The 115,343-nt window shown below is 42.7% G+C and carries 97 protein-coding genes and 3 tRNA genes (1 of these 100 running past the window's edge); 52 read left to right on the top strand and 48 right to left on the bottom strand.

What is annotated here, in order from left to right; all coding sequences use genetic code 11:
• The first annotated feature begins 259 nt into the window (after window positions 1-259).
• The 3 genes from IEE84_RS08595 (at window position 260) to dusA (ending at window position 4,536) form a co-directional block, all read left to right on the top strand.
• Window positions 260-1,894, top strand: a complete 1,635-nt coding sequence (locus IEE84_RS08595) for a phospholipase D family protein (RefSeq protein WP_191113877.1) — start codon at window positions 260-262, stop codon at window positions 1,892-1,894.
• A 222-nt stretch (window positions 1,895-2,116) separates the two neighbouring features.
• On the top strand, window positions 2,117-3,421 hold the full coding sequence (locus tag IEE84_RS08600) for an MFS transporter (RefSeq protein WP_191113878.1): 1,305 nt from the start codon (window positions 2,117-2,119) through the stop codon (window positions 3,419-3,421).
• A 131-nt stretch (window positions 3,422-3,552) separates the two neighbouring features.
• Complete coding sequence (gene dusA / locus IEE84_RS08605) at window positions 3,553-4,536, top strand: tRNA dihydrouridine(20/20a) synthase DusA (protein ID WP_191113879.1); 984 nt, start codon at window positions 3,553-3,555, stop codon at window positions 4,534-4,536.
• Between the two features lie 81 nt (window positions 4,537-4,617).
• Here dusA and IEE84_RS08610 read toward each other — a convergent pair whose 3' ends face one another.
• The 4 genes from IEE84_RS08610 to IEE84_RS08625 all read right to left on the bottom strand — a co-directional run bounded on the left by IEE84_RS08610 (window position 4,618) and on the right by IEE84_RS08625 (window position 10,856).
• Window positions 4,618-5,406: a CPBP family intramembrane glutamic endopeptidase gene (locus IEE84_RS08610; RefSeq protein ID WP_224737717.1), complete on the bottom strand. Its 789-nt coding sequence runs from the start codon at window positions 5,404-5,406 to the stop codon at window positions 4,618-4,620.
• Between the two features lie 68 nt (window positions 5,407-5,474).
• Entirely contained in the window at window positions 5,475-6,365 is an 891-nt protein-coding gene (locus tag IEE84_RS08615; RefSeq protein WP_191113880.1) for an alpha/beta fold hydrolase, read from the bottom strand.
• Window positions 6,366-6,615: 250 nt separating this feature from the next.
• A complete protein-coding gene (gene sppA, locus IEE84_RS08620) occupies window positions 6,616-7,668 on the bottom strand; it encodes a signal peptide peptidase SppA (RefSeq protein ID WP_191113881.1) in 1,053 nt (350 codons plus the stop codon).
• Window positions 7,669-7,940: 272 nt separating this feature from the next.
• The gene (locus IEE84_RS08625; RefSeq protein WP_224737718.1) at window positions 7,941-10,856 is read right to left on the bottom strand and encodes a ComEC/Rec2 family competence protein; all 2,916 of its coding nucleotides are present in this window, start codon (window positions 10,854-10,856) and stop codon (window positions 7,941-7,943) included.
• A gap of 245 nt (window positions 10,857-11,101) precedes the next feature.
• On the opposite strand from IEE84_RS08625, the gene IEE84_RS08630 reads away from it, so the two are divergent.
• Window positions 11,102-11,677: a DUF2062 domain-containing protein gene (locus tag IEE84_RS08630; protein WP_224737720.1), complete on the top strand. Its 576-nt coding sequence runs from the start codon at window positions 11,102-11,104 to the stop codon at window positions 11,675-11,677.
• Between the two features lie 75 nt (window positions 11,678-11,752).
• On the opposite strand, the gene IEE84_RS08635 is transcribed toward IEE84_RS08630, so the two are convergent.
• From IEE84_RS08635 to IEE84_RS08645, 3 genes are all read right to left on the bottom strand, one after another.
• Window positions 11,753-12,058 (bottom strand): hypothetical protein, encoded by a 306-nt coding sequence (locus tag IEE84_RS08635; protein ID WP_191113883.1) that lies wholly within the window; start codon window positions 12,056-12,058, stop codon window positions 11,753-11,755.
• 169 nt (window positions 12,059-12,227) lie between these two features.
• The gene (lolD, locus tag IEE84_RS08640) at window positions 12,228-12,908 is read right to left on the bottom strand and encodes a lipoprotein-releasing ABC transporter ATP-binding protein LolD (protein ID WP_057760792.1); all 681 of its coding nucleotides are present in this window, start codon (window positions 12,906-12,908) and stop codon (window positions 12,228-12,230) included.
• A 57-nt stretch (window positions 12,909-12,965) separates the two neighbouring features.
• Entirely contained in the window at window positions 12,966-14,201 is a 1,236-nt protein-coding gene (locus IEE84_RS08645) for a lipoprotein-releasing ABC transporter permease subunit (protein WP_191113884.1), read from the bottom strand.
• 443 nt (window positions 14,202-14,644) lie between these two features.
• Here IEE84_RS08645 and IEE84_RS08650 point away from each other — a divergent pair, with 443 nt between their 5' ends.
• Window positions 14,645-15,619, top strand: a complete 975-nt coding sequence (locus tag IEE84_RS08650; RefSeq protein ID WP_191113885.1) for a hypothetical protein — start codon at window positions 14,645-14,647, stop codon at window positions 15,617-15,619.
• 145 nt (window positions 15,620-15,764) lie between these two features.
• Here the strand turns inward: IEE84_RS08650 and IEE84_RS08655 are convergent, their stop codons facing one another.
• Window positions 15,765-16,154 (bottom strand): SCP2 sterol-binding domain-containing protein, encoded by a 390-nt coding sequence (locus tag IEE84_RS08655; RefSeq protein ID WP_057760797.1) that lies wholly within the window; start codon window positions 16,152-16,154, stop codon window positions 15,765-15,767.
• An 866-nt stretch (window positions 16,155-17,020) separates the two neighbouring features.
• On the opposite strand from IEE84_RS08655, the gene ccoN reads away from it, so the two are divergent.
• From ccoN to IEE84_RS08685, 6 genes are all read left to right on the top strand, one after another.
• Window positions 17,021-18,502 (top strand): cytochrome-c oxidase, cbb3-type subunit I, encoded by a 1,482-nt coding sequence (gene ccoN / locus IEE84_RS08660; protein WP_191113886.1) that lies wholly within the window; start codon window positions 17,021-17,023, stop codon window positions 18,500-18,502.
• 9 nt (window positions 18,503-18,511) lie between these two features.
• On the top strand, window positions 18,512-19,150 hold the full coding sequence (gene ccoO / locus IEE84_RS08665; protein ID WP_191113887.1) for a cytochrome-c oxidase, cbb3-type subunit II: 639 nt from the start codon (window positions 18,512-18,514) through the stop codon (window positions 19,148-19,150).
• A complete protein-coding gene (locus IEE84_RS08670; protein ID WP_057760804.1) occupies window positions 19,150-19,329 on the top strand; it encodes a CcoQ/FixQ family Cbb3-type cytochrome c oxidase assembly chaperone in 180 nt (59 codons plus the stop codon). Before ccoO ends, IEE84_RS08670 begins: the two co-directional genes overlap by 1 nt.
• A complete protein-coding gene (locus tag IEE84_RS08675; RefSeq protein ID WP_191115437.1) occupies window positions 19,329-20,474 on the top strand; it encodes a c-type cytochrome in 1,146 nt (381 codons plus the stop codon). Before IEE84_RS08670 ends, IEE84_RS08675 begins: the two co-directional genes overlap by 1 nt.
• A 515-nt stretch (window positions 20,475-20,989) precedes the next feature.
• Complete coding sequence (ccoG, locus tag IEE84_RS08680; RefSeq protein ID WP_191113888.1) at window positions 20,990-22,399, top strand: cytochrome c oxidase accessory protein CcoG; 1,410 nt, start codon at window positions 20,990-20,992, stop codon at window positions 22,397-22,399.
• Window positions 22,400-22,613: 214 nt separating this feature from the next.
• The gene (locus IEE84_RS08685) at window positions 22,614-23,195 is read left to right on the top strand and encodes a FixH family protein (protein WP_057760810.1); all 582 of its coding nucleotides are present in this window, start codon (window positions 22,614-22,616) and stop codon (window positions 23,193-23,195) included.
• A 125-nt stretch (window positions 23,196-23,320) separates the two neighbouring features.
• On the opposite strand, the gene ttcA is transcribed toward IEE84_RS08685, so the two are convergent.
• The gene (gene ttcA, locus IEE84_RS08690) at window positions 23,321-24,427 is read right to left on the bottom strand and encodes a tRNA 2-thiocytidine(32) synthetase TtcA (RefSeq protein ID WP_224738005.1); all 1,107 of its coding nucleotides are present in this window, start codon (window positions 24,425-24,427) and stop codon (window positions 23,321-23,323) included.
• Window positions 24,428-24,777: 350 nt separating this feature from the next.
• On the opposite strand from ttcA, the gene queC reads away from it, so the two are divergent.
• The 12 genes from queC to IEE84_RS08750 all read left to right on the top strand — a co-directional run bounded on the left by queC (window position 24,778) and on the right by IEE84_RS08750 (window position 38,326).
• The gene (gene queC, locus IEE84_RS08695; RefSeq protein ID WP_191113890.1) at window positions 24,778-25,554 is read left to right on the top strand and encodes a 7-cyano-7-deazaguanine synthase QueC; all 777 of its coding nucleotides are present in this window, start codon (window positions 24,778-24,780) and stop codon (window positions 25,552-25,554) included.
• Window positions 25,555-25,880: 326 nt separating this feature from the next.
• Entirely contained in the window at window positions 25,881-26,210 is a 330-nt protein-coding gene (locus IEE84_RS08700; RefSeq protein ID WP_057760815.1) for a hypothetical protein, read from the top strand.
• A gap of 175 nt (window positions 26,211-26,385) precedes the next feature.
• Window positions 26,386-26,883, top strand: a complete 498-nt coding sequence (locus IEE84_RS08705) for a peroxiredoxin (RefSeq protein ID WP_191113891.1) — start codon at window positions 26,386-26,388, stop codon at window positions 26,881-26,883.
• 159 nt (window positions 26,884-27,042) lie between these two features.
• On the top strand, window positions 27,043-28,533 hold the full coding sequence (locus IEE84_RS08710) for a dihydrolipoyl dehydrogenase (RefSeq protein ID WP_191113892.1): 1,491 nt from the start codon (window positions 27,043-27,045) through the stop codon (window positions 28,531-28,533).
• A gap of 160 nt (window positions 28,534-28,693) precedes the next feature.
• The gene (locus IEE84_RS08715; protein WP_224737721.1) at window positions 28,694-29,878 is read left to right on the top strand and encodes a mechanosensitive ion channel family protein; all 1,185 of its coding nucleotides are present in this window, start codon (window positions 28,694-28,696) and stop codon (window positions 29,876-29,878) included.
• Window positions 29,879-30,028: 150 nt separating this feature from the next.
• On the top strand, window positions 30,029-32,335 hold the full coding sequence (gene rlmKL / locus IEE84_RS08720; RefSeq protein WP_101206444.1) for a bifunctional 23S rRNA (guanine(2069)-N(7))-methyltransferase RlmK/23S rRNA (guanine(2445)-N(2))-methyltransferase RlmL: 2,307 nt from the start codon (window positions 30,029-30,031) through the stop codon (window positions 32,333-32,335).
• A 279-nt stretch (window positions 32,336-32,614) separates the two neighbouring features.
• Window positions 32,615-33,190: a TerD family protein gene (locus IEE84_RS08725; RefSeq protein WP_057760825.1), complete on the top strand. Its 576-nt coding sequence runs from the start codon at window positions 32,615-32,617 to the stop codon at window positions 33,188-33,190.
• 227 nt (window positions 33,191-33,417) lie between these two features.
• Entirely contained in the window at window positions 33,418-34,485 is a 1,068-nt protein-coding gene (locus tag IEE84_RS08730; RefSeq protein ID WP_057760827.1) for a DUF475 domain-containing protein, read from the top strand.
• A gap of 246 nt (window positions 34,486-34,731) precedes the next feature.
• Complete coding sequence (locus IEE84_RS08735; RefSeq protein WP_191113894.1) at window positions 34,732-35,652, top strand: glutaminase; 921 nt, start codon at window positions 34,732-34,734, stop codon at window positions 35,650-35,652.
• 454 nt (window positions 35,653-36,106) lie between these two features.
• A complete protein-coding gene (locus IEE84_RS08740) occupies window positions 36,107-36,682 on the top strand; it encodes a TerD family protein (protein WP_057760832.1) in 576 nt (191 codons plus the stop codon).
• A gap of 206 nt (window positions 36,683-36,888) precedes the next feature.
• Window positions 36,889-37,641: a TIGR00266 family protein gene (locus tag IEE84_RS08745; RefSeq protein ID WP_057760834.1), complete on the top strand. Its 753-nt coding sequence runs from the start codon at window positions 36,889-36,891 to the stop codon at window positions 37,639-37,641.
• A 76-nt stretch (window positions 37,642-37,717) separates the two neighbouring features.
• The gene (locus IEE84_RS08750) at window positions 37,718-38,326 is read left to right on the top strand and encodes a TerD family protein (RefSeq protein WP_057760836.1); all 609 of its coding nucleotides are present in this window, start codon (window positions 37,718-37,720) and stop codon (window positions 38,324-38,326) included.
• Between the two features lie 121 nt (window positions 38,327-38,447).
• Here IEE84_RS08750 and IEE84_RS08755 read toward each other — a convergent pair whose 3' ends face one another.
• Window positions 38,448-39,722 carry a TerD family protein gene (locus IEE84_RS08755; protein WP_191113895.1) on the bottom strand — a complete coding sequence of 425 codons (1,275 nt, stop codon included), beginning with the start codon at window positions 39,720-39,722 and terminating at the stop codon, window positions 38,448-38,450.
• A 294-nt stretch (window positions 39,723-40,016) separates the two neighbouring features.
• Here IEE84_RS08755 and IEE84_RS08760 point away from each other — a divergent pair, with 294 nt between their 5' ends.
• A complete protein-coding gene (locus IEE84_RS08760; protein WP_191113896.1) occupies window positions 40,017-41,168 on the top strand; it encodes an ATP-grasp domain-containing protein in 1,152 nt (383 codons plus the stop codon).
• A 130-nt stretch (window positions 41,169-41,298) separates the two neighbouring features.
• Here the strand turns inward: IEE84_RS08760 and IEE84_RS08765 are convergent, their stop codons facing one another.
• A complete protein-coding gene (locus IEE84_RS08765) occupies window positions 41,299-42,039 on the bottom strand; it encodes an MHYT domain-containing protein (protein WP_165596807.1) in 741 nt (246 codons plus the stop codon).
• Between the two features lie 122 nt (window positions 42,040-42,161).
• Window positions 42,162-42,869 carry a hypothetical protein gene (locus IEE84_RS08770; RefSeq protein ID WP_191113897.1) on the bottom strand — a complete coding sequence of 236 codons (708 nt, stop codon included), beginning with the start codon at window positions 42,867-42,869 and terminating at the stop codon, window positions 42,162-42,164.
• Window positions 42,870-43,590: 721 nt separating this feature from the next.
• Between IEE84_RS08770 and IEE84_RS08775 the strand changes: the two genes are divergently transcribed.
• The 5 genes from IEE84_RS08775 to IEE84_RS08795 all read left to right on the top strand — a co-directional run bounded on the left by IEE84_RS08775 (window position 43,591) and on the right by IEE84_RS08795 (window position 49,411).
• Complete coding sequence (locus tag IEE84_RS08775; protein ID WP_191113898.1) at window positions 43,591-44,817, top strand: S1 family peptidase; 1,227 nt, start codon at window positions 43,591-43,593, stop codon at window positions 44,815-44,817.
• A 42-nt stretch (window positions 44,818-44,859) separates the two neighbouring features.
• Complete coding sequence (locus IEE84_RS08780) at window positions 44,860-46,161, top strand: phosphoribosyltransferase domain-containing protein (protein WP_191113899.1); 1,302 nt, start codon at window positions 44,860-44,862, stop codon at window positions 46,159-46,161.
• A 42-nt stretch (window positions 46,162-46,203) separates the two neighbouring features.
• A complete protein-coding gene (locus tag IEE84_RS08785) occupies window positions 46,204-47,028 on the top strand; it encodes an HAD hydrolase family protein (protein WP_191113900.1) in 825 nt (274 codons plus the stop codon).
• A gap of 71 nt (window positions 47,029-47,099) precedes the next feature.
• Window positions 47,100-48,281 carry a cysteine protease StiP domain-containing protein gene (locus tag IEE84_RS08790; protein ID WP_191113901.1) on the top strand — a complete coding sequence of 394 codons (1,182 nt, stop codon included), beginning with the start codon at window positions 47,100-47,102 and terminating at the stop codon, window positions 48,279-48,281.
• A 65-nt stretch (window positions 48,282-48,346) separates the two neighbouring features.
• Window positions 48,347-49,411: an HpcH/HpaI aldolase/citrate lyase family protein gene (locus tag IEE84_RS08795; RefSeq protein WP_224737724.1), complete on the top strand. Its 1,065-nt coding sequence runs from the start codon at window positions 48,347-48,349 to the stop codon at window positions 49,409-49,411.
• Between the two features lie 154 nt (window positions 49,412-49,565).
• On the opposite strand, the gene IEE84_RS08800 is transcribed toward IEE84_RS08795, so the two are convergent.
• Window positions 49,566-50,378: an alpha/beta fold hydrolase gene (locus IEE84_RS08800; RefSeq protein WP_191113902.1), complete on the bottom strand. Its 813-nt coding sequence runs from the start codon at window positions 50,376-50,378 to the stop codon at window positions 49,566-49,568.
• A gap of 339 nt (window positions 50,379-50,717) precedes the next feature.
• Between IEE84_RS08800 and IEE84_RS08805 the strand changes: the two genes are divergently transcribed.
• The gene (locus IEE84_RS08805) at window positions 50,718-51,515 is read left to right on the top strand and encodes an enoyl-CoA hydratase/isomerase family protein (protein ID WP_191113903.1); all 798 of its coding nucleotides are present in this window, start codon (window positions 50,718-50,720) and stop codon (window positions 51,513-51,515) included.
• 128 nt (window positions 51,516-51,643) lie between these two features.
• Here the strand turns inward: IEE84_RS08805 and IEE84_RS08810 are convergent, their stop codons facing one another.
• The 3 genes from IEE84_RS08810 to acnB form a co-directional block, all read right to left on the bottom strand.
• Complete coding sequence (locus IEE84_RS08810; RefSeq protein ID WP_191113904.1) at window positions 51,644-52,084, bottom strand: PACE efflux transporter; 441 nt, start codon at window positions 52,082-52,084, stop codon at window positions 51,644-51,646.
• A 208-nt stretch (window positions 52,085-52,292) separates the two neighbouring features.
• A complete protein-coding gene (locus IEE84_RS08815; RefSeq protein WP_224737726.1) occupies window positions 52,293-52,736 on the bottom strand; it encodes a DUF805 domain-containing protein in 444 nt (147 codons plus the stop codon).
• A 219-nt stretch (window positions 52,737-52,955) separates the two neighbouring features.
• Window positions 52,956-55,559, bottom strand: a complete 2,604-nt coding sequence (acnB, locus tag IEE84_RS08820; protein WP_057760857.1) for a bifunctional aconitate hydratase 2/2-methylisocitrate dehydratase — start codon at window positions 55,557-55,559, stop codon at window positions 52,956-52,958.
• Between the two features lie 406 nt (window positions 55,560-55,965).
• Between acnB and IEE84_RS08825 the strand changes: the two genes are divergently transcribed.
• Entirely contained in the window at window positions 55,966-56,376 is a 411-nt protein-coding gene (locus IEE84_RS08825; RefSeq protein ID WP_191113905.1) for a carboxymuconolactone decarboxylase family protein, read from the top strand.
• A gap of 148 nt (window positions 56,377-56,524) precedes the next feature.
• Window positions 56,525-57,568, top strand: coding sequence for a lipoyl synthase (gene lipA / locus IEE84_RS08830; protein WP_057760861.1), 1,044 nt, complete (start codon window positions 56,525-56,527; stop codon window positions 57,566-57,568).
• Between the two features lie 144 nt (window positions 57,569-57,712).
• Here the strand turns inward: lipA and IEE84_RS08835 are convergent, their stop codons facing one another.
• The 3 genes from IEE84_RS08835 to IEE84_RS08845 are packed head-to-tail and all read right to left on the bottom strand — an operon-like array spanning window position 57,713 to window position 61,287.
• Window positions 57,713-59,755 (bottom strand): TRAP transporter permease, encoded by a 2,043-nt coding sequence (locus IEE84_RS08835; protein WP_416383467.1) that lies wholly within the window; start codon window positions 59,753-59,755, stop codon window positions 57,713-57,715.
• On the bottom strand, window positions 59,727-60,290 hold the full coding sequence (locus tag IEE84_RS08840) for a DUF1850 domain-containing protein (protein ID WP_191113906.1): 564 nt from the start codon (window positions 60,288-60,290) through the stop codon (window positions 59,727-59,729). The genes IEE84_RS08835 and IEE84_RS08840 overlap by 29 nt, the downstream gene beginning before the upstream one ends.
• Complete coding sequence (locus IEE84_RS08845) at window positions 60,268-61,287, bottom strand: TAXI family TRAP transporter solute-binding subunit (protein ID WP_191113907.1); 1,020 nt, start codon at window positions 61,285-61,287, stop codon at window positions 60,268-60,270. The genes IEE84_RS08840 and IEE84_RS08845 overlap by 23 nt, the downstream gene beginning before the upstream one ends.
• 482 nt (window positions 61,288-61,769) lie before the next feature.
• On the opposite strand from IEE84_RS08845, the gene mtnP reads away from it, so the two are divergent.
• Window positions 61,770-62,663: an S-methyl-5'-thioadenosine phosphorylase gene (mtnP, locus tag IEE84_RS08850; RefSeq protein WP_191113908.1), complete on the top strand. Its 894-nt coding sequence runs from the start codon at window positions 61,770-61,772 to the stop codon at window positions 62,661-62,663.
• A 161-nt stretch (window positions 62,664-62,824) separates the two neighbouring features.
• Here mtnP and IEE84_RS08855 read toward each other — a convergent pair whose 3' ends face one another.
• The 6 genes from IEE84_RS08855 to IEE84_RS08880 form a co-directional block, all read right to left on the bottom strand.
• Complete coding sequence (locus IEE84_RS08855) at window positions 62,825-63,868, bottom strand: methyltransferase domain-containing protein (protein WP_191113909.1); 1,044 nt, start codon at window positions 63,866-63,868, stop codon at window positions 62,825-62,827.
• A gap of 115 nt (window positions 63,869-63,983) precedes the next feature.
• Window positions 63,984-64,646, bottom strand: a complete 663-nt coding sequence (locus tag IEE84_RS08860; protein WP_191113910.1) for a TIGR04282 family arsenosugar biosynthesis glycosyltransferase — start codon at window positions 64,644-64,646, stop codon at window positions 63,984-63,986.
• 84 nt (window positions 64,647-64,730) lie between these two features.
• Window positions 64,731-65,435 carry a TIGR04283 family arsenosugar biosynthesis glycosyltransferase gene (locus IEE84_RS08865; RefSeq protein WP_224737729.1) on the bottom strand — a complete coding sequence of 235 codons (705 nt, stop codon included), beginning with the start codon at window positions 65,433-65,435 and terminating at the stop codon, window positions 64,731-64,733.
• A gap of 45 nt (window positions 65,436-65,480) precedes the next feature.
• Entirely contained in the window at window positions 65,481-66,302 is an 822-nt protein-coding gene (locus IEE84_RS08870; RefSeq protein WP_191113912.1) for a DUF547 domain-containing protein, read from the bottom strand.
• A gap of 136 nt (window positions 66,303-66,438) precedes the next feature.
• A complete protein-coding gene (gene arsS / locus IEE84_RS08875) occupies window positions 66,439-67,431 on the bottom strand; it encodes an arsenosugar biosynthesis radical SAM (seleno)protein ArsS (RefSeq protein ID WP_191113913.1) in 993 nt (330 codons plus the stop codon).
• A gap of 231 nt (window positions 67,432-67,662) precedes the next feature.
• Window positions 67,663-68,844 (bottom strand): FAD-dependent oxidoreductase, encoded by a 1,182-nt coding sequence (locus tag IEE84_RS08880; RefSeq protein ID WP_191113914.1) that lies wholly within the window; start codon window positions 68,842-68,844, stop codon window positions 67,663-67,665.
• Between the two features lie 377 nt (window positions 68,845-69,221).
• On the opposite strand from IEE84_RS08880, the gene IEE84_RS08885 reads away from it, so the two are divergent.
• The 6 genes from IEE84_RS08885 to IEE84_RS08910 all read left to right on the top strand — a co-directional run bounded on the left by IEE84_RS08885 (window position 69,222) and on the right by IEE84_RS08910 (window position 74,879).
• Window positions 69,222-70,178 (top strand): alpha/beta fold hydrolase, encoded by a 957-nt coding sequence (locus IEE84_RS08885; RefSeq protein WP_057760879.1) that lies wholly within the window; start codon window positions 69,222-69,224, stop codon window positions 70,176-70,178.
• A 224-nt stretch (window positions 70,179-70,402) separates the two neighbouring features.
• The gene (gene dapD, locus IEE84_RS08890; protein ID WP_057760881.1) at window positions 70,403-71,224 is read left to right on the top strand and encodes a 2,3,4,5-tetrahydropyridine-2,6-dicarboxylate N-succinyltransferase; all 822 of its coding nucleotides are present in this window, start codon (window positions 70,403-70,405) and stop codon (window positions 71,222-71,224) included.
• Between the two features lie 225 nt (window positions 71,225-71,449).
• A complete protein-coding gene (gene queE, locus IEE84_RS08895; RefSeq protein ID WP_191113915.1) occupies window positions 71,450-72,181 on the top strand; it encodes a 7-carboxy-7-deazaguanine synthase QueE in 732 nt (243 codons plus the stop codon).
• A gap of 61 nt (window positions 72,182-72,242) precedes the next feature.
• Complete coding sequence (locus IEE84_RS08900; protein ID WP_191113916.1) at window positions 72,243-73,406, top strand: multidrug resistance efflux transporter family protein; 1,164 nt, start codon at window positions 72,243-72,245, stop codon at window positions 73,404-73,406.
• 100 nt (window positions 73,407-73,506) lie between these two features.
• A complete protein-coding gene (locus IEE84_RS08905; RefSeq protein WP_191113917.1) occupies window positions 73,507-74,142 on the top strand; it encodes a trimeric intracellular cation channel family protein in 636 nt (211 codons plus the stop codon).
• A gap of 71 nt (window positions 74,143-74,213) precedes the next feature.
• Window positions 74,214-74,879 (top strand): trimeric intracellular cation channel family protein, encoded by a 666-nt coding sequence (locus IEE84_RS08910; RefSeq protein WP_057760888.1) that lies wholly within the window; start codon window positions 74,214-74,216, stop codon window positions 74,877-74,879.
• An 82-nt stretch (window positions 74,880-74,961) separates the two neighbouring features.
• Here IEE84_RS08910 and recJ read toward each other — a convergent pair whose 3' ends face one another.
• Window positions 74,962-76,830: a single-stranded-DNA-specific exonuclease RecJ gene (gene recJ, locus IEE84_RS08915; RefSeq protein WP_191113918.1), complete on the bottom strand. Its 1,869-nt coding sequence runs from the start codon at window positions 76,828-76,830 to the stop codon at window positions 74,962-74,964.
• A gap of 317 nt (window positions 76,831-77,147) precedes the next feature.
• On the opposite strand from recJ, the gene IEE84_RS08920 reads away from it, so the two are divergent.
• Complete coding sequence (locus tag IEE84_RS08920; RefSeq protein ID WP_057760892.1) at window positions 77,148-77,663, top strand: hypothetical protein; 516 nt, start codon at window positions 77,148-77,150, stop codon at window positions 77,661-77,663.
• Window positions 77,664-77,847: 184 nt separating this feature from the next.
• Window positions 77,848-78,237 (top strand): hypothetical protein, encoded by a 390-nt coding sequence (locus IEE84_RS08925; RefSeq protein WP_102092901.1) that lies wholly within the window; start codon window positions 77,848-77,850, stop codon window positions 78,235-78,237.
• A 98-nt stretch (window positions 78,238-78,335) separates the two neighbouring features.
• Here IEE84_RS08925 and IEE84_RS08930 read toward each other — a convergent pair whose 3' ends face one another.
• The 3 genes from IEE84_RS08930 to uvrB form a co-directional block, all read right to left on the bottom strand.
• Window positions 78,336-78,713, bottom strand: a complete 378-nt coding sequence (locus IEE84_RS08930) for a hypothetical protein (RefSeq protein WP_057760896.1) — start codon at window positions 78,711-78,713, stop codon at window positions 78,336-78,338.
• Between the two features lie 290 nt (window positions 78,714-79,003).
• Window positions 79,004-80,056 carry a pyridoxal phosphate-dependent aminotransferase gene (locus IEE84_RS08935; protein ID WP_224737731.1) on the bottom strand — a complete coding sequence of 351 codons (1,053 nt, stop codon included), beginning with the start codon at window positions 80,054-80,056 and terminating at the stop codon, window positions 79,004-79,006.
• A gap of 311 nt (window positions 80,057-80,367) precedes the next feature.
• Window positions 80,368-82,479 (bottom strand): excinuclease ABC subunit UvrB, encoded by a 2,112-nt coding sequence (gene uvrB / locus IEE84_RS08940; protein ID WP_101206411.1) that lies wholly within the window; start codon window positions 82,477-82,479, stop codon window positions 80,368-80,370.
• Between the two features lie 482 nt (window positions 82,480-82,961).
• Here uvrB and dps point away from each other — a divergent pair, with 482 nt between their 5' ends.
• Window positions 82,962-83,444, top strand: coding sequence for a DNA starvation/stationary phase protection protein Dps (gene dps / locus IEE84_RS08945; protein WP_114700342.1), 483 nt, complete (start codon window positions 82,962-82,964; stop codon window positions 83,442-83,444).
• A gap of 157 nt (window positions 83,445-83,601) precedes the next feature.
• On the opposite strand, the gene IEE84_RS08950 is transcribed toward dps, so the two are convergent.
• The 4 genes from IEE84_RS08950 to IEE84_RS08965 all read right to left on the bottom strand — a co-directional run bounded on the left by IEE84_RS08950 (window position 83,602) and on the right by IEE84_RS08965 (window position 86,935).
• Window positions 83,602-84,690, bottom strand: coding sequence for a cation diffusion facilitator family transporter (locus IEE84_RS08950; RefSeq protein WP_165597841.1), 1,089 nt, complete (start codon window positions 84,688-84,690; stop codon window positions 83,602-83,604).
• 195 nt (window positions 84,691-84,885) lie between these two features.
• Entirely contained in the window at window positions 84,886-85,446 is a 561-nt protein-coding gene (locus tag IEE84_RS08955) for an acyl-CoA thioesterase (RefSeq protein WP_191113919.1), read from the bottom strand.
• 151 nt (window positions 85,447-85,597) lie between these two features.
• Window positions 85,598-86,008: a DUF2177 family protein gene (locus IEE84_RS08960; protein WP_057760908.1), complete on the bottom strand. Its 411-nt coding sequence runs from the start codon at window positions 86,006-86,008 to the stop codon at window positions 85,598-85,600.
• A gap of 39 nt (window positions 86,009-86,047) precedes the next feature.
• Window positions 86,048-86,935 (bottom strand): LysR substrate-binding domain-containing protein, encoded by an 888-nt coding sequence (locus tag IEE84_RS08965; RefSeq protein WP_191113920.1) that lies wholly within the window; start codon window positions 86,933-86,935, stop codon window positions 86,048-86,050.
• A gap of 108 nt (window positions 86,936-87,043) precedes the next feature.
• On the opposite strand from IEE84_RS08965, the gene IEE84_RS08970 reads away from it, so the two are divergent.
• Window positions 87,044-88,216 carry an MFS transporter gene (locus IEE84_RS08970; protein ID WP_191113921.1) on the top strand — a complete coding sequence of 391 codons (1,173 nt, stop codon included), beginning with the start codon at window positions 87,044-87,046 and terminating at the stop codon, window positions 88,214-88,216.
• 101 nt (window positions 88,217-88,317) lie between these two features.
• Here IEE84_RS08970 and IEE84_RS08975 read toward each other — a convergent pair whose 3' ends face one another.
• The 4 genes from IEE84_RS08975 to IEE84_RS08990 all read right to left on the bottom strand — a co-directional run bounded on the left by IEE84_RS08975 (window position 88,318) and on the right by IEE84_RS08990 (window position 93,551).
• Window positions 88,318-89,772 carry an SAM-dependent methyltransferase gene (locus IEE84_RS08975; protein WP_191113922.1) on the bottom strand — a complete coding sequence of 485 codons (1,455 nt, stop codon included), beginning with the start codon at window positions 89,770-89,772 and terminating at the stop codon, window positions 88,318-88,320.
• Between the two features lie 131 nt (window positions 89,773-89,903).
• Complete coding sequence (locus IEE84_RS08980) at window positions 89,904-90,914, bottom strand: DUF1365 domain-containing protein (RefSeq protein ID WP_191113923.1); 1,011 nt, start codon at window positions 90,912-90,914, stop codon at window positions 89,904-89,906.
• Between the two features lie 84 nt (window positions 90,915-90,998).
• Window positions 90,999-92,735: an NAD(P)/FAD-dependent oxidoreductase gene (locus IEE84_RS08985; RefSeq protein WP_191113924.1), complete on the bottom strand. Its 1,737-nt coding sequence runs from the start codon at window positions 92,733-92,735 to the stop codon at window positions 90,999-91,001.
• A gap of 78 nt (window positions 92,736-92,813) precedes the next feature.
• Window positions 92,814-93,551, bottom strand: a complete 738-nt coding sequence (locus IEE84_RS08990; protein WP_191113925.1) for an SDR family NAD(P)-dependent oxidoreductase — start codon at window positions 93,549-93,551, stop codon at window positions 92,814-92,816.
• Window positions 93,552-94,093: 542 nt separating this feature from the next.
• Between IEE84_RS08990 and IEE84_RS08995 the strand changes: the two genes are divergently transcribed.
• Both IEE84_RS08995 and IEE84_RS09000 read left to right on the top strand, forming a co-directional pair.
• Window positions 94,094-95,296, top strand: a complete 1,203-nt coding sequence (locus IEE84_RS08995; protein WP_191113926.1) for a pyridoxal phosphate-dependent aminotransferase — start codon at window positions 94,094-94,096, stop codon at window positions 95,294-95,296.
• Between the two features lie 256 nt (window positions 95,297-95,552).
• Window positions 95,553-95,628: transfer RNA gene (locus IEE84_RS09000), tRNA-Asn, on the top strand.
• A gap of 497 nt (window positions 95,629-96,125) precedes the next feature.
• Here the strand turns inward: IEE84_RS09000 and IEE84_RS09005 are convergent.
• The 5 genes from IEE84_RS09005 to IEE84_RS09025 all read right to left on the bottom strand — a co-directional run bounded on the left by IEE84_RS09005 (window position 96,126) and on the right by IEE84_RS09025 (window position 99,574).
• Entirely contained in the window at window positions 96,126-97,433 is a 1,308-nt protein-coding gene (locus tag IEE84_RS09005; protein WP_463671208.1) for an arsenic transporter, read from the bottom strand.
• Window positions 97,434-97,500: 67 nt separating this feature from the next.
• Window positions 97,501-98,274, bottom strand: coding sequence for an arsenical resistance protein ArsH (gene arsH / locus IEE84_RS09010; RefSeq protein ID WP_191113927.1), 774 nt, complete (start codon window positions 98,272-98,274; stop codon window positions 97,501-97,503).
• Window positions 98,261-98,668: an arsenate reductase (glutaredoxin) gene (gene arsC, locus IEE84_RS09015; RefSeq protein WP_191113928.1), complete on the bottom strand. Its 408-nt coding sequence runs from the start codon at window positions 98,666-98,668 to the stop codon at window positions 98,261-98,263. Before arsC ends, arsH begins: the two co-directional genes overlap by 14 nt.
• A 44-nt stretch (window positions 98,669-98,712) precedes the next feature.
• Window positions 98,713-99,075 carry an ArsR/SmtB family transcription factor gene (locus IEE84_RS09020; protein ID WP_191113929.1) on the bottom strand — a complete coding sequence of 121 codons (363 nt, stop codon included), beginning with the start codon at window positions 99,073-99,075 and terminating at the stop codon, window positions 98,713-98,715.
• Between the two features lie 235 nt (window positions 99,076-99,310).
• Window positions 99,311-99,574 (bottom strand): YrhK family protein, encoded by a 264-nt coding sequence (locus IEE84_RS09025; protein ID WP_191113930.1) that lies wholly within the window; start codon window positions 99,572-99,574, stop codon window positions 99,311-99,313.
• Window positions 99,575-100,723: 1,149 nt separating this feature from the next.
• Here IEE84_RS09025 and IEE84_RS09030 point away from each other — a divergent pair.
• The gene (locus tag IEE84_RS09030; protein WP_191113931.1) at window positions 100,724-102,073 is read left to right on the top strand and encodes an MBL fold metallo-hydrolase; all 1,350 of its coding nucleotides are present in this window, start codon (window positions 100,724-100,726) and stop codon (window positions 102,071-102,073) included.
• A 371-nt stretch (window positions 102,074-102,444) separates the two neighbouring features.
• On the opposite strand, the gene IEE84_RS09035 is transcribed toward IEE84_RS09030, so the two are convergent.
• From IEE84_RS09035 to msrB, 4 genes are all read right to left on the bottom strand, one after another.
• Window positions 102,445-102,521 (bottom strand) — tRNA-Asp (locus IEE84_RS09035).
• A gap of 37 nt (window positions 102,522-102,558) precedes the next feature.
• Window positions 102,559-102,634: transfer RNA gene (locus tag IEE84_RS09040), tRNA-Val, on the bottom strand.
• Between the two features lie 225 nt (window positions 102,635-102,859).
• On the bottom strand, window positions 102,860-103,345 hold the full coding sequence (locus IEE84_RS09045; RefSeq protein ID WP_191113932.1) for a glutathione peroxidase: 486 nt from the start codon (window positions 103,343-103,345) through the stop codon (window positions 102,860-102,862).
• Window positions 103,346-103,482: 137 nt separating this feature from the next.
• Window positions 103,483-103,908 (bottom strand): peptide-methionine (R)-S-oxide reductase MsrB, encoded by a 426-nt coding sequence (gene msrB, locus IEE84_RS09050; RefSeq protein ID WP_057760931.1) that lies wholly within the window; start codon window positions 103,906-103,908, stop codon window positions 103,483-103,485.
• 444 nt (window positions 103,909-104,352) lie between these two features.
• On the opposite strand from msrB, the gene IEE84_RS09055 reads away from it, so the two are divergent.
• Entirely contained in the window at window positions 104,353-106,005 is a 1,653-nt protein-coding gene (locus IEE84_RS09055) for an aminotransferase class I/II-fold pyridoxal phosphate-dependent enzyme (RefSeq protein ID WP_191113933.1), read from the top strand.
• 116 nt (window positions 106,006-106,121) lie between these two features.
• Here IEE84_RS09055 and IEE84_RS09060 read toward each other — a convergent pair whose 3' ends face one another.
• Both IEE84_RS09060 and IEE84_RS09065 read right to left on the bottom strand, forming a co-directional pair.
• Window positions 106,122-107,729 carry an inorganic phosphate transporter gene (locus IEE84_RS09060; RefSeq protein WP_191113934.1) on the bottom strand — a complete coding sequence of 536 codons (1,608 nt, stop codon included), beginning with the start codon at window positions 107,727-107,729 and terminating at the stop codon, window positions 106,122-106,124.
• A 571-nt stretch (window positions 107,730-108,300) separates the two neighbouring features.
• The gene (locus IEE84_RS09065) at window positions 108,301-109,992 is read right to left on the bottom strand and encodes an ATPase (RefSeq protein WP_191113935.1); all 1,692 of its coding nucleotides are present in this window, start codon (window positions 109,990-109,992) and stop codon (window positions 108,301-108,303) included.
• A 318-nt stretch (window positions 109,993-110,310) separates the two neighbouring features.
• Between IEE84_RS09065 and IEE84_RS09070 the strand changes: the two genes are divergently transcribed.
• From IEE84_RS09070 to IEE84_RS09090, 5 genes are all read left to right on the top strand, one after another.
• Window positions 110,311-111,024, top strand: a complete 714-nt coding sequence (locus IEE84_RS09070) for an FFLEELY motif protein (protein WP_191113936.1) — start codon at window positions 110,311-110,313, stop codon at window positions 111,022-111,024.
• A 107-nt stretch (window positions 111,025-111,131) separates the two neighbouring features.
• Entirely contained in the window at window positions 111,132-112,232 is a 1,101-nt protein-coding gene (ubiE, locus tag IEE84_RS09075) for a bifunctional demethylmenaquinone methyltransferase/2-methoxy-6-polyprenyl-1,4-benzoquinol methylase UbiE (protein WP_191115443.1), read from the top strand.
• 118 nt (window positions 112,233-112,350) lie between these two features.
• On the top strand, window positions 112,351-113,055 hold the full coding sequence (locus IEE84_RS09080) for a ubiquinone biosynthesis accessory factor UbiJ (protein ID WP_191113937.1): 705 nt from the start codon (window positions 112,351-112,353) through the stop codon (window positions 113,053-113,055).
• 102 nt (window positions 113,056-113,157) lie between these two features.
• On the top strand, window positions 113,158-114,819 hold the full coding sequence (locus IEE84_RS09085) for an ABC1 kinase family protein (RefSeq protein WP_191113938.1): 1,662 nt from the start codon (window positions 113,158-113,160) through the stop codon (window positions 114,817-114,819).
• Between the two features lie 96 nt (window positions 114,820-114,915).
• On the top strand, window positions 114,916-115,343 hold the start of the coding sequence (locus IEE84_RS09090) for an FAD-binding oxidoreductase (protein ID WP_191113939.1). It continues 1,000 nt past the right edge of the window; 428 of the gene's 1,428 nt are visible here — the first part of the coding sequence; it begins with the start codon at window positions 114,916-114,918; the stop codon falls past the right edge of the window.

Genomic DNA, 115,343 nt, shown 5'->3' on the forward strand with positions numbered 1-115,343 from the left:
ATGTATCAATTCTACTACTTAAAATCTGCCACATATATAGTTAAACACTACTTAAAAAACAATGATTTCATGCGCTAAATCTAACAAAAATAACGTATTTATAATAGGCAGATATCGCAACAGCTGCTAAGCTTAGCGACGATTTAGATTTTGCCATGCATAATACAACAACAGTCTGGTAATACATCTAACAAGAGTGTTTCAAACACTCAGAATCATTATTTATCAGTACATTTAGGCTCATTAAGGTAAATTCGTTATGTCGATGTTCAGTATAGAACCAAGCAGCTTATCGTTGAGTCTAACCCTAGGACTGACTTTAGGTCTTAGTGCTTGCCAGAGTTTGCCCAAGCAGCCACATTTACCAGAAAGCCAAGCACTATCAGCACGCGTAGAAGCGCTATATTCAGACGAGCAAACGACGCAAGGTGAGACGATTAAGACTAGCAGCACTGACTTGGTCTCTGCTATTAGTGCGCAGAACGATATTCATCCTGATTTGTCTGGCTATCACCCAATCGTGACCGGAGCAAATGCTTTTGCGGCACGTAGCATCTTGACAGATATGGCCACGCGCAATATTGATGCGCAGTACTATATTTGGCATAACGATCAGGCTGGGCAGCTTCTACTAAAAGACTTATGGGACGCAGCTGAGCGCGGTGTGATCGTGCGCTTATTGTTAGATGATTTTAATAACAGTGCCAAGTTCGACCAGCATTTGTTACGCTTTGCTAGTCACCCCAATATTGCGGTGCGTATCATCAACCCTTTGATGCATCGTAAGTTTCCAACGTTGAACTATGTAACTGGTTTGCCGCGTATCAATCGCCGCATGCACAATAAGAGCATGACCTTTGATAAGCAAATTACTATCATCGGCGGGCGTAATATCGGCAACGAATACCTTAGCAATGACCAAAGCAGCCAATTTGCAGATTTGGATGTCTTACTGATTGGTAAAGTCGTTGCAGATATTGATAACAGCTTTTATGACTATTGGTCATCGCCTTTATCATTTGATATCGAGACCTTAGCGAAATTTGATGATGACGTTACGCCTGATTTTTTAAAGGCCTTAGATAAGCTCGGTCTGGATGAAGAAAACAACGAAGGCAGCAGCTTGACGGTTTATAAAGCTGCGATCAAAGATTCTACGATTGATAGTGATTTGATCAACAAGCGTGTGCCTTTCCGTTGGACCGATATGCAATTCTTGAGTGATGATGTCGGCAAACTAAGTAAAACAGTTCCTGCCGATACTAACTTGGTTCATCAGTTGCGTAACTTGCTTGGTAGCCCAACCAAGAAATTGACGATTATTTCTTCTTATTTTGTACCGACCAAAGATGGCGTCGATACGTTGGTTAAACTGGCTGAAGCTGGTGTCGATATTAAGATATTAACCAACTCATTTGATGCGACCGATGTGACTGCCGTTCATTCTGGTTATAGCCAGTGGCGACCTCGCCTGCTTCGTTCAGGCGTCAAAATATATGAGCTAAAATCAACCGCTGCTGAAGAAAAACGTGATAACAAACTGTGGCGGGCACGTAGCCAATCATCGACTAGCTTGCACGCAAAAACGTTTGCAGTAGATGATTATCAAGTCTTTATTGGTTCGTACAACGTTGACCCACGCTCTGCCAATATCAATACCGAAATGGGTGTAATCATTAATGATGACGAGCTAGCAAGGCAGCTGCATGGCGCTTTGAGCGACGATCTATTAAATCAAGCATATGAAGTCAAGCTACTAGAAAATGGCAATCTGCAATGGCACACCATGGAGAAAGGCGAAAAAGTAGTCTATGACTCCGAGCCACGAGTGGACATGGGTGACCATGTTTGGCTAACCATTATGTCTTGGTTGCCCATTGACTGGCTGTTGTAGATATATAGCTTATTAATTTCGACAGTTCTAGAATATTTAGTTTTGCGACTCAGTTGTATTAAGTAAACAAAATACCATTCAAACACTTTTATTTTAAACACCCAACTTATTGTTTCGGCAAATCATCTTTTATATATCTTGATTTGCCGTTTTTACCATGGCCGGTTATCCAAACGATGATCGTCTTAATGACCACTTTACTCTGTGGATATGTGATCTATTATGCCGTCTCGTTCTCAATACGCCCTAATGTCTACTAAAGACAAAAACATAGTGATGTTCATTAGCTTCATCAGCGCTGTGATATTTTTTGATTTTTTGATTTACTTGTATATCTCAGATATTGTTTCAGCGGCGATTTTTCCTGCTAATGCTGACCCTAGAATTGCTAAACTGCAAGGAATGGGGCTTTTTGTTATCGGTTATTTAGCACGTCCAATCGGAGGTGTTCTCATCGGTCGTTATGGTGATATAAAAGGTAGAAAGCCCGTTTTATTGCTAAGTATCATAGTTACCGCATGTAGTCTCCTAGCAATGGCATTTTTGCCCACTTATGCACAATGGGGCATTTTTGCGCCTGCTTTATTCATTCTATTAAGAATCATACAGGGTATGGCATACGGACTTTATGTTCCCTTATCTTGGGTATTTGTGGCAGAGCATGTGCCCAGACAATATTTATCAGTAGCCTGTAGCTACGTGACTGCCAGTTTCTTTGTAGGCGTATTATTTTCAAATGCATTTTTTATGTGGCTCTCTAGCTTTATGACTACCGCTGAATTAACTGAATATGGATGGCGCTTGCCATTTTTAGTGGCCGCTATACTAAGTGCTTTGCCGTTATTAATGTGGCGACTGGTTGGAGAAACGCCTTTCTTTTTAGCACTCGTAAAACCGAAAGCAAGTAAAAATGCAGGCAAGCCACTGACGTTACTTTTTAAACACTGTAAACATTCCATTTTTATCGGTATGGTACTGACGTTAGTAATCTCTAGTATTTCTACTGTTATCGTTTTGCTATTACCTGACTTGATAGAGATAAATTTTTCGTTGGATAGTGATTTATTCGGATTTTCCCATAGCCTGGGCATCGTATTTATCATTTTTGGCTGTATATTTTATGGGATGATTTCTAATCACGAGAATTTCGGTAAAGTGTTGGTAATCGGTTCGATTTTACTGATTGCCCAAATGTTGGCTTTCTTTTACCATTTGCAGGCGGGCGGTGATTATATATTAATCATGTATGCGATTTTGGGCTTCTGTGCTGGCGTGATTGGTATGGTCCCTGCTATCCTTATAGAGCTGTTCCCAACCAATGTACGTCTGACTGGCGTTGCTTTTTGCAACAATGTTACACAGGGCATTACTGGTGTGCTAATACCTTTTGGTCTTGGATACGCCACGACTCTAGTAAGCTTTTCACCAGCACTGTACATTGCCTTTATTGGCTTTATCGGTATTATCATGGGGCTTTATTTTTATAATTTGCCCGAGCTGAAAAAGATTGACCACGTTATTGTATAAGTAAACAGTCAATCGCCGCTTCGCATAACACTTGAAGCTCTATAAAATCTTGAAAATAAGGTGCAGTGGGTTGTCTCATCCATTGCACCTTCTCCATTTATTTAAGACACAAATATTAAGGCTTGATCACCATGGTTGATATGACCAACAAACGCCTCTCAGTTGCGCCAATGATCGACTGGACTACGACAGATTATCGTTATTTTGCACGACTGTTTAATCCGCATACCTATCTTTATACCGAGATGATCAGTACTGGTGCATTGATTCATGGCAATCGAGCACGGCATTTGCGCTTTGATACGCTTGAGCATCCTCTTGTATTGCAGCTCGGCGGTGCAGACATCAGTGAGATGACGCAATGCGCAGAGTTTGCTCAGCAGTATGGCTATGATGAAGTCAATATCAACGTCGGTTGTCCCTCAGATCGCGTACAGCACAATAAGATAGGCGCCTGTCTGATGGCAGAACCTCAGACCGTCGCTGATTTGGTCAAGCATATGCAAGCTGCAGTCGATATTCCAGTGACGGTCAAACATCGTATTGGCATCGATGACTTTGATAGTTATGAGTTTATGGTGGACTTTGTGCAGACAGTCGCAGCGGCAGGTTGTACCCGCTTTATCGTACATGCGCGTACCGCATGGTTGCAGGGGCTCAGCCCTAAGCAAAACCGCGAGATACCACCGCTACGTTATGATGATGTGTACCGTCTAAAGCAGGACTTTCCTGAGCTGGATATTGAAATCAATGGTGGTATCGATACAATTGAGGACATCCGAACGCACCTACAGCATATCGATGGCGTGATGATTGGTCGGGCGTTTTATCACAACCCGTATCTATTAGCAAAGGCCAATAGCTTATGGGACGAGGCAACTCCTGAGACAATACCTAAGCGCTCAGAGATTTTAGCGCAGCTATATCCCTATCTCGAAGAACAACTCGCAAAAGGCGAAGCGCTGCCAACGATGACACGGCATTATTTGGGACTTTTCCAAGGTCTAATGGGCGCGCGTAAATGGCGTCAAGCCTTGAGCGGCAAACCTCAGCTGACGATTGATGATATTAAGCGAGCTGCCGATGAAGTGCTACTATTAAATCCTGATGCATAATCCTAACGCGTCGCCAAATTTTTATATCTAACTATTTCGATATAATTTATATAGTAGCAATCATTAAGGCTAGTATTTCATTTACGCCGCTTGCGCAATATACTGCCACATCGCTGCACCATTATTGACAATGTGTAGTACGATTGGCAGTAGTAGCGAGCCCGACTTAATCCGTGCATAGCAAAATATCAATGCCAACACTACGATAGTACTAATCTCGTAGATACCATACTGCACATGGATCACAGCAAATATCAAACTTGTTACAATGCTTGCGACAATCGCCCCATGATTCGCTGAATATGATGATGCCGTGAACTGTTCTGCGATGGCTGACCACAATATGCCGCGAAAGATAATCTCTTCATAAATTGGTGCGACGACGACCATGGCAAAGACCAATAGCCAAATTGAACTGACTGACTGATAGAGCGGATCAACAAACACTAGTGGCGTCATATCGAGTAAATACGTCAGTGCCTGACTGGCAATCATAAATATCAGTAGTAGCCCAAGCATCGCTATACCCATCGACAGTGAGAACGGTTTCAAGGCTAGATATTGACGCAGACTGCCACCTTTTAAACGAATGATAAGCACGCTAATTGCCACTAGCAATACACAGCCGATAAGTATAGACAGGCTCACGACTGTTCCATCATTACTACCAAAATAGAATATCCGCCCTATCGATGTCCTTTCATCGGCAGGTAATACAAGCTTGCCAGCGACATAAACACCTACCAACTGACTGATAAAAAACGCAAGCACCATTCCTACTGTTAGCACGAATGTACCCACGCGCGAAAATAGCGGCAAAGACTTAGGTGAGACAGTCTTACTAGATGGCGCAGTTAGGTTCTTTGGCATAAAGGTATCACTTAAAAATACTCTGGCAGCTCATATCCATTACAAGCATGACTGATGGTATGTTGCATTTATTTTGACAGTTGCTGCTTGATCAATCCTAGCACCTGCATTGAGACAGACTCTGGATGCTCAAGTGGGAACATATGTCCTCCTTTGTGAGTCTCATAAGGAATACCCAAGCGCGATTTTATCTGCTGCGGAAAGCGACGTTTCAAAAAAATACTGTCTTGACCAATGATTAAAGTCACAGGTACTTTGGGGCCACGATTCGGTGCCAGCCAATACCAAGATGGATTGGTACGGAACACAGCGACTTCGCTGGCTTTAGGGATAGCCAATGTCACTTTGCCATCCGCGCGCTCATGCAAGCCGTGATCGATATATCCTTGAAAGCTACGCTCATCGAAATTCTTAAAAAACCCTTTATGTCGCATTTTCTCATATGCTTCATCTCGGCTATCCCACACATCACGGCGATGCTTGGACACGCCAGCCGGTGACAGTTTATCCATCAGACGGTTATTCATAAGCGGTAATCTGTCTGCTGTCTTTGCTAAATGCCATAACAAGCTGACTTTGCCATAAATCCAAGGCGGGTCCATAAGTACTGCTTGTGCAAATAGTTCAGGCTGACGATACGTAGCCTGCAACGTACACATAGCCCCAAGCGAATGCCCTACTCCTACTACCTGTGCTACGCCATGCTTTTCGCAGGCACTGTTTACGCTATCAATGATTTGCTGCGTCAGACTACGCCAATGATCATCCACTGGATAATCAGGCGTATCACCCAACATCGCAATATACTCAATCGTAAAAAATTCTGACAAACCTTTAAAAAATGGCTCATATACCGCGCTTGGCATTCCATTAGCATGGGCAAAATGCATCACAGGTTTATTGGTTATTTTAGAGACAGGCAGTTTAGCAAAGGACTGCAAATTTATTTCATCACTCATGACAGACTCTCGTGGGATCGTTTATGTTATATATTATTTTAATGATTGAACCTTGTACCCTTATTAAAACCAACCATGTTTATATGGCAAGTTTGACGACTGTGTTTGATGGTTATAGTTGTATAGCTAATTTAATCAGGCTATCACTCAGACCAAGGTTTTTTATTTGGTATTACATATAATTAAGGCTGAGCACAATTATATGCTCAGCCTTAACAATCATACACATTATATCTAAAACATAAAACGCTTAACGCATCTGCCCAGTGTTGCTTTCTTGTGGCAATACATCAAGACTAACGCTAGAGCCAATACCTGCACCTAACTTCACTGCAAAACGATCCATAAACATTTGGAACGGATCAGTTGGGCTATAACTGATGATCGTATCGAGATCTAGTTGCTTACTTAAACTTGTGATACTACCTGTTTTATCTGCTAAGCCTAGCTCAATAGACTGCTCCCCTGTCCAGAATAACCCTGAGAACAGTTTGTTTTGCTCAGGATTTTTCAGGCGGTCACCGCGACCTTCTTTGACAGCGTTGATAAAATGCTTGTGCGTATTTGCTAGTACTTTTTCGACATGATTTTCTTCATAATCAGTCAACGGACGAGATAAGCTTAAGATATCTTTATACTCACCAGCCGTAATCGTACGATCTTCTACGCCAACTTTGTCCATTAAGCCTTTAACGTTGTAGCTTGGCATAATGACACCGATAGAGCCGACCAGACTTGAAGGATTGACATAAATCTCATCTGCGGCAGACGCAATATAATAAGCACCTGACGCACCGATATCACCAATCACCGCATAAAGCTTTTTGTCTGGGTACTCTTGGCGTAAGTCCATCATGGTCTGCCAAATCTCGTCAGACTGTACCGGTGAACCGCCAGGTGAGTTGATATCCAATGCTACTGCTTTTGAGTTACTGTTTGCAAAAGCGTCTCTCAATGCTTCATTGACATCATACGCATTGGCCACATCGTCATTACTGATGACACCTTGCAGCTCAACCACTGCCAAATGTGGTTCGCTAGTATCGACTGCATCCATACCTGTTGGTGCACTGCTGCAACCACGACCAAGGGTCAAAAATATCAATAGGATATAACCAAAGGTCAGTAGTTTAAAAAAGATACTCCAGCGACGAGCGCGGCGCTGCTCAACCACACTCGCTAATAACGTGTTTTCCAGCACCTTCCATTCTTGTCCACTTGGCGGGCTTGGTTGCTGCGGTTGCGTTGGCTGATTTGCCGAGTTATCAGGACGTTTGTTAGGGTCTGGTGGCCAGTTGGGCATATAACTTCCTAAGTTAGAAACAATCTAAAACAATAAAATGAGGTTGTCGAGAAATACAGCTAGAACGGTGGTATATACCTGATACTGTCTCACCATATCTGTGACCTATGTTAATAGTCAGTGACCTGTATTAATAGGCTGCTAAGTATGGTGGTATTTCGATAATGGTTCAATAGTATAACTGTGAAATATCACTATATTGTAACGCTGATAATATAAGCCTTATTTTTCAGAGTTAGTAGTTTCGGCATTGGGAATACTATCAATGTTATTTAGTTGTTTAGCGATAATGCCGCGTCTAAGGGCTTATTATTATAGGTTATAACTTCATCAACTCTTTGACGACTTATGGCATCAGCTGTAATTTGCGAGGTACTATGACCAAGCCAACGTGTATTTTTGAATAGCATGTCATCATTATTTGATTCAGCTGAACATAGTAATGACCACAGTTGCCAAACGCGTTGATGAGTATCAGCATTTAAAATTAAACGCGACTGGGACTCTAACTGTTTGCCAGTTAACTGGTTAGATGCTATTTGTGCTGGAGGGCTAACAGGTGAATTGGCAGGTAACGAATTGAGTGGATCTGCCGCATTGTATCTTAGAACGCGTATAGGCAAGTTAGTATCAAGAGCAATCGTACAATCCCAAACGCTGGTATCACCTATCTTGGTCCAACCAGTGATGGCCTGTACTGACAACTCATCGTTGGCCGACTGCCATATTTTTCCTTGCTCACAACGCTGAGTGCTGATAGTAAGCGTATCTTCAGACTGCCTAACTGTTTTGTAAGCTTGCTGAAATGTAGACCAACGATCAGAGCGCCCTGCTTGCCAATATTGGCTAATAGCTAACCGGTCATTTAATTGAGCAACGGTCATCGGCAGTAATTCAGAATTTTTAGTATTAGCAATATTCTTATTGTCAGGAATTAACGTATCAGTCAGGCTAATACTGCTGCTCTGTACGACAATACTTTCTAACTTATCGACAGATATACTACCCAGTTGCTGCTTTAAATTTTCAGATAAATTGTCTGCTGTCAGGCTGCTTGGCATCATTCGTGTAGAGGCTGGTCTATGGTCAGCTAAGAACAACCAATTGGTATTGTCTTCATTGACGGTAGGATATTGCAGCAATGCCGCCGTTATATACGAATCACCCGTTGGTAGAATATACAGGGTCGGTACAGTTACCAGTGACTGCTGATTGGCATACACCGTTATCATCAGCAACGTTAATGGTGGTAACATCAACCAACGACTGAGTAAACCTCGTGGCAGTAGCCAAGGCAATGCACTTAGCAAAGCCATCGATAGTATCGCGATATTAACTGGTGTATAGAGCCACGCATCCGATAGCGCTGGCAATGACGTCAGCCAACTCATTAAATCGTGTAGATGACCAACTATCGTACTAATAATTACCCAAAGAATATCAGCAATACTCGGCACCAGAAGGTAACATAGTCCTGCTAATAGATTGAGCGGTACAATCACCCAACCAAATAGCCCGATAGCAAATAAATTGATAAAAAGACCCCATAACGACGCCTTACCGAATAAAAGCAACGTAACGGGTAATAAAGTAAGAAACAGCCAAAACTGTAATTTAAACACACGCTTGATCGTTTGCCAAACACGGTTAGATAGCGCGTTATTGATATGAGTACGTGGCTTACCATCGTGTACAGTCGTTGCAGCAGTAGTCTGATGCTGATACGACTTATCGTCATACTTAAGTAATAACGCCACTGCAATAAAAGATAGCCAGTAACCTGCCTGCCACAATACGTAAGGGTCACGCCAAGCCATCAACACAGCCAATGCCAATAGCACGCGCATCGTACTAATAGGGAGCAATGTTAATCTGACAAATCCAATCGCTAATAACATCCAAGCCGTACGAGCAGCAGGCACGTCAAAACCAGTAAATAACGCATAAATAAAAGCGGCACCAATCATTACCCACCAGCGCACTTGCCAACGCGGAATACGCCGATAAATCGCTGAATAATTACGATCAAACAGCAGTACAACTATGCCTGCCAATACAATAGCTAAAAACAGTACGTGCGTGCCTGAAATAGCGAGCAGATGTGAGATACCCGCCAGTTGATATAAATCTTTAGTATCACGATTAATCAAGCTACGATCACCCGTGAGAAGACTTAATGTCACGGCTTTTGCTTGTTGCTCTGCTGTCGTTTGTGCTGACCAGTCTTGATAGAAATGCTGTCGTAATCGCCAACGCCCTTGATCAATACGAGTACGAAAGCGCTGAAGATATGAATCAGAGTCTAGCGACTGCTTCGAATACTTTTCAGCGCTGATTTCATTGCTAATTTCGCCACTATTTACCAATGTAGGGCTAACGGCCAAAATATTTGCAACGCCATCAATATGCCGACCTCGTAACCAGCGATAACTGTCAAAGCCAGTAGGATTATTGCCTGCTTGCTCAGAAGTAGCCAATGGCGCCAGTGCTAGGCTCATGAATATCTCATCACCGGGCTGCAAATCGTTTAAGAATGCAAACTGGCTATCATTTGCAGACTTTTTTGGATAGGCGTTAAGTAAGATTCGGTGTTCGCTGACTTTGATATTAACTTCATTGGAATTAATATTGTAATTTCTGCTTAGGCTATTTTTATTCGCATCTAAGTAGTCGGATGTTTTAGTTGCTAATTCTATCGGCGTCAGCTCAGCAACCAATGGAGTGATATTCGTTATCACGGCTACTTGGCGATACCCGCTGTCTGTCGCGGCATCATAAACACTGTCGCTCAACCCTTCGATACGCACGAGCGCTTGTACTCGTATCGGAGCGGTAATTTCAGTGCTTTCTGCTTGTTGATGAATAACCAAAGCTTGTAGTGCACTGCCTATCACTAACCCAGTCGCTAACAAAGCTAAGACTAAGTATCTAATAATACGGAAAGGAAGTTTAGTATGACGAGATGCGTTGTTAGAGGTATTGCTATCAGCGCTGTGGCTGTCTATCGAGGGTATGTTGAATTGAGCAGACGCCAGCAGAAACGTAGCAAATACAATCAGCGCCAACGACAGATTGGACGGATCAATCATATCTAGCAAAGACAAATCAGTTGGCAATATCACATTATCTGCGACTGCCAATACGCCCATCATAACTATAATTATGAGGCTACCAATCAACCAGTACACCAGCACTCCTTGCTTGATGACTTAAATATTATTCGGCCAAATATAGTTGTTTACTATAGCAAATGACACGCGATGCAATAGCATTTATATTTATATTACCCTATACTGAGGCAACGTATTAGGTGGTAACTATCTGACACCACCATTCTGTGTGTTCTAACCTTTATCCTACTCACCATATATTACTTTATACCAGCTTCTCAATATCATTGAGTAGACTGTAGTTAATGATTAAAGGCGATCCTGTGCCCCAAAAACGTCTAAAAGACCTACTTCCTACACCAGAGAAAATCTTAGAAAGTCGCACTTTAAAGCTGTTTGCACCGCACTTAGCTGATCCAAGGTTATGGCATTTCAATCGACACAGCCTAAATAAGGCCGTCTATATCGGTGTACTAAGTGCATTTTTTCCGCTGCCAGGACAGATGTTACTGGCACTTATTGGCTCGCTTATTTTTCGTGCCAATGTCCCTATGGCGCTTGGTTTGACATGGATTACCAACCCAGTCACTAGCTTACCCATCTTCTATGCTGGATATTATATCGGTGCAAAGATCATTGATGCACCTGTAATTAGTTTGCGATTCATCGGTAGAATGATTGCTGATTTTAGCTTATGGGCATTATCAAATGGTGCCAATCCGTTCATTACTTATCGCGGTACCGTATCGCTTGCTGCATTTTGTATCGGGCTAACAATTTTAGCCGTAGTCACCAGTCTTATTTGCGGTTTGGCATTTAAAGCCATTTGGCGTTATAAAACCGTGGCTAGTTGGCAGAAACGTCAGCAAAAACCTTCTGACGAATCTGACAAGTCATAAGGCAATTTATAAGGCAATTTATCTTTATTACACGGCTATAACGCTTACGCCCTAGCTAAACTAAGCTAGCAAAGCTCATTCTTCTTTACTGTTCTCTATAGCATTCAAAACTTTGTCAGTGAAATTGCTATCCATCGGTACGATCTCAATGACTTCATCATTTTTACAGAGCGTGTAACGCTTACCTGTCGCGCTGTCTTGAACTTTTAGGTCGTAATCAACCCCAGCCAAAGTGATGGCATCAAACACAGGGGTCAGTAGCTCCGTTTGTGCCTGTCTATCGAACGTTTCAAACAAAGTTGGATCGATATAAGGCTTTAACGGCTCATTACCTTCTTCTGCACTGCCAAAAGCCGCAATTGGATTATCATCTTCACGCATTTTACGCATCCTTATAAAATAGATAAGGCGGCTGGCTCACAACCGCTTAATCGCTAGTTTCTATGATATATTTTCTTAATAATACAACAATAACTTTTCAATATGATAGCCATAACAAACGCCAATAGATGGCGTTTTGGTCAGTTTTTCGACCTAATATAAAAAATTATTAATACTGTTCCCAATGCCCATTGCGTAGCAACAACTGACGGTCAGCAAGAGCAGCTAAATTGCGATCATGCGTCACCATAAGTAGCGCAGTTTGCATGGTGCTTTGTAGTTCTGACAACAGGCCAAATACGCTCTGCGCATTGTCATAATCCAAGTTACCTGTTGGCTCGTCCGCCAAAATAAGCGATGGCTTAGTCACTAGCGCGCGTGCAATCGCTACACGTTGGCGCTCGCCACCTGATAGCTCACCTGGTCTATGCATCAAACGATGCTCAAGACCGACATTTTCTAGAATCTCAACTGCCTGCTTACGAGCATCAGTCGTTGATACTTCTGGACGCATCAGCAACGGCATGGCTACGTTTTCGATTGCTGTAAATTCTGCTAGCAGATGGTGAAACTGATAAATAAAACCCAAATGCTTGTTGCGCATAGCTCCGCGCTCAGTTTCATTCATGCTATTTAATAACTGACCATGTAACCAAACCTCACCACTGGTTGGCGTATCTAGACCACCAAGCAAATGTAGCAACGTACTTTTACCTGAACCACTGGTTCCAACGATAGCGATGCGCTCACCCGCATGAACAGTCAGATCAAGACCAGTCAATACTTGTGTACTGACCGCGCCTTCATCATATATCTTATTGATATTGGTCGCCTCTAAAATGGCAGACATAGCGCTTCCTTTATTTTATTTATTTCGGTATTTATTTCGATGTTTAGGCGTTTGCGATTACTCATAGCGTAGCGTTTGAGCAGGCTGAATCTTAGCCGCTCTGCGCGCTGGATAAATTGTTGCCAAAAAGCTCAATACAAACGATGCACCTGTGATTAATACCACATCTAACAAACGCAACTGTGATGGCAAGTAATTGACAAAATACGCATCAAACAGGTTCAGACCAAAGGCTTGATTAATAAAGCCTAAAATATCGCTGACCGTAAGCGCAAATATCACACCCAGTATCGTACCAGCGATAGTACCGATGACACCGATGACCACACCTTGAACCATAAAGACTTGAGTAATCAAACGAGGAGACGCACCAAAGGTTTTTAAGATTGCGATATCTGCTTTTTTATCGGTCACTAGCATGACCAGACTTGAGACAATATTAAAAGCGGCAACTAGGATAATCAAAAATAGTAATAGGCCGACCATGGCTTTTTCCATTTGAATTGCCCCAAACAGATTGCCATGAGTTTGTGTCCAGTCATTTGGATATAGCTTTTCAGGTGCGATAGCAGCCGCTTTTTCCGCAGCTATCGGCGCAGTAAAGATATCGTTAAGCTTCATGCGTACGCCCTGCGCACCTTCTGGCAGACGCAGTAATTTTGCCGCATCACCCATCGGGATAAACGCCATAAGACTGTCTACTTCTGGGCTAATCGTAAAAATACCTGTCAGAGTAAATCGCTTAAACCGCGGTATCACGCCTGCTGGTGATGGTGACGCTTCTGGCAATACTAGCGTCACTTTATCACCTATTTGCAGACCCAAAGACTGCACCATCTCCTCGCCCAACACGATACTGAAATCACCACTTTTCAGGGTGTCAATACTACCTTCAATCATGTGCTCATTGATAATGGAGACGTTTTTTTCGTATTCAGGCTCGACGCCTGTCACCATGATACCTGCGACCTGACCATTTGATGTCAGCATCCCTTGCAGTTGAATGAATGGTGCCACAGCTGCCACTTCTGGGTCTTCCTTGATCTTATCAGCTAGCTGTTCCCAGTCGCCAATAATTTCTGATGAGACCACAGTAGCCTGCGGTACCATTCCCAAAATACGAGTTTTCAGTTCACGGTCAAAACCGTTCATCACTGATAGCACCGTAATCAATACGGCAACCCCAAGCGTCAGACCAATCATCGAGATGAGTGATATAAAGGAGATAAAGCCATTACTACGTTCTGCTCGGGTATATCGTAAGCCGATAAATAACGCTAAAGGACGAAACATATTCAAACTCTTTATCTTATCTACGTGCGACTTTATATAGGTTGCATAACAAGCAGTAGTAAATGCATCATACAGTTGCTACTACTCACATATAAATCAAACACAAAAACAGGGTGTCAGACGAGCCAATAACAGCTGTCAAAAGGGAGCTAGTTTGACACAAACTAGCTGATATGTGCCAGTCATTAGCAACAACTGAGAGTATTTTTTACCAAAAAACTGGGTTTTGTTATTATTTTTTATAGGGGGCTTGCTATTAGCTGTACCAATACCTATATATTATATGCTAAAGACAATTGTCATTAACCCCTCATTGAGGTTTCTGATCTTTTACTGGCTAGGTTGCTGACCATCATAAACCAATCATTTAAAATGTTGGATGGTACACAAGCAAACACAGTATTAGATATAAACCTCACGCTGACTTAATTTTGAGTATTTTCATGACCATAAATTATCAATACAAAAACATTCAATCTCCTACCAAGATCACGTTGACCGATGAGCAGTCTGCAGGTCACGCCGATCACTGGCGTATTCTGACCGATGATATGAGTCATGATGTGCCTGAATGGCTACAAAAAATGATCGAAGTCGCTGCTATGCCTAAAGGCCTGAACAACAACGTCAGTGCAAAAGACAGTTGCCTGCTTCTATCAGAAGACCAACCTTGCCATATTAATCAAGTGCTGGCGATGAAAGATGGTAAGCCAGAATGCTTTATTAATGCTTATCCTTGTGTCGATAGTCCTTACGGATTGAACTGCAAAATTGAGCGTGTCATCGCTAATGACAACTCGCATGATGCCGTGTTGCGCTTACGTACTGCTGATGGCAGCATTATTTATGCGTTTGATCAACTCTATACGACCAACCGTCATCTCTATCAACGCGACACTTCTTACTATGTGAACTTTAGTGCTTGGGCGCACGAAATTAAGCTAAGCGAGCAAAATGAAGTCATCATGGTCGAAGACCAAGAGTCTATCCGTTATCATCGTGCCTTTAACGACATCGTGGCGGCAAATGACGGAAAAATCCCTGATGACTTGCAAGAGCAAATCAGCGAATGGAAACCTGAGACCAAAGAACAAATGGCACCTGTCGAGATTAACTTGGGCCATATGTGCGCTTACTTGTTTGGCGATACGCTAGGACAAGAAGATGAAGCTTGGTGTCAGGGTCAAGTACTTGGCAAGCAAGAAACCGTATTTAATGGTAAATCTATCATATTGTTTGACGTGGTGACGCTACGTGAGCAGGATGCAGATCCTTTTGTAGTGCGTATTGGTGCGCTCAACACTGCTGAAATCAATAGCATCAAAGTACATGACTACGTCCAAGCAAACGTATGGCTGCAAGCAGCAATATACAAAGAAAACCAATCAAATGCGACGCAGCAATCAAAAGCTAGCTAGGCTGTTTGAAAGACTTTCTACAGCTTTCATGCTGTTACTTATGTAATTACCCAATAAAAAAGCCCCTAATATGAATTAGGGGCTTTTTTGTGTCTTACTGATTTACAACGCAAAAACGTAGCGTAAAATTCGTATCAATATGCGATTAAGCCATTGTCGTCATTGATTTGATGCGAGTGTATAGCTCTTTTTGCTCTGCACTTGGACGTGCAGTCTGTACTGCCATTAGCTGTGACATATCGCCTTCGACGCGGATTTTGCCACTCATAAATGCACCCATGATTTGATTGGTATCAAAATCAGTGATGATAGACTGTAGGATATCGCGATCTAATAGCAGCGTCGTCGTTGCATTATCGTTTAAGCCGCGATGCAGCAAACCATTTGCAAAATTGGCTTCGATAGTTTTATCAGCTTCAGCCACTTTTAAGTTGACGACCATATTGGCAAGTACTGGCGGTAAGTTTAACTCACCTGCTTCGTTGCCCATTTTTTCTACTTGCTCAAACCATTCATCTGTCAAAAAAACTGCCATATTATATTATCCTTAATTGATATTCTGTCAGACCAATATCCCTTGAGGCACTCTTGACCTAACTATTAGAATTATTAAAATGATTGCTATCAATAGACCTATGCAATACATAGCCATTAATGACGTTCAGCATCATTATAAAGGGCGACTTGATAAGAAGTAAAACCTATTTATCGGCTCAGCAATGTTATTGTTACAAAACTTCTTTGCAGGCCTACGCTTATGTTTAGCGAGCGCTTCCCCTATTCAATCAAACTGAGCATCTAGAATAGTGACAAAATTGTGTATAAAATAGAGGAGTAGCACAGCAATAATAAGTTGCTCGCTAACATTTATACCAAAGAGTTTGTATTTTGGCGCATAGTTCTGATGATATTTAATTAGGATTGCGTTACAATACCCTTAAACAGAGTCGGGAGTTTTAACCAAACATTACATAATCGTGTTTTTTGTCAGCCGCCGCTAGCATACATCTATGGTCAATGCGTTTTAATAGCCCTATAGATATGGGTATCTATCTTCATTAGTACAGATTTTTTCGTAATAATTAAGATACATATTTAGCCTTATGAGATGTTTGATGCTCAAAACGGCGCGTCTTCTTATTTACCTTGATGATCTATTAACAATCCTATTATCGATTGACCTTGAGTAAGGTGCATGAAGTGCCTATTTCTATTTATTAGTATTAACTGATAGACAGCAAGGGCCTGAATCGATATTTAATGATGTCATTGCGCTAAGTAAGTCAAAAAACAACATGTGTTGGCACCAGTATAAATATGAATTTGAGAGTATTTATAGTGCAGACAGCATAGATTGTTGGTTAATTCTGTTGATAATTCGGGCTGTAAAGGAATCATCCAATGAGTTTACAAAACACAGCAGTCGCCCCAGTTGACCGTGAGTATGAAATTACTGTCGTAAGATTTTTTACGATCATGGCTGTCGTTTGGGGCATCGTCGGCATGAGTCTTGGTGTGTTCATTGCTTCACAGTTAGCATGGCCAGCACTCAACTTTGACATTCCATGGCTGACCTTTAGTCATTTAAGACCACTGCATACCAATGCGGTGATTTTTGCGTTCGGTGGTTCTGCCCTGTTCGCAACGTCTTACTACATCGTTCAGCGTACCTGTAAAACGCGCTTATTTGCGCCATACTTGGCTTGGTTCACCTTTTGGGGTTGGCAGGCAGTCATTGTTGCTGCCATCATCACGCTGCCTCTAGGTTTGACCACCAGTAAAGAATACGCTGAGCTTGAGTGGCCTATCGATATCTTAATTGCCTTGGTATGGATTTCTTATGCCATCGTATTTTTTGGTACACTCATCAAACGTAAAACTTCACATATTTATGTGGCTAACTGGTTCTTTGCCGCTTTTATCATTACGATTGCATTACTACACATCGTAAACAGTATGGCGATTCCTGTTAGTGCGTTCAAATCTTACTCGCTATTTGGCGGTGCAACTGATGCGATGGTGCAGTGGTGGTACGGACATAACGCGGTAGGTTTTTACTTAACGGCAGCCTTCCTTGGAATGATGTATTACTTCGTTCCTGTACAGATTGGCCGTCCTATCTATTCTTATCGTTTGTCTATCGTTCACTTTTGGGCATTGATTGCTTCATATATGTGGGCCGGTGGTCACCATTTGCATTATTCAGCGCTTCCTGATTGGACGCAGTCTCTTGCTATGGTCTTCTCAATCATCCTATTCGCACCATCTTGGGGTGGTATGATTAACGGTGTACTAACGCTATCAGGTAGTTGGGATAAGCTGCGTACCGATCCGATCATTCGCTTTATGATTGTGGCATTGTCGTTCTACGCGATGTCGACGTTCGAAGGCCCAATGATGTCTATCAAGACAGTGAATGCGCTATCGCACAACACTGACTGGACAATTGGTCACGTACACTCAGGTGCACTTGGCTGGGTTGGTATGATTACCATTGGTTCGCTATACGTACTGTTACCCCGTATTTATAACAAACCGAAGATGTACTCTATTAGCTTAATCACCACGCATTTTTGGCTTGCGACTGCAGGAACGATTTTCTATATCGTATCTATGTGGATCTCAGGTATTGGCCAAGGCATGATGTGGCTTGCTACTAACCCAGACGGTACTTTGGTATATAGCTTCGTTGATACTGTTGAATTCTCGCATTTCCCATATATTGGCCGTGCATTTGGTGGCTTCCTATATGTATCGGGTATGTTTGTAATGGCTTATAACTGCTATAAAACACTCAAAATGCCAGAAGGTAAGCCTGTAGATGTCGCTGATCCAACGGATCATGAACCTAGTGTCGAAAAACCTTCGACAGCTAACGTATAAGGAGCGATCATGGCTGGTACACCGCATGAAATTATTGAAAAAAATACAGGCTTGTTAGTCATTGGTATCGTGATTGCTATTAGTTTTGCAACGCTAGTTGAAATCGTGCCATTGATCTATGACAACAAAGGTCCTGAAGAAGGCGGCTTGAACAAGCCCCTTCCTGCTATGGAGCCTTGGACAGCGCTTGAATTTGAAGGTCGTGATATTTATATCCGCGAAGGATGTCACGTTTGTCATACTCAAATGGTTCGCCCATTACGTGCAGAAGTTGAACGTTATGGACCATATTCACGTGCCGCTGAGTCGACGTGGGATCATCCATTCTTATGGGGATCGAAACGTACTGGACCAGATTTAGCACGTGTTGGTGGCCGTTATTCTGAAGATTGGCAAAAGCAACATTTGATCAATCCGCGTTCGCTAGTGCCTGAGTCAGTTATGCCAGGTTTCCCCTGGTTGGCGACTAACGAAGTAGATGGCGAAAACATTCAAGCTAAAATGCGTCTATTCCGCGATCGCTTCGGTGTTCCTTATACTGAAGAAGACATTGAAGGCGCTCCAGATGCAGTGCTTGGCGCTACTGAGCTTGACGCTTTGGTCGCCTATCTACAGCAGTTAGGTACCGCAATGGAAGGACAGCGCTAATGGGTATTGGTGAATTACAAACAATTGCGACCGTTTCTGCCTTTATTGCCTTCGTAGGCGTTGCATGGTGGGCGTATTCGCCAAAAAACAAAAAACGCTTCGAAGAAGATGCACAACTTGCGCTTGATGACGAGGATATAAAATCTCTGTCTGAAGAGCAGCGCAATAAGGATAAATGATGACATTTTTTTGGAGTTCTTGGATCACGCTAATCAGTTTCGGTTGCTGGCTTTTTATTCTTGGCGTTCTGCTGTTTGTACTAAAATACAAACCAGACGTTGAGGAAGACGGTACCACTGGTCATGAATATGATGGTATCCGAGAATACGACAAAGCACTTCCTAAATGGTGGTTGGTGATATTTTTTGGTTCAATCGTTTGGGGTGTGGCGTACTGGGTATTCTTTCCAGCTATGTTCCCAGCACATTGGAAAGGCATCGCCACCGTAGAAGTTGACGGTGAAACTGTACCGTGGACCTCTAAAAACGAGTTGTTCAGTGAGCTTGAAAGTAACAACAAAGTATTTACTGATAACTTTGAAAAAAGCATTTTGGTAAAAGCAGATGCTGCAGGCGCGACTGCGACACTTGGTACGCTAAACGAGTTACAAGCGACCATGCGTCGTAGCGAAAACCCACCAGCAGATCTACAGACTAAAATTGACGAAAAAGTTGCAGAACTTGCTCCTTATGTCGAAAAACTGTCTGAAAATCCAAATGCGTTAAAAGTTGGTAGCCGCTTGTTCCTGCAGAACTGTTCTGTATGTCATGGCTCTAACGCTAAAGGTGCAACAGGCTACCCTAACCTAACAGACAATGATTGGTTATACGGCGGCGAAGCTAGCAACATTCTGACTACGCTACATAATGGTCGTATTGGCGGTATGCCTGCTTGGCGCGATCAGATCGGCGAAGACGGTGTACGTGCAGCTTCTGAATATGTATTGTCACTATCTCCAAACAACGGTAGTAAGAGTAACGGTGAACTTGACCAAACTTTGGTTAATCAAGGCGAAGCTATCTTTAAGCAACAGTGTGCACTATGTCACTCTGAAAGCGGTAAAGGTATGATTTCAGCAGGTGCACCAAACTTGACTGACAACATCTGGTTATATGGCGGTGAGCGTGAGACTGTACGTAATACATTACGTTATGGCCGTGCTGGCGTTATGCCTCAGTGGGAAACTAAGCTAGGTAATGAGCGTATCATGCTACTTGCTGCTTATATCTACTCACTATCAGATAAAACAGGCAAATCACCTGAAGCAGCACCAGTTACTGCTGCTACTCAACCTGTAGCAACTGAAAAAGCAACTGCTAACTAAGACGTTGTTACTGTACTGAATATGGACGAGATTTAATGAAGGGAGAACTGTTATTGCAGTTCTCCCTTTTGCGTATGGCGGTATTGATTTTCATTTAGAAATGTCAATGATGAGCGGCTATAAACACTAGAAAACGTTCTCATATATTCGTTGATTTTTATGATTATCACCCCATTATTAGTAGGGAGAATGCTAGAATAGCTATTTTTTAAAATAGTCTATTAGTCATGGCTTTATATCGCTCTGACTCAATCACATAACACGATAGTCAATTTCGCATAAATCAGATACAGGCTCGTTTAATCTACTATTTGTAGTCCCTTCACTGCCCTTTACTTGTATCAAAACTATGTTGAGCCGACTATATTTACAATCGATCATTTGGTAAGCAGATTAGAAAGTTTTCTATCCGCTATTTACTGACATTGATAACATCATACACTCATATACCTCGACGCTAGAGGTGTTTGTTCATCATGCCAGCAGACTGATTCTTTTTTTAAAGAGGCACGTTTATGTCAGCACAACAATCCAATAAAATTCCTGTACAACAAGTCGATCTTGATGCAACCAAGCATCGTGTGCATCCGAGGTTTGTCACAGGTTTTTATCAAAATATTCGTGTCATCACGATGTATGCTCTTTTGGCGGCTTTTTTACTTTTGCCATGGCTGCGCTATAATGATAGACAAGCAATATGGTTTGATGTGCCATCACAGCATTACTATATTTTTGGCATGACGTTTTTGACGCAAGATTTTTATTTTATTGCTGCATTTGCCATTATTGCCGCGTTTACGCTGTTTATGGTGACGGTATATGCTGGGCGCGTTTGGTGCGGTTATGCTTGTCCTCAAACAATATGGACGCATCTATACCAATATGTTGAAAAATGGGTGATTGGCGATCGTAATAAGCGTATCAAGTTTGATAAAGCACCGTTAAGTGCGAGCAAAGTGTTCAAGCGCACAGTGGTATATTCAATTTGGTTTTTGCTTTCTGTGATTACCGCAGCGACCTTTGTTAGTTATGTAGCAGGTACAGATTCTCTATATCACAGCTGGCAGTCAATAGGAGTAATTCCATTCCCTGACTGGCCAACGTGGGTATGGGTCTCAATGTTTATCTTTACCTTTGCTACTTATGCCAACGCAGGCTACATGCGTGAGCAAATGTGTGTACAGATTTGCCCCTATGGCCGCTTTCAAAGTGTGATGTTTGATAAAGACACATTAATCGTATCTTATGATTATGAACGCGGTGAGCCGCGCGGTGCCCGTAAAAAAGGCACAAACCCAGAGCACTTAGGCGACTGCATTGAATGCACCATGTGTGTGCAGGTCTGCCCTACTGGTATCGATATTCGTGATGGTCTGCAAGTTGCCTGTATTCAGTGTGCGGCTTGTATCGATGCCTGTAACGAAGTGATGGACAAGGTCGGCTATCCGCGTGGCCTGATTCGTTATACGACCGAACGTCAGCTAGCAGAAAAAGAGCCAAGCCGCGTACTGCGCCCACGACTATTTGCTTATTTGACATTATTAGCCGTACTATGTGGCGGCGTTATATATGCGTTAACCGATCGCGTGCCCTTGGAAATTGATATCCGCCGTGACCGCAATCAGTTATCGTCTATCAACAGTCAAGGCATGATCGAAAACAGCTATATCGTCAAGCTAACCAATAAGACACAGGATGCTCATACCTATACGATAACGCTTGCACCGCAAAAAGGGCTGAGCTTAGAGCTACGCTTTAATGATGTACCATTAGAAGCGGGCGAAAGCTTTGATATGCCAGTTAGTATTTATGGTGATCCTGATGTGATAGAGTTTGGCCAAACGCCTGTCACGCTAAATGTGAGCAGCGAAAACGGTAAGTATAAGGTAAGCAAACAAAATATCTTTACGACCCAAGGTCAGTAAATGATTAGCAGACCTATTGTTTAATTTCATGTATATCATTCGGTAGTCTGTAGCTAGTGCAAGTAGTTAAATTACTATTCTAGCTAAAGACTATCGAATAAATGTTTTACTATTAAACTGGTAGCGCTTAGCCGCCAAATTATCCGTTGATACCATTTGTAGATATGTAATGAACAGCTATCTATTGAATGCGTATCTGATGCATAGGTATTTTATGTCTACTCCAGCACCGAACTTTAAACATCAAGATAAGCAGCCATGGTATAAAAATTATATGGTCGTTATCTTTGTGATTGGCATGCCTGCTGCGGTCGTGATCGCTTGTATTTGGTTTGTTTATTACTCTTACCAGATCCGTGATAGCGTGGTACGTGACGACTGGTATATGGATGGCAAAACGCTCTATCACGATGTGTCTCGTGATAAGCTCACGTATGACTTAGACTTACATGGACAAATGCAGTTTGCAGAAAATGGCGATATTGTGTTTTATCTTAACTACCCTGAGCAAAGCGTCCAGTCAGGCAAGCTGCTAAACGGTACACCACTTACCTATCCTGATACGTTGGAGCTTTCCATTTCTCATGCAACGGATATCAAAAAAGACCGCGATGTTGTCCTTAAGCATGTTGAGGGCAATAAATACAGCGCACAAGTCGATATTGACCCTGTAAAAGCCAAGTATTACCTTCAGGTTAGCAATGATGGTAAAGATGATTGGCGTATGCAAGATGTCGCAAAACTGCCTCGTTCAAAGGTCAGTTTTGACCCACTACCAGTTTTCGCTAAAAGTTAATGCTGTTAGTAGTATCCAGACATAAAAAAACCAGCCGCTCGTCAGAGATCGGCTAGTTTTTTTGAGCTATTCAATATCGTGTTAATTAGTAAGCGTTATTTAATATCATACTAATTTTTCAATTACTAAATCACAGGGTTAATCGTTGGAATTTTCTGTGCTTTACGCTCGTTTTGCGCGGCTTTATCCGTCTCTGTCGAATAAGGCTTGTCACTAGCGAACTTAGGATTGAACGTTTGCGTCCTTGGCGATACAGGTAAACCAATTTCAGCCAAACTATCCGTCTGCCCGGCTTGAATATTATCACCTTCAAATAAACGCTCATCATTATCGCGATCAAGGCTGAGTGTTTCAAAGTCAAATAATTCGCGGTCGGCTAATTGTGATGGCGCAACGTTTTGCATGGCTTTGAAAATAGAGGCCAAACGCTGCGGGTGAGCGTCATCCCATTCACGCAGCATATCGTTGATGATGGCACGCTGTAGATTGGTTTGACTGCCACATAGGTTACAAGGAATGATTGGAAATTCCTTTAATTTAGCATATTCAATGATGTCTTTCTCTTCGACATAAGCCAATGGGCGAATCAGCATATTTTGCTTGTCATCACTCAGTAGCTTGGGCGGCATTGATTTGAGCGCACCACCATGAAATAAGTTCAAAAAGAAGGTCGCCAGCATATCGTCACGGTGATGGCCAAGGGCAATCTTAGTCGCGCCAATTTGTTTAGCAAAGCCATATAGTGAACCGCGGCGCAGACGTGAGCACGCCGAGCAGTAAGTCTTTCCTTCTGGCACCACGCTTTTGACGATGCTATATGTGTCTTTTTCTAAAATATAGTGGGCGATGCCCTGCTCGTTTAGATACGCAGGTAAGATGTCTTCCGGATAGCCTGGCTGCTTCTGATCGAGATTGACTGCGACGATATCAAAATGAATTGGTGCAATGCGTTTTAGCAGCAATAAAATATCAAGTAAGGTATAGCTGTCTTTACCACCCGAAACACAGACCATCACCACATCGCCATCTTCGATCATATTAAAATCGCGGATTGCCCAAGAGACTTGGCGACGCAGCTTCTTTTGTAGTTTACGAAAGTACGCTGATTCGGTAGGTGCTTGCGCATCGGTAAACTGCTCGTTAATCATGTCCTCATCATTGCCATCTTCAGAGACGTCATCGTACTCTCTATTATCAGTATCGGTGTCCAAAGCCTGACTATCAAAGCCCATTACATCAGATACATCATCAGCTTGAGAAGGAATATTTGGCGTAAATAAGGTTGCTGCGGTCATAAGTTACTCAATATCTTTATAAGGGTGATTTTACTATAAAGCGATTTGCGATAAAGCTTTTAAAGCATTATCACCAATGTCATGTGACTGATACTTTAAAAGCTGCGATTATAACAAATATTGCTAACAGATTGAAAAGATGACAGTAATACCGACTTTATTTTATTGCAGTGCTATGTAAACTAGCTTTGTCAGCTTAGTGACGGGTGATTGGTCGCTTCGTGGTTCTGTAGTAGACGTATTTTTGCTAAAATAGCCGTTTTCGTAAACCAATAATAGATATCACTATGACTAACGTTACTTTGCAAAATACCTCCAATCAAGTATCAGATGCTGATTTAGCTGCTCTTACCAAAAGCCAAAATGCGGTTGTCCTTTTATCAGGCGGTCTCGATTCGGTGACTTGCTTATATTGGGCAAAAGCACGCTATGCATCAGTGACAGCTGTCAGCTTCAACTATGGTCAGCGTCATAATAGTGAACTTGTCGCCGCAAAGACCATCGCTGAGACAGCAGGTGTCAATCATAGAATCATTGATATTGATATCGCACAACTGGGTGGCTCATCATTAACAGATCACAGCATGATCGTGCCAGACGGTGATTCGGACAAATTCCCTAGCAAAAAACGCGACGAAATCGATAACGACGCTATCCCAAATACCTATGTGCCTGCGCGCAATACTATTTTCTTATCATACGCGTTAGCAGTCGCCGAAGTCGCTGATGCCAATCATATCGTCATTGGTGTCAGCTCAGTTGATTACTCGGGCTATCCTGATTGTCGCCCAGAGTATATAGCTGCCTTTGAACATATGGCTAACCTTGCGACAAAAGCAGGCGTCACTGGTCATCGCTTATCGATTCAAACCCCATTACAGCAATTGTCAAAAGCACAAACTATCGAGCTTGGTCTGTCATTAGGTGTCGATTACGGACAGACGATTTCTTGTTATCGTGCAGATGCCAATGGTCTTGCTTGCGGTGTTTGTGATAGCTGCGCATTACGTCGTCAAGGCTTTGCCCAAGCTGGAGTGACCGACCCTACTCATTATCAGTCTTAATTAATTTTGGTCAGTCCTATATAAGTTGGATACGGTATCAGGAGCGCTTATTCCGCTATCCTTCCTTATGCTTAAATCATATCGAACCCACTATGCATCAACGCTAAATGTTGCGTGGTATGATGATACCCATCAACATTCGCGCAACATTCGCTTGCATTAACACAGCACGTTGTTCTTGTATTCTAATCGACATACTTGCTATCGTATGAACGATTATATTTATCGAAAGATGTAACTGACGATATCGGTCACTCATATATTGATGAGTTGACTTTGCATTGAGTAAAAGACAAAAAATTGACGCTACCCGTAAGAGGAAATTTATGAAGTTGTTGCCAGTACTACCCCTAGCCTTAGCGGCCCTGTTTGCCATGCCACAAGCTAACGCTGCTGACATTAAGCAAGACAATATCAATTCATGTGTCAATGGCGCAGTCAAGTATAAAGTCGCTGATAAAAGCAACGCAACCAAACTATGTAACTGTACTATTGGTGTGCGCAGCAACATGACTATCGGTCAAATGTGGGAAATCGAAAGCTACGCGCAAGATAAGAAAGACCCTTCTAATCTGCCCTATGTGAAAGCGATGCAAAAAGATTTGCAGCAATGCACCGTTGGCTTAGATTTGAAGAAGCCGCAAAAACCTGCTTAATCTCTAATCGTTTGATATACAAAAGACTGGCTATTGCCAGTCTTTTTTGTTGCCAATGAATGGGCAAAGTGTAAAACTGATTATTTATTTCTACTAATCTGCCTATAATAAGAACACTATAAATAGAACCATCATTAAGCCAATACACATAACTAAAACTAATAAGGATTTTATAATGGCCAAGCCAACTACAGAAACCATTCACCTACCTGATTTTCCAGTAACCATAGTACGCAAACTTGCTGGTAACTTTATTCATGATGAAATCAATCTAAAAGAGATGGTCGCCAATACTGATAAAGGCCTTATTCTCTATTTCTATCCCAAAGACAATACGCCAGGCTGCACCACACAGGCAACAGAGTTTACCACGCACCTTCATGACTTCGATGAATTGGGATACGACATTATCGGTGTCTCTCGTGATAGTGTTGAATCTCATGAAAAATTTATCGATAAGTATGACTTACAGATTCCACTTATCAGTGACACTGATGAAAAGCTATGCCAGTATTTTGATGTTATCAAAGAAAAAAATATGTACGGCAAAGTTACGCTAGGCCTTGTACGTTCGGCATTTGTATTCAATAAAAACAGTGAGCTGACTCATGCACAGCGTAACCTACGTGCCAAAGACTATACCAGTCGTTTACTGACTATATTGGCGCCTTAATTATTGGTGTCATAATTATTGGTTCTGTAATTAAGTCAGTATTATTGACGTTATAGTTAAATCAGTATTGATCATAAGAACGATAAAAACCGAATAAAAAATATAAGCCAAGCATTCAGTCCATTACTGAGTATAACCTTGCCCCTATTAGAGAATAATATGAATAAACAATCTGACACGACCACCGACGATACGCCTAAAGAAGTCACGCGTAAAGTATCTGTCGCTATTATTGGCGCGGGTACCGCAGGTCAAAATGCTTTTCGCCAAGCAAGTAAGATCAAAGATGACGTGGTCATTATTAATGAAGGATTTTGGACCACGACCTGTATTGCGGTCGGCTGTATGCCTAGTAAGCTGCTAATTGCAGCGGCTGATCGCGCACATGATACCAACCATTCTGCTGAGTTTGGTATTCATGCAACGGCGCAAATTGATGGCAAACGAGTCATGGAACGTGTGCGTGACGAACGTAGTCATTTTGCCAGCTACATTAAAAAGCAAGTAGACAGCTGGCCTGATCATAAGAAAATCGACGGTCGAGCTCTTATTAATGAGCAAGGGCTAATCGAGGTCAATGATGAGCTAATTGCTGCTGAACAAATCATTGTCGCCACCGGTAGCTCGCCGTTTATTCCTGATGGATGGGCGGATAAGCTTGGTGACACCATGCTCACTTCTGATAGTGTCTTTGAGCTTGAAGATCTGCCAAAGACCATGGCTGTCGTTGGTGCTGGTGCTATTGGTCTAGAGCTTGCACAAGCGTTTACACGTTTAGGTGTAGAAGTCACGCTGCTAAACCGTGCCAAACAAGTGGCTGGTCTAAAAGATGATGATATTAATAATAAAGCCATGGATTGCTTAAGTCATGAATTGACCATGCATCTAGGCAGTGAAATTACCGATGTAGGCACAACAGCAGATGACGGTAATAAAAGTGCGTTTATCAAATATAAAGACAGCGCTGGTGAGTCTCAGCAATGGCAAGGCGAGTACGTCTTAGTTGCTACTGGTCGTCGCAACAATATTAAGCAGCTGGGTGTCGAAAACTTGGGCGTTGAGCTAGACGATAAGAACCGTCCAAAAGATTTAAGTAAAAAAACAGGCCAAATTGGCGACTTAAACGTCTATATCGTTGGCGATGCCAATGCTAATATTCCGTTACTGCATGTGGCTAGCGATGAGGGCTATAGTGCAGGCAGTATGGTCTGCGAGAACACAGAAGCGGCCTATATTCGCCCACCTGCGACTCCTTTCTCTATCGTATTTTGCTCACCGCAAATCGTCAATGTTGGTATGTCGCTACCAGAGATTCAAAAAGATTCAGAACTAGAATTTGTTATCGGTAGTGTGAGCTTTGATAATCAAGGACGTAGCCGTGTAATGGGTGTCAACTGCGGCTTACTACATATCTATGGCTGTAAAAAGACAGACAGAATTTTAGGCGCTAGTATGGTCGGTCCTGATGCTGAATATATCGGTCATATACTTGCTACAGCGATTACCAATGATTTGAGTATTAAAGATATGCTCGACACCCCTTTTTATCATCCGACGATACTAGAGGGACTACGTACGGCGTTACGTGATGTGCAGTACAAAATGGAGATACCTTTCCAATCTCTAGATACCCAAAAGGATAACTCTTAACAGGCCCTTTGACTAAGTCCTCAAGTCAGCAATGCCTTTAAATTAATAGTAGCTAGTCTTAACCATTACTTTATTTGATTGCTTTGACGACTTGAGGTAATTTATAAATATATATTCATTTATAATTTTTTGTACAAACACATCCTGCATGGACGAAAAAATGCCAATCGCTAGTGTTACCGACTTTTTTCAAGAGATCGTTCGCGACTTACATACTAGCCTATATCTTGCTCTCGGCGGCTCTATCGATGAAGAGTCACTTAATTGGTCCTCTCAAGCAGTAGAATTGGCGAGCACTGGCATCAAAATCCTAATACTGCTTGCGGTATTGGGATTTTTTTATTGGTTGGCCAATTATATCCTTAGACAAAGCCGTGCCAAAATTCGATTAAATGAGCGCCGCACTAAGATTGTCCGTTCAGTTTTGCGCTATGTCTGGATTGTCGCCAGTCTGATAGCAATTATGAGTCAGATAAACTTTGAGCCAGAAACTATCAAAGCTACTGCGAAGGCAAGCACTTGGGCAGGTATCTATTATGTACTTTGGGCATCATCAGGACAAATCATTCACAGAGTCCTACAGCACTATGGTCTCAATGCTTCCATAGAGCAGCTACTCAAAAATATTTTATCTGTACTACTATTGGTACTTGGGCTGGCCAGCGTCATGGCTCAATTTGGCTTCGACATTGTATCGTTAGTAGCGGGTTTGGGTATTGTTGGTTTGGCAGTAGGTTTTGCCGCTCAGTCTACCCTTGCTAATTTTATCGCTGGTATCACTATTTTACTTGAGCAGTCTTTTCAAGTTGGTGACTGGATTCATATCAATGATAATGAAGGACGCGTGGTACTTATCGCGTTGCGCACCACTCATATCCTCACTCGAGACAATATCACTGTCATTATTCCAAACTCTAATGTTGCCTCCTCCGAGGTGATTAACCTGACTTCCAAGAACTTTATACGTTTTGATATTCGTGTACGTATCGCGTTCGAAGATGATATTGAGACAGCTCGCAAGGAAATCTTGCAAGTACTCAGCGATACTGATGCAGTACTTAATCGTCCTGAGACTTCAGCGACCGTGGCAGAAATCGGCGAGTACGGGGTATTTTTTATCGTACGTTTTTGGGTCAAACCAGCAGCCGTTGCCCGCATACCCAAAATCAAAGAAGTGCTGCAAGAAGAGATTAAAATCGCGTTTGACGCGGCTAATATCTCTACGCCTTATCCGCATATGCGATTGCTCATGCCAAAGGATGTTGACTACCCTATCGCAACCAAGCCCTTTGCGACCACCACTCAAATCGTCCCAGAGGAATTACCACTGACGAAAGGTGAGTAGAGAATTTGCTTTCCCATATTTAACTATCACATCTTAAAATCTTAAACACGGCTACTTTGAACCATCCTACTGTGAATTATGGTAAAATTGCCGGTTACACCGATTATCTTATTATTTGCTTTTTTGTCAATTTAGCCCACAGGTACCCGTATGACCGAACAAACCGCGCCCGCATCTCTAACAGCAGCTTCACCAGAGTTGTCGCTTGATCTTATTATTACCTGTGCCGATGGGCTTGAAGCACCACTGCAGACTGAGCTAACCAGTTTTGGCATTGACAGCGAAATCAAAAGTACCGGCCGTCTAGCCGTAACTGGTGGTTTACGTGAGCTATATACCATCTGCCTATGGTCACGCGTGGCCTCGCGCGTATTGATGCTGATTAAACGTAAAAACATCAATGCAGAATACGACGTTGCAGAGCAGCTATACGGCTTGGCAAAATCGGTCAATTGGACTGAGCAATTTAGCCTAGAGCAAACCTTTGCTATTCGTCTGTCTGTCGATAAGCGTGTCGCTGTCAGTCAGCAATTTGCCATGCTACGTATCAAAGATGCGATTGCCGATACCTTTAACGAAGTTTACGACAGCCGTCCTAACGTCGACAGCAAAAACCCAGACTTCTCTGTTTTTGCTACCATCAATGACAAGCAAGCTGAGTTGTATTTAGATCTGTCAGGTACCAGTTTGCATCGCCGTGGTTACCGTGTGGCCATGACAGAAGCACCATTAAAAGAAAACTTAGCAGCTGCCCTACTCTATAGTGCTGGTTGGCACAAGAAAAACGAAGCGGGCGACGCACCTTTTTATAATGCGTTAATTGACCCAATGTGTGGCTCTGGAACGTTCCTTATCGAAGCATTATTGATGCATTGCGACTATGCCGTGGGTATCGACAAAGCTGCCAATCAATTTGGCTTTTACCAGTGGCAGCATCATGATGAGACGCTATGGCAAGAGATGATCGATGATGCTCAAACACGTTTCCGCGAAGCATTAGAGATTGCCAATGAGCAGCCTGATACATTGCCGCTGATGTTGGGCTTTGATGCTGATAGTGGTGCGATTCTTGCCACAGAAAAAAACTTAATTGCCGCAGGTTTACAAGACCTTTTACCATTACTCGATATCGAACATCGTGCGCTTGACCAACTCAGCAACGTGCTCAAGCCATTAGTCAATGATGGTCGATTGAGCAATCCTTTGGTCATTACCAACCCACCATATGGTGAGCGTTTGGGTGATGAAGAAATGATTAAGCCGTTGTATCAAGCAATTGGGCTGATATTGCAAGATAGCTTTGCCGGTAGTGGCATTGATCCGATGCTTGGTATATTGGCCTCTCATGTCGAACAAGTAGATATTCTACCGATTAAAGAACCAAAAACCTTACGCTGTCATAATGGTGCCATCACCGTCTATTTCCGCTACGGAACGCTTATTGCTGGGCAAACAGGCAATCTTGTTAGTCGTTTTGAGAAACGCGAGATTGAAGTAGAAGATGGACAAGACTTTATTAATCGTCTGCAAAAAAACCTTGCTAAGCTTAAGAAACTGGCCAAAAAAGACAATGTAAGCAATATTCGTGTTTACGATGCTGATTTACCTGATTTCAAAGTCGCGATCGACTTATACGGTGATTATGCGCATGTGCAAGAATATGCGCCGCCAAAGACCATCCCACCTGAGACTGCGAAAAAACGCTTTAACTTGGCATTGATGGGTATTCGTGAAGTCTTTGATATTAACCGTGAACAGATCTTTATCAAAACGCGTGCCCGTCAGTCTGGTAACGATCAGTACAGCAAGCAGAACACCACAGAAAAGCGTGGCAAGTTTCATGTTGCGCGCGAAGATGGTGCCTATCTGTATGTCAACTTTACAGATTACTTAGATACTGGTCTGTTTATCGATCACCGTAATATGCGTGCTCGTATCAAGGACAACAGCCGCGGTAAAGCAGTACTTAACCTGTTCGCTTATACTTGTACCGCAAGTGTGCATGCAGCGCTTGCTGGTGCGAAAAAAGTCACTAGCGTTGATTTGTCACAGAACTATCTAGATTGGGGCAAACAAAACTTTGTTTTGAACGGTTTGGACGTTAGCCGTAATAAGTACCAGTTCGTTGCTGCCGATATCTTTGAGTGGATTAAAGACAATACCGAACAGTTCGATGTTATCTTTATCGATCCACCGACCTTCTCAAACTCTAAGAAATTCCAAGGTACTTTTGATGTGCAACGTGACCATGCTGCATTGATTAATCGTGCCATGAACCGCCTAACTTCCGATGGTGTCTTGTACTTTTCTAACAACTTTACGCGTTTTGAGTTAGATGAGCAGTTGACTCAGCGTTATGACATCATTGATATCACGCAAAAAACCATTGGCTTTGATTTCAATATCAAAAAACCGATTCATCAAAGCTTTGAGATTCGTCATCGTCAAAGTCTATAATTCGAAGTTTTAAATTTATAGTTTAGAATCTAAAGTCCGTACACAGGATTTTGATAAATAAAACTATAGATTTATAGTGGCAGCATAAGTACCTGAAACTTCTGTTTTTTGCCGAATGTATATGAAATATAACAATGGTCCAATCAGCTTTGATTGGGCCATTTTTTGTTGCTATGATAGAGCGTTACTAGGCGATGGATTTGCGCAGTTATTGCGTAAGCATCGCCTTTTTTCGATTACCTTATAAAACCACTAACGTCTAATAAAAAGGATAACACCATGGCTTTATCACTTAATAAAGGCGGTAATTTATCGCTAACGAAAACTGACCCAAACTTAACCAAGTTACTTATCGGTCTTGGTTGGGATGAGCGCGCCACTTCTGGTGCTGAGTTCGATCTTGATGCTAGCGTATTTTTGCTAAATGGCGCGGGTAAAGTGCGCGGCGATCATGACTTTATCTTTTACAATCAGCTGAAGTCTGACAATGGCGCTGTCGAGCATACTGGTGACAACCGTACTGGTGAAGGCGACGGTGATGACGAAGTTATCAAAGTCAACCTCACTCAAGTACCTGCAGACGTAGATAAAGTAGTTGTGACAGTGACTATCCATGACGCTGCAGCGCGCAGCCAGAACTTTGGTCAGGTCGCCAATGCCTTTATCCGTGTCGTCAATGAAGAAACAGGCACTGAAGTCGTACGTTTTGATTTAGCAGAAGACTACTCTGTAGAGACAGCAATGGTGTTTGGCGAAGTATATCGTCACAACGGCGAATGGAAATTCCGCGCTGTTGGTCAAGGCTATTCAGGCGGCTTGCAAGCGATGTGTCAGCAATACGGTGTTGATATCTAAAACCATTATTTACTGGTATTTAGTCAGTTATTAGTCACCGTCATCACGTCCAAAATAGCAAACCGCCATCGTTGCAAATAGTCACAATTTTTAATGGCCAAATGACTAGTAATGCTTTACGTTTCGTTTAAAATTATGCATAAAAAGTGGTTAGTAATAACCGCTTTTTTGCGGTTCATGCCTATACTAGGTAGACCTTAGCTTTACGCAACCATACAGGATGTGTCATGAGACATTTTTATTTAGACTTTATCTTTACCGCAATTGCTTTGGCAATAGCAGCATGGTGGGGATATTCACATGGCGGTATGGGTGGCATGATAGCCACTCTTTCTATTACCGCTATTTTGGCCGTCATGGAGATTTCATTATCTTTTGATAATGCGGTGGTCAATGCTTCAGTCCTTAAGGGCTGGGACGAATTTTGGAAAAAGATATTTTTAACCGTTGGTATCCTAATCGCCGTATTCGGTATGCGATTGGTCTTCCCTATTGTCATCGTCGCGGTTACTGCTGACCTTGGTATGATGGAAGTCATCAACTTGGCTTTATATAGTCCTGAAGAGTACTCAGCAAGACTGATGGCACACCATGCGGAAATCTCAGCATTTGGTGGTATTTTCTTACTATTGGTATTCTTGAACTTTATTTTTGATGACAAAGAAGTACATTGGTTTGACTGGCTTGAGAGCCGTTTAGCCAAGCTAGGTAAAGTCGATGCCATGAGCGTATTTGTAGCGCTTATCGTCTTGATGATTGCGGTATCGTGGGCTAATGCAGAGCAGTCAAGCGCTGTCCTAATCGCAGGTGTTTGGGGTATCTTGGTTTATCTGGGCGTACAGGTTGTATCGGGGATGCTTGAGGGTGACCTTGAAGAAGACCTAGAAAACGAAGAGAATGGTTCGGGCGCTGCGGCGACCAGTGCCATTATGAAAGGCGGTATCATTGGTTTCCTATACTTAGAAGTCCTAGATGCCTCATTCAGTTTCGATGGCGTGATTGGCGCATTTGCAATTACTAATGATGTGATTGTTATCATGTTAGGTCTTGCGATTGGTGCGATGTTCGTACGTTCTATGACTATCTTCTTGGTAGACAAAGGCACGCTTGACGAGTTCATCTATCTTGAGCATGGCGCACATTATGCCATCGGCGCATTGGCACTGATTATGCTATTGTCAGTGAAGTTCCATGTACCAGAGATTATTACTGGTCTGATTGGTATAGCCTTTATTGGTTGGGCGCTGCTAGCGTCACTTCAGCATCGTAAAGCTGAGAAAGCAAGCCTAAACTAAGGCGTGTTCTCAGTGTAGTCTGTATCTAGTTATATATCTAAGCAGGTCATATCATCAGGTATGGCCTGTTTTTTTGTCACACTTTTTGCCACACTGTTAGGTCTTGTGGAAGCCCCAAGATATCGAAATGACCCATAATTGAGACAATCAATGGTTAAAGTTACGTTTGCCCTGTTACTATTACCCTATCTTCAGTTAAAATCCTCATCCTTAAATAACTTGTCGAAATAAGACCCTATAAACGATATGCAAAAAATTCTTGATGATATTGCCGCAGAAATGGCAAGTGAAACTGACCGCGGCAAAGTAGCAGATTATATCCCGCAATTGGCTCATGTCGATCCGAACCAGTTCGGTATAGCTGTAGCGACTCCTGATGGGCATATGTATGCAGCAGGTGATGCCAGTACACTGTTTTCGATCCAAAGTATCTCTAAGGTATTTACCTTAACCATTGGTCTTGGCAAGCTAGGCGATACACTTTGGACACACGTCGGACGCGAACCATCTGGCGATCCTTTTAATTCAATTGTGATGCTCGAGCATGAGTCTGGCCGACCGCGCAACCCATTTATCAATGCTGGTGCCATTGCCGTGGTGGATGCTATTATGATGGGGCATAAACCCAAAGAAACACTGGGTGAAATCCTGCAGTTTGTTCACCTCATTGCAGATGATGAGTCAATTCGCTTTGATCATAAAGTAGCGGCTTCTGAGATGGCGCACAAGGACCGGAATGCCTCTCTGGCGCACTTTATGAAATCCTTTGGTCGTTTAAGACACGATGTGGATAATGTATTAGGTACGTATTTTCATCAGTGCTCAATTGCAATGAACTGCCAACAGTTGGCCAGTGCCGGTCTTTATTTAGTGTCTAACGGAGTTGATAAGCACTCAGGAGTACGTGTAATCAATGAAAAACGAGCACGCCGTATTAACTCATTGATGATGATGTGTGGTCATTATGATGGTTCTGGCGAATTTGCTTACCGCGTGGGCTTACCAGGCAAAAGTGGTGTTGGTGGCGGTATTTTGACGATAGCACCTGGTAAAGGTTCTATCGCTGTCTGGTCACCAGGGCTTGATCATGTAGGTAACTCTAAGCTTGGACTAAAAGCACTAGAGCGCTTCGTACAAAAAACTGGCTGGTCGGTTTTTGCAGAATAAGAGATACATGTATATTTATCTAAATAGGTTTTTTGTATAATGCCATGCTCTCATACTAGCTGCGAAGCATACCTAAGCCATGAGTTGGTTTATTCTAAGCCCATATAGTCAGTCGGTGCTTTTTAAAGCGATTGTTTTATCTAAGCTACCTTTGTGCTAAATCCCTTTTGTATGAAACATTACTTTTCATAACAATATCTTAACGACTATTGCTAAGTTGATTAGAAATTATCAAAGATACAGAAGTATTATGTCCCTTAGTAAGCATATAGTAAGCGCACAAAATACGCCTTGCTTAGTGAGCAAACGCTTAGTATAGTAAAACCTAATGATATGCAGGGCATAGCGTACAGGTAAGTTTTTATTATTTGCTCTGAGATATCAGTCACTGCACAACTTTTAGTTTATTTTTTATCACTCAATCCACTTAACTATTAATCCAAAGGATATTTGTATGGCTATTAGCTTAACAAAAGGCGGCAACGTAAACTTATCAAAAGAAGCGCCAGGTTTAACTAACATTACAGTCGGTTTAGGCTGGGATCCACGTGCCACTGACGGCCAAGAGTTTGACTTAGATGCAATCGGTTTCTTGATCAATGAAGCAGGCAAAGTCCGTAACGACCAAGATTTTATCTTTTTCAATAACTTAAAATCAGACAATGGCGCTGTTGAGCATACTGGTGATAACCGTACTGGCGAAGGCGATGGCGATGATGAGAAAATCAAAATCAATCTTGCGAGCATTCCAGCTGACGTCAACAAAGTAGCTATCTGTGCAATCATCTATGAAGGCCAAGCGCGTAACCAAAACTTCGGTCAAGTTGGTGATGCTTACATCCGCGTTGTAAACGACAATGGTGAATCTGAAATCGCTCGTTATGACTTATCAGAAGATGGCAGCACTGAAACAGCGATGATTTTCGGTGAATTATATCGTCACAGCGGTGATTGGAAATTCCGTGCGGTCGGTCAAGGTTTCAGCGGTGGTCTAGGACCATTAGCAGCCTCTTATGGCGTAAATGTTTAACGTTAAAACCAACGTAAACGTTTAGCAAGCCAATTATCATAATCAGACGTCTGGTTATGATCTAATGAGCCATCAAGTGTGCCCCTTTAACGCATTTGATGGCTTTAAATTTAATTGGCTTATCATTAAAAGCTATAGAGCACTTAAAAGCACACGCACACATTAAGAGCATTTAACAAAGATATTAGAATAAGGATTTGCAAGCCATGGCCGCAACATTCAGTTTAATCGGTACTATTGAACCTTTTTTGCATTGTAATCTTAAAAAAGGCGATTCAATTTATTGTGAAGCCAATGCGATGGTAATGATGGAGTCCAATCTTGAGCTGAAAGGTAAGCTACAAGGTGGGCTGATGCAGTCACTGATGCGCCGCTTTGCAAACGATGAATCGTTGTTTCAACAGCAGATTGAAGCGGTTAATGGTGAGGGCGACTGTCTGCTTGCGCCCACGCTCGATGGTGATATGCAAATCATAGAAGTTGGCAAGCAGCAGTATACATTGAGTGATGGTGCGTTTGTCGCGGCCCAAACTGGCGTCGATATCAGAGCCAATATTCAGCGCAACTTAGGCGGTGCAGTATTCGGTGATACAGGCGGCTTTATGGTGATGCAGACCCAAGGCCAAGGCCAAGTCGTGGTATCTGGTTTTGGCTCGTTGTTTGAGATTGATGTTACACCAGACAAAGACGTCATTATTGATAACGGTCATGTGGTCTGCTGGGACTCAAATCTTGAATACAAACTGTCAGTTTCGACCAGTAAGAAAAAAGGCATCATGAGCAATATTATCAACTCTGTTACTAGTGGCGAAGGTATGGTTCTGAACTTCTCAGGAAGTGGCAAAGTCATTATTTGCTCGCGCAATCGTGACAGCTATCAAGGTTGGATACAAAGCGTCCTAGGTAGTAGCTCAGGAGGACGTGGCGGCGGTGGTGGCTTCTTAGACAATATCTTATAGTAAATTTCGCAATTTATACCAATTTCTAACTTTATTTTTAAACGGTTTTACTCACAATTATTATAAGGATACTCACATGGCAGTTAGTCTTCAAAAAGGTCAAAAAATCTCCCTAAGCAAAGAAGCTGGTGGCGAGCTGACTCAAGTTAAACTAGGTCTAGGCTGGGATGTTGCGCAAGGGCCACAAGATAAAAAAGGTGGCTTCTTAGGAAAATTATTCGGCGGCGGTTCTGGCGGCGATTCTATCGATTTAGATGCTTCATGCATCATGTTCGACGCTAACAAGCAAGCGGTCGATGCAATTTGGTTCAGTCAGCTAAAATCGAAAGACGGCAGTATCGTGCATACTGGTGACAACCGTACTGGCGACGGTGATGGCGATGATGAAGTCATCAATGTCGATCTCTCAAGAGTACCTGCCAATGTGGTTTCATTGGTATTTACGGTCAATAGCTTTACTGGTCAAACGTTTGAGACAGTAGAAAATGCGTTTTGCCGTATCGTTAATGCCAATAATAACAGTGAAGTAGCACGTTATAACTTGTCTGCCCAAGGTGGACATACAGCGATGGTAATGGCAAAAGTTTATCGTCATAACAATGAATGGAAAATGCATGCGATTGGCGAGACTGCTTCTGGTCGCACCTTCCATGATTTAATGCCTGCTATCACACCGCATGCGTAATTGACTTTAGACTTTAACTGGATTATTACCAATCTAGTTAAATAGTTTATTTCAAAAGAGAGCGGCCCATCTATCAATAGATGGGCCGCTCTTTTATGTTTATTATTTATAGTTAAGAATACTACTTACGTCCACGTTTCCAGCTAAAGCCCCAGTTAAATGCTTTGTCCATTTCTTGGTGACCTTTAAAGTATTGGTTGATACGCTCAACATTGATACTGCCTTGCTGATTGACCAAACGGGCAATGGCACACATTGGTAGATTACCCGCACCTTCGGTCAAACGTGTCTCAATCGGTGATTGCTCTGGCACATGGATAGTTACAACCCCATCGGTTTTTTCCCAGTTAGGTGCGCCTTCGTAAATAAACGCAAAGATAAATACCTCTTCAATCTGCGACCATTGCTGACCGTTAATATCTAGCCATTCACCACCACTTACCTGCCCCGTTCTATCATCCGCACGTAGGCAAACATAAGGCGCTGATTGTAAACTACCAAAGCGATTGCCCAACGCTTGAATCAGGGTTTTTTCACCATTTTTTAGATGAATCATAGCGCCGACATCTAGATCGATACCACTTGATTGATGCTGCTTAAACAGATCTCCCAGTATGCCTTTCTTGGGCGCTGCTTTATCACTTGGCGGGCGTTGATTCCAATCTAAATTGACCGATATTTTACCAAAGTCATCACGTTTTTTAAGATTAATGCTAGATTGGTTTTTAGTTAAGGTTATTTTACTTAAGTTAATCGAAGGGTTAGCGGGAATCGGTGGCGGATTATTAGTTTGAGAGGTGCTGCCTACTTTTTGCGTATTGATTGGTCGCTGAGTGTTGATAGGTTGAGACTGGCTTTGGGCAGGGTTATGATTTTGGGCAGGTGCGTCATCAGCGATTTCCACACCAAAATGCTCAGATAAAGGTTTTAACCCTCCCTCAAATCCTTGGGCGATAAAACGAAATTTCCAGCTTCCTTGTCTGCGATAGCATTCAGCCAATATAATGGCTTTTTCATTACGTCCAGCGCTACTCAGCTGACAGGTCATCAGTACTTGACTACCCTGTAAGACTTGAATGTCCACATCGCCAACTTGCGACAGTGTTTGCGCATTAGAGAACGCTAGGGCAATTTTCTCAATACTTGCAGGCTGTCCAGACAAATTAATATCAAAAAACCCATCACTGTCATGACCGCGAAAGCTAACGCTACCATCATCGCTACGTGTCTGACCATAAAATATCATGTCTCCATCACCGCGTACTTTGCCGTCATTAGACAGACGATAAGCGGCACAGTCAATGGCGTTTTGGCTTAAAATGCGAATGCTAATATTGTCAGTCGGTAGTGGCGCATTGGCACCTGCAATTAGTTTTTGAGGTTGGTTTTGACTCATCATACGTCCTTTAGATTATTTATTATGCTGTTGTCATTGTCATGCCGACTATCATCATATAGTAGCATGGATATTATGAAAGTTTTGAATCAGGCAATCGTGATATAAGCGATAAAGTCATCCTTACAAATCCCTATGACTATTTTATCAGAGGCGTTTATAACGCATATCATTTGTATATAATACGTCCTATTGAACCGTATACCTTTTCTAATATTACTACTAGATTTGCAGTAGCAGTATTGACTTGCCCATTCCCCTACATCTACACCTAATGATAACGCTGAGAGAATTATGAATAATCTTGCTGACAATAGTAACCCTTCAATACCAGTAGCAGCGTGGTTAGCTGAAGGCCAATCTAGCCAGCGTGATATGTTAGATAGCTTACAAAATCTAAAGAGCAAATCAAGCAGTCCTTCAAACAACCCTTTTCAAGTTATTGCCTCACACCGTCATGATAGACCTGAGATTTTCGAATTTGCCGATATAGTTTATCGCGAGCCATCTGACTCGATTGCAGATACTGATACCCAAATGACTAGCGAACTTGCCATACCACGCTGGCAGTTCGTATTGGAACAAGCTCAAAAGCATAACGTAAAAGTACTACTGACTGGACGCAATGGTATCGATTATGAAGCGCAACGTGAGAAATTTTACGCTGCGGGTATTCGCTTATTAACAGGTGCAACCAGCGTGGCGGCACTAGAATCAATCGATGATAAATTTGCTTTTATGCAGCACTGCCACGCTCATAATATTCCAGTGGCAGATGCATGGCGTTTTGACAATACGGCGGAGCTTGAGGCTTTACTCGCCGAACATGGTGACCAACCTCTATGTGTGAAACCTGTTGTCGGTATTTTTGCCCAAGGGTTTTGGCGATTAGATACGGGTAAAGCATATGACGAGCAGTACGATAGCTTTGAGCACTTATACTTTACTGAAGAGAAAAAAATAAATACAGCCCAATTTGTGAATGCCTATGCTGACAGCGAAATGGTACACGAGCGACCTATTCCAATGTTGCTTATGCCTTATCTGTCAGGGCAAGAGTACTCTATCGATGTAGTTTGTGAATATGGTGAAGTCCTAGCTGCTGTCACTCGTCATAAAACAGGAAAAATACAACACGTTGGTTATGAGCAGTCTGTCATGGATGTCGTAATCCCTTTGATTAGGGCTTTTGGCTGTGATGGCATTGTCAGTGTACAAACTAAAGCTGATGATAGCGGTCAGCACCGAGTTCTTGAGATTAATAGTCGTCCATCAGGTGGTATTGGGTATACTTCTCATAGTGGGATTGATTTGACGCAAGTCGGATTTTCTTACTGGTTGGGCTTGTCAGAAAAACCTAACTTAGAGACCAATATTCAGCATATTGAACCATGCCAAGTACGCTCTATCATGATGAGTGTCAAAATTGAAAAGGATAATGAATAAATAGTCTACTAAGCATGCACGTGGTTAGCAAATGATTTGAATAGGCACAAAAAAAGGTTTTTAGATTAATATCTAAAAACCTTTTTTATTATCTTCATTCTTGAAAAGTATTAAAAATCAACGTTTAAAATTACTCGCCAAAGGCTAGTGTCGCTTGCTTAGGTGCATTTTTAGAAGCAATGACCCATAGTAAGCTCAATACGATTGCTGAACCGATGAAGATCATAATTGATGAAGATATGGCACCTGCATGCGTATAATCCATAGACATTGAGTGATCAGTCATCGTCATTTCCATCGCGGCTATACCAGTGTAATGCATACCACAAACGGCAAGACCCATAATAAACGCACTACCAAAACGCTGTAATGTACCACGTAGATTGAATGCCAACCATAGCGCAGCGATAGCGGCTGCAATAGCAATTACAATCGATAAGATAAGCAGCGGTATATTATATGACATGGTAGCGTCCATCTGCATAGAGGCCATACCGGTATAATGCATGGCTGCAACACCCAGTCCAGTAAGTACGCCGCCACCGATTAACTTAGCAACGCTTGGTTCACCGCGACCTACGATGACAATACCGACTGCAACGAAACAAATCGCGAGTAGCATTGATACAATTGTCAGACCCAAGTCATAAGTCACAGGCATCTTCATATCTACTGCCATCATACCGATATAGTGCATAGACCAAATTGCACCACCGATAGCAATCGATGATAGCGCTACCCAAAAATACAAATCCGTTCCTGGCTTAGCAGAAGGTACCCGAATGGCAAGGTTTAAGCCAACATAAGAACCAAATACTGCAATGGCGTATGAGACCAACACCAAAAGTAAGTTATATTCAACTTCCATCATTTTTTTGCCTTTTATCTATCATAAGAATTGAGTCAAATAACGTTACTCTTATTGCAACACGGTGCGTCATTCGCTCGTTGATTTTTTTGCATAGACATAAAATTATCTACACACAATTTTTACTACCCAATGGTAAATTCACAAATATTGGTACTACCTGCGCCGCAGTTAGTTTCTTCAACTTGAACCACATCTATAGCAGGGTTGCTTGCCAAAAAGCCTTCTATATAGCCCACAATAAAATGACATCCTGAGTGAGTATAATCTGACGACTTACAGAACGGACATTTGATTAAATAGATCACATTGTTTTTTGCTTTAACTTTAGACAGACCTTTCAGTGCTGGCACAAGCTCACGAGTGATCGTAGTAGGCATCTTCAGTGGACTGCCAAGTGAATAATCACGCTGGTAAATACCGCCGCCAACCTTACGACCCAACTCTTGCAATGCCGTCACACGTCGCTCAATAGGTAAACTATCTTCATACTGGCTGACAATATCTGCTATTTTAGGGTAATAAGCACCAATGGCTGATAAGACGCTTTTCTCATCCAATGTCTTTTTTGCAGGGGCAGCTGACGATCCGCCTTCTTCTTCTATTTCTAGATTAAAAAGCGTACAACCTTCAATTGAAGACAAGTCATCGATTAGATCTTCCTGCGTTTTAGAGCCCAGGCTTCTTGCGATCACATGAATGATGTTACCACCATTCTCTGAAGGTTCTTGCTTTTGGGAGACTAGCTGATAACCTGCTTTAATAAGCGGCGAAATAACATTGACCAGACGAATACGTTCAGAAGACGTTTCTAATGCACAAGAGAATTTCACAGAGCACTCCTTTTCTTAAAATACTGCTACGCTTTCTTATATCAAGCTATCTAGATAAACTAATGTGAATAACGTTTCAAAGGTCCACCAACTGACTTTCTCACAATATAAAAAATATTCAGACATCAACCACACAATAGTTTTTGTATATCTTTTATATTATAAGAAATGAAATATATTCAGTAGATGAAACTTCGATTTTTATAGTTATTAAGCATACAAGTGCTCTAACTACTAGAAATTCATTAATCGAGAAACAGTAACAAGCTTGAAAATAAGATTAGAATTAATAGTTTTAAATCAAATACTATTTTTAAACTTTACAGATAACATTTGGTCACAGTAAAGTTACTAAATAGCAATAGATTTTGATTGTATTATCACCGGAATCTTGTTTTGTAGCAATACACTATATGGCTTTGTCCGATAAGTGGCTCCATTAGCCGACAAATGGCTAGACTGTAAAACTCCATCATTATTTCCTAAAAGTAATTAATTATTAAAAGGAATCCCGAAACTATTTAAACCTATATATCTTGATATATCTATTATGCAATTAATCTTAACTGTATATTAAAACACTTATTAATGTTTTCTCTTTGTAGAATGATAGGTTCAAAATAAAATCAAAACCCTTTGTGTAGTCAGACTTTAGTCTCAAGGATAAAATCATTAAACAATAAAAATAATCATAATCGCGCAAATAAACTAAGGAAATGTGATGTCGAAGCAAGTCGAATTAGTGCTAGGAGCCAATACGGTTATCGAAAACACCAAATGTGCGATCGCATTTTCTACTACTAAACCATTAGAGTTTGGACAGCAGCTTGGACTATTGTGGTTGCCATTAGATGCCCATCGTAAAGCGGTTTGTAGTCCTGCTTATTTACATGAGTCTAAAGACTGGGCTCAGCTCGATAGCAAGGATAATCCAAGCACATGGCAGTTAGATTTACCCCAGTTATTTGATACACTTGGCGTTAATTTCTTACAACTGATTGCTTATGTTTATCATGATCCAAGCCTGAACTTGCCAGCGGTAGAGTTAAACGACGTAAGCCTCACGCTCAACAACGGGGATATTCACTATAACTTCATAACAAACGAGCGGCATGTCAAAGCGGCGATTATATTAGAAATATATCAGCGTAATGGACAGTTCAAATGTCGGGCGCTTGGCGAGGCATCAACCCAAGGCTTGGCGAGCCTTGAGCATCATGTACAGGTTAGTCTGGATGTTCGTCCACCTAGCACACATATACTTATTCAAGAAGCTCAACAGCAGCAGCGTACTCAACCAAATAACGAAGCTCGCCCTCCTCGTCAAGTACAAGCAGGCGAGACTTGGACAGGAACAGCGTTTGCTATTGATCCCTATCATCTGCTGACCTGCTATCATGTGATTGAGTCAGCAGCGATGGTTGGCGTACGTCAGCAAGGTCAGCCTGATCGCGAGGCACAAGTCGTACTCAGCGATATCGGAAGCGACTCAGCTATTATTAGAGTTAGTGATCCTTTGCCTAGCTACCTTCCATTGGCGCAGCAGTGTGTTGATATATTAGGTGAGACCATTACCACACTGGGGTTTCCGTTGTCAGGACTGAGTAGCCAACTCCAAGTCACTCAAGGCTGTATATCAGGATTGACAGGTTTAAATAACGATATCCGTCATATGCAATTCACCGCACCCATTCAGCCTGGATCTAGTGGTAGTCCTTTATTATTGCCGACTGGAGAGGTGGTCGGTATGGTCACATCAAGTCTGGTTCATGAACATGCACAAAATATGAACTATGCGGTGAAATTTCAGTTATTATCTGCCCTACTGGCGAGCGCTGGCATCAGTTTGGAGAACACGTCTGATTTGACCAGTGCTACGCCTCTTACAACACCTCAGCTAAGCAAGCAAAGTCGCAGAGCCTTATGGCTGGTTGGCTGTCAGGGTTAAGAAATCTATTCGATATATAAATAAAAGCGCCAAGGAATATGAATGTTAAATGAGCAACACAGTACGACCATTACCCTACCCCGTGGTACGCTAGATCTAACTTATCAAACCAACTCAGCCACCAATAAAAATGGCGCAGAACAACACGCCCATTATCAGTTAGAAGATTTGCTTGGATTTGCACAGCGTATTAATCCAAAGCGTGCGTTTTTGTTTGTCTCAAAAGTGTTAGGTCGTCATATTCCCGTTGCGCCAAGCATCATGCGAGAGGCATTTACTGATTTGGCTAACTTAGTGCCTAATGAGTTACCTCAACCTATCCTAGTCATTGGTATGGCAGAGACCGCTGTAGGTCTATCTGCTGGTGTCCATCAAGCATTGCAAACGCGCTATCCTCAAGCCCTGCTATTGAACTCTACGCGTCATGCACAGCACAATGAAAGTAGTGATCCAAATGGTACCGACTCCTTGCTGACGACGTTTTGTGAAGACCACAGTCATGCTAGCCAGCATTTGATTTATCAGAGCAAAGATAGCGTTACTCAAGCGCAGCTACTGGCCAGTAAAACATTAATTATGGTCGATGATGAAGCCTCAACGGGTAATACCTGTGTTAATGTCGTCACTGCCTTACGTGAAGCAGGACTGACACAATTAGAACAAGTGCATCTAACAACACTGGTCGACTGGTCATTAGATCAAGAAAACCCTCATCCACAGTCAGATGCTAAGCCTGCACGTATGGCTGATCGTCTCGCTGGTATTGAGTTTCATCGCCATCATTTATTGTCTGGTGCCTGGCAATGGACAGATGCCCCTAATCCTGAACCCATTACAATGCCATCGGTTGATACTACTGCCGCTGGTAGTCAGGCGCTCGGTGATACGGGCAACTGGGGGCGTTTTCCAACGCTAGACAGTACAGAGGGTTTTGCTAACCATCTTTCGAGTTTTCAAGCTGCATTTACGCGCTTCGATGGCCAAGAAAACTTTGATGTTACTCAGCTACCAAAAAGAATCCTAGTATTGGGTAGCAATGAGTTTGTTTGGTTGCCATTTTTATTGGCTGAATGGCTTGAAATAGAGTCTAAAAAACTGAGCGGAAATACAGCGTCCATGGTTAATTTTAGCGCATTAACCCGCTCACCGATTGCGCTTGGTGGGGCGATTAACACGATGCTGAGCTTTAGCGATAATTACGGGCTTGGTATGACCAATTTTGCTTATAACGTTGAGCCTAGTGATTGGGATTTGATTGTGTTGTGTATAGAAACATCAGCTGATAGTGTGGATGCTATGTGGCGAGGTTTGGATAACGTGCTGGTGGTGAGCCCTAATCTTTAAATTGCTCTCTAACTTTCAAACCTATTATTGACGGACGACACCATGACTACCTCATTTTTTAAAGCCAACCCAGATATCATCAAGCCTTATGCCTTGATGGATTTGGATGACACGTTATTCCAAACCCAGCGCAAAATTGATACATGGGACTTACCCACCACTGATCCTGAATCTTTGGTATGTGCGACGGTCAATAAGCAAGACGAACCTTTAAGCTTTATGAGCCAGCGTCAAGCAATCTTTTTTAATTGGTTGCTTGCTAGCACTGAATTAATTGTAGTGACGGCACGGGATCGTAGTGAAATGAAACGCGTTAAGCTGCCATTTGATAGCTGGCAAGTATTGACCCATGGAGCGATTATTTTAACTTCTGACGGAGCGCTGCTGAGCAGTTGGCAGCAGCATATGTATAGTAAGCTTGCGCCATTGCAAGATAAGCTTAATAAGTTAAGTCAATTGTTTGCTAATCACAGTAAAAGCAAGCAAAGTCATTTAGTATTTACACCGCATATCGATAGCTTTAACAATGGCTCTACGGATGAAGGGCTAACCATTTATCTGGCTATCAAACATGCGCAAAAAGATCATCAAGCGCTCGTAGATTTAGCTGAGAAACTGCCCACTTTGATACGTGATTTTGATCAAGATTTCTATGTACATGTGAACGCTAATAACTTAGCGATATTGCCCCATGCGGTTCATAAGCGTCATGCGGTACAGTTTTTATTAGAGCATCATTTAGACCATCAGCGTCCCAGTTTTGGTTTTGGTGATAGCTTAGCTGACTTGCCTTTCTTGCAGTTATTGGACTGGTACGGTATGCCCAATCATGGCCAACTGCATGAGCAATACCAGTCTAAATTGTGAGGCTAAACCATTAGTTTAAACTGCAGCCACGCAAATCCACTGTTATCATTAAGAGTGCTATTATTCATACTATGACTTTACCTAATATACAGATAAAAAGAGCCGATTTAAAAAACTATGGCTCAGGCAGCTATCTTGCAAGCGATGTCACTGTCCTACTCGATATGGTGGATAAGGACGCGGTTGCCGATGTGCCCGTCAGTCGAAAAGAAGCGCTTATCCAAAGCGGACAACGCCATTACTCTGACATGCTGACTTTAGAGCAAGCACCTACTGCAATGCATGAGCAGCTATACATACAGGCGTTAGAGCAAGGGTCAACAAGGACCGCGACCGATATCGCTCATTTATCTCATACGCTATATCATGTGTTCCAGCAGGACGTAAGTGATGAGTGTCCACTGGTTTTGGTCAGCTTGGTGCGAGCTGGTCTGCCAATTGGGGTGTTATTGCAGCGTGCGCTATCGGATACAGACAGTAGCTATCACTTGCCAAGTGTACATTATGGCATCAGTATCATTCGGGATCGTGGTCTTGATCCAGTGGCTTTGCAAATGCTACTGGATGCTTATCCAAACAGTCCAATCGTATTCGTCGATGGCTGGACAGGTAAAGGTGCTATTTATAAAGAGTTGGCTCGCAGTTTAGAGACGTTTAGTGATTCCAGCCATGTTAATTTTGCTAACATTTTCCATCAAGGCGCTGACGTCATTCCGCTACTGACTCTTGCCGATCCGGCTGGCGTTGCTTGGCTGGCGGCTAGTGAAGAAGACTGGTTAATCCCCTCGGGTTTGTTAAATAGTACTGTATCAGGGCTTATTTCCCGTAGCTTGTATACAGAGCCGTCATCAGGCCTACATCGCAGTGTTTTTTATGATGATTTAATTGAGGTAGATCACAGTTTGGCATTTATCGATCGTATCGATGCGACGAGACGTTCATTGGCTACCACTCTAGCGCGTTTACCGACTTACCAGCAGCCACGCTACCAGACGGCTGCATTGATAGAGATGTTGGCAGCAGATTATCATATTATCAATCGCAACCGTATTAAGCCGACTATTGCCGAGGCAACACGTGCCATATTACGCCGTGATCCAGAGCGTATATTGCTCGCCACTGCTGAGCACCCTGATACCATATTGCTACGCCATTTATGTGCGCAACGAAACATCACTATCAGTGTATTAGGTGATAAAATACTGCCTTATCAAGCCATCACGCTTATCAAGCAGCGCTCCCAAGACACTTAATACATTTAACGGTATTAAATACTTTCTTTTTCGCTCTCTTATACTCCCTACTTATGATGCCAATTATGTCAGATATGCTAAAAACCGAGTCAGACCTTTACAATGATACCCAATCTTATGCGCATCTGATCACTGAGCGTCATGCGATGGTCAAACCGCACACGCACCATCCATATCAGCTCGGTGCTAGCTTATACATGCCTGCGACTCGCCAAGATATTTGGCAAGTCATCAAGCGAGATAAACTACCGACGATTAATAGTATTATTATCTGTCTAGAGGATGCGGTCAGTCAGCAGGATGTAGAGTTGGCGCTTGAGCGTTTGCGAACCCTTTTGGATACTTGGGCAGAACATGTGAATAGCATTAATGCGCCATCTAAATCAGCGACGATTCATGCCCAGCATCCGACGCGTCCACTGGTCTTTATACGTCCACGTAGCCCGATGATGCTACAGCAATTGGCTGATTATACCCATATCGATCTTATCGATGGTTTCGTCATGCCAAAAGTTGATATGTATAGCCTATCTAACTGGCGCATGGCTTGTCAGAACCTAAAAGTAGATCAACTACTTATGCCGACGCTCGAAACCGCAGCGCTATTCAATCCGCATCACAATCAGGAGCTTGCCATCGCTTTTAAAGAAGCATTTAGCCAGCCAGTTTTTGCATTGCGTATCGGTGGTAATGACTTGTTTGCAGCATTGCGCTTACGTCGCCCAAAAAACAGTATTGTCTATGACTCGCCTATCGGTACGTTGGCTTATCAAATGCTTGGCTGTTTTGTGCCGCATGGTTTTTATCTTACCGCGCCAGTATTTGAGTACTTGGATCAGCCGACGCTATTTATGCAAGAGCTGAACCGAGACGTCAGCTTAGGTATGGTGGGAAAAACTGTCATTCATCCAAGCCAAATTGCATTGGTACAGCAAGCTTACTGTGTGCCACTGAGTACACTGGATGAAGCACAAGCGATCCTTCACTCTGAGGCCAAAGCGGTATTCAAGTACAATAATACGATGCTAGAGCCTGCGACGCACCGTGCTTGGGCGACTGAAATTGTTAATCGCGCAGAAGCCTTTGGAACCATCGATGACGGACATAGCCAGTACAGCTCACGAATGTAACTGTTATCGCTGATACAGATAACTGTCTGCTATTTAACAACTTACACCATACAAAAAGCCGCTATCAAATAATAGGTAGCGGCTTTTTTATGTAGATATCTGCTTAGGTTTTTCTATAAATATGAGGCTTTAAAGCTCTCGCACAGCAGCTACATTAAGCACAACTTTCTAAAAACTGACGGAGTACTTGGTTCACTTGATCAGGCTCTTCTACTGTCGATGTATGACCAGCACCTTTGATAATGGCAAGCTTGGATCCAGCGATAGCAAAATGCATGCGTTCAGATTTGGCATAAGGCGTGGCGGCATCTTCATCACCAACCACGATTAATGTCGGCGTTGTAATCTCACCCAACTGCTCATAAGTACCGGTACGCTCAATAACGCCCATTGTTGCTTTGACCACGCCGCCTTTGCGATTGCTTTGTAGCATTGTTAGCCACTGCTTACGGTCGGATTTGCGCAGTTTGTCTGCCAGAAACGTACTACCAAACATGATTGGCATCACTTTATTACTCACACGCTTCATACCTAACCAGCGAATCGCTTTGACCAGCTTGCGATACTGAGGGATATTTTTTGGATCTTCAGGGTCAGCAGAGGTTTCTAACAGCGTTAATGACAACAGCAACTCAGGGCGTTTGAGCGCGATACGTTGAGCCACGAACCCGCCCATAGATAGCCCAACAAAGTGACATTTATCAATACCAAGCGCTGCAAGTAAGCCAAGCGTATCGTCAGTCAGCGTCTCCATATCATAGCCAGATTTGGTAACCTGCGACTGACCTTGCCCGCGAAAATCAAAAGCAATACAACGATAGTCTGTTTGAAAGTGCTCCACTTGCTTGTCATACATCTGTGAGCTCCACAATAGACCGTGAGCAAATACGATAACGGGCTTTTGCGTGTCGTTCGGTGCACTGTCTTCGTAATAAATATCAGCGTTATTTACAGTGATAATTGGCATAACCACATCCTTGTTTGATCAATGAAAAGTTTGAGCGTACCCTTGTGTCTTTTACGACTCTTTTACACTCAACCTGGCATATTAGCATAATCCATTAGCCCCTTAGGTCATAGCCTTTTTACGAGCCAGTCGTTTTGTCCCATTAGCTAGCATCAGCTTTTACGATAGAATAGTAAAGTTTACCAGTATTTAGATGTGTCTTAAGCGCCCACAAAACACGCTTTTATAATCATAGCAAGCTGCTATAGTAATCAGCATTGAACCATTTTTACCTTTATCTCAAAGTATTGTCATTGATACAGAATATTAAAACAGTCATTTAAAATAAGGAAATCTCAAATGTCACAGTCTCTCGTCGATTATCAAGTTGAAGAGCACATTGCTACCATTACATTTAACGATCCAAAAAGCTTAAACGCTTTTGGCACGCCCTTAAAAAACCAAGTCCTGATAGCACTAGATAAAGCGGCTGCAGATGATCAAGTACGGGTGATTATTTTGCAAGGGGCTGGTGGTAATTTCTCAAGCGGCGGCGATATAAAAGAGATGTTGTCTAAAGGATTAGACAAGGATATTGTTTCAAACAAATTAAGAGGTATGGTAGAAGGCGCAGGCGAAGTCAGCTTAAAATTACGTCATATTCATAAGCCGATTATTGCCAAATTAGAAGGCGCTGTGGCAGGTGCTGGCATGAACTTGGCGCTTACTTGTGACTTCCGAATTGCCGCAGACAATGCGAAGTTTGTACAAGCGTTCGTTAATATTGGCCTAGTTCCAGATGCAGGTGGTATTTACTTATTAAACCAATTGGTTGGTGCAGCAAAAGCGACTGAGCTTGTGATGCTAGGAGATAAACTAAAAGCAGAAGACATGGCACGTTTAAATCTAGTAAACGACGTGGTAAGTATTGACGAGCTAGAAGCCACCGTACAAGCATTGGCGCTACGATTGAGCCAACTACCAGGCAAAGCGTTGGCCGCTATGAAAGAAAGCTTCAATGTACACGCCTTCGCTGGTTTGAGCGCGGCGTTAGATACGGAAGTTGAGCAACAGACTGTAATGGCAAAAACTGATGACTTTATCGAAGGGGTTAGTGCCTTTATCGCAAAACGTAAGCCTGTATATCAAGGTAAATAGCAAATTAAATAACGAGACAATAAGCTGTTTGATTTGAACGCTGAACTTGTTTTGACTAAATAGTCTGTAATGATGCTATCAAAAAAGGGCTGCAAATATGGTAGCCCTTCTTTTGTCAACGCCTTTAATTAAGAAGCGGACGCGGGTTTAGAATGATGAGGTAAAGTAAATATCTTGTCAAAAATCAGAGTAAACGTAAACGTATAAACTAAGAAAAATAGCAGTAGCGCTACTTCCATCATAAAGGCTTTTACTAGACCAACATCGTACCAAATCATATACAGTGGCAAGCAGATTAATACCAGCCCACCTTCAAAACCAAAAGCATGAGCACTGCGTATCCATAGTGTACGACGTACAATGCGCCTGCGACGTTCCCACGCTTCAAAAGCGGTATTATATATAAAATTCCAAACGACGGCTGCTACCGACATCATTACGGCGATTGGTAAGGATTCTGATGCATCACTGTGACTGAGTTTCATCAATATAATGGTAGATAAGATAATCGCGATAATTTCGAAAGCGGTCACATAAATTAAGCGACGTTTAAGCGGTGATAAGGTCATCAACCAAGACTCCAAAGCACCTGTATTTAAACAGCAAGGTGCGTATCAAAGTATCGGTCCGTCCCGAGTTAGAAAAGATAAATAAAGTGCAGAGCCACGGTTTCCGCCTGCCCCTATATTATACAGAAACCAAACTCAAAAATCAGTGAGCAAATTTGTAAACAGGCATAAGCCGTTTTATTAACGAATATCGCCTGTTTTAACCGGACTATTTTGCTGGTGGTCCCCATTGATTGGTTTTGGAATTGGTCTCAATGGCAAAAAATACAAGTAACATGATGAAACCTATCAATGGTACTGCAGCCAATAAAAGCCACCATCCTGAGCGACCCGTATCATGTAATCTGCGAACACAAACGGTAATACTAGGGACAAGCATACCAAACGCTACACATGCATTAAAAAATTCTGATTCTGAGCCGAATACTGCTTTGTCTAATATCATTGCAAGCACTGTCAAACCTATTTGTACCAATACAAAATACCAAAACTCTTTACGACGAGCGCGACCAGAAAGATTGGTATAGTTCTTCATACTTTTCTTAAACCAATCAATGATGCCATAGTTTTCTTCAGCATTATGATTGTTAGCCATCGTAGATCCGGGCAATGGTGGCGGAGTCGCATTATCAAGCTTGATATTATTTTCCATAGGGCTTTTTATCTCAGTCGTGAAAAGTAGAAATCGTCAGTAAAAATTATCAACCATTGGCTTTGATTATAGATACTCAATAAAAGTTTGTAAATGAATACTAGTTTTCTTAGAGTTATCAATAAAAAACCCCGCATCATAACGATACGGGGTTACTCTATTATTAAAACTTAAAAACTATTAAAACTTAAAAACGTTTTGCTTAAGCTGCAACCAAGATTAGGTCAACTGAGCAACGTTAATCTTGTCTGCTTCTTCAGTATAGTCTTCCATACGATCAAAGTTCATGTATTGATAGACTTCATCACCCATGCTGTTTAGCATGCCAGCATACTGCTGATACTCATCGTTAGTCGGCAATTTACCAAGTACCGCTGCGACTGCTGCAAGCTCTGCAGAAGCTAGGTATACGTTAGCGCCTTGACCTAGACGGTTCGGGAAGTTACGAGTTGAGGTCGATACCGCAGTAGATTTCGGTGCGATACGTGCTTGGTTACCCATACATAGTGAACAACCTGGCATTTCAGTACGAGCGCCGGCTTGTGCATAGATGTTGTAGTAACCTTCTTCCATCAACTGGCGTGCATCCATCTTAGTAGGTGGTGCAATCCATAGACGAGTCTTCAAGCTACCTGCTGGTACGTCTTGTAGCAATTTACCAGCGGCACGGAAGTGACCAATGTTAGTCATACATGAACCAATGAATACTTCATCAATCGTATCACCAGCCACGTCTGCTAGCGTTTTTGCATCATCTGGATCGTTCGGGCAGCAAAGGATAGGCTCTTTGATTTCGCTCATATCGATAGTGATGTCGATAGCGTATTCAGCATCGTCGTCAGCACGCATGAGGCTTGGGTTAGCCAACCACTCTTGCATTTGCTCAACACGGCGGCTGATCGTACGTGCATCGCCATAGCCTTCTGAAATCATCCACTTAAGCAGCGTGATGTTTGAGTTTAGGTACTCAGTCACTGATGCTTCAGACAAGGTGATGGTACAACCAGCAGCACTACGCTCAGCTGAGGCATCAGACAACTCAAACGCTTGCTCAGCGGTCAAATCTTCTAGACCTTCGATTTCAAGAATACGGCCGTTGAACTCGTTGATTTTACCTTTCTTATCAACCGTCAGGTAACCTTCTTTGATCGCTTGATAAGGGATAGCATGTACTAGGTCACGTAGGGTGATACCAGCTTGACGCTCACCAACAAAACGAACACGAACAGATTCAGGCATATCAAGTGGCATTACACCAGTTGCAGCTGCGAAAGCAACTAGACCAGAACCCGCTGGGAACGAGATACCCATTGGGAAACGAGTATGCGAGTCACCACCAGTACCAACGGTATCTGGAAGTAGCATACGGTTCAACCATGAGTGAATGATACCGTCACCTGGACGTAAGCTTACGCCGCCACGGTTCATGATAAAGTCAGGTAGTGTGTGCTGAGTCTCAACGTCAACTGGCTTTGGATAAGCAGCAGTATGACAGAATGACTGCATCACGAGGTCTGCTTGGAAACCCAAACATGCCAAGTCTTTTAGCTCATCACGCGTCATCGGACCAGTCGTATCCTGAGAGCCGACCGTAGTCATCTTAGGCTCGCAGTACATACCTGGACGTACGCCTGTCAGGCCACAAGCTTTACCAACCATTTTCTGTGCAAGCGTAAAGCCTTTACCAGTATCAGCTGGCTCTTCTGGCTTAGCAAAGATGTCTGAATGACCAAGGCCCATGTATTCACGAGCACGGTTAGTCAAACCACGACCAACGATTAATGGAATACGGCCGCCAGCACGAACTTCATCAAGCAATGTTGGTGAATTTAGTGAGAACGTTGATAGTACTTCATCAGAGTCATGCTTAGTGATTTTGCCTTCGTACGGATAGATGTCAAATACATCACCCATGTTGAGGTTATCAACTGCCACTTTTTCGATTGGCAATGCGCCAGAATCTTCCATCGTGTTGAAGAAGATAGGAGCGATATTGTTACCAAGTACTAAACCGCCGCCACGTTTGTTTGGCACATTAGGGATATCTTCACCCATCAACCAAAGTACTGAGTTGGTTGCAGACTTACGGCTAGAACCAGTACCAACCACATCACCAACATAGGCTAGCGGATGGCCTTTTTCTTTCAGTGCTTCGATTTGCTTCATTGGGCCAACAACGCCCTCTTCGTCAGCATTGATGCCGTCGCGAGAGTTTTTGTGCATGGCTAGTGAATGCAATGGGATATCAGGACGGCTCCATGCGTCTTGCGCAGGTGACAAGTCATCCGTATTGGTCTCGCCAGTTACTTTGAACGTCGTGTAAGTGGTTTTCTTTGGTACTTCAGCACGGTTCAAGAACCATTCTGCGTCAGCCCAAGACTGAATCACTTCTTTAGCAATAGTGTTGCCAGCTTCTGCTTTTTCAGTCACGTCATTGAACGCGTCAAATACTAGCAAAGTTTTCTTTAATGCTTCAGCAGCGTCTTGTGCAACTTCGCTATCATCTAGTGCAGCAACTAGTGGCTGAACGTTGTAGCCACCTTGCATAGTGCCTAGAATTTCAACGGCTTTTTGCTTGCTGATAAGTGGTGATGATGTTTCACCCTTTAAGATAGCAGCCAAAAATGCCGCTTTAACGTATGCTGCTTGGTCAACACCAGCAGGGATACGGTTTTCTAATAGGTTCATCAAGAACGCATCTTCGCCTGCAGGCGGGTTCTTTAATAATTCAACCAACTCTACTACTTGTTTTTCATTTAGTGGTAGGGGTACAGTTCCTAGCTCAGCACGTTCTTCGACATGTTTACGATAAGCTTCTAACACAATAGTCGTCCTCGTCAGTTGGGGTGTAGCACATTACGTGGGTAGTCAGCATGACTGCCTGCGTCTATATACTATATGAAATAATTATCCGTGCAATCATAGCTTAAAACGCTTTAAATGTTAATGGCTCAGCTCTGAAAAGGCGCATAGTAAGGCCATATTGAACATTTATTATAAAAATAGTGCCATCAATAATATGATTGTAGCGCTCATTATAACTGGCATTTGCCTGATTACGCTTATCAATAAGTACTTGCTTTATGACTGAGCAGACACCATATGACTGATATACGATTTTGTAAGAAATAACTTCGATAAAGTCTCGCTTAAAAAAATGTAGCAATATCGATATATTAGCAGCCGATTTATTAACAGTCGATTTGGTAAAAATATTAAGGACGACGATATGACTGATGGCAATACGGACAACACTCCTAACTATGACAATGGTCTCAAGGTACGCACTGAGGTGATGGGTGAGCAGCATGTCAAACGCTCGCTTGATGCTGCCACAGGATTTACCCAACCGCTGCAAGACTGGATTATCGAACACGCTTGGGGCAGCACTTGGCAAGATGACTCAGTATTACCGCGTAAGTATCGCTCATTAATCACTATTGCCTTTTTAATTGCCCAAAAAAGCCCAAACGAGTTGAAAGGTCATATACGCGGTGCCATTAACAACGGGGCTAGTGTCGCCGAGATTAGAGAAGTGCTCATGCATAGCTTGCCGTATTGCGGTGCACCTGCTACTCAAGAAGCGTTTCGCGCCGCCATAGATATACTGAATGAGTTAGAAATCGATATAGATATTTAAAACTATGGTCGTCCGAGCAATCATAGTAATCTTAACAATATTGTTTAAAAATTGACGACCAAATTTCTGCTATAATATCTGCACTCATAAAACATTCTGATAATTCCATAAACCCTTATAATATAAAGGGTTAAGAGATAACTCCATTATGACAACTGCCGTACAAACACATGTACCTGCTGCTAAGGCCAAACCAAAAAAAGCCATCCAAGGCGAAAAGCTGCGTGGCTATGACAAAGTTGCCCGTATCCCAATTAAGGTGATCCCGACTGTCGAGGCAAAGAAAAAGCCTGATTGGATTCGGGTAAAAATGTCCTCGCCTGCTGAAGTCGCTCGTATCAAAGCAACCTTGCGTGAGCAAAAGCTTTATACCGTTTGTGAAGAAGCGGCCTGCCCTAACCTGCCACAGTGCTTCGCTGATGGTACAGCCACCTTTATGATCATGGGTGATATCTGTACGCGTCGCTGCCCATTCTGTGATGTAGGACATGGTCGTCCTAATGAGCTAGACAAGGATGAGCCGCGTCATACTGCTGAGACGATTCAAGGTTTACAGCTTAAGTATGCCGTAATCACCTCTGTCGATCGCGATGATCTAAAAGACGGCGGTGCGGGACATTTTGTAGAAGTGCTAAACGAATCAAGAGCACTTAGCCCAAACTGCTTGATTGAAATCCTAGTACCAGATTTCCGTGGTCGTATGGATATTGCATTGGATTTATTGACAGAGACTGCACCAGATGTGTTTAACCACAACATCGAAACCGTGCCACGTTTATACAAAGCCTTCCGTCCAGGTTCAGACTATCAGCATTCGTTAGATTTGCTTAAGATTTATAAAGAGCGTCGTCCTGATATCGCCACCAAGTGCGGCTTTATGGTTGGTCTTGGCGAGACAGAAGAAGAGATCTATGCCCTACTCGATGATCTAAAAGCTCATGATGTAGATATGATCACTATTGGTCAGTATCTACAGCCTAGTAAAAACCATGCGCCTGTCGATCGTTATGTCCATCCAGACGAGTTCCAACGCTATATGGACTACGGCAAAAAAATTGGCTTCTTTAGCATTTGGGCAGGTCCAATGGTACGCTCAAGCTACTTTGCAGATCGTCAGTACTATGGCGAAGATTGCCCAGCACCGATCCGTAGCAAAAAAGCATTAGAAGCTGAAGGCAAACTTGGCTGCTAATTTAGTAATAAAGTGATGTGAAAGTAGTTGCGAACAACAGCGGCTAGGACATCTCTTAGGAATATTAAAAAGGGTGAATAACAAATTTGTTATTCACCCTTTTTTTGAGCTTTATTAGACTTACGAAGGATTAAACCCAATGCTTTACACGGTTAAAGTTGGCGTTGGCTTTCCAGCTGTTTTTATATTGTATGCAGCAATACCAAGGACAATAATACCACCTGCGATACCAGTCGTAATCTCAGGATAAATCAATAGTAAAGCACCAATAGCTAAGATGATACGAGTTACCGTATTCATACCACCTCTGAAGTAGCCTTCAAGTGCTGAGCTCAGCGCAATAACACCCGTCACCGAAGTCACTACTACTGTAATGATATCTACAATAGGTGGCAGCGGGAAATCTTTTGCCGTGACTGCCAGCCCCGTTGGATCTATCATCAGCATCGTTGGGTTATAGATAAACATAAACGGCACGATGAATCCCGCGAGAGCAAGTTTGAGAGACAAGAACCCTGTTTTCATCGGATCTCCACCGGATATACCTGCACCCGCAAAGGCTGCAAGACACACAGGCGGTGTAATATTGGCAAAGATACCAAAATAGAAAACAAACATGTGCGCTGACAAGATTGGAATATCAAAACCGGCCAATGCTGGTGCAGCCATCGTCGCCGTAATGATATAGGCAGGAATAGATGGTAGCCCCATGCCCAAAACCATTGATGCCAACATCGTTAAGATAAGCGTAAAGAATAGCGATCCTGCACCTAGGGTGACAATAGAAGATGTCATCACCGTACCAAAACTGGTCAGGCTCACAACCCCAATGATAATACCGACTACCGCACAAGCAGCCATAACCGCTAATGACTGGCGCGCACCATCTTCTAATGCACCCAAAATATCAGAAAAACTCATGCGCGTTTCGGCACGTAGCATACTGATCACAACGGTAAAGCCAATGGTATAAGCTGCTGCATATCCCACAGGTACGTTTCTGATTAATAAGAAAATCAAGAAGACAATCGGCAATAGCATGTGACCGCGGGCTTTTAGTACCTCTTTGACCGCTGGTAAATTTTCTTTAGCAATACCTTTTAGATCGCGACGTCCAGCGCGGAAATGCACCTGCGCAATGACGCCTAAATAGTACAATATCGCTGGCAATAATGCTGCTAAGGCAATCGTGCTATACGGCAAGCCTGTTGTCTCAGCCATGATAAAGGCACTGGCACCCATAATCGGTGGCAAAATCTGTCCACCAACCGAAGCACTGGCTTCAACTGCACCTGCGAAATCTTTGTGATAACCGACCTTTTTCATTAACGGAATGGTAAAGGCACCCGTACTAACCACATTTGATAAAGCTGAGCCGTTGATACTGCCCATAAAGCCACTAGAAATAACCGCTACTTTTGCAGGTCCGCCCTTTTTATGACCAGCGATGGCCAATGCTAAATCATTAAACAACTGTCCCATTCCCGAGCGTGCTAAAAACGCACCGAACAGAATGAACAAGAAGATAAAGGTGACCGATGCACCAATCGCAACAGAGTACAAACCTTCTGTTTTTAAGAATAATTGACCAAAAATATCACCCATATCATAAGGACGAGTCAAAAGCCTGTCAGGCATAAAATCTAAATGACTAACAAATGGATAGGCCAAAAATATGCCGGCCAAGATTGGCAAAATCCAACCAGTGATACGGCGACTGCCTTCTAGTACGCAGACTACCGTAATCAAGGAAAATATCACATCGACCTGATTGGCCATACCGCCACGCGAGGTGACGATGTCTTGATACTCATAGATAAGATAGCCCATACCGGATAGAGACAGGGCAAACCAAATCCAGTCATACCATGCCACTCGTTTGCGACTGCTTTTTTTGCTGGCTGGAAAAATTAGGAATATCAATGCAAAACCAACACCCACGTGTACAGAGCGCTGTAACAGTGCTGGCATTGGATTAAAAGTGATATATAAATGAAACAGTGAATATAGTATACAAATGCCAGCGATAAAATACTTCACTGGTCCTTGAGTGATATGACGCGTGATTGACTCTCGGTCATATTTTTCCAATACTGCTCGGTTGACCGCATCCGCCTCAGCATGGTTATCAACTTGAGCATCTGGCATGGTAGTCACACTACCTTGATCCGTCACTTGGGAGTTCATGACAAAAGTCCTTTTTAAATCTATCAATTAAATCATACGTCTTAGGCATGATCACCACTTCAGAATAGTCTGGCACCCACTGGTGAATCAAGAAACGATGACCACCATAATCCATTTCACCTTTGGTCAGTCTAGATACAACCCAATTAAGGCGAGGCAGTTTTTCGTTGATTTGATAACCCAGATAACCAGGCTTTTGTATAGGAGCGAGCATTTCGGTGGAGGGCGTCCCTGCACCGAACGCTTCAAAATAGGTCGTGGTCAGTAACAGCTCCGCACCTTCTGTAACGCTGCCATCTATGCGTTGATACTGCTCTTCCCACCACTGTTTTTCTACAGAATGTATCCAACGTAGCTGAAAATCAGGCTCAGTGAAATAACAAAGCTTATCATCAGCACCGTCTACGCCTGCGACTCGCACTTCAACGACAGGCTGAAGCGTAGAGCCTAACCATAGCGTAAAAAAAACCAGCGCTGCAATAAATGCCGCGCCAGTTGATAACCATAATGAATTACTTGGCTGCTTGTTCGTCATAGTACTTTTTAGCTCCAGGATGGATTGGGGCTACCATGCCATCACGAGCGGTTTCTAAACTGATATCATTGGCCGCTTGGTGAGCTGTTTTTAGACCATCTAAATTATCAAACAATGCTTTGGTTAATTTATAACCATCCGCTTCAGACAGATCAGAGCTAACCAATAATGCATTCATGATTGCTGCAGTTGGTACGGCTGTTTCGTTGCCATAAGTGCCAGCAGGAATCTCAAAGGTTTTGAAATAAGGCTTGGTCGCGATGATTTCTTTTAGCTTGTCTTGGTTGATAGTGACAATCTGTAAATCTAAACCTTGCTCTAACTCCATCAAAGATGAGTTTGGTAGGCCACTACTAAAGAATGCCGCTTCAATCTTACCTGCTTTCATACCATCAGCAGCTTCAGCAAAGCCTAGATAATCAACGGTGACATCATCATACGTAATACCAAACCCTTCAAGTAAAGTACGAGCGTTGACTTCTGTACCAGAACCTTGATCGCCTACCGCGATGCGCTTGCCTCGTAAATCTTCAATGTTTTTGATACCAGATTTTTTCGAGGTTACGATTTGCACCACATTAGGGTACAAAACAGCAATCTGTTGAATGTTAGTAATTGGCTGCTCAAAGTTGTTTTTACCTTCGACAGCATCCGTCACCACGTCACTCAGTGCCAAGACCATGTCGACCTTGCCTTGGGTCAATAGATTGACGTTTTCGACTGATGCGCCAGTGGTTTGAGTTTTTGAGTTTACGCCAAAAGTTTTGACATAGACTTCAGACAATGAGGTACCAATGATATTGTAAGGGCCAGACGCGCCGCCAGTAGCGATGGTCAAAAACTTAGTATCAAGCTTATCTGCTGCAGTATCTGCTGCCGCGCTATCTGCAGATGCAGTATCACTGCTCTCTGAGCTCGGAGATGAGCATGCAGTCAAACCTAACGCAGCACTCAGCATAGCTGACAAAAGTAATGGGGATTTTAAAGAATTAAGCATTGAATTCATCCTTGAAGTGGTCGATTTTGTACGTTTAACAATATCCGTATTTATACATAAATACGTTACAGACCAGTAATAATATAGTAATTCTATCAATAAATAAACCTTAGCTTACTTTCTCTTTTTCTTTCAATACCTTATATTTAAAGCTATCAGAGAAAATATAGGCCATTCATCAATTGTACTAATATATATGTATGTTTTGCTATGCGAAACAAAGTTTCATTTAATAAATATTAAAACAAAAATTGTCGCTATTGTAAACCTTTATCGATATCTAGCAAATATCGCCATATCGCATTATTTCTTAGGAATTTTTAGATATAGCAAATTAATGAGAATTCTCGACTTATAACTATCTCGATTTATAACTATAAGGGCAAAAGTTCTGCTATATTTTATCTGAGCTATTTTTGGTTCAGGATGTTACATGGCACTAGTCTGTGTCTCTCTTTTATTAATCTACTCGGATAGTCCTTATGACAATACCTCACACGGAAGTACTGGCAACGTTATCTGCTGATATTGCTATCATCGGTGGCAGCGGTCTCTACCAAATGTCATCGCTGACCAACAAACGCAGTGTGACAATACAGACGCCTTATGGCAGTCCATCTGATGATATTGTCTTAGGTGAGCTTGAGGGAGTGACAGTTGCATTTCTAACACGGCATGGTCAGGGCCACAGACTAACCCCGTCTGAAGTGCCTTATCGAGCCAATATCTATGCGCTAAAAACGCTTGAGGTACGCTATATTATATCCGTATCAGCAGTTGGCTCATTGCAAGCGCATCTTAAGCCATTAGACATGGTCATTCCAGATCAAATGATTGATATGACTAAGCAGCGAGCGAGTACTTTCTTTGGCGAAGGTGCCGTCGCTCATGTGTCGATGGCAGACCCACTATGCCCTGTCCTAGCAGACATCTTGACGCGCGCTTATGACCAAGCAAATATTGTAGAAGGTAGCAGTCATTTTAAGGCAACTTATGTCTGTATCGAAGGGCCTCAATTCTCAACTCGGGCAGAGTCAGAATGGTATCGTCAGATGCAGGCAGATATTATTGGCATGACCAATATGCCAGAAGCCAAATTGGCACGTGAAGCCAGTATTGCTTATGCCACGTTAGCTCTGGTGACAGACTTCGACTGTTGGCATCCAACGGAAGAAGCCGTCAGTGCCGACTATGCTATACAGAACCTAATGAAAAATGCGGACAATGCTCAAAAAGTGATTAAAGAAGCCGTTGCTTTAATTGCCGCTGAACTGCCTGACTCAATCGCCCACAATGCCCTCGCGCAAGCATTGGTCACACCTATAGATGCGATGGACGAGCATACCAAGATTAGACTGGCCGCCTTGCTAACGTAATCTTAATACGTACTCTCCATTTTGGACTGACTACTGCTAATCGGTCTAATTTTAATCGTGCTGTTTCCCATTGAATCAAAAAAGGCCATTATCTAAAATAATGGCCTTTTTTATAATTGAGCATGTATATTTAAATTTATGCTAAATACATTACTTTAATGTTAGCAACAACCACCTGCACCAGATGCCAGCATCATAGGTTGATTAAATGGCATTAATTCACCGCAACCTGCAAAAATACCGTAGTGGCGACTTTCATCACCGATAAACTCAAAGTGCGGCGCAAAGCGTGATTCTTGTAGCATTCTAAATGTATTGCCACATACTGGAAATACCCGACCAACTTCGATAGCATGATGTTTATCTAAATCAAACCGATGCGGGGACTGCTCGATAGTTCCTTTATATATCACCGCTTGTCCGTGATCTTCGCAAGCATCCTCAAGCGACGCTATCTTAAACAAACGGTAAGTCGCAGAGAAAAACTGAATATCACCAATTTTAGCTGCCAAAGCGGGATCTGTAATCTCAAGTGGGCGATCTTCAACCAAACGTACGTCTAAGAATCCTGCATCTCGTGACAAACGGGTAAAGTCCTTCCAATACAATGCGCCGCTCAAACATTCACCATATAAGACTGGGTCATCGGTTAAGTGTTGCGGGATACGGCGATCGGCATAGACGTCAGAAAAATAAAACTCCCCACCAGGTTTCAGTAAACGCTGCACACTGGCCATAACCGCGGCTTTATCTGGTGATAGATTGATAACGCAGTTTGAGACGATAATATCGAAGCTATTAGCCTCAAGGTCTAGTTCATCTAGTTTCTCGATATAGCCGTGCAAAAATGTCACATTGTCATAGCCGAACTTATCGACATGGTAGGCTTGATGCTGTCTGGCCACGGCTAGCTGCTCATCGGTCATATCAACACCGACTACGTGCCCACTCTCACCAACCAATTGTGCTAGTGCATAGACATCTCGGCCTGAGCCACTACCCAAGTCTAAAATTCGGCAGCCTTCAAGCAGTGCTGGACACACCAGACCACAGCCGTAATAGCGATTCAATACTTCATCGTGAATATTTGCGAGTAATGGCTTGAGCCACTCAGGCATATTGCTGATATCACAACAAGCCGAAGTCTTTAAATCATCGGTACTCTGTAACTCTTTTCCATAGTAATTTTGCACGACGTCATGCATAACAATATCCTTATTAAATGTACCATCCGGTTAAAAATCTCAGTAAATCATTTTAGAATATACAACTACGTTAGTGAATTTATTGACCTAGTTATCAATTATCCATAATCAGCTATCAGTCGTTATCGACTCTGATATTGAGTTGGGAATCTAGCCAGCTTGACGGTAAATGCACTAGATCTTTAGGCTCATCAATATCATGTAAAGGGTCAAATAGTGTAAGTGTCCAGTCTAGTGCTGCCATGCGCTGCTTAGTGACAGCAGCAACACTAGGTGTACTCCAAACAATGTCCGAAAACAGGCTGTCATCAATCTCTCTAAACCCTAACAACACATAACCACCATCAGCTGCTGGAATCATAACCGTATCGTGTTGATTTAGCTGCTGTACCGCTGTCTGAATACGTGCTGTCGTAAGACTAGGACAGTCCGCACCAATTAAGACAACCTTTTTAAAACGTTGCAATGCTTGCTGACTGGCTATCAACATACGCAAACCCAAATCACCATTGGCCTGCGTAGACCAACGCAACGATTCAGGCAAATCAAGCGCCTGCCAACATGGATCTGTTGGTGCTGGACTCACACATAACTCAACGGCAAAGCCCGTATCAACGGCCTGCTCAATACTGTGCAATAATAGTTGCCTTGCCATACGTGCAGCGCCATCTACTCCTAGCGCTGGCTGCAAACGGGTTTTTGCCTTATTGGGCGCTGGATACTTTGCAAACAGAAGGATGCAGGTATCTTGCTGTCTTGCAGATAAATCAGCTGTCACTATAACGGCCTCTCAATTGGTCAAATGTACAAAGACGAACTCTTTCTTCTTTTGTCTATCATATTTATAAACCAAACAGCTTCACTAATTATAGTAGCGTTGCTTTAAAACATTAGGCGATATACCGCGCCAATAATCAAAGCGCAAATGCCACATCAAGAAAATAGTCCGCCATGTACCATGCTGCTGCCAACGCCGCGCTGAGGTCGTGACTTTAGTTTTTAGACAAGCCGGTCGAGCAATACGCTTGAGCCGCTTACATAGTTCGATATCTTCCATCAATGGCTGATCAGGATAGCCACCAATCTGCTCGAACACAGACTTTTTGATAAATATTGCTTGATCGCCAGTGGCTATACCCATTAAGCGCGAGCGTTGATTTATCATTAATCCGACGATTTTTAACAATGGCTCACGACTATCTAAACGGACATCAAAACGTCCCCAATCGTACTGAGCTATTGCCTGCTGAACGTTATCTATCGCGTCAACTGGCAGCTCGGTATCAGCATGTAAAAATAGCAGAACGTCACCTGTTGCCAACATAGTGCCCGCATTCATTTGCTGTGCACGTCCTACGGTAGATTCGATAATATGCCAATCAATAGCTGATTGAGCAGTCTCTATACTTTTGAGCACACTGTCGGCGATAGCAACCGAACCATCCACTGAACCACCATCGACCAATATCACTTGCTGCGGTGCTGGATCGAGATGGACAATATGAGCCATAAGCTCAGGCAAGTTGTCCGCTTCATTTAATAATGGAACAATAATTGATAGGTTCAATGAATATACCGTCACGTTAATCAGCAAGTAAGATTAAAAACTGGCTTATTTTTTATTCAAATTCCAGTTGTAGTCGGTATAGCTTATTTTTATCTTGCCTTGTTTGAGATTCGCTGTCTGAGCTTTACTCAATCCTAATGACGAGCTATAACGACCTAGAAACCCTGCTAAATCTTTTGTGCCGCGCCAGTTGGTTGCAAAATCTTCTTTATACCATTTAAAAATTGGTGACACTCTTAGCGTATCGCCTTTGAGACTGTTACGGCTACTGTCTGCTAAAAACTTAGAGGTTGCCTGCTCTAGTTGACTGTCTAAACGCTTGCCAGTAAAGGCATCATCTTGCAATGCAGGGCAACCAATACTGGCACAATTGACCGCAAAGTGAATGCGCGGATCGTTGTAACGTTTAGAACCACGAATCAGATTGTGCTCGATATCATCAAGTGAGCGCGTCTTACCGAGTAGCGAAACAAACTCTTGCTTCCATGGTGACCCAAACAGTCCGCCGATATCTTTGATAGATTTAACGTTTGGATATTTCGTCAATACCAAATCAACCGTACCAGCGTTATAAACGTTGATTAAAAATGCCAACTGCTCGTTTTTACTCCAACGATTGAACTCTGATTGAGATACCTTGCTTGTCGCTTCCAGATAGTTTGTCAACTTACTTTGATCTGCTTTCATGCCAGCATAATTGACCACTGAAGCTTTGCCACCGTTGGTCATAGTTACATGCTTATTTAATAAGCTATCCCAGCTCTGATGGTTGAAGTCAGCATGAGCAGCCACGCTTGCTAATAAAATAGTCGTGGCAATCACTGGTTGGGCGAAAAACGTCTTCGCTGAAAAGTTAAATACTGACATAGGACTTACTCCGTTTACACTGATTGTTTTTTACTTAAATTTTTTATGTATGCTAAAAGCACCTATGTTTAAAGTACTTAGGCTTAAAGCATCTATGTTTAAAGTGCTTATATTAAAAGCACTTACATTAGAACGGCTAAGGCGTGTCTACTAGCACTGGCTCTACCGTCTCTTCTTCTAACGCGCCGCCACAACTACTGCCCTGTCCTGCTGTACAGCCATAGCAGTGGTCAGCAATGGCAATGTCATCACCGGACGGATTTTGCGTTAACAAATCACTTAGGTGTCGCCGTGACTTGTTGGGGACAGGTATCTCTAACTGCTGATTGAAATCACAATCAAACAGCTCACCCAACCAGTTGACACTAATGGTCGAACGGCACATGACCTCGGTCAAATTAGCAGCCATATAATTAGCTTTGAGCAAATCCATATACGGGTGGAACTGGTCTTTTGCCAATAGCACCGCCCCAAAACGCTGAATCGGCATATTGGTTAGGGCAAACAGATGATTAAACTCGATATCAAAGTGCGCTTTTAGCTCCCGCTTATAGTCGGCTTCAAGCTGTTGTTGATTGGGCGGTAGCGTCGCACCTTGCGGATTGAAGACCAAGTTTAATGTTAAATCAGAATTAGACTTGCCATACCCCAAGCTGTTGAGCTTTTGCAATCCCAATATACTGTCGTCAAACGCGCCTTTACCGCGCTGTTTATCCACGTTTTCTAAAGAATAACAAGGCAAAGACGCCACTACTTCAACTTGGTTGTCTGCTAAAAACTGCGCCATATCCTCATAACCCTCTTCCATAAGGATAGTCAGATTACAACGGTCTATTACTTTAATACCTAATGCCCGAGCGGCCGTGACCAAATACTTAAAATCCTCATGCATTTCAGGCGCACCGCCCGTCAAATCAAGCGTATCGATGTTTTGTGCTTGTAATACCTCTGGTATCAGCTCAACCAACTCACGTGACATCATTTCAGTACGATAAGGGCTTGCAGCCACATGACAGTGCACGCAGGACATATTGCATAAGTAGCCCATATTGACTTGTAATATCGTCAATTGACGTCGTTTTATCGCTGGAAAATCAGTATGCTCAAGTAGCTCGATAGTTAATCTCATGGTGGTCTAAAATCCTGTTAGCGGTACAACTAAAAAAGGATAGCAACGTGATATTAAAGATTAGAAAACACAGATAGCGCATTGCTTTTACTGTTTATTTTTAAGATTTACAACGTAAAACCTGATTGCTCACTTTACGGTTTATCTAATCAATCATACCTGATTATCAATAAGCATTGACAACTAATCATATGGATTTTATGGTTTATTCCAAATGAGCATTATCCTTGGTTAGTCCTTATCAGCTTCGATGAATCGCTTATCGATATACTTCTTGAGATGCCATACCCAGCGGCCTTGTAGGTTTACATTACCCCAACTACCAATGGCGTATTTATCACCGCAAGATAGCAGATATAGCGTACGTGATTTTGGCTGATAACTCTTCATTACGCTCTCTTTCAGATAGGCCATTAAATTATCAGCTTCGACAGCACCGCCATGTACTGAGTGAACCCCTGAGTGCGCCACATACTTATCGACTCGTGTCGCTACATCACCAACGGCAAACACGTTAGGATGAGAGACACTCTGTTGCTTATCGTTTACCGCGATAAACCCATCACCTTCGATTTCCAAATCCGTAGAAGCTGTCCATGCCGAGCCTATGACACCAGTCGCAGCGATGACAGCATTTATGGGCAATGATTTATGAGTGGTCGATAATTTACCATCACGATAATCGGTCGCTCGTTCTCGAATTATCGTAATGTCATGACGATGTAACTGCTTAATAACCCGCTGTCGAAAGCTCGAATTAAACCCTGACAATAGATTCTCACCGCATACTAATGTCACCTGATGATTACGATTGATGTTCCGTAGCGCGACTTGGGCTGCCATGACCAACTCTATGGCCGCTGCACCTGCCCCAATAATAGCTAATTGATACTTTTCAGATGACTGGGCATCCTTCAAAATCCGCTGCCATTGGGTGATAAATGTTGATAACGGTCGTATGGCAATCACGTCAGTATTAGCATCTCTATCATCACTATCGCTTCTATAGTCATTCTGGTCTTTATGGTCACGTAGCCAACGCATGTCTGTATCTGCCCCAGTATTTAAAGACAACACATCGTAATCAAAATCCGTTTGTTTATCGCCAGTCGTAACCACCTTGTTTGACGCTGCGTTTACTTGTACAAGCGACTGCTGAATAAAGCGCACGCCTGCCCGCACACAAAGCGATTTGATATCGATACTAATATCATGCAGCTGATAATGCCCTGCCATCCATCCCGGTAACATGCCAGAATAAATAGTTTGCGGTTGCTCACTAATTAAGTGAATATCCGCATCTATCGTATCGGCATCTTTTAAACGCGCTGCGCTAAGTCGGCGTAACATACCAATGTGAGCATGACCTGCGCCTGCCAATAATAATGTCTTTTTCGGTGAAAATTTTGTCATAGATGATTTTATCAAGGCGGTTAGTTGCTGTTAATGTTTGATCGAATGTTGATTGATATAAATGACTTTAAAAACTCATTTAAAAGTATCATATAAATAAGACCAGTCTGTTGCGGGCAAACAGTAAGAGCGTAAATGACTTATGTGGCTCATGTGGCTTATACATATTCAGCGATAGTCACTCCTTTAACCGTTATTGTTAAAGCGATACTTTGTATAACTGAATTAAAATCATAAAATAAGATGAAATTATTTATCATCGCCCAGTACAATAGGACATTATAAGAGCCGCATGATAAATTGCTCTGCTTGACCCATTATTTGAGAAACATCGTCAAAACCCTTAATGAAAATTATAAGTAATCAAGGAACATTACATGAGTACCAACATCGATACCAGTAACGATCACATTTTGTCTTCTGACAATATTCACTACTTGCACCATGATTTTTTTGAACCAAGTAGCAAAGACGTCGAGATTAGCGCGACTTTACTGATTGTGCATGGCATGGCAGAACACAGCGGTCGCTATAGCGATTTTGCACAGTTTTTGGCAGACAATGGTATCGCTGTGGCGACTTATGACCATTTGGGTCATGGACAGACTATCAAGACTGAGGCCGATCTTGGGTTTTTTGGTGAAGAGCATCCGGTACAGTCACTTTTGAAAGACGTGATTGTGATGGCCGATAGCCTAAAAGACCGTCATCCAGACGTCCCACATTTTGTGATGGGTCACTCGATGGGCTCATTTATCGTGCGCAATGTACTTAAACATCATGCGCATAATTTCACAGGCGCCATTCTAATGGGTTCCGCAGACGCCAACCCACTGGCTAAGGTTTTATTACCTATTAACAAGCTACTGGCCAGAGTAGCCCCAAGACAACCGAATACAGTTTTCGCCAAGGTGATGAACAAAGTCCTTAACAGCCAACTACCTGATCGTAATTCGTCCTCACAGTTTGCGTGGCTCAGTGAAAATACCGCAAACATTGAAGCCTATGAAGCCGATCCTAAGACTGGTTTTGACTTTACCAATAATGGCTTTATGACATTGTTTACGCTCATGGATACTGGACTGAATAAAAACTGGGCTACTACTATTGCCAAAAACTTCCCGATGCTGTTTATTAGCGGTGAAGATGATCCGATTGGTGAAATGGGTCGCGGTATACGTAGGGTTGTCACGCGTCTGGACAAGCGTCATTTCAGTCATGTCGATATTCAGCTGTATCCTAATATGCGTCATGAAGTGCTGCACGAAAAGGATAAACAGACTGTGTATCAAGATATTTTAGAGTGGATAGAGACCAACACGACAGACGATTAAATTATGACAAATGAGTTGTTTTGAGGGAGTACCTGAAAACGACTCATTCAATATTGTCATAATAAGACCCTCAACGCGTTTGCTAAAAGTGGTCAAATTAGCGACAATACGGCAAGCAAGTTTTTGGACCAAGCCACCCCTTGAATTTTCTTTAGGCTGGGTCATATAAGTCTTTAACCATAACATTGAGATCCACCTCCCTTTCATTCATTTTAGGAACCTTTATGTCATTACAACAAACCATCGAACAAGCATTTGAAAATCGCAACGAATACAGCCCAGCCAATATGCCACAAGACGTGCGCGATGCTATCAACCAAGTACTTGAGCAACTAGATAACGGTAGCCTGCGCGTAGCAGAAAAGAAAGATGGCGAATGGGTTGTCAATCAGTGGGCCAAAAAAGCCGTATTATTGTCTTTCCGCCTAAACGACAACTATGTCCAAGCTGCTGGCGAACATGTACAGTTCTATGACAAAGTACCGACTAAGTTTGCTAACTGGACAGAAGCACAGTTTAAAGAAGCAGGCGTACGCGTTGTACCACCAGCTGTCGCTCGTAGAGGTTCATTCATCGCAGCAGGCGCAGTATTGATGCCGTCATACGTCAACATCGGCGCCTATGTCGATCAAGGCGCGATGGTTGATACATGGGCGACTGTTGGTTCATGTGCTCAAATCGGTAAAAACGTGCATCTGTCAGGCGGCGTTGGCATCGGCGGCGTATTAGAGCCATTGCAAGCAAACCCTACTATCATCGAAGACAACTGCTTCATCGGTGCACGTTCTGAAATCGTTGAAGGCGTTATCGTTGAAGAAGGCGCGGTCATCTCTATGGGTGTCTATATCGGTCAATCAACGCGCATCTATGATCGCGAGACTGGCGAGATTCATCGTGGCCGTGTACCAGCAGGTTCTGTTGTTGTACCAGGTAGCTTACCGTCAGAAGATGGCACGCACAGCTTGTACGCTGCTATCATCGTGAAAAAAGTTGATGCGCAAACTCGTGCAAAAACATCAGTAAACGAGCTATTACGCCTAGCCTAAATATTTGGCAAGTACCGTTGTTTATTGAATAATGTTGTTTTATATGAAGATGCTGGAGGATGACTCCAGCATCTTTTTTGCAGCTTAATATAGCGTGTTACGTTATAATCCTCTTTTAGTTTGTCTTTATACAAACACAAAATCATTCGTACCATCCCCTGCCTTTTTATTACGATTGATAAGCGCTTCATCGCCTTATCGATCTTTAACTGTATTTGAAATATTATGAGTGAATCATCATTACGCACCGCCGCTATCCCTGTCACTGACCCTGAAGCAGGGTTACGTCTGACTGAGATTTTTTATTCCTTACAAGGTGAGGCGATCACCTCAGGCTTGCCGACGATATTTGTGCGTCTAACGGGCTGTCCACTGCGCTGCGTCTATTGTGATACTGAATATGCTTTTACTGGCGGCGAACGTCAATCATTAGAAACCATCATAGAAACTATCAAAGGTTATCCGTGCAAGCGTATCTGTCTGACGGGCGGTGAGCCGTTAGCACAGCCAAATGCCATTGAACTGATGAAACGTTTGCTGAGCGATGGGTATGAGATATCCCTTGAGACTGCAGGCGCGCTCACGGTAGAAAACGTGCCAGCAGCAGTCAGTAAGGTAATGGATCTCAAAACGCCAAGCTCAGGCGAAGTCGATAAAAATCTATGGTCAAACCTCGACTATCTCACTCAGCATGATCAAATCAAGTTTGTCATTATGAATCGTACAGATTACGACTGGGCAAAAGCTAAATTTACCGAGTATAAGCTAAACGAACTGGTCGGCACGGTGTGGTTCTCTCCGATGTTTAACGTCGCAGATGATATCGATGAACAGCTCAGCCCCGAGGTACCTGTATTGGCGCGAGAGCTGGCAGAATGGATGTTGGCTGATGCCTTACCAGTTCGTTTTCAGCTGCAATTGCATAAGATCATTTGGGCAGATGCCAAAGGCAAGTAACTATCAGAAAGTAACAAACAAAAAGTGTGAACACGTAGAGTGCCATGGATAAGGTAGCGGTATGATCAAACTCATTTTATTGGGCTTGTTAGCAGGTGCGTTTTTTAGCTCGACATTTATCTTAAATGAGCTTATGAGTAGCGCAGGCGGACATTGGTTTTGGTCAGCGAGTCTACGCTATGTCTTCATGCTGTTGATTATCACCACCGTTGTTACTATGCAACATGGCTTTGGTCGTATTAAAGCGCTAATGAGGATTTTTCTTCAGCATTGGGGCTTCTGGTGCATTACTGGCAGTATTGGGTTTGGACTGTTTTATACCGGTATTTGCTATGCCGCAGATCATGTTGCGGGATGGGTAGTAGCGGCTACCTTTATGTTTACCGTCGTCGCCAGTTTGCTTGTATTATTGGCATTTGGTCAACGTTTTGATAAAAAATTCATCGTATATGCTGTCATTGTCTTTATCGGTGTGGCACTCGTCAATATCAGTGAAGGTCTGCATGCTGCTTCTATAACCGACACCGTCCCCATGCCTGACATGCTGCTCTACGGTGCGCTACCCGCTCTTATCGCCGCTTTTAGCTACCCAATTGGTAACCAGCTGGTTTGGCAGGCCTCTCATAATGCTCGCAAGCGCAATACTGAACTACAGAAAGCCGCAGAGTTGAACGCTCAACGAGCTAGCACTAGTGTTGGTATTGGTATTGATATTAACGATCAGAGTGAACCGCTCATATCCGAAGCTTATGATTTGCCAACTACGACATATGATGCTACCGATATTGATAGCGTACTTCAAAGTGACAACGCTGCGGCAACCTCATCCCTACAAAACTTAATTGCTCGCATTCCTTCTATCGAAACCACGCTACTGCAAAATGCCTTTAACAAAGTGTGGCTAATGACTCTTGGGTGTTTGCCATTTTGGCTGTTTTTGGGCATTATAGTGCGCCCTGACCAGCCCCACCCCTCACAAATAATCAATACGTTGCTCGTTGCTCTATTGGCAGGCGTGGCAGCGACCACTATATTTCTGTATGCGCGCGAGCAAGCTGTTACTTCAAGCGAGGTTGCAGGCGTTGACTCAACCCAAGCCAGTGAAGTTATCTTTGCTTTGATTGGGGGTATAGTATTGTTAGATAACGCTATACCTTCGGCGATGGGACTGGTCGGTATAGGGCTGATTATTGTAGGGCTGATATTTTTTGCAAAAGATGGCTAAATGGCGCTATAGCACTACGCCCATTTCTCCACAGTCATGCATTGAATAACCGCTTAAAAAACACCTATCACTTTGATGATCTCGATTTGGCACTATAACCATGGGTAATGCTGTGATTTTTCCTGATATTCTATTATATTTATTGGACATGGTTGGCATTGTTGCCTGCGCGATTGCAGGGACCTTGCTTGCGCAGCATAAAGGCTTCGATATTGCTGGGTGTATCTTGGTGGCGATGGTCAATGCCATCGGCGGTGGTACATTGCGTGATATGGCTCTAGACCGTCATCCTCTATTTTGGATGACTGATCTTAATTACGTGATCGTTATCACAGTGACCTCTCTTATCTTACAAATATTCTTTCACCTTTATCATAAGATTGATAATGCGTTAAAGCTCTTTGATGCCATTGGGTTAGCCGCTTTTAGTGTCATTGGTTTTAAGGTGGCCTTAACCCTAGACATGTCTCCCCTTATTGCTATTATGATGGGTGTCTGGACTGCCATCATTGGTGGTTTGCTACGTGATATCATTTGTAATGAGATTCCGCTGGTACTACAGCGTGAGATTTATATTACTGCCAGTATCGCAGGGTCTGTGACCTATTTATGCTTACAGTATTTCGGAGTGGGCGCCAGTCTCAACGAATTTATTATGCTGTTTGTCATCTTTGCGGTACGTATGCTCGCGCTCAGATTCGACTGGCACCTGCCTTCTATTCGACTCGTGGATTGATCAATTGAGCAAAACTCTACTTAGATAGCCTTTGTTTGACTGACAATAATTGAAAATAGTGAGAACTGCCCATGTTGGCTATCGTATTGGACCCTACCGTACTGATCACTACTTTTGACCCGCGCTCTTTGATATATTTCTTTGATATGATTGGCATCATCGCCTGTAGCGTCTCAGGCACGATACTTGCCAAGCACAAAAACTTCGATGTCTTCGGCTGTCTGCTCGTGTCTATCGTCACTGCTATCGGCGGCGGCACGGTACGTGATGTCATTCTGGATCGCCATCCGTTATTTTGGATGGTAGATATGAGCTATCTGACCCTTATTACGATTTCATCACTAGCGATGCAGATATTTTTTCATCCAAATTCAAGACGAGTGGATAAGTTCCTCAAACTTTCCGACACTATTGGTCTGTCAGCATTTACGCTGATCGGTATCAAAGTTGCTGATAGTATGGGCGCCAATGTACCTGTAGCGCTATTATTAGGTGTGATTACCATCGTGGTTGGTGGCATCATTCGCGATATGATTTGCAATGAGATTCCATTGGTACTGCAGCAAGAGATTTATATCACGGCAGCGTTGACGGGTGGTGTGCTGTATTTTGCTCTAAAGAACTTAGGCGTGACAGATTGGGTAGCTGACATCTCTACGATGAGTACGATTTTTACTTTGCGTATGCTTGCTATTCGTTACGATTGGCAGTTCCCCACACTAGAGTGGAAATACTGATACTAGGGCGTGTCTTCATTTCAAAAATACCAACGCACCCATCTCTGAGCGCGTTTAGTATTATCGGTTTGACATTGTCGCTTTACCCTTGCTCTACCACAGCCAAATCTTTGACCATCAACTGTAAGCTTTGTTTGCCATTCCATTCATTGATGTCTAGCTGAAATAACAAATGGACTTGCTTAGCACGGTAATCCCACGCCTCATTATCGAAGTTAAAGAAAATTGCCTCTATCGGATATTGAACGTCTGGATAGCGTAGTGATAACTTAAGATGTTTGTCTTTTAAAATCTTGAAGCTCAGTACCTCAAACACACCATCAAATATCGGTGGCGCAAATCCATGACCCCAGATACTGGCATCGGCTAAATGTTCAGCAAACCATAAGCTAAAGTCACTCGCTTGCAAAGGTCCATCGGTGAATTTTTGCTCTGCAAATACCTCATCATCCATCTGAGCCATCACTTCATTAAAAGCTGTGACAAATGCCTCAAAGTTGCGGCGCTTGAGGGTTAAACCTGCCGCCATCGCGTGCCCACCGAAGTGACTGATTAAGTCTGGATAACGCTCAGCAACTTGTTCAATCGCATCACGAATATGTACGCCAGCGATAGAACGCGCAGAACCTTTAATAGCACTATCTTCATCTGTTTGTTCAGTATCTGCTGGTGCAAAAACGATACTGGGTAAATAATGGCTTTCTTTTAGGCGACCAGCGACAATGCCAATGACTCCTTGATGCCAGTCATCTTGGTACAGAATAATACTACGAGCGCCAGCATTGCTGGCTTTAGAAGTAGAGACAGCTTGAGTAGCCACATTCTGAGTAATAAGCGCTTGAGTAATTATGTCATCGTTACTCGCATTGTTGTCGCTATCACCACTCACACTCTCATCGCTATTATCTTCATTAGCCAATGCTTGTACGATACTATCAGCTTGCGCACGCATCTCGCCCTCTACATGACGACGCGTACGGTTCAACTGCTCAAGCTCTTGTGCCAAACGTTGTGCAGTGCTCCAGTCTTCAGTCAATAAGCACTCGATACCGATGCGCATATTATCCATACGCCCAGCTGCATTAATACGTGGCCCTAATACAAAACCAAAATCCTGAGCATGAAGCTGTTTGGGATCACGGCCCGCTTGCTCAAGCAATGCCAATATCCCCATACAGCAGCGGCCTTGACGAATAGCTGATAAGCCGTGATGTACCAAGATACGGTTGTTTTTATCCAGTACCCCAACATCTGCAATCGTCCCAAGTGCGACCAAATCCAAATATTGGCTAACCTGTACCGTAGACTTGCCAGCTTCGCGGCGTAGCTTTGCTAAGCGTCCGAGCACATAAAATGCGACTCCAACTCCTACCAATGCTTTGCTAGCAAAGTCACAACCTAGCTGATTTGGATTGACCACTGCTTCCGCAGGTGGCGTCTCTTTGGTCGTGAGATGATGGTCAGTGATAATCACCGTGATGCCATCAGCTTGGGCGCGTGCCACCCCTTCATGACTTGAGATGCCATTATCAACCGTCACTATCATGTCTGGCTGAAAAGTCTCAATACCTAACTCGACAATCTCTGGCGTCAGGCCATAACCGTACTTAAAACGATCTGGCACTAGGAAATCAACGACCGCACCCATCTTTGTGAGCGCACGCATCATTAAGGCTGTACTGGTGGCACCATCACAGTCAAAGTCACCAACGATCAAGATACGCTGACGCTCATCAATGGCCACATCTAATAAGCGCACGGCTTCAGTGACACCGTGCAGTGCCTCAGCAGGCAATAGACCTGATAGGCTAGTCTCCAGCTCATCAGGCGCAGTGATACCTCGCCCTGCATACAGACGGGCAAGCGTGAATGATTGAGCGGCAAATGGTTGCAGCGCGGCGGGCAACTCGTCGACGCGAGTGCTGGTATAACGGGGGGTTAAATTTAGCATGAGGGTATTCTACTGGCTTTAGTAGAGGCTCACAATGACAATTTATACTACCTCTGTATATCATTAGGCATTGTGCAACCTGATGAATAATGTCCATACATTAGTGATAATTGAGACTGCCATATTTATAGCTTATACAAACTACCTTCGTTTAGTCACTTACAAAAAAGGTGCACAGTGTGAGTAATTTCATTCATTTTGCTACAAAGCAATGATTGTAAGCCACGCATAAATCCATAAAATAGTAAGCAACTGAAAAATTTGTTGTTTATTGAACTTTTTATCATTTATATTTTAATTATTTATAAGGACACTTTATGAAAACCACGCCACTTGCTGAAAAACTTCCGAATACTATCGACCCTAACCTAGACCTTGATAAAGTTAAAAAAGAATGTCAAGGAATGGTAAAAAGACGCGCTAGAGTTTCTGCTGGTGTAGCGGTTGTGCCAGTACCATTTTTTGATGTGGCAGTTGATGCGGGGATGTTGACGCAACTGATTCCAGAGATTAGTGAGCGTTTTGGTCTCATTGAAGACCGTCAATCAGCCATTAACTTGGAATCACGCGAAGTGCATTGGAGCGCAGTAAAAGACCGTACCGTAGATTTCGCTGGTCTAATGGCAACACGTGGTATCGTCAAAAAAACTATCCAAGGTTTCGGTGGTCGTATCGCTGCCAAACAAGTGACCAAGTTTATTCCACTTGGCGGCCAATTGGTTGCTGCAACGATGGGCTATACCATTTTTAAGAAAATTGCCAATGACCATATCAATGAATGCTATAAATTGGCAAAAGATATTCAGCAAAAAGAACACGGCAAAAACGTATAAATAAGCCGAATAGCTTAGTCTATATCAAGCCAGTTAAGTGATTACTTAGCTGGCTTTTTTGTGGTTAATACATACAGGTTATAGAGTTTTAAAATAACATGCGCTAGTGGTTAATGATGTCATTGCTAGGTTTTACTGATAATATACAGCTTTATTTATGACAGACACCTTAAAGGACTAACTTATGAAAAAAATCTTGGCTTCAACGATGATGCTAGCGACTTTTGCCTTGGCGGGATGTACCACAACAGGTGCTACAAACAACGGTACAGGTACAGCAATCGGTACCGCAAATGAGATCGGCATGAATGTCTTCAAAGCAGCAATCGATAATCAATGCCGTAGCCAAATTGAAAAACAAAACGCGTGGCGTGTTGCAAGCGTCGCCATGACAGAAGCGCAGCAAGAATCTGTTAAAACCAATGTTTGTGGCTGTGTCAGTGAGCAAGCACCGCAGCAAGTCACCATTGTTGAGTTGGGCAATGCCGCGATTGACTCTCAGTACCGTACTCAGTTAGTTGCACAAGTCGTCGCTAAGTCTCTACAGAGCTGCTATACAAGCTTTGTTCAATAGAATAATTAAGTTATTCATTAGAATAAAAAATAATAAAAAGGGTGCGTTATACATAACGCACCCTTTTTATTGCTAATATATTGGTTCAATTAATCAGCCTAAAATTTATTTGTATCAGATGGTTGAGAAGTTATAGAGGCCGTAAAAGGTAATGATTGGCTACGACGGAAATACTTCGAGGTGCTATCAATAATTTTATCTACTTCCTTAATTAAATCATTAATCACATCATCATAAATACCATGATATAGCTCTTTCTCAAATGCTGTAAATGGGTGCTTGCGTGACGCTGAACCCACCTCAGTGACACCGTCTTTACTATAAAAAATATCTACGCGACCATCACTATTCAACACACAATTTAATAGACCACCTTCAATTTCCATCTCTACGCGTTCTGGCATAAAAATATAGTCATCTACATTGATAAGCTTTTTCTCTACTTCTCGTTTAAAAAATGATTTGATATCAAACATAGGTACATCCCTAACTTTATAATTATAAGATACGTGAGCATGCCAAGCACTGTGACTGTTACCCAGTATTCATCTGTGTGATTAACGGGTCATGCTTTACTCCGTTATCCTATAAGATAGTGTTAGATTATTTAAGGTGCGATATGTAAAACTGCGTTTGATGTTGGTAAAAATGTGCGCTTAACTTTGGTTTCAATACAGTTCCAACAACCGAAATAAACACAACAAAAAAGGAAGCGACCAATAAGCAACTTCCCTTTTTTATTATCGAACTGCATTAACTAACTGAGTTAGACCCAGCCCTTCTCACGAAACGATTTGAGTACCTCTACAAATACTGCCATCTCATCAGGTCTGCCAAGTGTTAATCGATTAAAGCCAGTGATTGGCGCAAACTCACGCCCAACAGCAATACCATGCTCACGCATTCTATCGATATAGGTTTGCACATCGCCTTGTATCTCATGAAATATAAAACTGGCTTGTGATGGCAAGTAGCGTAAGCCAAGCTCATCTAATGTTTGCTCAACCATCTGGCGCGATTGATTGGCTGTACGTAAGCTCAATGCCAAAAAATCTTCATCATCGAGAGTCGCTAACGCAGCTACAGCACCTGCCAAGTTGGTATTATCAATCGAGATAAATGCTTCTAATCTAGCTATCATTTGCGGGCTAGCAACTGCATAGCCAACACGCATGCCCGCGAGTGCGCATAGTTTTGAAAAGGTACGCACCACAACGATATTTTCAGAGTACTCCTCTCGTATCCATGTCACACCACTCTCAAAACTTGGATCAGTCACATACTCCGAATAAGCTTCATCTAATAAAAAGTAATGGTTACTTGGTGCATGCCCTACCCATTCTTTGAGCTTTACTGTGTCAGTAATAGTCGACGTTGGGTTGTTTGGATTGCACAGATAAAACAAGCTAATACCGTCAAAGCCATCAGCCACTTTTTGCATGCTTTGCAAGTCAAAGGCGTAGTTTTCAGTGGTCAGTGGTACTTTTACCACAGGCACATCGATAGATGTCGCATACAACTCAGCATAGGCAAAGGTTGGATGTGGCACGATAACTTGGAATTTTTCGCCTGCTACTAATGCTTGATTTTGTAGCATTTGGACGACAGTACGAATGTTTTCACTAGAGCCACTACCCAGTGAGATTTGGCTCTCTGTCACACCGTTTATCTCAGCGACTTTGGTAATCAGCGCTGCACGTTGGTCATCAGGATAACGAAAGCCGATGTCTAGAGAGTCGATAACCGCTTGTTTGGCAGCATCTGACATGCCGAGTGAGTTTTCGTTAGAGTTTAATTCTATTAAGTTATTGGTAAGCACAGTGAATAATACGCCTAGATTATGTCCATTCCAAAAATTTAGTCTGTGTTGATAATTTGATCTATAAAAACAGTAAGCCTAGCCTACCAAGAACATTACACGTGCTCGGCTTGTTAGCTCGTGACTTAAATTTTTGAAATATTATATGGATGGTGAGGTTTATGCGGATATGGTAAGTGGCAATGCGCGGTATTACAAGCATTCTGTACGTTCCCATATTGAATAAACCATAAAAAAGTGAGGTACTCAAAAAGCACCTCACCTTCACTATTTTTTAGCCTCTTTTTAGCTTCAATATTCGACCCAAGCGATCAGATTAAGTGTGCTTTTAACTCAAGCACTTTGTCACGCGTTTTTGCTGCTTCTTCAAACTTCAAATCACGCGACATTTGCTGCATTTGCTTCTCTAATCGTTTGATTTCTTTAGCAAGCAGATCAGGGCTACGCAAGATATTGATATCCACATCTGGCAAGTTACTCTTAACTGGGATAGCTTGATTATCATTGGCATCCAAGCTTTCACCCGTATCAATCTTGTCCGTGATACTACGACGAGCACCTTTTGGCGTAATATTATGCTCAAGGTTAAAGGCAATTTGCTTATCACGGCGACGATCCGTCTCATCTATCGCCTTTTGCATACTTGGCGTAATGCGATCAGCATAGAGAATAGCTTTACCATTTAAGTGACGGGCGGCACGACCAATGGTCTGAATAAGCGAACGCTCTGAACGCAAGAAGCCTTCTTTATCAGCATCAAATATCGCTACCAGTGATACCTCAGGCATATCCAAACCTTCACGTAATAAATTGATACCGACCAGCACATCATGCACGCCAGTACGTAGCTCATGAATAATCTGCATACGCTCCACAGTATCGATGTCCGAATGTAGATAAGCGACCTTTACATCATACTCTTTAAGGTAACTGGTCAAATCTTCTGACATACGCTTGGTCAATGTGGTAATCAGTACACGCTCGTCCTTTTCACGGCGTTTGGTAATTTCTGATAGCACATCGTCAACTTGCGTCAAGACAGGACGTATCTCAATCTCAGGATCAATCAGACCAGTCGGACGGACGACCTGCTCTACGACTTGCTCGCTATGCTCAAGTTCATATAGCGCTGGCGTAGCACTGACATAAATGGTTTTGGGCTTGATACGCTCCCATTCTTCAAACTTCATTGGGCGGTTATTCATCGCACTGGGCAATCTGAAACCATAATTGACCAAGTTTTCTTTACGTGATCTATCGCCTTTATACATAGCGCCAATCTGCGAAACCGTCACATGTGACTCATCAAGGAACAACAAGGCATCTTCTGGAATATAATCAAACAACGTCGGCGGCGCTTCCCCTGATGGACGACCAGAGAGATGCTGTGAGTAATTTTCGATACCGTTACAGTAACCAAGCTGCTGAATCATCTCCAAATCATACTGAGTACGCTCTTTGAGACGCTGTGCTTCAATCAGTTTGTTGTTGTCACGGAAGTACTCTAAACGCGGCTCTAGCTCAGCACGAATCGTATGACTGGCAGCTTCTAGCTTGTTGCGCGGCGTCACATAATGTGATTTTGGATAAATAGTAATACGTGGCACGCTGCGTACCGTCTTGCCCGTTAAGGGATCAAACCACGTAATCTTCTCAACTTCATTATCGAATAAATGCACACGTACGGCTAGCTGCTCAGACTCAGCAGGATAGATATCTAACAGCTCTCCACGCAAGCGATATGTACCACGGCCAAAATCTAGCTCATTACGTGTGTACTGCATCTCAACCAAACGCTTAATAGTCGCTGTACGGTCGATGTTATCGCCTACGACGACATGCAATAGCATTTTTAGATAGCTCTCTGGATCACCCAAACCATAGATACACGATACCGAAGCGACAATAATTGCATCACGACGCTCTAATAAGGCACGCGTGGCGGAAAGGCGCATCTGATCAATATGATCATTGATGGCGCTGTCTTTTTCGATAAAGGTATCACTAGCAGCGACATACGCTTCTGGCTGATAATAATCATAATAGCTGACAAAATATTCGACCGCATTGTTCGGGAAAAACGATTTGAACTCACCATATAGCTGAGCCGCTAGCGTTTTGTTATGCGCCATAATAATGGTCGGACGCTGAGTTTCAGCGATGACCTTCGCCATGGTATAGGTCTTACCAGAACCAGTCACACCCAGGAGCAACTGCTCGTCCATGTCCGAATTGATGCCGTTAACTAGCTTTTTGATGGCTTGCGGCTGGTCGCCTGCTGGCTCAAAGTCAGTAACCATCTCAAAGGCACGACTTGATATTTGCGTCCCTGACGCATTAACGCCACTAATTTCAGCTTCGCCTTGGAGCTGAGTGGCCAATTGATTTAACTGACGCGATGAGCGCGGTTCAGGCATTCGCATAATGGCTTTCTTCTTCTTAAGGTTTATAACAATATGGGGTCTGAGCAGCGGTTTTTAAAGGAGAATAGGGAGTCTTATCCTATAGTTAAAACGCTCTCTCGCTGCCCAAAATATAAGTATATACAGGTAAGGTTTATTAAAAGTTAAGGCTTAATAGTAGCGGATAAAACTTACATCGTTATAAAAAACGCACACAGTATTCGATAAATTTACAAAGCTTTTCACGGTTAACAAACTCGTTACACGACCACCTAACAAAGCCTAACACTCAAGGGTTCCAACACTGAGTTAAGCTGCTATTATCGTTCTTGAATTAACAAGTTGATGACTTTCAAGTATTAATGATCAGTACTAGTGAATGGATAGCTTTATAGCAATTAGTATCATTAGCTTTAACTTGATTGTCATCAAATAGAAAACTAATAAAAATACATTGAACTTTCATTCAATATAATAATTTTAAATAAATGACGGAGTAAAATATGAGAGAACGTTACGCAAGTGGTATTTCAGACGAAACTGCGAAGAAAATGATTGATTTGTTAAACGCTAACCTAGCAAACGTTATCGATTTAACCTTAGATGGCAAACAGTGCCATTGGAATCTACAAGGCACTGGCTTTATCGGTGTGCATCAATTACTAGATGAGACGTCAGATCGTATCCTTGAAGTATCCGATACTATTGCAGAGCGTATTGTAATCTTAGGTGGTCAACCAAACGGTTTGGCAAGTCGCGTAGTAAAAGAGTCTATCCTAGATGACTACCCAACCGACATCACTGAAGTAGATCAGCATGTACGTGAGTTAACTAGCCGCTACAAGAAAGTCGCAGAGACATTGCGTGAAGCGATTGCTACTGCTGGCGATGCAGGTGATGAAGACACCGCTGACTTATTCACAGAAGCTAGCCGTATCATCGATAAAGATGCATGGTTCATCGGCGCAAACGCACCGAAAAAATAGTATCGTTTAAGTTAAACAACTACTAAGTACTAGAGTTATAGAAAAAGCCGTCATGATTGTCGGCTTTTTTGTGTGTTGGGTTTTGAATTTAGAAAGCGTACTTAAAAACATGCACTAGGATTTCTCTACCACATACTTAATCTATCAAGCTTTTAAATTAAATATTCTCTAAACTTAGCAGCTCAGCGTTAGGTTCAGACAGTGTCAAGATAGCCTCTTGAAAAACTGGGTTACCTCTGAATAAATTTTCAATCTCTTCAAACTTCTGAGCGATATGCTCTTCTTTTTGATTGCCAGCGATATCTACTGCCGCCACCATAAATATCTTTTTTGGGCCGACCCACTCTAAGTGCAGGTAAGACACACTATCGATATCTGGATGATTCAGCAGCTCGCTCAAAACGTATTCGTGCATACGGTCAGTGACTCTATGCCCGACTAAGAAATCTCGGTTACGACTAATCAAGAATATGGCGACGACGCCCAATAATAGACCGACGATGATAGATCCTAACGCATCCCAATACGGTTCGCCCGTATAAGCATGCATACCCATAGCAGCAGCGGCGATCACCAAACCGATGACTGCTGCCAAATCTTCAAAGAATACACCGCGCAACGTTGGGTTAGACGTATCTACGACATAGCCAAGTGCACTTATATCGAGCGCTTCACCATGCTTTTTGCTTTGTCTGTATGCCTGAACCAATGAGATCCCTTCGAGCACAAACGCCACTGCCAATACGATAAAGCCAATCGTATAGTTAGCCTCAGACTCAGTAGCGTTCCATTCCTTAATACCGGTATAGATAGAGACAATCGAGCCTGCCGTAAATACACCAAAAGCAGCAATCATCGACCAAACATAAGACTCTTTGCCGTAGCCTAGCGGATGGCTTTTATCAGCAGGTTTGATGGATTTTTTTTCTGCGACGATGAGCAAAGTACCATTGCCAGCATCCGCCCATGAGTGGGCTGCTTCCGCAATCATGGAGGCTGAGCCTGTCATAAAGGCGGCAACAGTTTTTGCGATTGCAATAACCAGATTGGCCCCGACCGCAATTAACACAGTGATCAGTGAGCCTGAATGCTCATCATTGGTTTCAGGGCTTTGATTAAGGGTATGTTTTAGTTCAGGGTCATTGGGAATTTTAGGATTGCCTGCCCCACGCGCGCGAGGTGTTTGCGCCTTAGGAGAGGCTGGTAAATGGCGCTGGGGATTAGCAATAGATGGCTTTAGACTCATGCTAGACTCACTGAAATAACGTATTAATAGTAGAATTTTTCGCCGTAGATGAATGGCTTGAAATATATATCAGCTTAAAATAAGCGCTCTATAATATCAGTGTCTTTTTAGTGAGTCGTTGTATGAATTATTAATTCAATAAAAATAGATAACTTTATACAATATACAATTTTAGCTAGTTCTAAATAACTAGGGCTACTTTTCTACCTCGGCATTTTCTTCGTTCTCGTTAAACTGCTTATTAATCTCTTCGAAGTCGCAACTAGGACGGTGTGAGCTTTCCATGCGCAGTTTCTTTCGTTCTTTAGCCGCATCAGCTCGACACTGCTGCATCTTGTTTTTGATATCAAGTGGCGGTGCGGAGGTTGGTTTGCCATTGTCATCGATAGCCACCATCGTAAAGTAACAGCTATTGGTATGACGAACGGTACGACCCCGCACATCTTCTGCTTCGACGCGGATACCTACTTCCATCGAGGTATTACCAACATAATTGACACTGGCTGCAAAAGTAACCAGCTCGCCCACATATATCGGCTCACGGAACATCACCTGATCGACAGACAGTGTCACCACATAGTTACCACTATAGCGACTGGCACAAGCATAAGCGACCTGATCAAGCATCTTGAGCAAATCCCCACCATGCACATTGCCAATGAAATTCGCCATATCAGGCGTCATAAGTACTGACATGTATAGCTCATGGTTTAATGGGGCTTTTTTAGCAGTGGAGCTAGTATTGTATTGCGGCATAATATTCCTTAATGGTTTGACACTTATTTATTATGCCTACCATTTATACAGCAGGTCGCCGTATAGCACAAACAGACCTCTGTCATTAGACAGTCTAAATTGTGTAAATTAGGGCTATTTAAACAGCGTTATATAGGCCAAGATATAAGCGCTAGCTCAACCAATGAAAGCGATAAGCAAGCCACGCCACTATGGCGCTAACCGAACCGGTCAAAATACCACCCCATACAAAGTCAACCAACGCTGTATCTAGCGTAAAGCCCTTATAAAGTGCCAAATTAGTAAAGTCATATGTCCCGTAAGCCATCAAGCCAATCAGCCCGCCGAGTAAGAAGATATGGCCAACGGATGCGCCAGCTTTGATCTGCGGATATAGAACCAAAATACAAAGTGCCAATATATAAAACATATAGAACACGCCAGCTGCCATCATGTTTGGCTCATCAGCCAATAGATGCCCGATACGCGACTCATAAAAGGCGCCTTTCATGGTCGTCAGCCAGACAGCATCGACACCCAAAAAGATAACCACAGCGGCGAGATAAATAAAAACGTAACCCATTATATTACCTCTTATAAAATGAATAAAAACGGATAAAATTTATAATGTCAGTCGTGGTTGGATAAAGTCTAAAAATGCCAAAATACGCGAAGATACGGCACTGTTTTTGTAATATACCGCCTGTATGGCTTCACGGTTGTTTGGTCTGACTATCGCCTCAGGTAACACTTCAACCAATCTGCCAGACTCCAAGTCTTCACCAATCATAAAGTGTGACAATAAAGCGATCCCTTGGTGATTTAAACATAGCTGACGTAAGGTCTCGCCGCTACTACCAGTCATATGAAAATTCAGTTTAACTGGTGTTTTTAGTGGCCAACTATTTAGTTTTGACGCATCGTTAAAGCCAATTAATTTATGAGTGCTCAAATCATCAACATGAGTCACCTCATTATACTGATGTAAATATTCAGGACTGGATACTAGCCGCAGCTTACTTTTACCTAATAGACGTGCATGCAAATTTGAGTCTTTTAAATCGCCAATTCTGATAGCTAGATCTGTCTTGTGCTCGAGCAAATCGATGATATTGTCATGCGAGGTAAGGTCGAGAGTGATATGTGGATACTGCGCCACAAAATCACCAACCAAAGGCGTCAGTTGATGAAAGACAAACGGGCTGGCGGCGTCAATTCGTAGATGCCCACTCGGCGCTTGTTTCAACAGCTTAATCGCCTCTTCACCGGTATATAACGTATTTAAACTCTCACGCGCATATCTTATAAAGACATGCCCTTCCTCCGTCAGCTCCAAGCGCCGTGTCGTTCTATTTAGCAGCGTGCATTGCAGCGTATCTTCGAGTCTGGACACCGCACGAGATACCTTAGCTACTTGCTGATTCAATAAGTTGGCAGCGCCAGTAAAGCTACCCGTGTCTACTACCGTCAAAAATATCTCTATGTCTTCTGTTTTAGCATGTCCCATCATCACGATTACCTTTACAAAATTGACAAAGGTATTTTGTCATTTGTGCTGTTTTTTGCAAACTATAAATCCGTCAAACTACGCGCATCATTTAATTATTAGGATGTCGTTATGCCACTCGCTTTATGGGCGCTTACTCTAAGCGCATTTGCAATTGGGACAACCGAATTTGTCATCGTTGGTCTGGTACCAACTATTGCCGCCGATCTGGGCGTGAGCTTACCTTCGGCAGGGTTACTCGTTAGTCTATATGCCGTCGGTGTCGCTATCGGTGCCCCTATACTTACCGCACTCACTGGCCGCTGGAACCGCAAAATAGTACTGATGAGCCTAATGGGTCTGTTTGTCATCGGTAACTTATTGGCTTGGCAAGCACCCAGTTATGAAACCTTAATACTTGCCCGTATCTTGACCGGTCTGGCGCATGGTGTGTTTTTTTCTATTGGTTCCATGATTGCTACTAGCCTTGTTAGTAAAGAAAAAGAAGCCAGCGCAATTGCCATTATGTTTACTGGACTTACCGTGGCGCTCGTCACTGGCGTACCCCTTGGCACATGGATTGGACAGCATTTCGGTTGGCGCGCTACGTTTCTAGTCGTCTCAGTACTGGGTTTAATCGCTTTAATCGGTAGCGCAATATTAGTACCGAAAAACCTAAAAAAATCTATCCCTGCAACCTTCAAAGAGCAACTACAAGTCATTGTAAAACCACAGTTACTGCTAGTTTATCTAATGACTATTCTTGGTTATGGCGGTACGTTTACGGCATTTACCTACCTAGCACCTATCTTAGAGCAGCAAACCAAATTTGCACCATCAGCCATTGGTCTTATCATGCTCGTATATGGCGTGTCCGTTGCGATCGGTAATATTTGGGGCGGAAAACTTGCAGATAAACGTGGCCCTATTAGTGCGCTTAGCATTATATTTAGCGCCTTAAGTGTCATTCTTTTATTATTCACCTTTACTATGCAATCCAAGATTGCCGCAGTGCTGACTATTTTGGTATGGGGTGCTTTTGCCTTTGGTAATGTACCAGGCCTACAAATCTACGTAGTCAAGCAAGCTGAAAAATATACGCCAAATGCCGTCGATGTCGCCTCTGGATTGAACATTGCTGCATTCAATATCGGTATTGCACTGGGCTCAATCATCGGTGGTAGCGTGGTTGAAAATATGTCATTGCAAGACACGGCTTGGATCGGCGCTGTCATCTCTTTAATGGCATTAGCGGTCACACGCTATTCAGGTCTGCGTGATAAGCGTGCCCTGCAAGCATCGTAAAACTTTTCAATGTACAACTTCTCAACGTATGGGTCTCAAACTATTTAGACAGTATGAGACCTTATGAAAGTTATGAACAAACCCTATCTATATCATCAGACTTATACCGATGCTGTGTCTGCCCTATCTTCTTCACTAAATGTTTCATCATTCAAAACCGTTTTATGATTTAAGACGGCGGATGGCAGATCAGAAAAATGTAGCGTGTCGATATTGTTAGGCTTCACCGCAGTGACTTGTACCACACCGATCGTGCGCTCCAAAAAGCCACCTTCGCAATAGCAAAAGTAAAACTCCCATAGGCGGATAAAGGCATCGTCATAGCCAAGCGCTTGAATCTCTGCACGCTGCGCCATAAACGTAGCACGCCAGTCACGTAGCGTATATGCATAATCAAAGCCATAATCATGCAATTGTTTGACGACCATATCGGTCTGCTCAGTGAATTGGGTCGTCAGCTCTTGGTTTGAAAGCAGACAACCACCTGGGAAAATATGTGTTTGGATAAAATCAACCGAGTCGATATAGTCTTGATAATTCTGATCATTAAAAGTGATGGCCTGCAATACCATAAGGCCTGTCGGCTTGAGTAAGCTATTACATTTAGCAAAGAAAGTCGGTAAATACTCATGGCCCACCGCTTCAATCATCTCGATACTAACTAGCTTGTCATATTGACCTGTTAGCTCGCGGTAATCTTGCTTGAGCAATGTGATTTTGTCAGACAATCCTGCCGCTTCGACTCTTCGTTGCGCCTCGTCATATTGCGCATCAGAGATAGTCGTGGTGGTCACATGGCAGCCGTAATGCTTGGCCGCAAAAATAGCAAAACCGCCCCACCCTGTACCGATTTCAATCACATTATCATTAGCACTAAGCTGTAAACGTTGACATATGAGAGATAGTTTGTGCTGCTGAGCATCACTAAGCGTCACATCAGGCGTAGGATAGACTGCCGATGAGTACATCATCGTATCGTCCAAAAATCGCTCATACATGTCATTGCCCAAATCATAATGCGCTAGAATGTTGGATTTGGAGCCAGATTTGTCATTACTACGTAGCTGATGCTTCGCTTTTTCAAATGCTTTACTAATACCAGCAAAACGATTCTCTAGTTTATTAAGCACTGCTAAATTGCGAGCTGCCAGGCGAATCAAACCTGTCAGATCATCCGTATCCCATTCACCATCGATATAACTGTCTGCTAGCGCGATAGAGCCGCCAAGTAATAGCTGGCGATAGACAGCGCTATCATGAATCTGTAGCGTCACATGTAGCGAATGGCGACCAACCGCCGAGCTACTAGCGTCATTGGTAGCCACTTTGCCAAAACTACTTGTCTTAGATTCCTGCTCGTCAAATGTTTCAATCAGCGTGAGGCTACCAAACTGAACGTGCTGTAACGCACGAAAGATAAGCTTTCTCGCTAAGTTATTCACACTATTGCTGACTGGCTGTAGTACAGCGCTTTCATTAACTACTTTGCTCACACGAGCAGTTAATTTTTCTAGTTTTGTGACTGGTGCTCGATCGGTCGGTCGTGCTGGCATCATGTATTTATCCTTGTTTAAATGCTTTGTTTTTTAGTGATTCATTTTTAGTATTACATTGACGAGATTTTTGGATTGTTGATATTTGAAAATTGCTGTAACTACAGGGTATCTTTTTAAATATTACTTTACTGCTAACCGCCTTTCTGTTGACTGTCGGCCAATTTTTCATCGTAGTTGATATACGGCACTTTTTTTATCGCATAGAGCTTAAACGCGTGCCAATAAATACGGGTTAAGGAGGTCACATTCATCAGAGAGTTTTTTCGCAAGCTATAACGAACAACACCTTCTGTCATCGGTACGCCTGATATCTTTATACCAGTTTTTAAAACTTCACCGCGCTCATCGCTGATATTGATAGCGATACGCACTTGTAAGCCAGTATTAGGCTGCTCATCTGTTTTAGTACCTTTTACCGTAACCTGCCAGCGGTAAAGCTGATCGATAGGGTTAAAAGGTGATACGTGAAAATCCTTGTCATGACAGAACTCAGTATCCTCTCCTTCTAACAAAAACCCGTAGTAATGACGCTTGTCCCAAGGCGTATTAGACACTTCAGCCAGCAGATGAGTTGGCGTCTGCCGCGCATCAAACCCTAAGTAAAAATTGACTGGGCTAAAGTACATGCCTGCATTGCGGCAGACAAGTAACCCCAACATATCGCCTTCAGGTACGCTTCCTGCATGTTTTTCAAACGCTTGGATTAGGCGTTTTTTCAGTGCTTGAATAGACTGTACATTGTTATCAAGACTTTTATCATTGCTTAGGCTATTAGTACTCTGTAGGTCAGTATGCTGTAGATAGTCGTCAGGACAGAATCGTTGTAGCGCCTTTTTCTTTGCTGAAAATAGAGGCAGACCTTTTGCTATTAGCTTCTTCGGTAAAACTTTACGTAATGGTAACTTCCCTAAAACTTTACTTTCATCAAATGATGCCGTACTAATTTCAGGAAGTTCTTGCCCTGCCGCTAGCGCGCTAATATTGACGCCCCAATAGCGATAAGGGTAAACAAATTTATTCACACTAGGTAGCAGCCGACTGTGCCATGTCGTACCCTCAAACAGCTGATGCGGCACTGCATTGGTATCATAAGAAGACTCATGACTTGGCATAGCATTGGTATCTTGAGCGGACGTGGTCATAAATAATCTCTTGTTTAACGGTGTACTTTTTATATGGCGAATCTTTCAAAACACTTAGAATACATAGCGGCATTAATCGTCATATTATTTGGTTTTACGGCGACCGAATAAGCCACGTTTCTTATATTGGCTCGTATCAGCAGTTAAACTCTGCAAACGATTAGCATACTCGACCAGCTCCTGATTGGTCGTCGCTATGGTGACTTCGCGCTTGTTCAGTCTACGTAATTTGGTATCCGCTTTTATAGGCAAATCTTTATAACGAAACGACGTATGCGCGCTATCAGCATCAGGTAAATGAGCTGGATCAACTTCGTCTTTTATATCAATGTCAATACCAAGCGCCTGACAGACACGTAATCCACTGCGCACGCCATCTTCATGAAAACCATTAAACCAATAAGCCCCGCAGAAATGTGTGTGCGAACCGTTACCAGAGATACTCGACCATTTAGTCTGCGCATCAATCATCGCAAGATCGAACACTGGATGACTATAATCGATGCTCTTAACTATCTGCTTATCATCGACGCTTTTATTGTCTACAGCTGGGTTTAGGGTGACCAAATAATTGTGTTTTTTGGTCAAGCGTTGCAATATATTCATATGATAAGTCAGCACCGGCTTTGTAGGTATCTGTGCGTTTCCAGCAGCTTGCTCATCCTTAACACTGTCTGAAACTGTTTCATCTATTAAGTAATTCCAGCTTGCCCATGCCAGTGATTTCTTAGGTAAAACACTGGTATCAGTGTGCAGTACAGCCGTGTTTCTGGTAAAGCGGAAATGACCTAATACTTCAGATTCATCGGTGCTGGCATCTTTCAAAATCTTTAGTGCGGTATCTGCATGACAAGCAAATATAACCTCATCGAATACAAGATTTTCGCTACGATTGTCAGCGTTACCTTTATCCTGCACTGTCAAAGCAGCCTGTACTGTTAAAGTCACTTGCTCGCCATCACGAACTACAGACTGTACTGGACTATTGACCCGTATCTTGCCACCCGCTTTGATAAAGCGTGGAATCAATTTATTGACATACTGTTTTGAACCGCCTTTTATCGTAAACCACTGCGGACGATTGACCACGTCGAGCAAACCATGGTTGTCAAAGAACTGTGCAAAAAACACCAAAGGAAATTCTTGCACTTCATCTAGACTAGTTGACCAAATGGCCGAGACCATCGGCAATAGGTAGTTATCGGTAAATAGCTGACCGTATTTCTTTTGTGCCAAATAACCACCGAGCGTTTGTTCTGCAAAGCTACTGACATCTTGTCCTTGGGCACGCGCGCTATCATAATCTTGGCGTAGCTGTTTGATATGCTTATTAAACTGCAAAATATCTTTGATAAATTGCCAGAACTTTGGATTAAGTACATTTTTACGTTGTGACAATAAAGTGTTGAGCGTATGACCATTGTATTCAAAATGACGTACGGTATTTTTGACAGAAAAGCTCATGTCTGTTGCCTGAAACGGCACCTGCAACTCATGAAGCAAACGAAAGAAGTTCGGGTATGTGCGCTCATTAAAAACAATAAACCCTGTATCTATCGCACTACTCTCTACATTGCTACTCTTTGCTTTTTTACCGTCTTGTAGTGCCACATCAATCGTATTTACATGCCCGCCGATATAATCATTGGCTTCAAATACCGTCACATCATGTTGCGTACCTAGATAATGGGCGCATGTCAGTCCTGATACACCTGAGCCGATGATAGCAATACGTTTTGGGGTAGTCTGATGGTCAGAATCTGTTGCAGCATCGGTAGTATTTTTTTGATTACTTGCACGCTTGAAACGAGTAAACGGCATAAAAGCATTCCCTTCTGTATTTTTCTGTCGATATGATGGCTAAGAGTTCTATTAGCTAAGATCTCTATTAATGGTAGATTATTTTTTATTAAGTTTTTCACTAACTTGCTGCCAGACCAAATCAGGCAATGTTCCTAATGCTTTTAATGGCATGGTTAGTTTTTTCGGAAATTCAATCACATCATGCCCGCTTTCGATACCATCGCGTATGGCTTGGCTAGCTTGGGCTGGCGTCTGGATAAATGGCATTGGAAAGTCATTCTGTTTGGTCATCGGTGTCTCAACAAAACCAGGCACGACTAAGCTGACTGACACACCATGCGGAGCAAGGCTAATCTGTAGGGTCTTCATTAGATAATGGATAGCAGCTTTTGAGCTACCATAGGCTTCAGCGCGCGCAAAAGGCACATAAGCAGACGCTGAACCGATACCGACCAAGCGACCTTTTGAAGCGATTAGCTTTGGCAGCACCCCTTCGATCGCATGCGACAACGTACCCATATTTACCGACATGACTTTCATAAACACACTGCTATCAAAGTTCGGCATATCTAAGTACTCGCACATGCCAGCACCGCAAATTGCTAGATCGACATTGTCGATTTTTTCAAAAGCTTCGATGACCTTTTCTCGATCCATGAGGTCTAAATCAATCGTTTCTGCGCCTAACGCCTGAAGTTCAGACAACGCTTCGTCGTCACGGCCAACTGCATATACATGATGATCCGCTAGCAGATAGTCTTTTACCAGCTGCTTACCAATGCCTGACGTCGCCCCAGTAATGAGAATATGTAATTTTTCAGTAGAGTCTGTCATCGTAAATATCCTTTTTGAGTATTCTTATCTTTTTAAGTATTTTCATAATATGGAATTAATGGGCTTAAACTGATTGCTTAACGAAAATTTAGATTTTTAATAACAGCTAGCTATTATCATTATTCTTCGCAGATATCATTGGGCGCATTTCATTAAGCTATAAGCCATTTTATTTAACAAATCTAAATAATTATAGTGGTTGGCTACAGGCTTATTGTTGTGTCTTCGCAATCGTCTGGGCTCAAACTTAATATAAGCGTGTTGTTTGCCGTTTTCACAAGGATGCTGCTATCACAAGCAACGACACAATATTCTGTTACTAGCGTCATAAGACAGCTCAATATCAGCATGCTACAATGCAAAAATTAGCAATCGCGTCGTTTGCCAAGGTATCATCTATAATCGAATGACCGCCATATCACGGTAAGATGACGCTATCTTTTTTCAAACTGCATGACATCTTGTCCTGATAGCAATGAAAACGTTATATAATTAATATCAGATTTTCACCAACCCCACCCTCATATAAAAAAGGATCTCTCATGAGCGAGTTGCAACTGTCTGACCGCGTCAACAACATCAAACCATCACCTACGCTAGCGATTACCAATAAAGCCAAAGAGCTAAAAGCAGCTGGTAAAGATATTATCGGTTTGGGCGCTGGTGAACCTGATTTTGATACCCCTGAACACATCAAAAAAGCAGCAATCGATGCAATCAATGATGGTTTTACGAAATATACGGCTGTCGATGGTACGCCAGAGCTAAAAACAGCCATCATCGAGAAATTCAAGCGCGACAACGATATCAGCTACGAGCCAAACGAAATCCTAGTATCGGTCGGTGGTAAGCAGTCATTCTTTAACCTTGCTCAAGCATTTATCAATCCTGGCGACGAAGTCATCATCCCAGCACCATATTGGGTCAGCTATCCTGACATGGTTATCATCGCAGAAGGCGTGCCAGTCATCGTCAAATGCCCAGCTGAGCAAGACTTCAAAATCACTCCTGAGCAGTTAGAAGAAGCGATCACTGACAAGACTAAACTATTGGTATTAAACAGCCCATCTAACCCGACTGGTATGATTTATACATTAGATGAGCTAAAGGCCATCGCTGAAGTATTGAAAAAGCATCCACAAGTCTATGTAGCTTCAGACGATATGTACGAGCACATTCGCTGGACAGGCGATAAGTTCTACAATATCTTAAACGCAGCACCTGAGCTAAAAGATCGCGCCATCATCTTGAACGGTGTGTCTAAAGCGTATGCGATGACTGGCTGGCGTATCGGCTATGCGGGTGGCCCTGCTAAGCTAATCGGCGCGATGAAAAAGGTACAGTCACAGTCTACTTCATGCCCAACATCAATCAGCCAAGTGGCAGCGGAAGTCGCTATCAGTGGTGATCAGAGCGTACTAGAGCCGATGGTAGCCGCCTTTGAGAAGCGCTGTGACCTAGTCGTAGATGGTCTAAATGCCATCAAAGGCATTACTTGCCTACGTCCTGATGGCGCATTTTATGTCTATCCAAATATCGTACAGCTAATCAAAGCGGCTGGCCTGTCGTCATGTACTGAATTCTCAGCATGGTTATTGGACAAAGTAGGCGTAGCAGTCGTACCTGGTGATGCGTTCGGTCTTGGCGGCTATATGCGTATCTCGTACGCTACTGATGAGGCAACGCTAAAAGACGCCCTATCGCGTATCGAAAAAGCAGTGGCTGACTTAGACGTTGCTGAATAAATCGTAAAGAGCAATCAGTCTTACCGCTGTTCATAAAAAAGACGCCCTATACATTCTATAGGGCGTCTTTTTTTACGCGAGTCTTGGGCATAACTAGGAAAAACACGCTATCTCGTCATTAAAATGATAATTTTTACTAATTATGCAAAAAAAGGCTTGACGTATTTTTTAACTTTGCTAGAATACGCCCCACTTAGCAAGAACTCGTTAGAGACTTCTAAGGCTCGTTGTAAGCGATTAAACACTTACAGCCTATTCTCCAATAGCTCAGTTGGTAGAGCAACGGACTGTTAATCCGTGTGTCCCTGGTTCGAGCCCAGGTTGGAGAGCCACATTTTAGTAGTAAATTTCTTGAGTCAACTTTGATTCAATTATGGCATTTGCCAAAACCCTCATCAATTTGGTGAGGGTTTTTTTATGCGTATCATTTAGGGTCTGTTGAACATTCAAATATGGTACTGGCAGTGACTATGTTTTAGACAATACACAGTGAAATTTTTGACGCCTAGTCGTTCTAGGTTAGACAATTTCGCCATGTATTGGCAAAAAATAGCCCTGCCCTGAAAGGCTGATCTAAAACCACCTTAAACGTTATTGCAAGCCTAGTTAAGGTCTCGACATTATCGTCGGTTTACGCCTAGTTTGATGCGATTTTAGCGATTAGCATTCCTAATATTTGAATGTTCAACAGACCCTAATATTGGTTATCTATTTTGCCATTTTGATAAGCGCTAATCACTACTTTATCTCATACTTGATTACGACAATGATATTTAAAAATGAATATCATTGTCGCGATCGGATATTACTATAGTAAGTTTTTCATCAGTTAACTTGGCAATAGTGGTAGCCAGAATACCAATGCTAACAATGTCACTAACAACACAGGCGGCGTGATCAGTAGACCAATCTTTATGTACTGTCCCCAGCTAATTTTGTAGTTCTTCTCTGCCAACACATGTAGCCATAGTAAAGTAGCTAGACTACCAATCGGCGTAAATTTAGGTCCCAAATCATTACCAATGACATTGGCATAAATCATTAGCTCTCGTGTTGTTGCAGGCACTTGTGCTTGGTCAATCGCAAGCGCGCCGACTAGGGTTGCTGGCATATTATTCATAACAGAAGCAACTATGGCGGACAAGAACCCAGTTCCAACGGTAGCAATCACTGCGCCTTGTTGTCCCAACCAGTTGAGTACTTGCGCCCCATAGGCAGTAAGTCCTGCATTACCCAAACCATATACCACCAAGTACATACCGATTGAAAATAGTACGATTTGCCAAGGCGCTTTACGTACTACATCGCTCACCGAGACCACCGCACCACGCCCGCCTTGCCATATGCGACCAGCGATTGCCATTAGTGCAACAGCAGCGATACCTGTGACCAGTGAAATAGGCAGCCCCAACGGCTCTGTTGCAAAATAGGCGACCAGTAGCAAACCTAATAGTGGAAAAGCAGCTCGAAAGACCAATGGATCGGTAATAGCAGACTCTGGAGCGCTGAGTTCGCTAGTCGAGTAGGTTTTTGGAATATGATGCGCATAGATAACCCACAACACCAGTAGCGTCGCTAAGACAGACACCATATTGACTGGTACCATCACCGCCGCATAACGACCGAAACCAATATCAAAATAATTGGCACTGACGATATTGACTAAATTTGAGGTGACCAACGGCAGACTTGCCGTATCAGCAATAAAACCAGTCGCTATAATAAATGCTAAAGCTGATGGTGGCGAAAATTTCAGACGTAGCAAGATAGCGATGACGATCGGGGTCAGTAGTAGCGCAGCACCATCATTGGCAAAAAAGGCAGAAATAAAAGCGCCGAGCACGACAATCATCGGAAACAATAAGCGCCCTTGCCCATTGCCAAGGCGTGCCACATGTAATGCGGCCCAGCCAAAAAACCCTGCCCTATCTAAGATAAGCGAGATGATAATCAGCGCTACAAAAGTAAAGGTCGCATCCCAGACAATATCCCAGACGATACCCACATCTGATAACTGCACGACGCCAAGCGCTAACGCGACTAAAGCACCACCCATGGCGCTCCAGCCGATGCCCAATCCTTTAGGTTGCCAGATAACCAAGACTAAAGTGACCACAAAAATAGCAAATGCAAGCATTATACGACCTTACTTAAGCTGATTTTATTCAGCCGATTTAATATAGGGAATTAGATCGATTAGGGAGTTAGATCGATTTTTGATTGACGCGGCTCGATAGTTCTTCAGCACTCTCAACGCGTTCTGAATAACGATCAGTGAGATAATCTGAACGTCCGCGTGTGAGCCAAGTAAACTTCACTAGCTCCTCACAGACATCGACAAGACGCAGATATAACGGAGACATATCCATGCGATTGTCATCGTTGAACTCCAAAAATGCTTTGGGTATCGAAGATTGATTGGGGATAGTGATCATCCGCATCCAGCGCCCGAGAATACGCATCTGATTAACCGTATTAAAGCTCTGACTACCACCGCTGACTTGCATCAGTGCTAGTGTTTTACCTTGAGTTGGACGCACGCCACCTAGTGACAGCGGTATCCAGTCGATTTGCGCTTTCATGATACTGGTAATACTGCCGTGACGCTCTGGACTCACCCACAGCATGCCTTCTGACCACTGCGCCAGCTCCCGCAATTCCTGTACTTTAGGATGGTCTGAGTCTACATCGTCAGGCAACGGCAAGCCAGATGGATCAAACATTTTTACTTCACAACCATACCAACGTAGCAATCGGCTCGACTCTTCAGCGGCCAATCTAGAAAACGAGCGCGCACGGACAGAACCGTATAACACTAGTATTTTTGGCGGATGACGTGAGTCATTTGGCGCAACCAAAGAAACAATATCGATAGGCTGAAGATTATCTATATCAATATTGGGTAAGTCGTCTAAGCTAAATTCTAGCGAAGCAGTAGATTCGGCTTCCAATGCTTGGTCAACCTCAGTGTTTGTCATGAGTAATAACCTCGCCGTCTTCTTTTGTGAAGCTACTTACTGGATTGCCTAACAACTCAAACACACGCTCTGACGGACGGCATAGAGCAGCGCCTTTATCAGTCACTACGATAGGACGGTTGATTAAAATAGGATGCGCAATCATGGCATCGATAATTTGGTCGTCAGACAACTCAGGATTATCTAGACCAAGCTCATCATTGATAGTTTCTTTACTTCTTAACAGCTCTCTAGGCGAAATCTGCATTTGTGCCAACAGCTCCACTAAACGGTCGCGCGTTGGTGTATTTTTCAGGTATTCCACCACTTCTGGCTCTTCACCTGACGCTTTAATAATGGCAAGTGTGTTACGAGATGTACCGCATTTAGGATTATGAAAGATTAATGGTTTCATAGTGTTTACACCTGTTTTATGTATTTATTAAATTGATAATTGGTTTAATCGTTACCTTGCTCAGCAGACTCATCTACTCTGCAGCCACTCAAACTATCCATGAGTGAGGCACACAATTCTGGATGGCCTGCACAGCAGTCTTGCAGTAAAAACTGAATGACGCTATCCATATGTGAGAGCGACGCCCGATAGATAATCTGTCGGCTATGTCGCTGTGAGACCACCCACCCTGCTCGTGCCAGCACCGATAGATGCGCTGACATCGTATTGTGTGGCACACCGAGCTGACGGGCTATTTCACCCGCAGGGAGACCGTTAGGCTCTTGGCTGACCAGCAACCTAAAAGCCTTTAAACGGGTGTCTTGAGAAAGTGCAGCAAAGCTTGCAGTAGCATTATTTATTTCCATATGTCCAATAATATAGACATATTAAAAATAGTTCAATATGTTTTGAACAAGGTTATTATTTCTTAGAGGCATCAGGCATTAGGCATTAGTGATCATGGCACGACGAGTCAAACCATGATAAGCAATGCATCTTAAGTATTAGAAACTATCAGTTTCGGAAGTAAGACTGGATAGGGATAGTATTAAATAATTTGATGCTATGGCTTGATATAATATTACCTGCCCCGGCAACTTATTATTTTTTTGCGCGTTTAAATACCCTACCAACATGAATCAAGCTGATTAGTTTAATCAATGGTTTGATGAGTAGTTGTGCGCTGCCAAGGATAAATAGCCATGTGCCGTCCGTCGTTAACGACTCTTTCAAAAAGAAAAAGCTACCAATCAAAAACCAAACAGCGATAAGTAAATCATTCACTGCGCCCAAAGCATCATATCGTCGCTGTATGGCAATATGCTCTTGCCCAATATCAACATCTAACGCTTTGCGGTCGCTCAAAATTTATCCTTTGCTTGCATGTACTTGAGTCATAGATATATCAATTGGCCAGTACCCCTGTCAACAAGCTACTATAGAAAACCTATTAATTAAGACGTCTGTCCTCAGCCCCACTACCTACCATTTAATAACTTTATTTCACCTATAGAATTTTTAGTCCTGAAAAAAGCATACATGAGACGCTAAATATCAATCCTAAATAATATCTAAGATCTTGATTAAAAGGCATTATCATCGATATTTTAGGAAATGATTTAACAACGTAAACTTTACTTTCATTCAGACACTTTAACAGTCTCGCATTAGCACTTTCATAGCTAAGCTTCATCACAGAATTCGTAGAATTAAGTAAATTACTACTATAGTTCTCTTCTGATACCTCATATTCGTAGACTATATTTATAGAGTGCCAATGTCCTAAGCAAAACTCTCTACCAACAGGAGATATGTTATATCAAACGGTCTTGAAGTTGATTTTCTCTCCAAATAAATAGACAAATGCATCTACTAAAAAAGTACCCACTATAATAATAGTGATAAGCGAAGAAAATAAGAACATGGTATATAGAAGAAATATTTCGTACATAAGCTGAATCGCTATAATTTTTTTATAATCATTCTTACAAGAAAAGGAAATATTATAAGAATATAAGTAATTTAGAACTATTTTTGTAAACAACAAAGCAAAACCTACAATGCCAAATACAAAGAACCGTATTAGAGCAGTTATAGCCTTCAGAATACTAGAATAGTGAACTTAAATGAATAGTGACTTACTTATAGTTGTCACGTTGGATTAATATATACCTTATGGCTTCAATATAAATGACATCATATGATAATGGTTACTTTTCACAAGTCTCGTATTTCCACATAGACTTCTTCTTTACCTATTGCACTTACTCAAACTCACGATCGTAATTCCAAAAGATCATTATATTTATATTCTTTTATTTCATCCATCTATCCAAAAGAGCACTGTTTATTGGACGAATACCTATATAAATATAAAGTCAATATATGTTATTGTATATTGATATACTATTAAAGAATTTCCCCGAATAATAATTCGATCAGACAAATCAACGTGGCTAGTAATATGCTACTGGCAAAAAGCTCATTTGACATAACTATAATAAGGAAATAATCATGCTACTAGAGAAAATTAAGACACCTGGACTTTCGCATCTATCCTACTTGGTAGGCTCTGGCGGTCAAGCAGCGGTAATTGATCCACGTCGTGACTGTGCGGTATATGTAGAAAAAGCGCGTGCAGCAGGGCTTGAAATTACTCATATTTTTGAGACACATCGTAATGAGGATTTGGTTTCTGGAGCACCTATCTTGGCCGCAATGACGGGAGCGACAGTTTTACATGGACCCAATCCAGAACAACCTGTTGTCTACGCTCAGACCGCACATGATGGTGACTGCTTTTCAATTGGCCAATTAAAAATCCGTGTCTTAGAAACGCCTGGTCATACTGATGATCATCTTGCTTATGCGCTGTTCGATACAGCGTACCCAGACAAGGCGGTTGGCGTTTTTACTGGGGATGCGCTCTTTGTAGGTGATGTCGGTCGTACTGACTTCTATCCTGAGCGTCGTAGAGAAGTTGCAGGTTTACTTTATGACTCTTTACAAGACATTTTAGCGCTCGGTGATCAGGCGATTATTTATCCAGCTCATGGTGCAGGCTCCGTCTGTGGCTCAGGCATGGCGGAACGTGAGTTTTCTACCGTCGGTCATGAAAGAATGAACAACCCACGTTTACAGATTACCGATCGTGAGACATTTATTGACTTCAAGACTAGCGAAAACCATTATCAGCCACCCTATTTCAGATTGATGGAGCGCCTTAATATGGAAGGTGGTGAAGCGCCTCCAGTCGTTATGCGTCCACGCAACCTTTCGCTCAAACAGCTGCATGACTGCGATGCTGATCATCTCATCGATATTCGTGAACCAATGGCGTATGCGTCAGGACACCTGCCCGGTTCTATGAGCTTACCTGTCAACATGCTACCTGCGTTTGCTGGATGGTTTATCGAGGAAGGACAAAGCTTGGCCCTGATTGCCTCTGATGAAGAGCAACTGGCGACTGCGATGGAGCATCTGGTACGTATTGCTTTTGATAATGTTATAGGTGGCTATGTGGGTGTCGTCCCTGCCGCTGCCAAAGGTGAGCAGATGCAGCAAACCCCTATGATCGATACAACTGAGGTAGAAAGTCGTCTTAATAGTGCTCAAAATTGGACATTGCTCGATGTGCGCGATATTGATGAGAGGAATACTAGTGCGATTGAAGGGTCACAGCATATCTATGTTGGTCACCTGAATGAGCGTTGGCATGAGCTTGACCAAAGTCGCCACTATACATTGATGTGCGCCAGTGGTGCTCGAGCAACAATAGCAGCAGGGTGGCTCGCTAGTCGAGGTTTTGAGAACGTTGATATCTATCTAGGGTCGATGGGCGCATGGCAAGCAACGCATGAGTAACCCTTTATTCGTAGCTAAAATTTGCAATGAGCTAAAACGCGTCTCAAGTTTTAAACAATAAGTTTTAAGCAAAGCCATTTTAAAGTGCTGTAACTAAGACATGCTATACCTAAAATAAGTACGACGACCCTTCTTTTATTCAGTATAAGACTGATATAAAAGAAGGGTTGTCGTTTTAGCTGACCTTTAAGTGATATGACTTGAGTAAATATAAGTCATAGTACTAGGTTCTAACTCTTACTATATTTCCTTATCTGACTTATCACTCATAAAACATAGATACATAAAAAACAGACACAAAAAAACCTCAAGCAATCTAATGCTTGAGGCGAAACTTGCTTAAACTTAACAGTTTAAATTCGTTTTAAATATGGCGCAGCGGACGGGACTCGAACCCGCGACCCCCGGCGTGACAGGCCGGTATTCTAACCAACTGAACTACCGCTGCTTAGGTCTCTTAGCTTGTTTAGCCACTTGCTAAGAAGTGGTGGGTGATGACGGATTCGAACCGCCGACATTCTGCGTGTAAGGCAGACGCTCTACCAACTGAGCTAATCACCCTTCGAACAATTGCTAGGCAATTTATTCAACATCAACTGAGCTCTTAAGTTTGTCACTAAGCTCCGTTGCTGTGGGTGTGTATTATATAGATTTACTGTTGGGTGTCAAACAGTATTTACCACTTTTTTAGATATTTTTTCGATTTTTATTAGGATATCCAGCAAGCATTTGTTTTTATTGACTTTATATTTTCATACAAAACCAATGTTTTTTTAGATTTAATGCTTATTTATTGGCTAATGCTTGCTCTATATCGTTTTTGATGGCTTCTGGCTTGGTCGTTGGTGCATAGCGGTCAATAACCTGACCTTTACTATCGACTAGGAACTTGGTGAAATTCCACTTAATACCATCTGTCAGCACGCCACCCTTTTGTTCTTTGAGCCATTCATAGATAGGATGAGCATCTGCGCCATTGACATCGGTCTTTGCCATCATCGGAAAGCTGACACCATAATTCTTTTGGCAAAACGCACCAATCTCGTCATTGCTACCTGGGTCTTGGCTACCAAATTGATTACAAGGAAAACCGATAACCACCAGTCCTTGATCTTTATACTGTTGATATAGTGATTCTAAGCCTTCAAACTGCGGCGTAAATCCACATTTGCTTGCGGTATTGACGATTAATAATACTTTATCTTGGTAATCTGAAAACGCTTGCGAGCTACCATCCATTCGCTCAGCCGTAAAATCGTAAATTGTACTCATCATTTATCCTTAAATTGAGGTTTTTATTGTCTTGGGTGTTTATGCACTACTTCTTTTTCTATCATATACATAACAAAGCTATTGAAAAGGAAGCACCTTGTACTTCCCTTTCACGTTTCTAATAATATTCAGCCTACTTATTTTTCAGACTTATCTAAATCGATAGATACTGAGTTGATGCAATAGCGCATGCCTGTTGTCTCAGTAGGACCATCAGGGAATACATGACCCAAATGGGCGCCGCAGTTGCTACAAGTGACTTCGGTACGAGTCATGCCTAGCGAGTTATCAACGTGCTCTTCAATCGCGCTGTTATCGATACCTTGATCAAAACTTGGCCAGCCACAGCTCGCATCAAATTTATTGCTTGAGTCAAATAAGCTTGCACCGCAGCCTTTACAACGGTAAACGCCGTCATCTGTCGCATCATTATATACACCTGTAAATGGACGCTCAGTGCCCTTCTCACGCATAATATGATACTCATCAGCGGTTAAACGCTCTTTCCAGTCAGCTTCAGTCAACTGGCTGATTTCTTCTTTGCTTAGTTGGTTGTCTTGCATAATTTATCCTTATTCGAGTATTTATTATCTAATCTCGGTAACTATTTTATCGCCATATGATTATGAGAACGACGTGCTCTATCTGTTGGTTATCAACGCACTATTCAAGGCATATATAAGAAAAGTACTCTCTATATTGTGAGATAGACAGCATGATTGAAGAGATTAATTAAGTTAAATATAGCAAATTAATGTTAGATAATGATGGGTAAAGATGTAATCTTGATACCCATACATTCTATAGTCTATATAAGAGATTTAGAGCCATATGAATATAAGCTAAATATTAATTGCAAGATATACTTGCAAATACTAATTGAACAGATTGTAAAATCATTTGCAAATTAACTATCAATGCAATAATATCTTGCATTAGTGTTCGACTAAAATGTTTAATATATCTCTACACTGAATATTTACTGATTAATAAAGGTTCAAACAACAATGTCTAACGACAATAGTAAAAGTACGCAAGCGGAACGACTGGTACAGTTGCGCCGTGACAAAGGATTTACTGCTGAGCAGCTAGCACAAGTCATGACAGCCGCTGGTGCAAAAGTGAGTCGTGGTGCTATCTCAAACTGGGAACGCGGTACCAACGGTATTGTCTCATCCAAGCTACCTACACTCGCACGTATTTTGGGCTGTAGTGAGGGATATCTGTTGCGCGGCGACCTCAACAATGAGGCTATTGATGCAGACGAGTCGACATCATCTGTAAAGCGCAGTGAACGTCAAGAGATAGATACGGCTTCACACACACAGTCAGGTATTAAGACAACTGATGCTCAGTCCACGATAACTTCTACTGCTGGTAAAGAATCAAAAACCAATTCGACAACCAATCCGAAAAACGGTCATGCTATGAACACCATAAAAAAATCTGATAAATTACAAAACGTTTGCTATGACATTCGTGGTCCTCTATTGCAGACTGCTAATAAGATGGAAGCAGAAGGCAAACGCATATTAAAACTAAACGTGGGTAATCCAGCGCCCTTTGGTTTAGAAGCCCCGCATGAGATTTTGCGTGATGTCGCTATGAATCTATCTGAGGCAACTGGCTATTCAGACTCGCAGGGGATTTTCTCAGCACGCAAGGCCATTTTGCAATATTACCAATCAAAAGGATTGCTGTCGGCCGTTGACGTACGTGACGTATATTTGGGCAATGGGGTTTCTGAGCTTATTGTCATGACCATGCAGGCGTTGATGAATGATGGCGATGAAGTCCTGATTCCAATGCCAGACTACCCGCTTTGGACGGCAGCAGCCAACCTCGCTGGCGGTACTGCTGTGCACTATCGCTGTAATGAAGAAGATAACTGGCACCCTGATATTGAAGATATTAAGTCTAAAATCACGAGTAAAACAAAGGGTATCGTGGTTATTAACCCAAACAACCCGACAGGCTCACTTTATAGTGATGAGCTATTAAAGCAAATCATCGAAGTTGCTAAAGAGCATGATTTGATCATCATGGCCGATGAGATTTACGATCGTATTCTCTATGATGATAATATACATACCCCAATGAGCACCCTAACTGACGACGTGCTGGTACTTTCTTATAATGGCTTGTCAAAGTCACATCGTATCGCAGGATTTCGCTCAGGTTGGATGATGGTATCAGGCCGCAAACAGCACGCAGCTGACTTTATTGAAGGCTTAGATATGCTAGCATCCATGCGCCTTTGCTCTAATGTGCAAGGACAGTATGCTATTCAAACAGCGATGGGTGGACATCAGAGCATGCAAGACCTGACTTCTGAAAAGGGTCGCCTATATAAGCAACGTGAAATGGCAGTCTCACGTCTTAATGCTATCAAAGGTATTTCTTGTACCATGCCTCAAGGCGCGTTTTACTGTTTTCCAAAAATGGATCCAGAGGTTTACCCTATCACCGATGATATGGACTTTATGATGGATTTGCTCGTTGAAGAAAACGTATTGATGGTTCAAGGTACTGGTTTTAACTGGGACAGACCCGATCATTTCCGTCTGGTGTTCTTACCTAACTTGCTTGACCTAGAAAATGCGATGGATAGGTTGGACAGATTTTTTGCCAAGAAACGTAAGCAATTTGGTACTGAGTAAATCGTCATACATCATTAAAAAAACGCTTATCGGCATGATGCTGATAAGCGTTTTTTATTGCGTTGAACCTAGTTATTCAAACTCAGTTATAATAATTCACTGATAAAAACAGCGCATTAAAAAATATTGCTCAATACGAGATAACTGATAGCTGACATAGTAGCCGCTGCAGGCAGTGTCACAATCCAAGCCAAGCCAATCGGCTTCATAAGCTTCCAGTTAGTATCTCTGTTGACGATACCGATACCCAGTACCGCACCTACTAGCGTGTGAGTACTCGATACAGGCAGACCCATCGTCGATGCACCCATCACAACAGCTGCTGCTGCTAACTCAGCTGAGAAGCCTGAAGCTGGATGCATTTTCGCTAGATTGGTACCAACGGTTTGAATCACTTCTTTACCAATGAACCAAAGACCAACAATTAGTGCTACACCAAAAGTCAGCATAACAGCAGGTGGCACAGCAGCTTCAGTAGCGATACTATTAGTACGAATCACATCCATAATGGCGGCAAAAGGACCAACCGCATTGGCGATATCGTTTGAGCCATGACTAAAGGCAAAAGCTGACGCGGTAAAGACCTGCATCCAGCTAAACATAATGAACGTCGCTTTGGTCAAATCTTCTTTATGCTTACCGCGGATACTCTTGGTATAGATATAGGTCGCTAACCATACTAGCGCCGCTATCATCCCCATAATCAAGAAGCCCTGTAGTGTGGTCAGGCCGCTATTAACGTTTTTTAGACCTTTAAAGACGACTAGAGAAGTCATCACCGCACCACCTGCGGCAGCAATGATAGGTACCCATTGCTTAAGTGCTTTTAGAGTATCAAGGCTACTACGCTCATTCTCAATATCATAAAGCTTTTTGTAGTAATCAGTTTCTAGGTCTTCAACGATACAATCATCATCTTTATAGATTTCCTGATCACGTAGCATCGCTGACGTATAGGCCAATTGCTCAGACTCTGTCAAACCATCCAAAAACTCTTTATGGTTTTGCTTTAAGACTTTTTTATTGCCTTTTAGCGTCGCAATATAAGCTTCAGTTTTATCATTATATTCAATGATATTTTTCTTTATTTGTCCATATAAAAGATAAGACAATACGCCACCTAGTAGCGGCGACAATACCCAAGAAATAGCGATGGTTCCAACCGTTCCCCAGTCTACCGTTGATAGCGCCATGTCCGTACCACCTAACGTGATACCTAAAACAATGGAGCTACCAATCACACCGCCAATAATGGAATGTGTGGTCGAAACAGGCAGACCTTTCTTTGTCGCAAATAACAGCCAAAATGCTGCTGCAACCAATGCGGAGAGCATGACATAAATGAACTGATTGGGCGTCACTGATAGACCATCTAGATCGACGATGCCGCTTCGAATCGTATCAGTAACCTCCCCGCCTGCAAGGACTGCTCCCGATACTTCAAATATCGCGGCAATACCCAATGCTTGCGGGATAGTCAACGTCCCTGCACCCACCGAAGTACCAAAGGAGTTGGCGACATCGTTACCACCGATATTGAATGCCATAAAGACACCAAAAGCGGTCGCCACGATGAATAGCGTCGTTTGCTGACGCATGGTGTAATCTAAACCCCACCACAAAAAGTAGGAAGTCATCGCAATCAGTAAAATGGCAAAAAATAGATTTATTCTCATAGAGCCAACTGGCTTGATTGACTCTGTAGAACTGCTGCTAATACCCATACGTTAGTACGTCCTGCGTAAGCTGATTAAAATTATATGAGGTTGATAATACTGCGCTGCTACTCACAGTGCTTATTGCAGCACATAATGAATTAGCAATAGAAAATATATAACATGCGGTTAGAAGGTCTTGAGCCGATTATTATAGCGGCAAGAAAAAACACGTCCCTCAACATGTCACAAAGCCGCAAGTGATATTGCCAAATCGTCTGATTACAGCATCTTGCGGCTTATATATTTCATAGCGATATTTGTGGTACTACTAACAGCTATTGTAACAATTTTTGTCGTAATTATTAAGTTATCTATACTAAATAACCAAAACACGTTGTTTGCTAAATTAAAATTATTATTTAGCAGAAGCTGTTTTGCGCTCTATTATATTAAATATGAGCACATAATGCATGATGATATTGCGAGATTTGTAACTGCGATTGTATACGGACAAGACCACACTCTGTAAAAGACAGGATGGCTCGAATATGTTTTGAGCCATTCTACTTAGAAAACATTTGGAAAATACAATTATATAAATCTATAAGAGTCCTTAAACTTCAGGCATTTTTAACAACTACTTGCTTTTGGTGATTGCCGACAACTGCTCAATAGCATGATCTAACACATCTAAACGCGCCTGACGCTTTTCGTTGGTCGCAACAACACACCATGGCGCCGTCGTTGTATCTGTACGTGCCAGCATATCTGCTGCAGATTGCACGTAGTCTGACCATTTATCACGGTTACGCCAGTCATCATCCGTTAGTTTAAATTGCTTATGCGGTGTTTCTTGACGATCTTCAAACCGTTTAAGCTGCTCTTTTTTATCAATCGCTAACCAATACTTGATAACCAACGTTCCTGCTGCTGCCAAATCTGCCTCGAAACGATTGATTTCATCATATGCTCGTTGCCATTCATCAGGAGACGCAAATCCTTCGATACGTTCAACTAACACGCGCCCATACCAAGTACGATCAAAAATAGCAATACGGCTGATACGGTTCGTTTGCTCGTTAGGCAATCTCGTCCAGAATCGCCACAAGTAAGGATGCTGGGTTTCATATAGCATCGGTGCACCAATATTATAGATTTGATACTCGCGGGGATCTAGCGGAGCAACCAACCTTTTGATTGCACCGCCCTTACCGGCAGCGTCCATTCCTTCAAAAGCAAACACCACATGCCGACCTTGACGGGCACGTAGCAACTCAGCAAGCCGCGCTTGCTTCTCTGCCAATGCCTCACGATAGTCGGACTTACTGATTTTCTTATCTTTAATAGACGTCAGTTGCTTAGGTATCGGTACAGGCTCAAACTGTTTTTGCTTAGTATCTGAGCTAATTTTCAGTGTCTCGGACTGAGGATGGTTTCTTGATGTTTCCTTGTCATTGTCACTGCTATCTGTCTGACTACTTGCCAGCGCGGTTTGCATAGCATGTAGCACCAGATGGCAGAAGTTATCAGCGGCCTCTAGTTTATCGTCACCATCAATAATGACCCAATCATCCTGTTGACGCAGCAAGGTCGCAGCCACTTCATTAAACTTCTCGATGACTTGCTTGTTGTTCCAGTCAATTTGATACAAAAACTGCGGATCTGCTTCATCATCCTCTAAGCGACTGTGCAACGTTTCGATATCAACATGAAACCAGCATTTTAGTAATTTGGTTTGATTGGCAATGAGATCGTTTTCAAATGCTTTTAGCGTATCTAACTGCTGCTGTAGATAGTCTTGCCACTGAGCGATAGGAAGCGGATTTTTAATTTTTTGACCTTTATCATTTGATAATGCTTCAAGGTTCTCACTATCTGACGTCGCTAGTCGCATGACGTTGTATAATAAATCAGCATACCAGTTGCCGAAATATACCATGACATCACCATGGCGCGGCATGGCGCGGGTATGCGCTTGCCAAATGGGTTGATAGTTCAATGGCGAATGACCAATAGTGGCCTCAACTTTAAGCAGCCTTGGATCTACCCATTGCCTCAACTGCTTAACGGCGGTACCTTTACCCGCTTGCTCCATTCCATTAACTAGCACCAATAGACCTGTTGGCTTATTGAGGGTCGGAGGCGTTTGCTGGCGAGTGGCTTTTAAAGCATACTGAGCCGTCACCAATGCCAGTCTAAGCGAATCCTCATCCAGTGAAAACTGACTTAAAGGATTAGGCTTTAGACGCTGCTCCACAACTTGCTCGCTAAATTGTGTACTTACCGCTTGTGGTGCTTTTGGTTCAGTAGTATCATTTTTTTGAGACATGATTACACTCGCTATTATTGTTATTGGGCTGCTTTACTAATGAATGACTTATGGGATAGCTCTCGATAAGATAACTCTCAACATTTCTATCTCATCGCTCATTTTTATCTCATTTAATCATAGCACTGCACCAATTGAGTAAATAATATTGCTGTGTAACAGATTGGTATTTGTATTCTTAATTATTTTCTTTTAAGGTGAACACAATTTTGGGTATAGGGTAGAACAGTTGTTGAAAGCCTTATAACCCTGAACCACTATATTTAAAACAACCATACTCAAATTTAATTACCCTTTACTTCTACAGGATTCACTGCCATGACCGCTTTAGCTGATTTACAACAGCATTTAACACGTTTTTGGGCGATGCCTCATCACCAAGATGATGAATTAAATGCTAAGCTCAAAGAAGTACAATCATGGCAACAAGCTCGTCTGCAGCAAACGCATCGTGAGCTATTCGAACAACCCAAAAACCAGCTAATGGCAGATTACTTCCTCACCCAACTGTATGGCGGTGAAGAATTCAAGTTATTGGCAGAGCAGTTAGCACGTATTCTGCCAAAAGCAAAAAAGTTAGAACGTCTTGCCAAAGAATCAGCTCTAGAAGCTGGTAGTATGGGCATCCAAGCAGCAATTTTAGCTATTGAGTTAGATTTGCATTTGGCTCAGTGGCTACTTGCTCAGGATTTGCCAGTAAACGAAGAGAATATGCTAGCCGCCTATCGTACTGTCGACGAAGAAGCCGAGCGCCGAGTTCAGATTGCTAATCTAAAAGACGTCTGTTATCGCACGGACAAGCATCTAAATTCGTTTATGCTCAAAAAAGCCTTCGCACTAGCAAAGAGCACAGCCTATCGTCATAACTTTCAACCACTTTATGACTTTATTGATGCAGGCTTTAAGGCCATGAAGCCTTTGAGCAGCGTCAGCGATTTTATCGAGCCATTTTGCAAGCGCGAACTGTCAATCGTTGATCAGGTGCATGATTCGGATAATGGCAGTAAGCCAGTAGCGTTTGGTGTATCATAAGCTCAATATGCTAAATGGCCAGTTGACGCTTACTATTTAACGATTTCTTCCGATAAAGACAATCATACGATAAAGACAATCATAAAAATAAATTCTAGGACAACATGATGACTGATAATTCAAAAGATAGCAGCGCTCCTTCTAATCAAGCCACAACAACCAATGGTCATTTGCAAGACAAACTGGTAAAAGACAGTATTGCTCATAATCAGCAGATTAGCGCGCAGATATTACGCAACCAAACAACCAATGTCGTGCCGAGCAAGAATAATAGCATTGCTAGTGACGACAGTAGCGACTTTACTAAAGTTCAAGACCTACCAACTGGAACGCCGCAAGGCCAACAAACCACTATGCCAAACAACGACAAAACGACTCGCACAAACCCTTCAGAGCAAACCATAAAACAAACGCTATTCAATCAGCGTGATGACATCAATAATCCGCACACGCCTGAAACAGATGGTAATGAGCAGACGCATTTTGGCTATAAGACCGTCAATAAAGCAGAAAAGCAAGCACGTGTGGCTGACGTATTCACTTCTGTTGCCAAAAAATATGACATCATGAATGACTTGATGTCATTTGGTATTCATCGTCTGTGGAAGCGTTATGCAATTAGTCTATCAGGCGTACGTGCTGGTCAACATGTCCTTGATATCGCTGGCGGTACGGGCGATTTGGCCAAAGTATTTAGCCGTGAAGTCGGTAGAAATGGCCACGTAGTACTATCTGATATCAATGCTGCGATGCTAGAAGTAGGTCGTGAGCGCCTGATCAATGCAGGCTGTAACAACGTTGATTTTGTATTAGCAAACGCTGAGACATTAGCCCCTTTTGATGACGAAAGCTTTGATTTAGTGACCATTAGCTTTGGTCTACGTAATGTTACTGACAAAGATGCCGCGCTAAAGTCTATGTATCGCGTCCTAAAGCCAGGTGGTCGTCTATTGATTCTGGAGTTCTCAAAGCCAGTATTTGAGCCACTATCTAAAGCTTATGACTTGTATTCATTTACCGCGTTGCCAGTGATGGGTAAGCTGATTGCTAATGACGCTGAAAGTTATCAGTACTTGGCTGAGTCAATTCGTATGCATCCTGATCAACAGACACTTAAGCAGATGATGCAACAAGCTGGTTTTGAGAATTGCGATTATCATAACTTGACTGCTGGTATCGTGGCTGTCCATCGTGGCTTTAAAGCTTAACGATAAAGTACGATTGGTAAGACCATTACGTTTAACAAACCATATTGAACCTAACACGAATACACGATGCGCTGATGCAGCTAATGCAAAGGCGCTCACTTAACGATGCGAGAGCCTTATGCTGACTGTCCTTCTATTAGCTGGAGCCGAAAAGCTAATCAACATTGCCATTGCCAGTGATGAGATTACCAAAGCAGGTTTAGCGCCACTTGCAGGTAAAGTGTTACGTCTGAATATGGGATTGCCTGAGATTAATTTAGACATCCTGTTCACTCATGAGCGTTTACGCTTTGAGCCAGTCACAACAGAGAGCGTATTTGAGCCAAGTGGCCAAATGAATGAGTGCCGAAAAGCCAGCATGGAGCGCGCACGTTTTGGTCATAGTCGTCCAGACTGTACCATCACCGTAGATAATGCCGCTCAACTGCTCAATCTGATGCGCGGCGCTGAAGGTAACCTGCCAATCGCTGGTGATTACAAGGTGCTGATGCAGCTCAAACAACTGGTTGCAGGATTTGATCCTGACGTGGCTGGACAGCTTGAGCCGTTTATTGGTAAACCAATGGCTAGCCAGTTACATCTTCTTATCTCTCAGCTCAAAGGTAGCTGGCGTCATAGTGCCAAACGTGCTTTTGATGACGTTAGTGATTGGGCCAATGAAGTGGCTGGCAATAGCACACCTGACCCTATCGAGGTGGTTGAAGTAAATGATCTTAAACAGCAACTGTTAAAATTACGTGCGGACGTCGAACGAGAAGCAGCCAAACTTGCTGCTATCAAAGAAGAGCAAGCGCAGTTTCTTAATAACTCGTTTCATCAATAGCCGATTGCATCCATCATAAATGAATGCTATTACCGATGGCACTATTTATGATTAAGCGCAGCGCTTACCCCATTTTCGTCTTTGTTTAGAGTACCTAACCTCATGCTATTATCGCACCGCGCTCGTCTACTTGAGCTTTGGCGTATCGCCGCAATGTATCGCCTTGATACCCATTTTTCTATCGAAGAAGCACCGCAGCTGCAACCTTTGGCGCGATTAATTCGCATTCATCCAGCAGCATGGGGCAAAAAGCACCAACCAAATGCGATTAAGTATGCGCTTGAGGACATGGGTACGCTGTTTTTGAAACTGGGCCAGTTACTCTCAACGCGTCGCGATTTGGTACCGCCTGAAATTATCGCTCAATTGATTCAGTTACAAGACAAAGTTAAGCCTTTTGACGCTGATATTGCTGTCGCTCAAATTCAGCATCCTAAACATGGTCTTGGCCAGCCGATTGAAACGCTGTTTGCCCGTTTTGATATCAAACCGCTAGCGGCCGCTTCTATCGCCCAAGTTCATACTGCTGCTCTACATGATGGGCGTGAAGTCGTGGTAAAAGTAGTGCGCCCTGATATTCGCACTGTGATTGTTTCTGACTTTGAACTGTTGCGGGAATTGGCAAGTTGGGCATCTGCACGCATTGAGGCGGCACGTGCCATCCATATCATTGATATTGTCGAAGACTATCGGCAAGTCATGCTCAATGAGCTTGATTTGACACTTGAGGCTGATAATACTACTCAGATGCGTAATAACTTCTTGGGCTCAGCACTGATGTATGTGCCTGAAGTTTACGACGCTGCCAAAAACGTGATGGTCATGGAGCGTATCCAAGGCGTCCCTATCTCACAAGTTGAGATGTTTGATCAGTTGGGCTATGACCGTGCAGCGCTTGCAGAAAAAGGCCTAACGATATTTTTTACCCAAGTCTTCCGTGATAACTTCTTTCATGCTGATATGCATCCAGGCAATGTGTTTGTAGAAACACCACCTGTGCAAACTTTACATGCAGGTATGGAAGCAGTTGATTTAGGCCATGAACCACGCTATATCGGACTTGATTGCGCCATCATGGGCACTTTATCAAAAGACGATCAGCTCATCGTGGCACGGATGTTACTTGCCGTGATGAACAATAACTTTACCGCTGTGGTCGATATTGTTAGCCGTGCAGGTTGGATACCACCAAACGCTGATAAGCATGCCTTGATGCGTGATATGAAACGTACCGTCGGTCCTATGCTACAAAAATCAATCGATGATATCGACTTTGCTGGCGTACTGATGCAGATTTTGGACATTGCACGTAGACATCATATGAGTATCCCGCCGCAGCTGATGCTTCTGCTAAAAACCTTGGTCCATGTGGAAGGACTCGGTCGTGATTTATATCCTGATCTGGACATTTGGTCACTTGCCAAGCCAATTCTAAGCAGTTGGATTAAAGAGCAATTAGATCCTATGCGTAATCTACAGCAACTGCGCCAACAACTGCCTGAAATGCTCTTGTCTACTACCGATATTCCTAAACTATTAGATCAAGGACTACAAAGCCTTGCCTCACAGGGCTCTCGTCAGGACAGTCAACTACGCGAGATACAACAGATTCGCGCTGATATGCTAAACGACCGTCGTCGTGACTGGTTGGCACTGGCAGGGTTTGCTATTTTTATCGCTATCGCTACGCAAGTTATCGGCTGGCTATCACCTATATTTTATATACTAGCTGTCTTGGTAGTTGTTTGGCGCATCCTAATTTAGTTATAATAGAACAAATGTCTGTAAATAAAGAATATTAAATGGATATTGAATATGCTAAGTTAATGCTAAATAGTCACATTATCTATAGGAACCCTCATGTCAGCGCTACCACTGTCACAGACCCATAATACTAATAAACCAGACTATAGTGAGGCTATCACAGCTTTGCAAGAACGTTTTGGCAAGCAACTGAGTTTGAACGCTACAGTTCGTGAGCAGCATGGTCATACCATGACGTGGTTAGCTAATCAGCCGCCAGATGCTGTATTAACAGTACAGGACAAACAGGAAGTAGCTGCGGCCGTTGAGATTTGCTATCAGCATCAAATGCCAGTGATTGCTTTTGGTATCGGCTCTTCTTTGGAAGGTCAATTGAATGCTCCCTATGGTGGACTGTGCATCGATATGCATGCGATGGATACTATTTTACAGGTCAATAATGAAGATTTGACCGTTACCGTTCAGCCCGGCGTGACGCGTGAGCAACTAAACCATTATCTGCGTGATACAGGGCTGTTTTTTCC

Source organism: Psychrobacter sp. 28M-43, from assembly GCF_014770435.1.
Lineage (GTDB): Bacteria > Pseudomonadota > Gammaproteobacteria > Pseudomonadales > Moraxellaceae > Psychrobacter.

Coding starts and splice junctions, on each gene's coding strand:
- IEE84_RS08655 (WP_057760797.1), bottom strand. CDS start 16,154: ATGGCAGTTTTTTTGACAGATGAATGGTTTGAGCAAGTAGAAAAAATG.
- IEE84_RS08670 (WP_057760804.1), top strand. CDS start 19,150: ATGGGTATTGGTGAATTACAAACAATTGCGACCGTTTCTGCCTTTATT.
- IEE84_RS09080 (WP_191113937.1), top strand. CDS start 112,351: ATGCTGACTGTCCTTCTATTAGCTGGAGCCGAAAAGCTAATCAACATT.
- queC (WP_191113890.1), top strand. CDS start 24,778: ATGACTAACGTTACTTTGCAAAATACCTCCAATCAAGTATCAGATGCT.
- dps (WP_114700342.1), top strand. CDS start 82,962: ATGAGAGAACGTTACGCAAGTGGTATTTCAGACGAAACTGCGAAGAAA.
- lipA (WP_057760861.1), top strand. CDS start 56,525: ATGACAACTGCCGTACAAACACATGTACCTGCTGCTAAGGCCAAACCA.
- IEE84_RS08745 (WP_057760834.1), top strand. CDS start 36,889: ATGGCCGCAACATTCAGTTTAATCGGTACTATTGAACCTTTTTTGCAT.
- IEE84_RS08760 (WP_191113896.1), top strand. CDS start 40,017: ATGAATAATCTTGCTGACAATAGTAACCCTTCAATACCAGTAGCAGCG.
- IEE84_RS08885 (WP_057760879.1), top strand. CDS start 69,222: ATGAGTACCAACATCGATACCAGTAACGATCACATTTTGTCTTCTGAC.
- IEE84_RS08835 (WP_416383467.1), bottom strand. CDS start 59,755: ATGAACTCCCAAGTGACGGATCAAGGTAGTGTGACTACCATGCCAGAT.
- IEE84_RS08775 (WP_191113898.1), top strand. CDS start 43,591: ATGTCGAAGCAAGTCGAATTAGTGCTAGGAGCCAATACGGTTATCGAA.
- sppA (WP_191113881.1), bottom strand. CDS start 7,668: ATGCCCAACTGGCCACCAGACCCTAACAAACGTCCTGATAACTCGGCA.
- IEE84_RS08975 (WP_191113922.1), bottom strand. CDS start 89,772: ATGATGCCAGCACGACCGACCGATCGAGCACCAGTCACAAAACTAGAA.
- IEE84_RS08740 (WP_057760832.1), top strand. CDS start 36,107: ATGGCTATTAGCTTAACAAAAGGCGGCAACGTAAACTTATCAAAAGAA.
- IEE84_RS09060 (WP_191113934.1), bottom strand. CDS start 107,729: ATGGGTATTAGCAGCAGTTCTACAGAGTCAATCAAGCCAGTTGGCTCT.
- IEE84_RS08960 (WP_057760908.1), bottom strand. CDS start 86,008: ATGGGTTACGTTTTTATTTATCTCGCCGCTGTGGTTATCTTTTTGGGT.
- ubiE (WP_191115443.1), top strand. CDS start 111,132: ATGACTGATAATTCAAAAGATAGCAGCGCTCCTTCTAATCAAGCCACA.
- IEE84_RS09055 (WP_191113933.1), top strand. CDS start 104,353: ATGTCTAACGACAATAGTAAAAGTACGCAAGCGGAACGACTGGTACAG.
- IEE84_RS08825 (WP_191113905.1), top strand. CDS start 55,966: ATGACTGATGGCAATACGGACAACACTCCTAACTATGACAATGGTCTC.
- lolD (WP_057760792.1), bottom strand. CDS start 12,908: ATGTCTGCCATTTTAGAGGCGACCAATATCAATAAGATATATGATGAA.
- IEE84_RS08840 (WP_191113906.1), bottom strand. CDS start 60,290: ATGACGAACAAGCAGCCAAGTAATTCATTATGGTTATCAACTGGCGCG.
- arsH (WP_191113927.1), bottom strand. CDS start 98,274: ATGACAAACACTGAGGTTGACCAAGCATTGGAAGCCGAATCTACTGCT.
- IEE84_RS08980 (WP_191113923.1), bottom strand. CDS start 90,914: ATGACCACGTCCGCTCAAGATACCAATGCTATGCCAAGTCATGAGTCT.
- IEE84_RS08595 (WP_191113877.1), top strand. CDS start 260: ATGTCGATGTTCAGTATAGAACCAAGCAGCTTATCGTTGAGTCTAACC.
- uvrB (WP_101206411.1), bottom strand. CDS start 82,479: ATGCGAATGCCTGAACCGCGCTCATCGCGTCAGTTAAATCAATTGGCC.
- IEE84_RS09030 (WP_191113931.1), top strand. CDS start 100,724: ATGCTACTAGAGAAAATTAAGACACCTGGACTTTCGCATCTATCCTAC.
- ccoO (WP_191113887.1), top strand. CDS start 18,512: ATGGCTGGTACACCGCATGAAATTATTGAAAAAAATACAGGCTTGTTA.
- IEE84_RS08725 (WP_057760825.1), top strand. CDS start 32,615: ATGGCTTTATCACTTAATAAAGGCGGTAATTTATCGCTAACGAAAACT.
- IEE84_RS08955 (WP_191113919.1), bottom strand. CDS start 85,446: ATGCCGCAATACAATACTAGCTCCACTGCTAAAAAAGCCCCATTAAAC.
- IEE84_RS08995 (WP_191113926.1), top strand. CDS start 94,094: ATGAGCGAGTTGCAACTGTCTGACCGCGTCAACAACATCAAACCATCA.
- IEE84_RS08735 (WP_191113894.1), top strand. CDS start 34,732: ATGCAAAAAATTCTTGATGATATTGCCGCAGAAATGGCAAGTGAAACT.
- IEE84_RS09005 (WP_463671208.1), bottom strand. CDS start 97,433: ATGCTTGCATTTGCTATTTTTGTGGTCACTTTAGTCTTGGTTATCTGG.
- IEE84_RS08780 (WP_191113899.1), top strand. CDS start 44,860: ATGTTAAATGAGCAACACAGTACGACCATTACCCTACCCCGTGGTACG.
- queE (WP_191113915.1), top strand. CDS start 71,450: ATGAGTGAATCATCATTACGCACCGCCGCTATCCCTGTCACTGACCCT.
- IEE84_RS08800 (WP_191113902.1), bottom strand. CDS start 50,378: ATGCCAATTATCACTGTAAATAACGCTGATATTTATTACGAAGACAGT.
- IEE84_RS08685 (WP_057760810.1), top strand. CDS start 22,614: ATGTCTACTCCAGCACCGAACTTTAAACATCAAGATAAGCAGCCATGG.
- IEE84_RS09085 (WP_191113938.1), top strand. CDS start 113,158: ATGCTATTATCGCACCGCGCTCGTCTACTTGAGCTTTGGCGTATCGCC.
- recJ (WP_191113918.1), bottom strand. CDS start 76,830: ATGCTAAATTTAACCCCCCGTTATACCAGCACTCGCGTCGACGAGTTG.
- IEE84_RS08675 (WP_191115437.1), top strand. CDS start 19,329: ATGACATTTTTTTGGAGTTCTTGGATCACGCTAATCAGTTTCGGTTGC.
- IEE84_RS08710 (WP_191113892.1), top strand. CDS start 27,043: ATGAATAAACAATCTGACACGACCACCGACGATACGCCTAAAGAAGTC.
- IEE84_RS08810 (WP_191113904.1), bottom strand. CDS start 52,084: ATGACCTTATCACCGCTTAAACGTCGCTTAATTTATGTGACCGCTTTC.
- IEE84_RS08700 (WP_057760815.1), top strand. CDS start 25,881: ATGAAGTTGTTGCCAGTACTACCCCTAGCCTTAGCGGCCCTGTTTGCC.
- IEE84_RS08845 (WP_191113907.1), bottom strand. CDS start 61,287: ATGCTTAATTCTTTAAAATCCCCATTACTTTTGTCAGCTATGCTGAGT.
- ttcA (WP_224738005.1), bottom strand. CDS start 24,427: ATGGGCTTTGATAGTCAGGCTTTGGACACCGATACTGATAATAGAGAG.
- IEE84_RS08705 (WP_191113891.1), top strand. CDS start 26,386: ATGGCCAAGCCAACTACAGAAACCATTCACCTACCTGATTTTCCAGTA.
- IEE84_RS08600 (WP_191113878.1), top strand. CDS start 2,117: ATGCCGTCTCGTTCTCAATACGCCCTAATGTCTACTAAAGACAAAAAC.
- msrB (WP_057760931.1), bottom strand. CDS start 103,908: ATGCAAGACAACCAACTAAGCAAAGAAGAAATCAGCCAGTTGACTGAA.
- IEE84_RS08715 (WP_224737721.1), top strand. CDS start 28,694: ATGCCAATCGCTAGTGTTACCGACTTTTTTCAAGAGATCGTTCGCGAC.
- IEE84_RS08920 (WP_057760892.1), top strand. CDS start 77,148: ATGAAAACCACGCCACTTGCTGAAAAACTTCCGAATACTATCGACCCT.
- IEE84_RS08730 (WP_057760827.1), top strand. CDS start 33,418: ATGAGACATTTTTATTTAGACTTTATCTTTACCGCAATTGCTTTGGCA.
- arsC (WP_191113928.1), bottom strand. CDS start 98,668: ATGAAACCATTAATCTTTCATAATCCTAAATGCGGTACATCTCGTAAC.
- IEE84_RS08815 (WP_224737726.1), bottom strand. CDS start 52,736: ATGGAAAATAATATCAAGCTTGATAATGCGACTCCGCCACCATTGCCC.
- IEE84_RS08870 (WP_191113912.1), bottom strand. CDS start 66,302: ATGTCAGTATTTAACTTTTCAGCGAAGACGTTTTTCGCCCAACCAGTG.
- IEE84_RS08970 (WP_191113921.1), top strand. CDS start 87,044: ATGCCACTCGCTTTATGGGCGCTTACTCTAAGCGCATTTGCAATTGGG.
- IEE84_RS08985 (WP_191113924.1), bottom strand. CDS start 92,735: ATGCCGTTTACTCGTTTCAAGCGTGCAAGTAATCAAAAAAATACTACC.
- IEE84_RS08950 (WP_165597841.1), bottom strand. CDS start 84,690: ATGAGTCTAAAGCCATCTATTGCTAATCCCCAGCGCCATTTACCAGCC.
- IEE84_RS08805 (WP_191113903.1), top strand. CDS start 50,718: ATGTCACAGTCTCTCGTCGATTATCAAGTTGAAGAGCACATTGCTACC.
- IEE84_RS08900 (WP_191113916.1), top strand. CDS start 72,243: ATGATCAAACTCATTTTATTGGGCTTGTTAGCAGGTGCGTTTTTTAGC.
- IEE84_RS09020 (WP_191113929.1), bottom strand. CDS start 99,075: ATGGAAATAAATAATGCTACTGCAAGCTTTGCTGCACTTTCTCAAGAC.
- IEE84_RS08755 (WP_191113895.1), bottom strand. CDS start 39,722: ATGAGTCAAAACCAACCTCAAAAACTAATTGCAGGTGCCAATGCGCCA.
- ccoN (WP_191113886.1), top strand. CDS start 17,021: ATGAGTTTACAAAACACAGCAGTCGCCCCAGTTGACCGTGAGTATGAA.
- IEE84_RS08615 (WP_191113880.1), bottom strand. CDS start 6,365: ATGAGTGATGAAATAAATTTGCAGTCCTTTGCTAAACTGCCTGTCTCT.
- IEE84_RS08765 (WP_165596807.1), bottom strand. CDS start 42,039: ATGATGGAAGTTGAATATAACTTACTTTTGGTGTTGGTCTCATACGCC.
- IEE84_RS08910 (WP_057760888.1), top strand. CDS start 74,214: ATGTTGGCTATCGTATTGGACCCTACCGTACTGATCACTACTTTTGAC.
- dapD (WP_057760881.1), top strand. CDS start 70,403: ATGTCATTACAACAAACCATCGAACAAGCATTTGAAAATCGCAACGAA.
- IEE84_RS08880 (WP_191113914.1), bottom strand. CDS start 68,844: ATGACAAAATTTTCACCGAAAAAGACATTATTATTGGCAGGCGCAGGT.
- IEE84_RS08790 (WP_191113901.1), top strand. CDS start 47,100: ATGACTTTACCTAATATACAGATAAAAAGAGCCGATTTAAAAAACTAT.
- IEE84_RS08930 (WP_057760896.1), bottom strand. CDS start 78,713: ATGTTTGATATCAAATCATTTTTTAAACGAGAAGTAGAGAAAAAGCTT.
- dusA (WP_191113879.1), top strand. CDS start 3,553: ATGGTTGATATGACCAACAAACGCCTCTCAGTTGCGCCAATGATCGAC.
- mtnP (WP_191113908.1), top strand. CDS start 61,770: ATGACAATACCTCACACGGAAGTACTGGCAACGTTATCTGCTGATATT.
- IEE84_RS08650 (WP_191113885.1), top strand. CDS start 14,645: ATGACCATAAATTATCAATACAAAAACATTCAATCTCCTACCAAGATC.
- IEE84_RS08905 (WP_191113917.1), top strand. CDS start 73,507: ATGGGTAATGCTGTGATTTTTCCTGATATTCTATTATATTTATTGGAC.
- IEE84_RS08750 (WP_057760836.1), top strand. CDS start 37,718: ATGGCAGTTAGTCTTCAAAAAGGTCAAAAAATCTCCCTAAGCAAAGAA.
- rlmKL (WP_101206444.1), top strand. CDS start 30,029: ATGACCGAACAAACCGCGCCCGCATCTCTAACAGCAGCTTCACCAGAG.
- IEE84_RS08610 (WP_224737717.1), bottom strand. CDS start 5,406: ATGCCAAAGAACCTAACTGCGCCATCTAGTAAGACTGTCTCACCTAAG.
- IEE84_RS08645 (WP_191113884.1), bottom strand. CDS start 14,201: ATGTTTCGTCCTTTAGCGTTATTTATCGGCTTACGATATACCCGAGCA.
- IEE84_RS09070 (WP_191113936.1), top strand. CDS start 110,311: ATGACCGCTTTAGCTGATTTACAACAGCATTTAACACGTTTTTGGGCG.
- ccoG (WP_191113888.1), top strand. CDS start 20,990: ATGTCAGCACAACAATCCAATAAAATTCCTGTACAACAAGTCGATCTT.
- IEE84_RS08635 (WP_191113883.1), bottom strand. CDS start 12,058: ATGCGTGAAGATGATAATCCAATTGCGGCTTTTGGCAGTGCAGAAGAA.
- IEE84_RS08965 (WP_191113920.1), bottom strand. CDS start 86,935: ATGATGGGACATGCTAAAACAGAAGACATAGAGATATTTTTGACGGTA.
- IEE84_RS08795 (WP_224737724.1), top strand. CDS start 48,347: ATGTCAGATATGCTAAAAACCGAGTCAGACCTTTACAATGATACCCAA.
- IEE84_RS09065 (WP_191113935.1), bottom strand. CDS start 109,992: ATGTCTCAAAAAAATGATACTACTGAACCAAAAGCACCACAAGCGGTA.
- IEE84_RS08990 (WP_191113925.1), bottom strand. CDS start 93,551: ATGACAGACTCTACTGAAAAATTACATATTCTCATTACTGGGGCGACG.
- IEE84_RS09045 (WP_191113932.1), bottom strand. CDS start 103,345: ATGAGTACAATTTACGATTTTACGGCTGAGCGAATGGATGGTAGCTCG.
- IEE84_RS08855 (WP_191113909.1), bottom strand. CDS start 63,868: ATGCATGACGTCGTGCAAAATTACTATGGAAAAGAGTTACAGAGTACC.
- IEE84_RS08925 (WP_102092901.1), top strand. CDS start 77,848: ATGAAAAAAATCTTGGCTTCAACGATGATGCTAGCGACTTTTGCCTTG.
- arsS (WP_191113913.1), bottom strand. CDS start 67,431: ATGAGATTAACTATCGAGCTACTTGAGCATACTGATTTTCCAGCGATA.
- IEE84_RS08785 (WP_191113900.1), top strand. CDS start 46,204: ATGACTACCTCATTTTTTAAAGCCAACCCAGATATCATCAAGCCTTAT.